81 protein-coding genes and 1 pseudogene (2 of these 82 running past the window's edge) are annotated in these 115,343 nt (G+C 37.0%); 54 read left to right on the top strand and 28 right to left on the bottom strand.

Features of this window, described 5'->3' with window-relative positions; all coding sequences use genetic code 11:
• Window positions 1-17, bottom strand: partial view of a metal ABC transporter permease gene (locus tag H7A25_16255; protein MCP5501455.1) — the 5' portion only. The gene continues 817 nt to the left of window position 1, outside the view; 17 of the gene's 834 nt are visible here — the first part of the coding sequence; its start codon is at window positions 15-17; the stop codon falls past the left edge of the window.
• Window positions 18-159: 142 nt separating this feature from the next.
• Here H7A25_16255 and H7A25_16250 point away from each other — a divergent pair, with 142 nt between their 5' ends.
• The 4 genes from H7A25_16250 to H7A25_16235 are packed head-to-tail and all read left to right on the top strand — an operon-like array spanning window position 160 to window position 3,841.
• Window positions 160-915, top strand: a complete 756-nt coding sequence (locus H7A25_16250) for a hypothetical protein (protein MCP5501454.1) — start codon at window positions 160-162, stop codon at window positions 913-915.
• A complete protein-coding gene (locus H7A25_16245) occupies window positions 912-2,249 on the top strand; it encodes a hypothetical protein (protein ID MCP5501453.1) in 1,338 nt (445 codons plus the stop codon). The genes H7A25_16250 and H7A25_16245 overlap by 4 nt, the downstream gene beginning before the upstream one ends.
• 9 nt (window positions 2,250-2,258) lie before the next feature.
• The gene (locus H7A25_16240) at window positions 2,259-3,179 is read left to right on the top strand and encodes a zinc ABC transporter substrate-binding protein (protein ID MCP5501452.1); all 921 of its coding nucleotides are present in this window, start codon (window positions 2,259-2,261) and stop codon (window positions 3,177-3,179) included.
• A 2-nt stretch (window positions 3,180-3,181) separates the two neighbouring features.
• A complete protein-coding gene (locus tag H7A25_16235) occupies window positions 3,182-3,841 on the top strand; it encodes an ATP-binding cassette domain-containing protein (protein MCP5501451.1) in 660 nt (219 codons plus the stop codon).
• On the opposite strand, the gene H7A25_16230 is transcribed toward H7A25_16235, so the two are convergent.
• The 6 genes from H7A25_16230 to H7A25_16205 form a co-directional block, all read right to left on the bottom strand.
• Entirely contained in the window at window positions 3,825-5,429 is a 1,605-nt protein-coding gene (locus tag H7A25_16230) for a sulfatase-like hydrolase/transferase (GenBank protein ID MCP5501450.1), read from the bottom strand. The two genes, H7A25_16235 and H7A25_16230, sit on opposite strands and share 17 nt — an antisense overlap.
• A complete protein-coding gene (locus H7A25_16225; GenBank protein MCP5501449.1) occupies window positions 5,426-7,612 on the bottom strand; it encodes a transglycosylase domain-containing protein in 2,187 nt (728 codons plus the stop codon). Before H7A25_16225 ends, H7A25_16230 begins: the two co-directional genes overlap by 4 nt.
• Window positions 7,613-7,618: 6 nt before the next feature.
• On the bottom strand, window positions 7,619-13,372 hold the full coding sequence (locus H7A25_16220) for a hypothetical protein (GenBank protein ID MCP5501448.1): 5,754 nt from the start codon (window positions 13,370-13,372) through the stop codon (window positions 7,619-7,621).
• Window positions 13,373-13,447: 75 nt separating this feature from the next.
• Window positions 13,448-14,188 (bottom strand): Nif3-like dinuclear metal center hexameric protein, encoded by a 741-nt coding sequence (locus H7A25_16215; protein ID MCP5501447.1) that lies wholly within the window; start codon window positions 14,186-14,188, stop codon window positions 13,448-13,450.
• A 9-nt stretch (window positions 14,189-14,197) separates the two neighbouring features.
• Complete coding sequence (locus H7A25_16210; protein MCP5501446.1) at window positions 14,198-14,899, bottom strand: hypothetical protein; 702 nt, start codon at window positions 14,897-14,899, stop codon at window positions 14,198-14,200.
• Window positions 14,896-15,645, bottom strand: a complete 750-nt coding sequence (locus tag H7A25_16205; GenBank protein ID MCP5501445.1) for a hypothetical protein — start codon at window positions 15,643-15,645, stop codon at window positions 14,896-14,898. The genes H7A25_16210 and H7A25_16205 overlap by 4 nt, the downstream gene beginning before the upstream one ends.
• Before the next feature lie 47 nt (window positions 15,646-15,692).
• On the opposite strand from H7A25_16205, the gene H7A25_16200 reads away from it, so the two are divergent.
• Together H7A25_16200 and H7A25_16195 are read left to right on the top strand one after the other, a co-directional pair.
• Window positions 15,693-16,355 (top strand): arginine-tRNA-protein transferase, encoded by a 663-nt coding sequence (locus tag H7A25_16200; protein ID MCP5501444.1) that lies wholly within the window; start codon window positions 15,693-15,695, stop codon window positions 16,353-16,355.
• An 11-nt stretch (window positions 16,356-16,366) separates the two neighbouring features.
• The gene (locus H7A25_16195) at window positions 16,367-17,032 is read left to right on the top strand and encodes an iron-containing redox enzyme family protein (GenBank protein ID MCP5501443.1); all 666 of its coding nucleotides are present in this window, start codon (window positions 16,367-16,369) and stop codon (window positions 17,030-17,032) included.
• Here the strand turns inward: H7A25_16195 and H7A25_16190 are convergent.
• The 6 genes and pseudogenes from H7A25_16190 to H7A25_16165 form a co-directional block, all read right to left on the bottom strand.
• Entirely contained in the window at window positions 17,009-17,353 is a 345-nt protein-coding gene (locus tag H7A25_16190) for a DUF393 domain-containing protein (GenBank protein MCP5501442.1), read from the bottom strand. The two genes, H7A25_16195 and H7A25_16190, sit on opposite strands and share 24 nt — an antisense overlap.
• Entirely contained in the window at window positions 17,343-18,491 is a 1,149-nt protein-coding gene (locus tag H7A25_16185; GenBank protein ID MCP5501441.1) for a hypothetical protein, read from the bottom strand. Before H7A25_16185 ends, H7A25_16190 begins: the two co-directional genes overlap by 11 nt.
• Window positions 18,488-19,609, bottom strand: a complete 1,122-nt coding sequence (locus H7A25_16180) for an N-6 DNA methylase (protein MCP5501440.1) — start codon at window positions 19,607-19,609, stop codon at window positions 18,488-18,490. The genes H7A25_16185 and H7A25_16180 overlap by 4 nt, the downstream gene beginning before the upstream one ends.
• Window positions 19,606-23,124: pseudogene (locus H7A25_16175) on the bottom strand (efflux RND transporter permease subunit). Before H7A25_16175 ends, H7A25_16180 begins: the two are co-directional and overlap by 4 nt.
• 65 nt (window positions 23,125-23,189) lie before the next feature.
• Window positions 23,190-23,726 carry a hypothetical protein gene (locus tag H7A25_16170; protein MCP5501439.1) on the bottom strand — a complete coding sequence of 179 codons (537 nt, stop codon included), beginning with the start codon at window positions 23,724-23,726 and terminating at the stop codon, window positions 23,190-23,192.
• Window positions 23,727-23,783: 57 nt separating this feature from the next.
• A complete protein-coding gene (locus H7A25_16165; protein ID MCP5501438.1) occupies window positions 23,784-24,143 on the bottom strand; it encodes a hypothetical protein in 360 nt (119 codons plus the stop codon).
• Window positions 24,144-24,266: 123 nt separating this feature from the next.
• Between H7A25_16165 and H7A25_16160 the strand changes: the two genes are divergently transcribed.
• From H7A25_16160 to H7A25_16150, 3 genes are all read left to right on the top strand, one after another.
• Window positions 24,267-25,508, top strand: coding sequence for a response regulator (locus H7A25_16160; GenBank protein ID MCP5501437.1), 1,242 nt, complete (start codon window positions 24,267-24,269; stop codon window positions 25,506-25,508).
• A 16-nt stretch (window positions 25,509-25,524) separates the two neighbouring features.
• Window positions 25,525-26,853, top strand: a complete 1,329-nt coding sequence (locus H7A25_16155; protein ID MCP5501436.1) for a DUF1343 domain-containing protein — start codon at window positions 25,525-25,527, stop codon at window positions 26,851-26,853.
• A gap of 90 nt (window positions 26,854-26,943) precedes the next feature.
• Entirely contained in the window at window positions 26,944-27,777 is an 834-nt protein-coding gene (locus H7A25_16150) for a DUF2797 domain-containing protein (protein ID MCP5501435.1), read from the top strand.
• Window position 27,778: 1 nt separating this feature from the next.
• Here H7A25_16150 and H7A25_16145 read toward each other — a convergent pair whose 3' ends face one another.
• Window positions 27,779-28,357 (bottom strand): hypothetical protein, encoded by a 579-nt coding sequence (locus H7A25_16145; GenBank protein ID MCP5501434.1) that lies wholly within the window; start codon window positions 28,355-28,357, stop codon window positions 27,779-27,781.
• Window positions 28,358-28,452: 95 nt separating this feature from the next.
• Between H7A25_16145 and H7A25_16140 the strand changes: the two genes are divergently transcribed.
• The 5 genes from H7A25_16140 to H7A25_16120 all read left to right on the top strand — a co-directional run bounded on the left by H7A25_16140 (window position 28,453) and on the right by H7A25_16120 (window position 35,090).
• Window positions 28,453-30,531: a SpoIIE family protein phosphatase gene (locus H7A25_16140; protein MCP5501433.1), complete on the top strand. Its 2,079-nt coding sequence runs from the start codon at window positions 28,453-28,455 to the stop codon at window positions 30,529-30,531.
• Window position 30,532: 1 nt separating this feature from the next.
• Window positions 30,533-31,366: a M48 family metalloprotease gene (locus H7A25_16135; protein ID MCP5501432.1), complete on the top strand. Its 834-nt coding sequence runs from the start codon at window positions 30,533-30,535 to the stop codon at window positions 31,364-31,366.
• Window positions 31,363-32,040 (top strand): 5'/3'-nucleotidase SurE, encoded by a 678-nt coding sequence (surE, locus tag H7A25_16130; protein MCP5501431.1) that lies wholly within the window; start codon window positions 31,363-31,365, stop codon window positions 32,038-32,040. The genes H7A25_16135 and surE overlap by 4 nt, the downstream gene beginning before the upstream one ends.
• A gap of 94 nt (window positions 32,041-32,134) precedes the next feature.
• Window positions 32,135-33,274, top strand: a complete 1,140-nt coding sequence (locus H7A25_16125; GenBank protein MCP5501430.1) for a hybrid sensor histidine kinase/response regulator — start codon at window positions 32,135-32,137, stop codon at window positions 33,272-33,274.
• Between the two features lie 40 nt (window positions 33,275-33,314).
• Window positions 33,315-35,090: a response regulator gene (locus tag H7A25_16120; protein MCP5501429.1), complete on the top strand. Its 1,776-nt coding sequence runs from the start codon at window positions 33,315-33,317 to the stop codon at window positions 35,088-35,090.
• 46 nt (window positions 35,091-35,136) lie between these two features.
• Here H7A25_16120 and H7A25_16115 read toward each other — a convergent pair whose 3' ends face one another.
• On the bottom strand, window positions 35,137-39,582 hold the full coding sequence (locus H7A25_16115) for a response regulator (GenBank protein ID MCP5501428.1): 4,446 nt from the start codon (window positions 39,580-39,582) through the stop codon (window positions 35,137-35,139).
• 302 nt (window positions 39,583-39,884) lie between these two features.
• Here H7A25_16115 and H7A25_16110 point away from each other — a divergent pair, with 302 nt between their 5' ends.
• The 3 genes from H7A25_16110 to H7A25_16100 all read left to right on the top strand — a co-directional run bounded on the left by H7A25_16110 (window position 39,885) and on the right by H7A25_16100 (window position 44,620).
• Window positions 39,885-41,198 carry a transposase gene (locus H7A25_16110; GenBank protein MCP5501427.1) on the top strand — a complete coding sequence of 438 codons (1,314 nt, stop codon included), beginning with the start codon at window positions 39,885-39,887 and terminating at the stop codon, window positions 41,196-41,198.
• 419 nt (window positions 41,199-41,617) lie between these two features.
• The gene (locus H7A25_16105) at window positions 41,618-43,126 is read left to right on the top strand and encodes a hypothetical protein (GenBank protein ID MCP5501426.1); all 1,509 of its coding nucleotides are present in this window, start codon (window positions 41,618-41,620) and stop codon (window positions 43,124-43,126) included.
• Window positions 43,127-43,213: 87 nt separating this feature from the next.
• Complete coding sequence (locus H7A25_16100; protein MCP5501425.1) at window positions 43,214-44,620, top strand: hypothetical protein; 1,407 nt, start codon at window positions 43,214-43,216, stop codon at window positions 44,618-44,620.
• 80 nt (window positions 44,621-44,700) lie between these two features.
• Here H7A25_16100 and H7A25_16095 read toward each other — a convergent pair whose 3' ends face one another.
• From H7A25_16095 to H7A25_16070, 6 genes are all read right to left on the bottom strand, one after another.
• Window positions 44,701-45,222 carry a hypothetical protein gene (locus H7A25_16095; GenBank protein ID MCP5501424.1) on the bottom strand — a complete coding sequence of 174 codons (522 nt, stop codon included), beginning with the start codon at window positions 45,220-45,222 and terminating at the stop codon, window positions 44,701-44,703.
• Window positions 45,219-46,277 (bottom strand): fatty acid desaturase, encoded by a 1,059-nt coding sequence (locus H7A25_16090; protein MCP5501423.1) that lies wholly within the window; start codon window positions 46,275-46,277, stop codon window positions 45,219-45,221. Before H7A25_16090 ends, H7A25_16095 begins: the two co-directional genes overlap by 4 nt.
• 308 nt (window positions 46,278-46,585) lie before the next feature.
• Complete coding sequence (locus H7A25_16085) at window positions 46,586-47,314, bottom strand: hypothetical protein (GenBank protein ID MCP5501422.1); 729 nt, start codon at window positions 47,312-47,314, stop codon at window positions 46,586-46,588.
• A gap of 48 nt (window positions 47,315-47,362) precedes the next feature.
• Window positions 47,363-48,136, bottom strand: coding sequence for an SDR family NAD(P)-dependent oxidoreductase (locus H7A25_16080; protein ID MCP5501421.1), 774 nt, complete (start codon window positions 48,134-48,136; stop codon window positions 47,363-47,365).
• A 4-nt stretch (window positions 48,137-48,140) separates the two neighbouring features.
• Window positions 48,141-48,932, bottom strand: a complete 792-nt coding sequence (locus H7A25_16075; protein MCP5501420.1) for a metal-dependent hydrolase — start codon at window positions 48,930-48,932, stop codon at window positions 48,141-48,143.
• Window positions 48,929-49,846: an aminopeptidase P family protein gene (locus H7A25_16070; protein ID MCP5501419.1), complete on the bottom strand. Its 918-nt coding sequence runs from the start codon at window positions 49,844-49,846 to the stop codon at window positions 48,929-48,931. Before H7A25_16070 ends, H7A25_16075 begins: the two co-directional genes overlap by 4 nt.
• Before the next feature lie 142 nt (window positions 49,847-49,988).
• Between H7A25_16070 and H7A25_16065 the strand changes: the two genes are divergently transcribed.
• The 3 genes from H7A25_16065 to H7A25_16055 all read left to right on the top strand — a co-directional run bounded on the left by H7A25_16065 (window position 49,989) and on the right by H7A25_16055 (window position 53,348).
• Complete coding sequence (locus tag H7A25_16065) at window positions 49,989-50,927, top strand: ABC transporter ATP-binding protein (GenBank protein MCP5501418.1); 939 nt, start codon at window positions 49,989-49,991, stop codon at window positions 50,925-50,927.
• Window positions 50,914-52,302 carry a hypothetical protein gene (locus tag H7A25_16060; protein ID MCP5501417.1) on the top strand — a complete coding sequence of 463 codons (1,389 nt, stop codon included), beginning with the start codon at window positions 50,914-50,916 and terminating at the stop codon, window positions 52,300-52,302. Before H7A25_16065 ends, H7A25_16060 begins: the two co-directional genes overlap by 14 nt.
• Window positions 52,303-52,403: 101 nt before the next feature.
• On the top strand, window positions 52,404-53,348 hold the full coding sequence (locus tag H7A25_16055; protein ID MCP5501416.1) for an Rpn family recombination-promoting nuclease/putative transposase: 945 nt from the start codon (window positions 52,404-52,406) through the stop codon (window positions 53,346-53,348).
• Window positions 53,349-53,364: 16 nt separating this feature from the next.
• On the opposite strand, the gene H7A25_16050 is transcribed toward H7A25_16055, so the two are convergent.
• On the bottom strand, window positions 53,365-54,693 hold the full coding sequence (locus H7A25_16050) for an ankyrin repeat domain-containing protein (GenBank protein MCP5501415.1): 1,329 nt from the start codon (window positions 54,691-54,693) through the stop codon (window positions 53,365-53,367).
• Window positions 54,694-54,940: 247 nt separating this feature from the next.
• Between H7A25_16050 and H7A25_16045 the strand changes: the two genes are divergently transcribed.
• The 13 genes from H7A25_16045 (at window position 54,941) to H7A25_15985 (ending at window position 73,160) form a co-directional block, all read left to right on the top strand.
• Window positions 54,941-58,414 (top strand): exodeoxyribonuclease V subunit gamma, encoded by a 3,474-nt coding sequence (locus tag H7A25_16045; protein ID MCP5501414.1) that lies wholly within the window; start codon window positions 54,941-54,943, stop codon window positions 58,412-58,414.
• Window positions 58,398-61,853: a UvrD-helicase domain-containing protein gene (locus tag H7A25_16040; protein ID MCP5501413.1), complete on the top strand. Its 3,456-nt coding sequence runs from the start codon at window positions 58,398-58,400 to the stop codon at window positions 61,851-61,853. Before H7A25_16045 ends, H7A25_16040 begins: the two co-directional genes overlap by 17 nt.
• Window positions 61,854-61,933: 80 nt before the next feature.
• A complete protein-coding gene (locus H7A25_16035) occupies window positions 61,934-62,326 on the top strand; it encodes a ParB N-terminal domain-containing protein (protein MCP5501412.1) in 393 nt (130 codons plus the stop codon).
• 25 nt (window positions 62,327-62,351) lie between these two features.
• Entirely contained in the window at window positions 62,352-63,239 is an 888-nt protein-coding gene (locus H7A25_16030) for a decaprenyl-phosphate phosphoribosyltransferase (protein ID MCP5501411.1), read from the top strand.
• On the top strand, window positions 63,239-63,697 hold the full coding sequence (locus H7A25_16025) for a hypothetical protein (GenBank protein MCP5501410.1): 459 nt from the start codon (window positions 63,239-63,241) through the stop codon (window positions 63,695-63,697). The genes H7A25_16030 and H7A25_16025 overlap by 1 nt, the downstream gene beginning before the upstream one ends.
• The gene (locus H7A25_16020; GenBank protein ID MCP5501409.1) at window positions 63,687-64,193 is read left to right on the top strand and encodes a TlpA family protein disulfide reductase; all 507 of its coding nucleotides are present in this window, start codon (window positions 63,687-63,689) and stop codon (window positions 64,191-64,193) included. The genes H7A25_16025 and H7A25_16020 overlap by 11 nt, the downstream gene beginning before the upstream one ends.
• 135 nt (window positions 64,194-64,328) lie before the next feature.
• Window positions 64,329-65,537, top strand: a complete 1,209-nt coding sequence (locus H7A25_16015) for a hypothetical protein (protein MCP5501408.1) — start codon at window positions 64,329-64,331, stop codon at window positions 65,535-65,537.
• 13 nt (window positions 65,538-65,550) lie between these two features.
• On the top strand, window positions 65,551-67,011 hold the full coding sequence (locus tag H7A25_16010; GenBank protein MCP5501407.1) for an ion transporter: 1,461 nt from the start codon (window positions 65,551-65,553) through the stop codon (window positions 67,009-67,011).
• Window positions 67,012-67,271: 260 nt separating this feature from the next.
• On the top strand, window positions 67,272-69,809 hold the full coding sequence (locus tag H7A25_16005; protein ID MCP5501406.1) for an ATP-dependent Clp protease ATP-binding subunit: 2,538 nt from the start codon (window positions 67,272-67,274) through the stop codon (window positions 69,807-69,809).
• A 2-nt stretch (window positions 69,810-69,811) separates the two neighbouring features.
• Window positions 69,812-70,237, top strand: a complete 426-nt coding sequence (locus tag H7A25_16000) for a hypothetical protein (protein MCP5501405.1) — start codon at window positions 69,812-69,814, stop codon at window positions 70,235-70,237.
• Window positions 70,238-70,249: 12 nt separating this feature from the next.
• Entirely contained in the window at window positions 70,250-71,056 is an 807-nt protein-coding gene (locus H7A25_15995) for a hypothetical protein (GenBank protein ID MCP5501404.1), read from the top strand.
• 12 nt (window positions 71,057-71,068) lie between these two features.
• Window positions 71,069-72,367, top strand: coding sequence for a tRNA (N(6)-L-threonylcarbamoyladenosine(37)-C(2))-methylthiotransferase MtaB (gene mtaB / locus H7A25_15990; GenBank protein MCP5501403.1), 1,299 nt, complete (start codon window positions 71,069-71,071; stop codon window positions 72,365-72,367).
• Window positions 72,368-72,398: 31 nt separating this feature from the next.
• Window positions 72,399-73,160, top strand: a complete 762-nt coding sequence (locus H7A25_15985; GenBank protein ID MCP5501402.1) for a hypothetical protein — start codon at window positions 72,399-72,401, stop codon at window positions 73,158-73,160.
• Between the two features lie 105 nt (window positions 73,161-73,265).
• Here H7A25_15985 and H7A25_15980 read toward each other — a convergent pair whose 3' ends face one another.
• From H7A25_15980 to H7A25_15970, 3 genes are read right to left on the bottom strand one after another with little or no spacing between them, the layout of a single operon-like run.
• The gene (locus tag H7A25_15980; GenBank protein MCP5501401.1) at window positions 73,266-74,744 is read right to left on the bottom strand and encodes a TolC family protein; all 1,479 of its coding nucleotides are present in this window, start codon (window positions 74,742-74,744) and stop codon (window positions 73,266-73,268) included.
• Window positions 74,741-76,087, bottom strand: coding sequence for an HlyD family efflux transporter periplasmic adaptor subunit (locus H7A25_15975; protein MCP5501400.1), 1,347 nt, complete (start codon window positions 76,085-76,087; stop codon window positions 74,741-74,743). Before H7A25_15975 ends, H7A25_15980 begins: the two co-directional genes overlap by 4 nt.
• A 10-nt stretch (window positions 76,088-76,097) precedes the next feature.
• A complete protein-coding gene (locus H7A25_15970) occupies window positions 76,098-78,215 on the bottom strand; it encodes an ABC transporter ATP-binding protein (GenBank protein MCP5501399.1) in 2,118 nt (705 codons plus the stop codon).
• Window positions 78,216-78,449: 234 nt separating this feature from the next.
• Between H7A25_15970 and H7A25_15965 the strand changes: the two genes are divergently transcribed.
• From H7A25_15965 to H7A25_15900, 14 genes are all read left to right on the top strand, one after another.
• On the top strand, window positions 78,450-78,842 hold the full coding sequence (locus tag H7A25_15965) for a hypothetical protein (GenBank protein MCP5501398.1): 393 nt from the start codon (window positions 78,450-78,452) through the stop codon (window positions 78,840-78,842).
• A 33-nt stretch (window positions 78,843-78,875) separates the two neighbouring features.
• Complete coding sequence (locus tag H7A25_15960; GenBank protein ID MCP5501397.1) at window positions 78,876-81,083, top strand: PAS domain-containing protein; 2,208 nt, start codon at window positions 78,876-78,878, stop codon at window positions 81,081-81,083.
• Window positions 81,084-81,196: 113 nt separating this feature from the next.
• The gene (locus H7A25_15955; GenBank protein ID MCP5501396.1) at window positions 81,197-82,288 is read left to right on the top strand and encodes a hybrid sensor histidine kinase/response regulator; all 1,092 of its coding nucleotides are present in this window, start codon (window positions 81,197-81,199) and stop codon (window positions 82,286-82,288) included.
• Window positions 82,289-82,404: 116 nt separating this feature from the next.
• The gene (locus H7A25_15950) at window positions 82,405-83,019 is read left to right on the top strand and encodes a MotA/TolQ/ExbB proton channel family protein (GenBank protein MCP5501395.1); all 615 of its coding nucleotides are present in this window, start codon (window positions 82,405-82,407) and stop codon (window positions 83,017-83,019) included.
• Between the two features lie 4 nt (window positions 83,020-83,023).
• The gene (locus H7A25_15945; GenBank protein ID MCP5501394.1) at window positions 83,024-83,458 is read left to right on the top strand and encodes a biopolymer transporter ExbD; all 435 of its coding nucleotides are present in this window, start codon (window positions 83,024-83,026) and stop codon (window positions 83,456-83,458) included.
• Window positions 83,459-83,579: 121 nt separating this feature from the next.
• The gene (locus H7A25_15940) at window positions 83,580-86,438 is read left to right on the top strand and encodes an outer membrane protein assembly factor (GenBank protein MCP5501393.1); all 2,859 of its coding nucleotides are present in this window, start codon (window positions 83,580-83,582) and stop codon (window positions 86,436-86,438) included.
• Window positions 86,439-86,534: 96 nt separating this feature from the next.
• Complete coding sequence (locus tag H7A25_15935; protein MCP5501392.1) at window positions 86,535-88,277, top strand: acyl-CoA dehydrogenase family protein; 1,743 nt, start codon at window positions 86,535-86,537, stop codon at window positions 88,275-88,277.
• 205 nt (window positions 88,278-88,482) lie between these two features.
• Window positions 88,483-102,144 carry a hypothetical protein gene (locus H7A25_15930; protein MCP5501391.1) on the top strand — a complete coding sequence of 4,554 codons (13,662 nt, stop codon included), beginning with the start codon at window positions 88,483-88,485 and terminating at the stop codon, window positions 102,142-102,144.
• A 213-nt stretch (window positions 102,145-102,357) separates the two neighbouring features.
• Window positions 102,358-102,891 carry a hypothetical protein gene (locus H7A25_15925; protein MCP5501390.1) on the top strand — a complete coding sequence of 178 codons (534 nt, stop codon included), beginning with the start codon at window positions 102,358-102,360 and terminating at the stop codon, window positions 102,889-102,891.
• Window positions 102,892-102,944: 53 nt separating this feature from the next.
• Entirely contained in the window at window positions 102,945-103,367 is a 423-nt protein-coding gene (locus tag H7A25_15920; GenBank protein MCP5501389.1) for a hypothetical protein, read from the top strand.
• Between the two features lie 12 nt (window positions 103,368-103,379).
• Window positions 103,380-103,748 carry a hypothetical protein gene (locus H7A25_15915; GenBank protein ID MCP5501388.1) on the top strand — a complete coding sequence of 123 codons (369 nt, stop codon included), beginning with the start codon at window positions 103,380-103,382 and terminating at the stop codon, window positions 103,746-103,748.
• 57 nt (window positions 103,749-103,805) lie between these two features.
• Window positions 103,806-105,239: a hypothetical protein gene (locus H7A25_15910; protein MCP5501387.1), complete on the top strand. Its 1,434-nt coding sequence runs from the start codon at window positions 103,806-103,808 to the stop codon at window positions 105,237-105,239.
• 198 nt (window positions 105,240-105,437) lie between these two features.
• The gene (locus H7A25_15905) at window positions 105,438-107,129 is read left to right on the top strand and encodes a PAS domain-containing methyl-accepting chemotaxis protein (GenBank protein ID MCP5501386.1); all 1,692 of its coding nucleotides are present in this window, start codon (window positions 105,438-105,440) and stop codon (window positions 107,127-107,129) included.
• Entirely contained in the window at window positions 107,122-108,216 is a 1,095-nt protein-coding gene (locus H7A25_15900; GenBank protein MCP5501385.1) for a DUF3187 family protein, read from the top strand. The genes H7A25_15905 and H7A25_15900 overlap by 8 nt, the downstream gene beginning before the upstream one ends.
• Window positions 108,217-108,309: 93 nt before the next feature.
• On the opposite strand, the gene H7A25_15895 is transcribed toward H7A25_15900, so the two are convergent.
• Window positions 108,310-108,720, bottom strand: a complete 411-nt coding sequence (locus H7A25_15895) for a hypothetical protein (protein ID MCP5501384.1) — start codon at window positions 108,718-108,720, stop codon at window positions 108,310-108,312.
• A gap of 706 nt (window positions 108,721-109,426) precedes the next feature.
• On the opposite strand from H7A25_15895, the gene H7A25_15890 reads away from it, so the two are divergent.
• Window positions 109,427-109,981 (top strand): PD-(D/E)XK nuclease family transposase, encoded by a 555-nt coding sequence (locus H7A25_15890; GenBank protein MCP5501383.1) that lies wholly within the window; start codon window positions 109,427-109,429, stop codon window positions 109,979-109,981.
• A gap of 69 nt (window positions 109,982-110,050) precedes the next feature.
• Here the strand turns inward: H7A25_15890 and H7A25_15885 are convergent, their stop codons facing one another.
• Together H7A25_15885 and H7A25_15880 are read right to left on the bottom strand one after the other, a co-directional pair.
• Window positions 110,051-110,380: a type II toxin-antitoxin system RelE/ParE family toxin gene (locus tag H7A25_15885; GenBank protein ID MCP5501382.1), complete on the bottom strand. Its 330-nt coding sequence runs from the start codon at window positions 110,378-110,380 to the stop codon at window positions 110,051-110,053.
• A gap of 62 nt (window positions 110,381-110,442) precedes the next feature.
• Window positions 110,443-110,679, bottom strand: a complete 237-nt coding sequence (locus H7A25_15880) for a hypothetical protein (GenBank protein MCP5501381.1) — start codon at window positions 110,677-110,679, stop codon at window positions 110,443-110,445.
• 143 nt (window positions 110,680-110,822) lie between these two features.
• Between H7A25_15880 and H7A25_15875 the strand changes: the two genes are divergently transcribed.
• The 6 genes from H7A25_15875 to H7A25_15850 all read left to right on the top strand — a co-directional run.
• Window positions 110,823-111,152 carry a helix-turn-helix domain-containing protein gene (locus tag H7A25_15875; protein MCP5501380.1) on the top strand — a complete coding sequence of 110 codons (330 nt, stop codon included), beginning with the start codon at window positions 110,823-110,825 and terminating at the stop codon, window positions 111,150-111,152.
• 558 nt (window positions 111,153-111,710) lie between these two features.
• Window positions 111,711-112,721 (top strand): adenine-specific methyltransferase EcoRI family protein, encoded by a 1,011-nt coding sequence (locus H7A25_15870; protein MCP5501379.1) that lies wholly within the window; start codon window positions 111,711-111,713, stop codon window positions 112,719-112,721.
• Window positions 112,722-112,728: 7 nt separating this feature from the next.
• Window positions 112,729-113,826 (top strand): DUF262 domain-containing protein, encoded by a 1,098-nt coding sequence (locus H7A25_15865; GenBank protein ID MCP5501378.1) that lies wholly within the window; start codon window positions 112,729-112,731, stop codon window positions 113,824-113,826.
• Between the two features lie 768 nt (window positions 113,827-114,594).
• Window positions 114,595-114,831, top strand: a complete 237-nt coding sequence (locus H7A25_15860; protein ID MCP5501377.1) for a hypothetical protein — start codon at window positions 114,595-114,597, stop codon at window positions 114,829-114,831.
• A 100-nt stretch (window positions 114,832-114,931) separates the two neighbouring features.
• Entirely contained in the window at window positions 114,932-115,156 is a 225-nt protein-coding gene (locus H7A25_15855; GenBank protein ID MCP5501376.1) for a DUF433 domain-containing protein, read from the top strand.
• On the top strand, window positions 115,146-115,343 hold the 5' portion of the coding sequence (locus H7A25_15850) for a DUF5615 family PIN-like protein (GenBank protein ID MCP5501375.1). It continues 159 nt past the right edge of the window; 198 of the gene's 357 nt are visible here — the first part of the coding sequence; its start codon is at window positions 115,146-115,148; its stop codon lies beyond the right edge, outside the window. Before H7A25_15855 ends, H7A25_15850 begins: the two co-directional genes overlap by 11 nt.

Raw genomic sequence — 115,343 nt, 5'->3', positions numbered from 1 at the left:
TTTGAAATCAGATCCATAGTGCCTTTAAAGACAGTACAGATAGATAGGATTTAAATGCAACAAGGTTTCATTTTTTTATTTAAAAGGATGTAACTTAGTTGCATTTACAAAAGCCTCTGTAAAAACGGAAAAAGTAACTTTTTGATAGGAGAACGTTTTATGAGATACCTGATAAGCCTTGTTTTTACTCTTGCTTTTCAACATTGCGTGGAATCTAAATCTTCCGGTAGTGATAAAGGAGCCGCAGTGGCGGCTTATCTTCTTCTACAATCGGGAAGTGCTTGCTTAAGTGAAACCAATCTCCCTGCAATCGATACTGTCACAAGAAAAGAATACAAACTTGTCCAAACGAACTGCACAACTCAACTCGGCTCTGGCTTTATAGCAGAGAACCTGGGTTTAAGCAACAGGGGCTTAACAGGAAGCAGTACGTCCAGCCGTTTCGCATCTCCTACAAGTTACTCCCTATCCAGTTCCAAGAAAACCAATGTAGAAATCACCTATACACTTAATTCCACATCCGGACATATAGATGTAATTATGAATGCTCAGGCTAGTGCTGCCAGCATTCAGGGGCCGGGCGTTCGCATTAAGTCCACATTAGCTTATCCACTGAATCAATCCGGAATCGAAGGAAGCTTTACCGGTTCGGTACCTCAAAGTCCTGTTGGAACCAAAAAAACTCTCTGCCTCGAAATTCATGAAGAGAACGGTGCCCACATTTTTGGTTGGTCAAAGTCCTGCGCCTCTCTCAGTACGGCTGAACGTTCCAGTTATGAATTTGAAGTAGATAGCTTTCAAACCACTCATCCGGGTTCTAATATAGGTTTTGTCTTAAATTCAGCAACACTTGAATCTTTTATTGTCAGTCAGGGTGCCATTGGCCTTGCCAGTCGCTTCTTAGAATCAAAATGAAATACGTATTTTTTATTCTATTTATTCTTTTGTCTTTTTCTTATACTTCGTATGCACAGGAAGAAAAAGAAGGAAGCGTTCAAGAAGACTGGGAAAAAGAGCTGGAAGCAGATATTGAAAGCACAGATAAGGATTCCAAATCTTTGCAGGACAGTCGGGGTAGCACTTCTGTACTACCTACCGGAAATAGTATCAACCGTTCTGCTCAGAATCTGATGATGAATATATCAACTGCTGTGGATATAGTTGGAGAATGGGATAAACAGAAGCCGCAGGTAAGCAATAACCAGTTAGATGTACGTTCCGCCGAATTTGGCTTTTCTGGTGCAGTAGACCAGTGGCTACGCGGTAACCTGTTGATTGCTGCTCACGGAGAAAACGGAGAGTATTTTTTTGAAATTCATGAAGCCTGGGTTCAGTTTCCCTTCTTACCTTATAACCTATCTTTAAAAGCGGGAAGCTTTTTTTTGGATTTAGGAAGACTTAACCGTATCCACCAGCACGACCGACCCTTTACTACTACACCTATAGTCCACGAAAAATTCATTGATACAGAATCCATAGCCGACACAGGACTGGAACTCAGTATTCTTTTTCCCTGGACATTTTTAAGTCAAGAACTGGTTATAGGTGGAACGAATGGAAAAAAATGGGGGCATTCTCATGATGGAGGAATTAAAAAAAATAATCCTCTTGCTTATGCTCATTTAAAAAACTTCTATTACTTCGGTAATAACCTGGGAACACAATTTGGTTTTACTGCCAGTCGTTTTGAACCTACTGAAAATAAGAAAAACGAAAAATTCCTGTATGGCTTTGACATAGTCGTTCGCTGGAATTATTCTAATCTACGTGAATTTATCCTGATGGCAGAAGCCTGGTATAATAAGGAAGTATTTCCGGAAAATGAAATCCAGTATCATCCGGAAAGCAAAACAATAAGTCCCGAACCCAATTATTATCCCTACCCCGGTAAACCTGCCAACCAGATTCAATGGGGACAGTATATATTTTTGAATTACAAGTTTCATCAGCTCTGGTCTGCCGGCTTTCGATATGATTTTTTTACCGATTATAGTCTGAAAAATCAGGCCGGATATATGGCAACCAATGCCATTGAAGCCCAGAGTTTTCAGATAAGTTTTATCCCCTCCGAGTTCAGTTTCATACGGGCTACTGTTGAAAGAAGGTTCACTATGGATTATTCCGGTGAAACTCCGGAAAATAAAGCTTTACAGGGTTTAATCATTACTCCAGACTTTGAAAAAGTAGAATATAGATTTTTTGTCCAGGCAGTTTTTATCCTGGGTTCACATCCCGCACACCAATATTAGGAGATTTTTATGTTTAAATGGATATTTACTTTTTTATTTTTGTTCTTAAGTTTTCCGGCCTACTCAAAAATTTCAGTTGTAAGTACAACAAGTGATCTGGCCTATATAGCCGAACAAATTGGTGGTGAAAAGGTAAGCGTTTTCTCTATGATACGGGGTTCCGATGATCCTCATTTTGTAATGACGAGACCGGATTATCTGGTAAAACTCAATAAGGCAGACCTATTTATCCTGGTCGGATTGGACTTAGAAATCGGCTGGGCGCCCTTACTTATCCAACAATCCCGTAACTTAAAAATTCAAAAAGGTCAATCCGGTTATTGCGATGCATCTTTAGGAATTAAAATATTAGGAGAACCTGCTGTAAATGTAGACCGCTCCATGGGAGATATGCATATTTATGGAAATCCACACTATTGGAATGACCCGGTCAATATTATTCGAATGTCAAATACCATTGAAGCAAGCCTTTCTCGTGTAGATCCTTCCAATCAGAACTATTACAAGAAAAATAATAAAGAGTTCAAAAATCGCATAGCCGAGCTAACAAAAGCAGAAATGAAAAAATTTAAACCTTATTTTGGAGCCAGAGTAGCTGTATTTCATGATCAATTTATATACCTCGCTAATCGTTTTCGCTTCACAGCAAACTTGAGCATTGAAGAAAAACCGGGAGTTCCTCCTTCTAGCCGCTATATGGAACAGGTCATAAAAAATATGAAGAGTAATAATATTAAAATCATCTTAATAGCTCCCTATCATAATATTCGCTATGCAAACTATGTTTCATCGAGAGTCAAAGGCAGCAGGGTACTAACTTTACCCGTATCGGTAGGATCTCTTCCGAATACAGATACCTATGAGAAAGCCCTCGCTGAATCTTTACGTTTAATCCGAGAAACACTTAATGAAACAGGTTACAAAAAGTAAATATGGATAATTTATTCACAACAAAGTCTCTTTCTGTGGGCTATAATAAAGGCTTTATTATTTTAGATAACATTAATATTACAATTCAAGCCGGTGACATTTCAGCTCTCATCGGGCCTAACGGCAGCGGAAAGTCAACCCTGGTAAGAACCTTAAGCGGTTTGCAAAAACCCATTGCCGGCACCTATCAATTAAAAGAGGGACTTACGATTTCTCTGGTTCCGCAGGTAAAAAAAATGCACTTTGAATATCCTTTAAGTATTCGGAAAGTTCTTTCTCTGGAAAAAGAAGCCCGAAACTTTTCTTTCAACAAACATAATTTCACAAAAGAAGAAATGGAAATCATAGAGAAAATAGGCGTAAAGCCTTTACTATCTTTACTGGTAAAAGAATGCAGCGGTGGACAACTACAAAAAGTTTTAATAGCAAGGGCCTTACTTTCTATGCCGCAACTTATCTTTCTGGATGAACCTATGGATGCTCTGGATAAATCTTCCAGAGAATCGATTCTCTATTTATTCAAAGAATATGCTCAAAAATACAATAGTTCTTTATTTATTATAACTCACCACATTTCTGAAACCTGGTTAAATAATTTTAATCGTGTTTTCTATATCGAGGATAAAACAATAAAAGAAAAAGTATTTAAGGGCTCTCGATAATCTCTGTTTCATCCAGGTCGGTTTCCCATTTTTTTCCTGACAAGTCATGGTATATAATTTTTTTACTATTTTCTATTATTCCTGAATAGTCTTTGGAACCCCAGGAGTGAAGCTTAAGTTTTAAGGAGTAATTTTTATCGTAGAGACTCCTGCCTTCCTGTTGAAAGTAAATTGTCTTTTTTTGTATGGAAAGTAAAGTCGGAAATACATCCAATATCGTTCCTGAATGAAAGTTTGTATGTGTTTTATTTTCCGGATATTTTAAATAAAATGGAACTTTAATTTCAGAGTTAAAAAGGGAGAAACCATGTTTATAGAAGCCCTGCTCTCCAAAAGACTCTCCGTGATCGGACAAGATAAGGTATATAGTTTTTTGGGGATAGTAGCTTTCTGTTAATCGTATAATTTCTTGTATAAGTTTTATATCATATTCTATAATATTTAAGTATCTATCCTTATCTTTTGAATTATCCCTTCTATAAAAGCGATCCGGCTCAGGGTTGAAATAAGGAGAATGAGTATTGGTAAAATATAAAATATGCAAAAAAGGCTCTTTTGTTCGTTTATAAAAATGCTCAGAACAATCCAATAAGGCTTTATCTTCTATACCCCAGGTAAAAGTTTTATATTCCTTAGAAAGCTGTTTCCGTATATAAGCTTCGTCGTATACAGCTATTTCAAAATAAGACAGCATCTTATCCAGATTCTCAAACCTTTTTTTACCGGAAAAGATAAAGCGAGTGTTATACCCATCCTGCTTGTATAGCTTTATAAAATTATACTGCCTGTAATATTTTTTATACTCAGGTTTTGTCTTCCACTCAGATATTCTACCTGTTAATAAAGAATAAATGGAACTTGTGCTGTGCGGAATGGGAATAAAAAAATGTTCGGCCCTTACCCAGTCCACAAAAAGATTCCCCTTACTTTCCCTGAAAGACTTTTCAGACACTCCTTCTAACAGAAACAACAGAATATTATATTTTTTGGATATTTCAAAAGGTATAGATACGTTTGAATCCGAAGCGTATTCTCTATGCTTCACTTCCCTTGCAGGGGTTCTCGGTAAATATAATAAATAAAAAAGTAAAAGAATAAAAAATTGAATATACAGTAAGTAAACAGGACCTTTTTTCTGTAAATCCACTGTTTTTAAAAATCTATATACATAAGTTAAAAGTATAAAATATAAAAAGAAAGAAAATAAAACGCGTATATAGAATAGTTCCGACATAGTTTTAAATATTATAGATGAATCTGAATTTAAGACTGAATAGTTTGCCAGATAATATAAAATCAAATCAATGTTTACTTGTATTTTTAGAGAAGTATAAATCATTTCAGAAAGGATTAAAAAGATATTCAATAAAATATAAATACCCACATTTACTCCAACAATGCGCTTTACATTTTTTGCATATCCCGAGTATAAGAAGATTAGATAAAGAGCATGTATATAAAATATCAAATAAACCACTAAAGAAGAAGGATAAAAATACTCCCTTTTTTCTAATAAGGAACCCATCCAGAACAGATTCAAACATAAAAGAGGTAAAAGAAAATTGATAATAATAGAGTAGCGTTTCATTTTATTTCAAAAGTAAATTCTTCAATTACAGTTTCACTCTTATACAAGCGAAACCTGTGCAATCCTTTATGCAAGCTTAGCAATCTTTCGATATTGCCATTTAGCAAAACCCTATTATCATCGTTGAGTCGATAGGTATACCGATCGTCCAGTTTTTGTGGAAGTATAATTTTTAAAGGTATCTCCTGTTTTTGAGATCCAATAGTCTCATCTGACAGATAAATTTCTCCCGGCGAAGGAGAAAGAACCGTAACTCTATCGGAACTAAGCAAGTCGGAAGAATCATTGCTGTGAAGTATTTTACACTTTTCTAATTTAGAACTATCCACTTTTAGTTCATCATAGCCGGCACATTGAGGTCCGGCTATTTTTCCACTAAAGCGACAGAGTTTAATTTTCTCATATTCCTCGAAGCAGGAAAATCTGGGTTTTTGAGTTCTATGCAGGTGCCGTATTATCTGTTGAAAGATTCTTCCTGCACCCACCGCCCCTGATATTTTCTTCATAGGTTTTCCGGAAAAATTGCCAACCCAGGCCCCTACTATATACTCCGGTGTATAGCCTACTGCCCAGGAGTCCCGATAGTCCTTTGAAGTTCCTGTTTTAGCTGCTACTCTATAAGGAAAATCTAAAAAGTTTCTTCTACCAAAAGCTCTCCTCCTCGCTTCTTTATCAGATAATATATGGCTAAGTATGCAGGCTGTTCTTTCCCTAAATACTCTTTTTTTTTCACCATATTCTATTTCTTTATTTCCCTGCCTTCCGATTAATATAGGTAGCCTTACTCCCCCGGTAGATAGAGAAGAATAAAGATAAGTCAATTGGAAAAGACTTACTCCTCCCACACCCAGGGCAAGCCCTGTTCCATAGTATTCCGGAGCTTCCTGTAAATGCGAAAATCCCTGCTGCTTTAATAATTTATAAAAATCCTCTATACCAACTTGCTGTAAAGCTCTTATCGCTGTTACATTTCTAGAGCTTGCAAGGGCTTCTCTAAGTGTAATTTTCCCCCAATACTTCCTGTCATTATTCTTCGGTCGAAAAGTTCCCTCCATAGAAATGGCACTTACTTCCTCATCCATAAAAATAGTATTGGGTAACCAGTGAAACTTTTCCATACCGAGTCCGTACACAAATGTTTTCAGGGTGCTTCCGGCATTTCTTATAGCCATATTTCCCTTTACCTGTCCGGCTTCTTCGGACTCGTAATCAGAAGAACCGATAAATGAAATAAGTTTTAAATTTTCCTCTTCTACTTTCAAAACCAGAAGTGCTGCTTCCTCGGCTCTATATGCCTCCAACTGTCTCAATTCATTCGTAAGTATTTTATATAATTCCAAATTAAGGTCATTTGAAAAATAGGAGTAGACCGCTTCCTTTGAATCAGGAGCAATAGAGCGAATCCAATCAGCATAGTGCCTTGAGTGCTTTTGCTTTATTTTTATTTTTACATTCCTACCAAATATACTCTGTTTTATCCAGGGTAATTCATTCCTACAGGTTCTTGGACATATTTTATTTTTTAGATGTAAGTAGCGCTTCTTATACTTTTCTTCTACTGTATACGGATTGCGAATTAAAACAACAAGACCTATTCCTTCCTCTTTTGTAATAAAGTGAATATCTTTTTTTAAAATTCGTCTCGAAGCAGAAAAAAAACCCTGACTTTGAAAGGGAAAAGGAATCTGATTCATATAAGCTTCCAGTATAGCCTGATTTGAAAAACGCAGTTTCAAAAGAAGAGCATAATAAGTTTCCTGTAACTTTCTAATATACTGATTTTTTACTATACTTTTTTTCCATACAAGCCTTGCTAATTGCTGGGGTATAGTAGAAGCACCAGAACGTATTTTCCCTGCTTTTATATTCGTAAAAAAAGCTCTCAGGATAGAAAACAGATCAATACCCGGATGATAATAAAAATGTTTATCCTCAGCTATAAGCAATATCTCTATTAGTTCTTTCGGATATTCTTTTATATCTATCCATCGGGAATATTCTCCATCCGAATTCAGAGTCTCCTGAATTTCTATTCCCTCAGAAGAATAGAGAATAAAAGAATTATCCCCTCTCAGACTATTTTTTGTAAGAAATAAGGAGTGTAGAGAAAGAATACTCAGTATACAAATAATAGTTCCTACAATTACTTTAAAAATTTTTTGTAAGAACCTTCTCTTTGTCATAATGATCTATCTCACTTTGATAATTCGACTATCCGAGCGCCCGAAGACTTCCGGTTCATACATCAACTTGGCTTCTGTGGATGGCATATAGGCCAAACCTTTTTGAGTCGGACGTAATAGATAAAAGTACTCATGCAGACCTTCATACATGTAAGATGTGGTTAATACTATTTTATCATCCCTGTATTCCATTCTTTCCTGTGGGTCTACCCACCAATAGTCATCTGCCTGTCTGGACTTCGTGGGAAAGATTTTTAATCCACTCTGCTCTGTATCAAAATCCGGATTCACAATTTCGGAATGAGAAGGTATCGGGCTTTTCAAAACAACCTGTTCATAAGGTTTAGGGTTAAAAACGGATAGTTTTACCAGATATACTTTACCTCTTTCTAATACATCTTGAACTTTTATTCCATGAGGATTCTTTAAGTCCACTTTTGCAATATCATATATTTCTTGCTTTATCTCAAATCCTTCATCTCTGGCCTTAACATCTTTCAGCCTGGGTTGATATTCTAAAGAAGCTGTATAATAAGTTCTACCTTTTTTTTCTTCATTTCGGATAATAAAATTGACATTCGTTTCTTTCGGAAAATGTTTTTTTATTTCCTCCAGAGAAACAGTATATGCAAAAGTTTCCGGTTTTCCGTTTCCTTTAAAATTGGCTCTGGCTATAGATAGCTCATTTAAAAATGCACCTGCAATTCTCGGACCGGAGGATTTTTCATAAGTATCGCTGTACATTTTTAAAGCATACGCAAGATTTCCGGAAGAGTGACTATCCCACCACAGGTGCTGTTTGGCTGAAACTGCATATTGAACAATTTTAGGAATAAGCGGACTATTATAATCCAATCGCATCAAAGCCTGCAAAACAGAGCCTATAGCCGAAGCATCTGTATAAAAAGCTCTCCCGTAGGACCCACTTCCTATATCTTTTATTATCACTTTTCTTGCGGTAAATTCCATTCCATTTTGAATATGCTCAAATAGTTTTTTTGTATCCGAATTATCATTATAGGATTTTAATTTTTTTAGTTCAGCAATACTTAAACTTAAATTTGCCTTGGCACGAAGAGACAGATCCTGAAATTTATCCATAAGTGTATGATGAATGCTATCCGTATCCTCTCCCTCCCGACTCAGCACCAGGGCTATCAGACTCATGCTTTCTAATATATAAGAGTATCCATCTTTTTCAGGAGTTCGAATATAATCTTTTAAGAATTGTATTAATCTCGAATGTACTCTTTCGTCTATATTATATCCAGCTTTTTTAGCAACCTGTAAAACGTAGGCAATGTAAGCACTTAAGTAAGGATCCGACTTATGCCTCGAATCCTTCCAGAGTCCAAATCCACCCTTGGAACCCTGAAAATCTTTTATTTCATCAATAAACAAAGCTTTTATATTAGAAAAATCATAAGCTTTATTATCCGGAGGAACAAAAGAAAACTTTTCTAACAAAGAACCGGAAGTTAAAGCCAAAAGAAATGCCGAAGTTCTTTGTTCAGAGCAAAAGTACGGATTCGATTTATAAAACTCAAAAGCATTTTCCATACCTATCAAGGCAGAAGAAGAAAAACTTACTTTCATATTAGCTGAATTCGGAATATAGCTTTCAACAGCTGGTAAACGTAGCTGCTCTTTTTCTTCCGAATCCGTATAATGAGAAATTGTAAAGGCTTCTTCCGGATGCTCTTCGCGAATCGGAAAAGAAAACTTAAGTCTATCTACCACATCTTTCTTTTTTAAATTCAGGATTTGAAATTTACTTATTTTAAGAGGTTCAGCAGAAAAATAGCCGATGATAAGAGGTTTTTCTTTTTTCTCCATTAGAATCTTAGAATACTTTTTCATATCTACAGTAACGGGAAAAGTAACTTCCTTTGATTCAAAATGCTTTAAATGTATAATCTTCTGACTTCTTCCTGCTTTCAAAAGATTTGTTTTTATACTTATCTTAAAATCTTCTTCAATACCTGTCTGATTCACTACTGTTCCCCCGATCTGCAATCTGTCTCCCGGACGAATCACTCTCGGCACATTGGTCATTACAACCATAGGTTTGGCTACCTGAAAAGTTTTTTCGGAAGTTCCGTATCTTCCGGTTTTTGCGGCAACCGCCATGATCCGAAAGGTACTGAGATTATCCGGCAATTTAAATCTAATCGACTTTTCGCCTTTCGAATCAAGTACCACATCGGCTTTCCAGTAGGCAGTATATCTTATATCTTTTCTGGATCCATCCTCATTATCAAATGCAAACCCCCCACCCTGTTCGTCATAAATATCTCCTCCGGGGTTCTCTCCTTTTTGAGCAAAAACATATTGCTTAATCAGCATATGTCTGTTCTCTAATATTTTAACTCCCAGAGGCCACTCAGTAAAAGCGGTTGCTACAGGATTCGGATAGGAGAAATAAGAAATCAGACTTAAAACACCTTCATCAGCTACTGTGAAAGCTACCTCAGCTCCCGGTACAGACTTAAGTTTTAAACTCACAGTCTCTCCGGGCTTATAAGTATTCTTATCAGATATAATTTGTAATGGTATTTTTCTTGAATCCGTATTTACATTGATTTTGATGATTCCGGCTTTTACCTGCGGTCGACCTGAGTCGGTTTCATCGGGTTTTGAAGTCCTGGGTCGAAGTAAAACAACACTGAGATAAACGTTTGGAAGATACTCTTCTTTTATGGGAACCTCAATCGGTAAACCTTTTTCATCTATCTCTATTGTTTTTTGCCAGATTAAGTTTTCCCTTTCAAGGCTAACTATTGCCAAGCACTTAGAGAAGGGAGATTTGATTACAACCTTCGCCGTTTCTCCCGGAGTGTATGAACTACGATTGGTTTGCATCTCAAATGTACTATCTTCATTTTTATACCAGCTTGTATAGGCTCCCCCGTAAGCATAAAAAGGAATTTTTACAAAGCTCATCCCTTCTTTTTCTTGCACGGTAATGCTATACTGTCCGGCTTCAGAGGCTGAAAAGAAATACTCATAAGCAGAAGAACCAATACTGAATGTTTCCTCTTCCACCAACTCATTTATCAGCGTATTTTTCCTCTGTTTAGAATTTTCTGAACTTTTGGTTTCAACGCTCTGCCAGTTTCGTTTTATAACGCGAACCCGTACGGAAGCTTTTCGCATCGGTTTTCCATCTGAGCCAAGAGCGATAATTTTAAACTTAAAAGGAGTCCTGTAATCCTGATAGGCTTCTTCAACTTTGATTCCCGGAATAAATTCTCCTGCTCTCACACGAACGGAACTACGGGAAGTAACAGACTTAGAATCTTTATCGCTGACTTTAGCTTCTACATCCACACGATAAGAAGAACTTAATTTATATTCTTTATAAGAAGGTTTATGTATTTTTTCTAATAGTAGCATAGGTTTAAGTTCCACTTCCTGCCTACTTACTCCATCCAAACCTAATTTGGTACTATCCTGTATAAACATACCGGTCTGAGAATAATCTTTGGACTCTTCATCCTCCAATAGATTGGAACCTATCGTATAATCTTCATATTCCGGAAAGAATAGCTGTGTTGAATAACGTTTTAAAGTAAGCTCCAGTTCTGCTTCACTCATAGGAGCTCCGAATAAGTATTTTCCTTCTATAGAAAATTTAAATTTTTCAGATACTACAGCATCATTCTTACCCTGCACTTTTACGGAAAAGCTTACCGGTCGAAATTCCTCTACCTGGAATGTATCAGATATAGTCTGTTTATAAGAAGAATCAATTCGTATAGTGTAATGTCCGAGGGAAGCTTCTCCGGGTATACTATAATCTCCCCAAATCCCTCCTTCTTCCGAAGATTTTAGATTTTTTGAATATACTTCTTCTCCTTTTGCGTCAGTAATCTTCACTTCAAAGCTCATATTACCTGCCGCCCGGTATTTCCCCTTTTCTCTCAGACCCAATAGGGCTTTCCAGCTCACCTTATCACCCGGTCTGTATAGTTTCCTATCATAAAAAACCGAACCTGATATAAGTGGTTTTATTGCTTCCGAACTATAGGAACCCGAGCGAACCAGGCTGTACATACTGAGTTCGTAATCCCGGTTATCCACAAAAGCCATATCATCATTCTTTTCACTAACATAGATTTCTCCTGGTTTTAAAGAACAGGTTCCTTCTGAGTTTGTAGTACAGGAATCTTTCTTATTTCCGAATAAATAGGAAGAAACGGTAACACCCGATAAAGGAGTCCCATCGGTCAGAGAGTGCACCCAGGCATAGGCTTTTTTATAATCTTCTTTTACAGTAATACCCAGATCGGTAGATTGCACAAATTGTGTAATTTTATTATTAAAGCGAACAGCAAGCCAACCTTTCTTATTAGAATTTAAATAGGGAGAAAGATCGTAACCATATCGTTGGCCTTTGTATTTACTCGATCCAGTTTTCCAGAGATGCTCTTTCGTATTACTTGCATGAGCAAAATAATCAAAGTAGGTATAAGAACCATTCTTCCACTCAGGTTTAAATTGCATTTTTTTATGGATACTGTCCAGACTCAACTTACCTACTTTCACGTTCATCGCCGGAATATTGGCTATATCAATTGGAAGTTTGGATTGCATTTTGGATTCGAGGACCGAATAATAGCTGTCTACAGAAAAATCCGGTTTATACTCCGGAACTTTTATTTGGAAGACTTCTTTTTTTCCTAATTCATATCCAAATATATCTTTAAGCTTGGAAGAGAAACTAAATGTATAACTCTTTCCTGATACAGGTCGCCAGTGTGCTAATTTAAGTCTGCGAATCGGTCCTTTCGGTTTTTGAGACATTTGCATATCAGGAGATACTTGAATAGCTCGAATCGCGTTTTCCCCTTGAACCGGGTGATTAAAGACAAAGCGACAATACCAGCGACTCTGGAAATATTGAAAATCACAGTCCTTCATCTCTATTTCAAGATCTCCCCAGGATTTATAGACTTTTAAAATATCATCCGTATAATTTCCGGAATACTCCAGAGATTCAAGACCGGGTTCGAGACGAACCATTACATTGGAAGATTTAGAAAAAGGCTTTGTATTAATAAATGTAAAAGATTTCTTATCTTTCTCTCCCACAAGTATAAAAGGGATAGACTTTCCATCTGCGATAATACTTAGCTTCTTATTTACCTGTTTCTCAGATACTTTTTGAGAGAAACTCAGAGAAAATTTTTGTATAGGTCGTATATCTTCACTCGTATTATAACTGTATTCCTGGTAATCATAGTCCATTTCCGGATCTTCCGTATAAGCCGTATTCAAATCAACATTTAACTTCGGAATCTTAAGTTTAAATGTAGATTGAAAAGATTCTTTCATGGACTTCCCATTGATAGCCTTCAAATCTCCACTCACACGAATAGTATATTCCTGCCGCAAGTCCCAGGGTTCAGAAGGAATAAAAGCACAAATTCGGCTTCCATACCAGCGAAACTTACCTTTAATCTCAGGACTGATTTGAAATACACCTTTTGTTTCTTCCTCAAGTGTACCCAGAGGAATTAAAGGATGGTTAAAAACCAGAACTACTTCCTTCGGCGAAAATCCTTCCGGAACTTCGCCTTTCGGACTTACCTGCAAAACCTTCATATAACTATCATCTTCTTTTTTGGGTTCCGAATATTTTCCCAGATCCAGGTCTAATTTTTTCCGAAATGGATTAAATGGCATGTCCCAGGAAACAAGACTGGAAACTGCAATTGCGATAATGGATAGAAAGATAAAGTTAAGGTGTTTTTTCATGATTCAAGTCCTCCGGCGATTGATTCCGCTCTTTCCTCAGAGTAGAATGTATTACTTTTTAAAGTAAAGAATTTTTCAATAGTCCACTCTGTCTTCAATAAATAAAGTTTTTAAATTTAGTTCCGTACTCATCTTCCTTTGCAGGGCCTGTATTCCCGTTGTTTCGGTTGCATAATGTCCGGCTGAAATTAAACTGATTTTTTTATATTTTGCTTCATCAATAGCTTCATAACGCAGTTCACCTGTGATGAAAACCTCACAATCTCCCTGCTCTAATAACCTGAGTTCCGAACTACCACTCCCGGAACATACAACAAAGGAGCCGGCCTTACCATCGGAGAAGTCAAATAACTTTATCGGTCCCATTAATTTTTCCTGTAAGATATTTGCAATCTCCCGGATTGTTTTCTTCATTTTCCAGTCTCCGTAATAAGAAATAGATGCAATTTCTCGTATATTTTCTCCTTCTAAAATATTAGCCAGGCAAATATTATTACCTATTTCAGGTTGTCTGTCAAGGGGAAGATGCATCCCGACAAGAGAAATCTCATTTTCCAGGAACAATTGGATTTTTTCCTTTACCTGTCCTTCTATAGAAAAAAGACTTGGCCAAAAGATTCCATGATGACAGATCAGCATATCTACATTTTCCTTTACTGCTTTTTGAATGATTCCGAAGCTTGCATCAACAGAAAAAGCGATAGATTGAACTTCGTCATTTCCTTCTACTTGGAGGCCATTTGTTGCATACTTTTCCGTATTTTCCCTGTATTGAAATAGAACATTTAAATAATCTAAAATTTCTCTGCGTTTCATACTTTTTCCTTATAATCTAAATTTAACCCCATAGCTGATAAAATTCGAACCACAGGCCGGATCGGGTTTGCAATACAAACCGAACACTCCGGAACGATGGTGTATTCGCATAAATATACGGGGGTAATATTCCAAAAACTCAAAAGCAAAGTCAAGTTCAACCATAAGATAGTTTAATACCTGGGAAGAGCGAATACTATCCAACTGAAATTCGGTATTAAACGGAAGAGAGCCAAATTGATGTGAGATAAAACTTGCTTCATACCAATCAAAATAATTTCCGTATATATAAATTCCTTTTTTTTTATTCTCCAGAAGGGGATTTTTCGAAGCAAGAGAAATCCCCTCTCCGAAAGCAATGCTTACAGGTAATCGAAATAGATTCGACCAGCGTGCCAGTAAAAAAACATTCATTTCAAGATGGTTCATTAAACCTGAGTGCTTTACTAACTGACCTTCGGCTTCAAAATCAAAAAAACGTATATTACTACTCAGTCCATAATTGAGTCCCAGAACAGAAATGCGAGATGCCTTATAGTTTGTTTTTTGCTGGAATAATATAGGTAATAAGTCCGTCTCGGTATATAAACCCGAATAAGCGATGATGTCGAGATGATTCCCGGACTTCTCTTTTTCTTTAGCTGCATTTTCTTCAGCACCCAGAGAGATTATTAGGATAAACATATATATGATAATACTTATAATTTTCACTTTTCATCCTCGGTATATAGTCTTCTGGAAATAATATGGGCTCTCAGTACATTCATAATCTTGCCCTCTATACGGTTAAAACTATCACGTAAAAAATTTTCATAGTCCCTACAGTATTCATCCCGGTTTTGTGTAAGGCGCTTGGTCCAGGTATCCGGTTCCTCTTCAATACAGTACATTCTGAGTTTATCCGGTCTGCGGTAGGTGTTTAAACCCGTACCCAAATTTGTAGAAATAAGCCCCATATAGACAGGCAAAAAAGCATAGTAACCCTGCCTGCCCGGTGAAGAGATATACGATTGAAATAGAACCTGTTTTGAATTTCTCAAATCCAGTTTGTAGTCCACAACTGCTGAAACCGAAACAAATGCCCCGGTGCTAAAGGTTATTAATGAAAATAGATTATTCCGAAAAAGATCAGAGGAAGAATCTCGAACCTGGGGTTCAAGGCTTAAATAATAAACCTCATACAGAGAAGAGATTTTTTTCGTTTCTTCTATTATTTCATCAGTGCAACGTATTTGTACACCCTTCGCCGCGTAGGTTTCACAGGCAATTTTTTGCAAAACCCGATCAGAACTTTTTAAGTATACTCTGTAAACATCGGGTAATTCGATTTTCCTTTCCGGCAATTCTTGATAAATCTCATAGTGGCAGAACTGTAAAAAAAATACACTCAAAATGATACTTGCAATTCTCTTGGATTTTAAAACCATTCTCAGGATAAGGATGGAAATACGCCTCAAACCTAAAACGAAAATTTTTTCATTCTTGAAAAAAAGGAAAGCTTAGTATGGAAATCATAGAAGAATCTTTCTATTTAGAAAAATTAGAACCAGAAAAACTCGATGCCTATCTTTCAGAAGGCTATCGACATTTTGGCTCTCTTTTTTTTCGATATAATGTTAATTTTCTGAACGATAAGTTAGCCCTAATCTTGCCTCTGCGGGTAAACCTTTCTACATATAAACATAAAAAGAAACATCGTAGAATTCTCAATAAAAATAAAACATTACAACACATTTTTCGTCCTGTATTTATCGATAAAGAAAAAGAAGAGCTCTTCTATCTTCATAGGGCCAGGTTTAAAGATAATATACCTGATTCGATTTATAGTTTTATATCGGATACACCTTCCAGCCTTCCCTGTGAATCTCTTGAATGCGCAGTATATGATAAAGATAAATTAGTTGCTTATAGTTTTCTTGACATCGGAAGTACCAGTACTTCCAGTGTGTATGCAGTTTTCCACCCGGATTATGCAAAAACGAGTCCCGGAATCTTTACCATGCTATTAGAAATTGAGTATTCGATTCAACAGGGAAAATCTTATTATTATCCCGGTTACTGTTTTTTTGAGTCGTCTTTTTATGATTATAAAAAGCAATTTGAAGCACTTGAGTTTTATGATTGGAACCATAACTGGTTACCGCTTGGAGTTATAAATAATAAATAAAGGCAATTAGGATGAATATAACAGAAAGACTAAAACAGGATGTACAACAACACCCGGTACTTCAAAATAACAAATGGTTGGAAGAAAAAAGTTCTCTTCTTTCAAAACAAGATCTTCTCCTCTGGTTGAGCCAGGAATACTTCGTTTCGGTTGGATTTGTAAACTGGTTCTTATGGACGGCAGCTATCAGCCCCTCACAGGAAGCCCAGATGATTTTAGTAAAAAATATCTGGGAAGAATTAGGAGAAGGTAATATTGAGGAAACCCACGTAAATATTCTGAAAAGTTTCCTATCTTCTATGAAGATTCCAATAGAAAGCCTCAAGCTCTTTCCGGAAACAGCAGAATATCTGGGTATGATGAAAGAAATCACCAATACCAACTTTTACGAGGCTCTCGGTGCCCTCGGTCCTGCTAATGAGTATTTACTTAAATTAGAGTATTCTAAAGTATATGAAGCTTATCTAAAGCTCAGGGAGAAAGAAAATGTCCCGGAAGCCAGATTTTTTAAGGTAAACCTCGAAGCAGATGAATCTCACAGTGCTCAAATGTTTCGTCTGATTGAAGCAGTAGCCGATACAGAAGAAAAACAAAAAAGTGTCTTAGAAGGAAATATAAAAGCACTGAATGCCAGAATTCTATTTTATGAAGGACTAATGGCCAGAACGCAGTTTTAAAAGGTAAAGAATAAACATTCCGAGAAACGGAATCAGGGGAAGATACAGAATAAAAGAAAAATAGGAATAACCCCTAAGATAGTGACTTAAGCGCCTGATAGCAAAAAAACCCGGGTATCGAACCCCCCTGTAAATCATTTGTATTTCCCCGGAACATAGTTCCGGGCTTAAGGAAGGGTGGAACTCTTTTAGATCTTCCGGCTTAATTTCTCGAAAGGAAAGAAATTCAACCGAATCATCTATCATCCTGCTTTCCAATTTCTTTGCAAGGGAAGTACAAAACGGACAGTTACCATCGTATAAAAAAATATTATTTTTCATAAAAATCCACCTTGCTTCTCCTGACATAATCACAGACTCCAGGAATCAGGTTTGGATCAAGATTAATCCAAAATACATGCCAGTCAGCAAATTTATGCATGCCGGAACACTCTTTCGCATACCACTTATTGATAGTATTACGAGGATTCGCTCTCCAGAATATAATGGGAAACCTATCCAGCATAATATCCCAGAGTTCTCGTCCGATACCTTCTCCTCTGGCAATCTCATCCACAGCAAACTTGGTTAAATAAAAACCATACTCAGATTTCCTTATAATAGCGGCTCCTCTATATTCCTGCTCCAGGAGGATAACCATATCAGGTTCAGATAAAAAATCCTGATTTACTTTTTTCTTAAATGCCGTTTCTAAAAGATTTATGATTTTATCTTTATCTAAGGATTCAAAACCTTCATAGACCTGAATTTCACTTCCTCTTTTAATGTAGGTACCGCAACCCTTGACGGTAAACAATTCTTTAAAAAGGTTTACTGGCGAAGTAATGGCAGAACTAAGGGCTCTCTGCGGAAGATTGTTAAAAAGAGCATTTATTTTTCCTAATATATCGGCTTTTTCTGAATCCAAATCATCTTTAAGCCTATTATAATCTTTGTGCAAGTTAATAATAGAAATATAAGAATTTCCATTAAGCGTTTTAAAACCCTGTTCCTTATAAAAAAACAGAAGCTTGGCTGTCTGTAAAAATTCAGCTAACTTTTGAATGATTGGATAAGGATCATCACCTTCCTGTATGGCTAAGATAGGAATTTTCTTTTCAGCAATTTTCCTACTGATAATATTAGGATCCTGAAGAGTAGTCTTTACATCAAGGCTCTCTAAAAATGAGTTATGAGTCTCTCTGCTTTCCTGTTTTACATCATAGTAGGAACTATAGAATAGCTTTATATACTCAACTGCCGACTTATCCATAAGAACCACAGGATACAGATCCAGACGATGCAAAAGTTTCAAATCATAAAGCAAAGGTCCCGCATACTCACTGATAAGTTCAGAGGGAATATAGATAATCGCAAAACTTTCCGGTTTTGCTTCTCTGTATTTTTTTAAAAAGATAAGACTATCTGTATTATTTCCTGTTAATTCAAAAAAACGAAGAAGTACATCCCTGTTTTTCATAATATTATATACTGTACCATTTTGCCTTTCAGATTGGATATGGGAAGCTTCATGCTTTTTTCTTCTTTTAGACGCATGTTTGCAGGAAGACTCCTATCTCCACAAATAATTGCCACCGTATAAGTCCTGTAATACTGTTTTAGAATTTCACCAAAACGCTTATAAAAGCCCTGAATGTCTTCTACCTGTAATCTCAATCCATAGGGAGGATTACTGAGTATATAAGAATTTTCTATAGTATCGGGAGAAGAAACAGTAAAGAAATCCTCTACTCGGAATTCTATCCAATCGGATACACCTGCCAGCTCTGCATTTTCCAAAGCCAACTTTATAATTTCCGGATTTTTATCTATGCCTACAAATAAAGGCTTTTCTGGAGCCGCATTTTCTGTCTTTGGAACCTTGCCAAACAGTTTCAAAAAAGCTTTCGAAGAACTCAATCGTTTATAGTTAATATAGCCGGAAGTCTTCATCAAGAGAGCTGCTTCAATCAGTATAGTTCCGGAACCACACATCGGATCCAGCATAAAGGAACCTTCTTTCCAGCCGGAGAAACGAAGTAAAGCCTGAGCCATATTTTCACGAATCGGAGCTCCTTCCGAAGAGAGTCGGTAACCCCTGTGGCTTAAACTTTTTGCACTTAAGGACAAGAAGAGCTCCACATTTTCTCCCCTTTTCCGAAGTAAAAACAGGTAATCGGGTTCTTCTCTTTCAATACTCGGTCTTTCTCCGGTTTTATCTCGAAATCGATCTACCAGGGCGTCTTTCGCTTTATAAACAACATAACGGGAATTCTTTAGTATTCTGTCCGACTCAGCCTCTATCTTAAATGTATCCTCTGTTCTAAGTAAATCTTCCCAGGGAAAAGAATAGATGGACTCATACAGATCTCTTTCCGTTCTTACGCCAAATTCAGCCAGAAGAACCGAGATCCGTGAGGTAAACCGGGTTTTCAAAGAAAACTCAATGATAGAGTCCCTCTTCGCTTTAAAATAACATCCGCCCCGGTTTTTGTCTAAAATTCTACAGGAATTCTCTTTTAGCTCTTCTTCTAAAAATTCCTGTAAACCTTCCGATGCACTGGCATGAAAAATAAGACTTTCCAGTTGATCTTTCATGCGCTTGCTTCCGGAAGTAGTTTTTCCTCTACAGGTAAGGACTCTGTATTTTCCCCGCTTAATTGCGGTAACTCTCCCAATCCTTTCCTTTTTATGCCTTTCAGACGATCCTTCCAATCATGAGTCATACAGTATAAAACAGGAATAATAATCAGAATCAGAGCCGAGGAAAATGCAAGCCCCCAACCAATCGCAAGAGCCATAGGAACTAAAAAAGGATCCTCTCCACCAATTCCATAAGCAGTTGGTAATATTCCTAAAACGGTAGTAACCGTAGTCAAAATAACGGGTCGTAAACGAATAATACCTGCTTTCAGACATATTTCGAGGTTTGTTGCATCCGGATTTTCCGATCGGAGTTTGTTAGCAAAGTCCACAAGAACTATGGAGTCGTTTACAACAATCCCGGATAAACCTACGATCCCAATCATACTTAAAAAGCTAAAATAGTGGTCATGAAGTACAAAAGCTAAAACAACGCCTATAAATGCAAAAGGAATAGCAGACACAACAATTACCGGCTGCACAAACGAACCAAACAAAGAGGCGAGAATCATAAAAATAAAAATAAAGGCAACCAGAAAAGCTCGTCCGAGGCTGGCCATAGATTCTTCCGTATCTTTATTTTCTCCACCAAATCGAACCCGATAACCCGGATACTTTTGAATAATCCCGGCAGCTAACTTCTTGATTTTCCCATTGGCTTCCCTCGAAGTCGTTTTGGTCTCATCCACATTTGCGGTAGCTGTTATCAAACGCTTTCCATCGAGGTGATTGATTGAAACAACACCCGGCTTAACCGTATAACTAATCATCTTAGAGACAGGAATTAAGTTCCCGATACGATTCATGACATAGAGCTTATCTAAGGATTTTATACTATTCCGATATTCTTCCGGAAAACGAACCCGTACGTCCACTTCTTCATCTGCCCTTTTGATTGTAGTCGCTACCGTACCGTTAAACGCCGTGTTCACAGCAGTAGCAATCTGGAAAATAGAGATACCGGCCAGAGAAGCAAGCTTTTCATCTATTTTGAGTTGGATTTCATCTTTACCGGATATAAAATCATCTGATATATCAGCCACTCCATCAACCTTCTGCATAGTGTTTTTATATTCAGCTACAATCTTCTTTATCGTCTCAAAATCATCACCCAGGACTTCGATGGCTATAGGTTTCCCAACCGGCGGGCCTCCCTGTAATTTTTCATAATCCAGAGAAACAAGTTTACCTTCTAATTTTTTAAATTGCTCCGGTGTAGGATCATAGGTAAATGGCTTTTTCTTTGACTCTACCTTTGAAACCATTTGGTCCACTTTATATCTCATTGAAGAAAGAAAAGACATCTTCCCGGATCTATATAAGGCTTCCTGTTCTTCTTTCAACTTCTTTATTCTTTTCTCTTCTTCTATAAACTTATTCAAATAGGCTTTTTTTGATTCTTCATTTAAAAGATAAAAAGTCTTTTTACGTAAGGCATTAATGACATCCTCTGTACTTCTCTCTCTTGAACTATCCGGAGTTAAATAAACAATCAGTTGGGCAAAGTTTTTACCACGTTTTGTAAAGGGGTCGTTTGGATCTTTTTGTATAATTCCAATGCGGGTTACAAAGTTTTCCAGCTCTGTATTGGGAAGCTTAGAAACTTCTGACTCAATAGCTCTTGCGAACCATTCGGTTTCTTCGAGGGTAAGACCCGTTTTAGCTTCTAACTTTACCTGGAAAATTTCAATGGCTCCCGGAAAAAGCTTAAACTTTCCAAACTTGCTAAATATACCCAGAACAACAAGAAAGACAAGATTTAGTATAAGAATGGTCTTATATTTATGCCTCAAGCACCAGTATAAACTTGATTTATAAACACTGTCTTTTAAGAAAACAAAGAAGTCATCAAACATAATAGGAAAGAATAATATAGAAATCAGCAAATATAAGAAGTAATTTTTTTCCTTTAAGGAACGAATCTTATTTCTGAAGTCTTCTACCTTACCCTTTTTTTCCGTAAGTTGCTTACCGGTTTTGTTTTTCGTAATATCATAGACGTGTAAAGGCAGGACAAAGAAAGCTTCCAATAAGGAGGAAAAAAGAGCTAAAATCACTACCAGGGGAATCGAGTATACGAATTTACCGAATATGCCTGACATGAAAAGAAGTGGAGAAAAAGCCGCTACAGTAGTTGTAATAGTTGCCGTAACCGGAGACACTACTTCATACGTTCCCTGTATACAGGCTTCCCGAACTTCCATGCCTTCTTCAATTAAGCGATATATATTTTCACTGATAATGATAGCATCATCAACCAGCATCCCTACTACAATAATAAGACCCATCATAGAGATCAGGTTTAAGGTAATACCCAAATAGCTTATCGCGATAAACGTCATTGCTATCGTAAGGGGAAGACCCACAGCCACCATGACTGAAATTCTCCAGCCCAGGAAAAAGAACAAAGACGCAACGACGAGAAAAAAACCGGTGAAACCATTCGATAAAAGTACCTTTAACCTTCTTCGAATATACTTGGACATATCATTTACATAAGATATTTCTACTTCATTTTTTACCGTTTTCTGATATTCTTCAACGACTTTCTTTACCTGGTCAACGAGACTGATGGCATCTCCTTTCTCACGTTTTAAAACGGTAAGGACTATAGAAGAGAGCCCGTTTACCTTATCCAGATACAGAGCATCTTCAAAGTCTTCCTTTACCTTTGCAACATCTTTCAAACGGATATAACGTCCTGCATCATTCGTTCTTAAAAACACATCTTCAATTTCAGAAGCAGTATCAAACTCACCCACCGTTCTGACAATAGACTCAATACCATTATTAGAAATATTTCCGCCGGGGAAGTTAATATTACGATTTTTTAATGCAGAAATAATCACATCGGGACTTAAAGACAGAGAATCCAAAGATAAGGGGTTTATATCTACATGCATTTCTGTATTACGATAACCCCTTTTTACAATACGACCTACTTCCGGAATATCCAGAATCATTTCTTCCAGAACCTAAGCTTTTTCTCTGAGTTGCTTTTCGCTTAAAACGGGTTTTCCATCTTTTTGCTTAACCCCCACATTTACTTCAATAACCGGTGAACGAGCAGAGGTAATCTCTTGTATAATAGGTTTTTTAACGTCATCCGGAATATCTTCTACCGAATCAACAGCGGACTTAATATCATCTACAACCTTCTGTGTATCGGTAGTATTCGGATCAATGGTAATCACAATCCCGGATCGGTTTTCAATAGAAGCCGAACGGATTTCTTTGATTCCATCTACCGCTTTTATCCCTTCTTCTATGGGTTTGGTGACTAACTTTTCTACTTCAGAAGGTGAAGCACCGGGATAAACAGTCGTTACAGTTACTATATCAAAATTAATATTAGGAAATGCTTCCCGATTCATAGTGGCGGCTATATAAAAGCCTATGAGAAGGATAAGGAAAGTTAAGAAATTGATAAAAATTCCCTTATCCAAAAAATATTGGATTACTGATCGCATACTAAAGATTTCTCCAGTTCGACAAGCATTCCAACCGGCAAAAGCCTGTCAAGAAAACTGATTCTTTAATTCTTTACCGGTTTATCTTCGTTCCATTCCCCATCAAAAACTACCTTATACAGCTTTCCTTTTCCGTGTTTTTTATCGTCTTTCCACTCACCCTCATAGATATATCCGTTCTTATATATCATTTTCCCCTTTCCATTATATAAGCCATTTCTAAAATATCCTATATAGAGATTTCCTTCGTTATCTTGAAACTTCCCCTTTCCTTCTGCCTGACCGGCTTTGAAATAACCATAGTACATTTCTCCTGTAGAAAAACGAGCTTTCCCCAGGCCGTGAGGTAAGTTATTTTCCCAACTTCCTTTATACAAATAACCATCTGATTTCTTCAATTCTCCCTTACCATGAAACTTTCCGTCTTTGAAATAACCTTTGTAATTGGCTTTAATCTCTCCTTCTGACATTTCAGCTTCCCCGTAACCATTCTGACAGTCTCCTTTCGAACAGGCTCCGCTTTTTTCTTCTTCGGCTAACAGGGGATAAGCAAAGGAAGTAAGTATAAACAATAGAATAAAAAAAACCTTTAATCGTTTCATCAAGCACCTCAATAGTTCAAATAATTTATTACCAGCCTATAAGACACCAAGCCTGACTCATATCTTTTTTTTCTGTTTTTTTCCATTCTGCCATTGACCGGAGAAAATAACCCGTTCATATCTATCATAGAGAGTACCGAATCCATGTGCCCGACTTTTTTTCCATTCTCCTGAGTATTTTCCTCCCTCCTTAAAATAAAAAACTCCCACTCCTTCAGCATTTCCATCCTTCCATTGTCCAAAGTATTCTTCTCCACCGGAATAATACAGGATACCAAAACCATTGGCTTTATTATTTTTCCATTCCCCTTCGTAATAATCCCCATTAGAATAACGAAATAAGCCCTTTCCGTTCGAGCACCCTCCCTTTATGCAAAGACAGGGAATTTTCCAAATAAAAACAAAATATGTAGTCAAAAAAAGAAAGGTTTTCATAAATCTAAAAGAGCATAGAAATATAAAGAGGCAAGAAGCTTTTTTAAATTGACTCCTGAATAGCAAAAGCGTATTCTACATTGAAACAGGTGCTAAATTTAAAATATGGAAGAGCAATTAGCAAGAATTCTGATAGCGGAAGATGAAGAATCTATAAGGGAAACCCTTGCGAATTTCCTGGAAATTCAGGGTTACTTAGTAAGTCAGGCCGAAAATGGAGAAGATGCCTTAAACCAGTCTTCCCATAAGGATTTTGATTTATATTTAGTGGATTTAATGATGCCTATTTTAACCGGTGAACAATTCATTAAACAACTTAAAATAAAAAATCCGGACGCGATGGTTATCGTTCTGACCGCTATTGTTCATCCCGAAAAGATCGTAGATATTATGAGACTCGGTGTTTTCAATTACCTCGTAAAACCCTTTAATAATCAGAAATTGCTGGAAACCATCGATTTAGCACTTAATTATAGCCAGGCTCATCATCTCGAGAAAATTCAGGAACTAAGTTCAACTAAAGAAAAGCAGAATGATATCCTCTGGGATAATTACAAACAGGGGAAATTAAACAAAGAAAACCTCGAAATTTCCGTAAACCTCATCAACAATTTACAGGCTACCATTTCACAGGGTAGTGGCTTTGGCTCCGCCATGACCCTGACTGACATGATAAAGATGATTCGAAAACCCATGGTAGTAGAGGGAGAAGAGAAATACCTCGTAGATAAAGAGATTCTAGACCTGCTGGTAAGCAATAATAACCTCTGCCGGCAGCAGATAAGTTCCATTACCAATGCCCTTTCCATTTTTTCCCAGTCTTCCATTACTTTAAGTCCCAGAACCTCCGGAGAAGTAACCAATGACGTTCTAAGCCTTGCCAGTCAATTATCCAAAATTGCTCAGGAAAAAAAAGACTGTAAGTTTTTTATAGAACCTCCTAAAAAAAGTTATAATCTCATGGTTAATACGGAGTATATGAGCATTGCTTTTGAAGAAATTCTGATAAATGCCATGAAATTTTCCCTCAAACATACCACTATCAACGTAATCACAGGTTTTCGAGATGGTTTTTTTGTCCTGACCTGCATTAATCCTGTAGATGATAAAATGGGAACGATAACCGAAGAGCAAGAAAAGCTGCTTTTAAAACCCTTTTTACGTTTAATGCCCCCGGTGGAAGATTTTTATGAAGTCGAAAAGTTTGGAATGGGTCTCGGCCTTTCCGTAGTAAACCAGGTTATCAAACTCCATAACGGGACCTTTTCTATCGGGAATATAAAGGAATATATTTCAGAAAGTTCTAAAAAATGTGTCATCTCTGAAGTTGGAATCCCTGTAATCTAATCATTTAGGGTAGTATATGAATATAAATTTTAAAATTTTTTTCCAAACCCTGTTTTTCCTTTTAATACAAATATCTCTCGGAACCTGCATTACAAAACCTGCTGTAGTAGAACCCAAAATTGTAACCAAAGTAGAGGTCAAATACGAATACAAATATGTTCCCGTCCTAAAAAAGCACCCTTCCGAGTCCAATATCAAAGAATCGATTCATCGTTTCTATAAAGAAACCATTCCGAGCTTAAAAGAAAAAAAAATCGCTCTCGTAACCAACCCTTCCGGTATAGGAAGAGATCCCTTTACACTTAAAGATACACTGCAAAAACACTCGGTTCATCTAAGTTTCCTTCTGGCTCTTGAACATGGTATACTCGGTTTGGAAGAAGACTTCAGCAATAAAGTTCAGACCCAGGATAAGATTCTGGAAGTTCCGGCCTATCACGTTTACAGGCTAAAACGGAAGCAATTACAGGCGCTTTTAAAAGAAGTGGATGCGGTGGTTTTTGATGTTCAGGGGATGGGAATTCGTTGTTATACCTATCTCACAGTTTTAAAACGCATTATGGACGTTCTATCCGAAAAAACCGAATTAATTGTTCTGGACCACATTCCACCCGGTCTTTCGCTCGGAATCCGGGGAGATACTCTCGAAAAACCCTATAAAAATTTTGCTGCTGAGTTTCCTTTACCCTTTATAACCGGTCTCAGCATAGGAGAAGCAGCCCTTTACTATAATCATGAATTCTTAGCCTCGAGGGTAAAGCTTAAGGTGTTAAAAGTAGAGAACTACAAGCGCAATATTCCGTATGAGGCCAGCGGTCTTCCCTGGTATACTCCCTCGCCCAACCTGCCCGGGCTGGAATCTGCCAGAAATTATTATAGTCTTGTTTTATTAGAAGGTACCAACCTCTCAGTTGGCAGAGGAACCCAGGCCCCTTTCATTTACTTTGGTGCTCCTTACTTGAAAAAAGCGAGTGAGATTGCAGCCGAACTCAATAAAAATGCAAAAGGGGATTTCTTCTTTCAGTCTGTTTTTTTTAAACCGGCTTTCGGTCCATACAAAGGGGAAATATGTTTCGGGATGAAGCTGAGTATATTTAAAAATGATTACGATCCCATCCAACTTTCCTATGAGCTGATTAAAACTATTAAAAAATACCACCCGGAAGAGTTCCAATGGAGAGAATTCAGTGGAAAATTCTTTCTGGATAACCTCTGGGGAAACCCCGGTTTTCGAAAAAGCATAGACGCCAACCTCGCTTATGATTCGTTTTACGAGGTTTTTGCAAAAAAGGAAAAGTTATACCAGGAAAACGTTAAAAAATACTACCTTTACCCGGAGAAATGATGCTGGAAGGATACTACTCAAGAAAACAGGGCGAAATTTCCTTGACTACCGGTTTAAACCGGTAGTTAGTAGGACTTACCCGGAGAAATGATGCTGGAAGGATACTTGAGAATGATGGGTTTTGAAGAAACCCAACCCCTTACCTACTACCTGAATTATGTTACCTATTCCGGTAATGGCAAACAAAAAGAAGAAGCCAATCTTCAGACTTCAGAATTCAGTCTAAATTCCCTCTTAGGAAAGAAGGTACAATTCTATTTATCCGGCCTTATCCGCTGTGTAGACTGCGGTCGGTCTACAAAAAAAGCCTTCGGAAACTCCTGCTATAGTTGTTTTATCAGATTAGCTAAAAATGATACCTGCATGGTTCATCCGGAAACCTGTCACTTCCTGCACGGCACCTGTAGAGAACCGGACTGGGGGAAAGAAAATTGTATCAAAAAACATACCATCTATCTTGCGAATACCAGCGGTCTTAAAGTAGGAATTACACGGGAAGAACCTCCCACTAAACGCTGGGTAGACCAGGGTGCCATTCAGGCCATTCCGATACTCGAAGTCAAGGACCGAAAAACCGCCGGAGAAATCGAAAAATTCCTGGCCAACTCCTTAAATGATAAGACTTCCTGGCAGAAAATGATAGGTGGAAAACCTGAAGAACTAAATCTCTCCGAACTCAGAAGAGTAAACCTCGAAAAACTTCCGGATATCCTTTTGAAAGAAAAAAAAGCGAAAGTCCAGAATAAAAAAGAAACCAGCCTCGAATACCCGGTTATAGATTATAAATCTAAAAAAGTCTCGTATAAACCGGGAAAAATACTGGAGGATGAACTAATCGGGATTAAGGGTCAATACTTGCTTTTTAGAACCTGTGTAATAAACCTGAGAACCTATTCCGGTTATCACTTTACCCTATCCTTTTAGCTCAGGAGTAGATTCCGTAGTTATTATATGTTCTAATATCTACTTCTGTCTCGACTTCCACACTTGCTTCGTGAAAACAGGCTGCCATACGGAGAGGAAAGTCATGAAGTAACATCAATAAACCGATCCCGGAAGAAGTTCCGGCTACATTCTCCGAGTTTTTTTGCAGACGTGAGAAATATTTCTCTTCGACCGAAGATGGATTCTGGATAATTTCTCCAAAAGTCTTTTTAAAATTTTCGAGTTTTTCCTCGGAGAGAGTATTTTTAACATGGATCCTGATATAAGTGGCAGAGGAGTAGATACGAACCTCAATGGTATCATCGAGAGAGCTTGAAAATTTTATCGCATTCTCGATTAGCTCATTAAAGATTGTGGATAAGGCATTCACCAGATCGGGTAAATCAGATTCTCGATTCACAGGAATGGAAAAGGATTGAAGCTTTGCAATGCAATCGGATAAGACACTGCACTTTTTCCAGGCACTCCGGAAATCTCCTACTTTTAATCTGAAATGAAGGAAACTTGCTTTTTCTTCATCCTGCAATAACTCTTTTGTATAATTACCTATAATCTGCATGTAGCATCACGAATGAAATTGGACTCAAGAATAAAAAAAGACTTTTCTATTTGAGGAAAGCTTTTTACCCTTTACTTATAATCTCTCTAAAAAACATGTTGAGTATTATCAAAAATTTTTCAATTCTATTTTTTTTTACAATATATTTCTTTTTATATTTTCACATTGAAGCAAATAATACGTTTAAAATCGAAGACTCTTTTATATTTCGTAATTTATCACAGGATATACGTCTTTCTTTTGAGGATAAGGAGAAAAAGCCATTTTCCATAGAACCTGAATCTTTTTTTCAGTCTGGATCCGATTTTCCACCGGGCCTAAAGTCTGATAAGGGTTCTATATTTAAAAAGCTTATCGACAATCCCTGCTGGATACAATTTTCTTTTATAGAAAATAGAAAGAACCTGTCTCCTCTCTACCTTGAACTGGGTTGGTCTGCTATCGACAAAATAGAAGTCTACTACCGGAACAAAGAAGGAACTTTTATAAAAAAAGAGAGCGGAGATCTTTTTCCTTTTTATCAAAGAGAAATCCCGGAACCCGGCTTCATTTTTCGAATCCCTTCCTATAAACAAAAGAAACAGGATGTTCTGCTCCGAATACAATCTAAAGGTAGCGTTCCTATTAGTTTAAAACTATATAATCATGCAACCTTTACTGAGTTAAAATCCCAAAAAACTTTAATGCACGGGATATTTTATGGAACTCTCCTTGCCATGTTCCTATATAATTGCTTCATCTATATACGACTACAGGATAAGGCTTATCTGTACTACAACCTGTATGTTTTCAGTATTTTATTTACTACTCTAATCTTAGATGGGTATTCCTATAAATACTTCTGGCCGACAAAGCCCAGTCTACAAAATAATACCCTGCTCTTTTTTATAAACCTTTCCTTAAGCTTTGCATCCCTATTCTGTATTTCCTTTTTAAACCTATCCAATTTGTATACAAAAGCCTACACTTTTTTGAAAGCCTATACGTTCTTCAGTTTTATCTTTGCTGTTATTTCTCTTTTTACTTACAAATTTTATTTTACTATTCTAATATTCTTTTCCATATTTATCTTCTTAATACTTTTATCCTTCGCTATTTACCAGAAATTTCGATATAAAAAAGAACCGAATAAAAAGTTTTTCGCACTGGCCTGGATATTTTACAGCATAGGAATTGTTTTATTTATCAGCTGGCACTTAGGGCTTGTTCCTGATTATACCATTTTTTCCCACGGTTTACATCTGGGAGCTGTTTTAGAAACTTTATTGCTTGGCTTTGCACTGGCAGATAAAATAGATTTGATTCTTAAAGAAAAAAAAGTTGCCCAAATTGAGGCTCTTGAAAACCTTCAAAGAATTCAAATACTAAAAGCAGAAGTAACTCAACAGTTAGAAGAAAAAGTAGAGCAGAGAACCCGCCTGATAAAAATTCAGCAGCTTGAATTAGAAAAACAAATAGACCTTGCACAAAGAATCCATAACACTCTTTTACCTAAAAAAATACCCGAAACCAATCATTTTGAACTCTTTCATAATTTTAGGCCCATGATGAAATTGGGTGGAGATTTTCTTGATTTTCGTTATAATAGACTTAGACAAAAACTAAATCTCTTTATCTGTGATGTTTGCGGACACGGAATCGGGGCCGCTTTCCTTGCCGTCATGGTAAAGATGACACTCGATGCAGACGAATCGAAAGAAGAGAATCCGGCTAAAATTTTAAAAGATCTGCATGAACACCTCGATGCAAATCTGGCCGGGAATTTTATTACTGCCATGGCCTGTCATATAGATTTAAGGAGAGGTCGTTTACAACTTGCCAGTGCGGGTCACCCTCCGGCCATCCTCTTCCAGTCCGGAGAAGAGTATCAACTAATTAAACCAAAAGGAAAGCTGATAACGAGCGGAATTACGCCTAATTGTGAAAATTCAAAAATTAAGCTTACTGATAATTCCTTACTTCTTTTGTATACCGATGGACTTGTAGAAGTCCGAAACAAACAGGATGAATTATTCAGTGAAACCAATCTGGCCAACCTTGTTGCCGGAAATCTGGACAAAAGTCTTCCGGAAATATCAGAACTCATAATGGAAGAACTCGAAAGTTTCTGTCCGGGCTCTTTATCCAGTCCGGAAGATGATATTAGTTATATTCTTTTCCGATACAAGAAATAATATGAAACAACTATATACTACTATTCTAATTCTCTTTTTAGGCCTTCAATTCACAAACTGTGAAAGAACTGTAAACCTTATTTTTTCCGACAAAGATGATGTAAAAATCGGGGCTTCCATAGATAAAGAAATTCGCAGGAATAAAAGGAAATACAGGATATTCAATGGCTGGAAAATTCGAAACTACGTTCAGGAGATTACCAACACTCTTTTAAAATCTCCTGCAATAAAGAAGAAGAAAGTTTACCCTTACCGTGTAAATATTCTCGATGACGACAAAACGATCAATGCCTTCTGTACTCCCGGTGGCTTTATCTACGTTTATACCGGTTTATTAAAAATTTTACCCAATGAAGCCAGCCTGGCAGCCGTTCTGGCACACGAAATAGCCCATGCGGAAAAACGTCATGCCAGACAAAGAATGCTTTCTTCTATAGGGATAAGCCTGATCCTTTCCATCATCCTTCAGGATACCTCATCCGTATTAGTTGAAATGGGCACTCGATTCGCAGGCAATCTGGCTCTCCTTACCAATAGTCGCTTTGATGAGATGGAATCCGATAAAATGGCTTTCCTCTATTTAAAAGATAGTCCCTACTATCCCGGTGCTATGTCTTTTTTCTTTGATATCGTTCGAGACAAGAAAAATCGGGGTGGAGTTGTTGGAAAAGCCATTCAGGGAATGCTATCCACACATCCCTTACCGGATAAGCGCCTGAGAGAAAATGCAAAGCGAATCAAGAAGGCAGGTTTAAAAGAACCGGAAGAAAATCAACTTTTCTCCAAGCGCTACCAAAGAATGTTAAAACAATATCTGCTGCATGATGAAATATGAATATATTACTGACAAATGACGATGGAATTGAGGCACCCGGAATTCGCAGCTTATTCAACTGTGTTTCAGGTAATAAAGTTTTTGTAGCTCCCCATGAAGCGAAATCCGGTTGCGGACATCAGGTCAGCACAGGGAGAGATTTTCAAATCGAAAAAAGAACAGAAACTGAATTTGCAATTCATGGAACTCCGGCAGATTGCGTCCGCCTTTTTCCTTTTCTCTTAAAAGACAAAATTGATTGGGTTTTATCCGGGATAAACGCGGGGGGAAATCTTGGTGTTGATTTATATATTTCCGGAACAGCAGCAGCGGCCAGGGAAGCAGCCATTCTGGGCTATAATGCTATAGCTATCTCTCAAAGAATTCGGGATAAAAACCCCATCAACTGGGAAATGAGCGAAAGATATACTAAGCAAGTTTTATCAGAACTGATGAATAAGCCACTTGCCGAGAAAACATTCTGGAATGTAAATCTACCCCATATTTTCTCTGGAGAAAAGGAACCGAAAATTGTTTACTGCACAGCTTCCAAACTTCCCCTGGACATGAACTATGTGATTAAGGGAAGCAGAGCTCTTTATCGTGGAGATTATGCGAAAAGGCCGAGAGAAACAGGAAGTGATGTAGATGTTTGCTTTTCAGGAAATATTGCAGTTAGTCTTATAGAGATATAAAAATAATTTTATGACAAGTCCTTCATAAATAGAGTTTTTATTTAAAAATCGCTTGCATAATATAAAAATCTTTATATAAGTATAAAATAATCCTATGAGACTATCTACAGAAGAAGGTATTTTAATAATTGATGATAATCCTTTGAACCTTTCTGTCCTGGGTCAAACATTAAAGGAAGCGGGTTTTAAAGTTACGATTGCCAATAGTGGTAAATCCGGTATCTATGCTGCTCAAAAGCAAATGCCGGAATTGATATTATTAGATATACAAATGCCGGAAATGGATGGGTTTGAGACCTGCAAACTACTTAAAGAAGACGAAAAAACAAAACAAATCCCAATAATTTTCCTAACAGCTTTTAATAATAAGTCTCAAATTGTACAGGGTTTTGAATACGGTGCTGTTGATTACATAACAAAACCTTTTGACAAAAATGAAGTGATATCCCGCATTAAAAATCACATATGTATTTATAAGCTTCAAAGTGAAATTAAATACAAAAATACAGTATTAACAACACTTCTGGAAAAAGAAAAAGAATTAAATAAAATAAGAACTAACTTTATTTCTATCGTTTCACATGATTTAAAAACTCCTTTAGCGGTTATTAACACTGCGAATGAGTTCATCCGTGAAGAGTATTCAAATCTGCCAAACTTTAATCTCCATTACAATGATTTAATTTCTAAATCCATTAAAAAGATTAATAGCATCTTGAATAGAGCTTCTATTTTTTCCTTAGCTAATTCTTCTCAGGTTGTATTGACTTATAGAAATACAAACCTGAAAGATTTTTGCCAGAACATGATTAATGAATTTCTTTTTTCCCAAAGCAATAAGGAGCGTATTGAATTTATTTGCGAAGGAGAGAATTTTAATTATTCTATAGATTCTAATATAGTTTACCACATTTTCTCAAATATAATTTCAAATGCACTTAAATATTCAAATGAGAATACAAGCATTATCTGCACTTTAAAAGAAACCGGTACAGGTTTTATATTTTCAGTAAAGGATAAAGGTGTAGGAATCTCTAAAGAAGATCAGGAAAAAATATTTGAAGATTATTTTCGAGGAAGCAATACAAGCAGTATTAACGGTACGGGTATTGGGCTGGCGATCGTGAAAAAACTTACCCATCTCCATGGAGGTAGGCTTGAAGTAGAAAGTAAAATCAACGAAGGTACTTGCTTTAGAATTATAATTGATGCGGATACATTGATGGACTCTTAATATGCAATCATTGTAAATAATTTTTATCGAGCAAAAAATAATGAATGAATTCTGGTATAAACTTCTCTTTTACGATTCAATTGATTTTATGTTTATCATCAATGAAAATGGAGATTTTAAGGAAGTTAATAACATTACCTGTACCGAGCTGGGCTTTAATCGGGAAGAATTTAAGAATTTAAATATAACTGATATAGCTCCTGGTTTTTTACAGGAAATTAAATCTATTTTTTTTTCTAATAAGCATACAAAACCATATCTTAAGTTTGAAACAAACTTACATACCTGTCCGGGTGCCCTGATTCCAGTTGAAGTTCTTGTAAGAAACATTTCTAAGGATAATCTTGAACCACTAATATTGATTACCTGTAGGAATATTACGGAAAGAAAAAATTATGAAGCTCGCTTCGAAGAAGCTCTTCTGAAATCACAAAAAGCAGAAAAAGCTAAGTCCGAATTTTTGGCGAATATGAGTCATGAAATTAGGACCCCTTTAAATGCTGTATTGGGTTATGCCGATTTATTAAAATATGTCAACGATGAAGAAAAGAAAAAAGAATTTCTTGAAGGAATTGATATAAGTGCAAAAACTCTTTTAAACCTGATTAATGATATTTTAGAATATTCTAAATTAGAAGCAGGCAAATTGACATTGAATTATAAAGTAGTAAATCTTCGCGATCTATTCAATGAATTTTTAATAATCTTTAAAAAATATAAATTCGAAAAAGGAATCGAGTTTTCAGTAATCCTGGATAATAATTTACCGGATTATTGTAATATAGATGATACCAGGCTAAAACAAATTTTACTAAACCTGATTGGTAACGCATTTAAGTTCACTCATGAAGGAAGTATAAAATTAGTTGTAATCTGCCATTATGTTTCAAAGAAAGATTTTGATTTAACTATAGAAATCATTGACACGGGAATTGGTATTCAACAAGATAAACAGGAAGAAATCTTTTTTTCTTTTAATCGACAAAATGCAAATAGCAAAAATAACTACGAGGGAACAGGTCTTGGATTAGCTATCACAAAGAACATATGTCAACTATTCGGAGGTACTATACATGTTATCAGCAGTCCGAATAAAGGATCTACATTTTCTGTCTTTCTTCCGAATATCAAAGAAGTAAAAGAACCATCCAATATTTTAGTTGGAAATAATATTCTTACATACGATTTTAATCAAAAAGCAGTACTCATTGTTGAAGATATCGATTCCAATAGGTTTGTAATAAGGGAATTTTTAAAAAACTATAATTTAAATCTTCTTGATGCTAATAACGGAAAAGAAGCTCTTGAAATTTTTTCAAAACATGGAAGTATAGATCTTATCCTGATGGACCTTCAAATGCCAATTATGGATGGTTATACTGCCATTGAAGAGATAAGAAAACTCGAAATTGGAAAACAGGTTCCTATTATAGCTCTTACCGCAGTTTACAAAGAAGAAGATAAATCAGAGACCTTAAAAAAAATTCAAGCCTATCTTCAAAAACCGATCAAGAAAAATGAGTTACTTCAGGAAATTACGAAATACTTAACTGAATCATCTCCTGAAACGGTATCTATCCCGAAAGACTATCTTGAATTATTCAGAATTGTTTTCAGTTCCAAATTCCATTTAGTAAAGGCTCACTTACTAAATAATGAAATTGAAGATTTCGCAACAGAACTTATTGAATTTGCCAATGAACACAAACTACATGAACTACAAAAATTTAGCCACAGACTATATCAATCAGCAACGAATTTTAAAATTGAAAAAATGCAATCTGATTTTCTCTCTCTAAATAAATATTTTGTATAATTTCATTCTCCTCAATAAATAAGAACTTACGGTACTTCTACCTTATTTATAATCCAGCAAACAGTTCTCTCATTTGTTCTAATAGCTCTTCAAATATTACAGGTTTCTGTAAAACACTTTTAAAACCATATTTCATCAGTTCATCTTCTCCGGCTCTTCCAAATACAGAGGCTGTTAGCGCAATTACCGGTATATTTTTCCATATTTCACTATTACGAATATGTTTCATTGTTTCATATCCATCCATCACCGGCATCCTCAAGTCCATAAGAATGAGGTCTACCTTTTCTTGTTGTAATACTTCAAGGGCATTTATTCCATTAGATGATTCTAATATTTTTATATCTTTTTTCCTAAAATAAACTCTAATTACATCACGATTGGAAGTAACATCATCTACTACTAAAATGCTCTTGCCTATTAAAAAATCCTGATTCAAATTCTTACTGGTTTTTTTTTCATCTTTAGATAGGCTAGCTACTTCAACTGCCTTAAAATGAAGTATAAACTTGCTTCCTTTCCCCTCTTCACTTTCAACACTCATTTCCCCGTTCATTTTTTCGATTAATTTCTTTACGATTGAAAGACCTAAGCCTGTACCACCATATTTCTTTCTATCCAAAGAAGGATGCTGTTTAAATATATCAAATATACTATTCTGCTCTTCTTTCGGAATCCCAATCCCGGTATCCTTTATTTGGATATCAATATCAGCTATCGTTTTTCCATCATATGCTAAATCTACATTCAAAACAGTCAAAGAAACCTCTATACTTCCGGCATCTGTAAATTTTATAGCATTACCTATCAAGTTTAAAAAAATCTGTCTCATCCGAAGTTCATCCATAATAAATATTAAATATCCTTCTTCCGGAGTATTAATATAGAACTTAAGATCTTTTTCCTGTAACTTTCCGTGAAAAAGATTTTTCATTTCATTAATAATTTTATAAATATTTACCGGTTCTTTATGTATTTCCATTTTATCTGTTTCTATTTTTGTAATATCTAATATATCGTTTATCAGACCCAGCAAAATATTCCCACTGGACTTAATCGACTCCAGATACTCTTTATATTCAACTTCATGTATTTGAGAATACAATATATCTGAATATCCTAATATCGCATTCATAGGAGTTCTGATTTCATGACTCATGTTTGCTAAAAACTCAGTTTTAGCCCGACTGGATGAAAGAGCTAATTCTTTTGCTTCCTTTAATTCAGTTTCGTAATTTTTTCTGGATGTTATATCCTCAGCAATACCAACGAAATATAAGAATTCATCTCCTTCTTTAACAGGATAGGTTCTCATCTGTATCCAGCGTTGATTATCCTTACCATCTCTTATTTTAAAAATTTCATCCACTTCCTTTCCGTTTTTTAAATGAAAATAAAGACTATTTTTTATTCTGACTCTGTCTTCTCCATCTATCGCTTCAAACCAGGAATCAGGTTCTTTATAGACACTTTCACGCGATTTTCCCCATATTTCTTCATATAAAGAATTTATATAGATCATCTGACCATCACGAGAAATAACAAACAGAACTTCCCTGATATTTTCCACAACATGACGAAACCTTAACTCGGAGTTATATAAGGCTACTTGAGTATTTTTTAATTCTGTAATATCCGTAGTAGTAAAACCGATTACTTTGTACCCATCGGCGAGGTCTGCCGGATAGCAATTGCATAGCCAGGTAATTAATATATTAGTATCTTTATCAAAATATTGAATTTCCTTGTTAAACACAGGTTTGTTAAGCATCTTAACACTTTCTAATAAGTTTTCAATCTCTTTTCCAATTTCACCAAATAACTCACGGGGAGTTTTTCCAAGATATTGAAAAGAAGAAGTATTATTAACTTTATTAAATAAATTGTTCATCCGAATAAAGCGTTTATCCATATCAAAGAGGGCAAGCCCTAAAGGTGCAGTACTATAAAAGGTTTCGAGTTCCCTTGTCCTTCTTTGAAGTTGCTCTTCTACTTTCTTAATCTCATTTATATTAATAAAAGAGATTACAAGACCGGTACAAATTCCATCTTCTCGCTTGTACGGATTCACCCTCATTAAGAATATATCATTATTATTGATTAGCTGCACTTCTTTTTCTATTGCTTTTTCAGTATCCAAAGCTAATTTAAGAATAGGTATTAAATCAGGACAATCAAGATTATGAGTTATATGTTTTAGAGGTCGCTTAATATCTGATTCTAAAAGATTTATAGCAATACTCGCTGCCGGAGTAAATTTTCGTATTTTCAATTCTCTATCTAAAAAGACTACGCCAATATTCGTGCTACGAAGCAAGTTTTCTATGTCATTGGTAAGTTCTGTTAGTTGTTTTATTTTTATCTGGTATTCAGTATTAACCGTATATAGTTCTTCATTAACAGAATGTAACTCTTCATTGGTGCTTTGCAGTTCCTCATTGGAAGCTAATAATTCTTCATTTGTTGCCTGTTGTTCTTCATTAGTAGTTTCTAACTCTTCAATAGTAGTTTGGAGGTTTTCTCTTGTTTGTTGTAATTCAAACTCTAATTCTGTAATCCTCTGTCTTATATTATCATCAAGGTCATAGATCTTTGGGTTATCCAAAGAATTATTTTGCAATTTCGAGACTTGAATAATCACAAGTAAAACATCTTCTCCACCAATCTGGTCATGAAACATTACCTGGATATTTAAGTTCTGGGTCAAATCATTTACATTGATAGTAATCCCGCTATATTGCACATTGTGTCTTTCTCTTCTGGCTCTATGGATAGCTGTATTGACCGGTACATTCAAGTCCAAAAGTAGAATATGATTTATATGTCTTGTGAGTTCTCCTTCTAATAGTTTTAGCAATTTCAATTCATCTGCCAGTATATGTATGATTTCATTATTACGATTCACAAAAAAGGCTGAATTACCTTCACTTTTCATGTAGAGAGAAAATGCAGTATTTAGATAAAGTTCTTTCCTTGTATTATCCTGTACCTTTGCTTTATGATGAACCGAAGGTATTGAATAGTCATAACTATGTCCCAGAGGAACAAAGCGAATATCTCTTTTCTTCCTATACAATTTATTCTTTTCATCTATCACAAAGAACTCATCGCTTAAATCACCCGGTGCTTCAGCAGAACCCAAAAATAAGACTCCGTTTACCTCCAAAGAAAAATGTAGCATTCGTAAAACCCTTTGCTGAAGGGTTGGTAACATATAAATTAAGACATTTCTACAACTCACAAGATGTACTCTGGAAAAGCCTGCGTTTTTAGCCAGGTTATGAGGAGCAAAAATTATCATTTCACGAAGCTTTCTGGAAACATGATAGTTTCCCGATCGAAGTAAAAAATATTTTTCTAAGCGATGGGGACTTATATTAGTAATAGAACCGGGGGAATAAATTCCTTCTGCTGCTTTACCCAATGCAGCATTATCAATATCTGTCGCAAATATTTTTACAATAATAGACTTATTCATCTTGCTCAGGCATTCATCAATCAACATTGCCATAGAATAAGCTTCTTCTCCTGTTGAACAGGCCGGAATCCAAACACGCAACTGCTCCCCTTCCTTTATTGTATTGATGGTGTCAGGAATAATTTTTGTTTCTAAAATTTCCCAGGATTCCGGATCTCGAAAGAAACGAGTTACGCCAATCATTAAATCTTCCCTGAGACGAATTCTTTCTTCTTCTGTAGAAATCAATAGATTCATATAATCTTGAATACGCTCACAAGCACTTAAAGAAATTCTCCTGGAAATTCTTCTTATCAGAGTACTGGGTTTATAATTTGAAAAATCAAAGTTTTCAGAAACATTAATAATGCTAATAACCTTCTTTAAATCAGAAGAAGATATATCGACAAAACTTCCATCCTTCGGAAGATGAAGGTCTCGACCTTCCTTTAAAATTTTATATAAGGTGCCTGCTATTTGAGAAGGAGACAAAACATGGTCTGCATATCCGGAAGTAATTGCACTTTGGGGCATTCCATCAAATTCTGCGGTTACGGGTGATTGCACAAAAGTAAGTCCACCCGTTTCACTGATAGCCTGAATTCCCCTTGTTCCATCAGAACCCGTACCGGAAAGAATAATACCAACCGCATTATCCCTGAAATCAATAGCTAAGGATTGAAAAAATAAATCGATAGGAAAATTTGGATGCTGTCGATGTGGCTCTTCCTGTTCTATAAGTTTTAAAAAATGATTCTCTATGATTAAATTATTCCTGGGAGTAATCAAATAAATTGTATTAGGATTCAAACTCATCCCGTTTTGAATTCGTTTTACATTCATACCGGTTTTTCTTTCCAACAATTCTTTCATTAAACTTTTAAAATCCGGTGAAAGATGCTGAATTACCACGAAAGCAGCTCCACTGTCCTCCGGCATAAACTGAAAAAACTCTTCTAAAGCTTTAAGACCACCGGCAGAAGCTCCTATAGCTACTACAGGAAAACTAGATTCTATTCTATTTATTTCATCCATTATATGTATTATCCCAGAGTACTGTAAGTTTTTTTCTTTTTAAATTGTCAAGTACCGCTTAAAATATTTATGTCCAAGGTTTGCAATATATGTTGTAATTTTTTTTCATTTTCTACATTTTAATTTTTTATTTTCGAAAAGTCAAAGTATAAACCAGCATCAGTAAGAGTTTCCCAGCAATTCCCGCTTTGCTTGTAACAGGCAGATAAGGCTAAGATTTTTGGGTTTACAGGGAAAGCTTTCGTAAACTTTTTCATCAAAAATCGCTTGTACCTGTGCAGGGATATAGTCTTTTTGACTATATGCCAGCCAAAAACGAGTTACACGCACGGGTAGATTTATCAGCAGATGGACTTTATCAAGCAATTCGGGAGGAATTTTCTAAAATTCCAGACCACAGGGTCAATCCTTCGATTTCTCTAACAGATGCTTTAATGTCAGCCTTTGCTATCTTTTCTCAAAAGAACGCATCACTTCTTGAGTTTGAAAGAGAAAAAGTGAAGAATAAAAATCTTCAAAGTATATACAAGATTCAAGAGATACCCTCTGACACTCAAATGAGAGAAATTGTTGATGAAGTTTCAACAGGAGCTTTCAGGAAAATATATAAAAACCTTTTTTCAAAACTTCAGCGTGGCAAGGTTCTCGAATCTTATCGTGTCCTTGATGATTATTATATTCTTTCCGGGGACGGAACCGGATTCTTCTCTTCAGGAAAAATTCATTGTAAATCCTGTCTTGTAAAGAATAAGAAAAGTGAAACTCTCTACCAGCATATGATGTATGGTGCCTGTATTGTGCATCCGGATAAGAAAGAAGTTATCCCTCTTATGTTTGAACCTATTACAAACGAAGATGGGAAAACAAAAAATGACTGTGAGTTAAACGCCTCTAAACGATTTATTGAAGATTTTAGAAGAGAGCATCCTCATTTAAAAACAATATTTGTAGAGGATTCTCTGTTTTCAAATGCTCCCCACATTGAATTACTGAAAGAGAAGAATCTATCCTTTATCATAGGTGCAAAAGAAAAAAATCACAAACACCTTTACAATCAACTTGATAAGCTACAGGAATTAAAAAAGACAGAGCAATTCTGTATAGAGAAAGATAGATTTTCTCATTACTTTTCTTTTACAAACCAAATTTCTTTAAATGAGACTTCAGAACTCAAAGTCAATGTTCTTGAGTATAAGCAGGTTGATAAAAAAGAGCATATGATTGCTTTTAGCTGGGTTACAGATATTGAAATTACAAAAGAAAATGCTTATGAATTGATGCGAATCGCGAGAGCACGATGGAAGATAGAAAATGAAACCTTCAATACTCTGAAAAATCAGGGTTATCACTTTGAACACAATTATGGACATGGCAGTAAGAATTTGTCTAATAACTTTGCAACTCTTATGATACTTGCTTTTCTTGTAGATCAGATCCAACAATCAAGCTGTGCATTATTTCGAAAAGCACTTGGAACTTTTCATGCAAAAAGATTGTTCTGGCAAAAGATAAGAAACTTGTTTGAAATATTTGAATTTTCATCTATGGAGCAACTATTCCAGGCTATTGCTTATGGATTTAAAGCAAATATTTCTATAGGAGAAAATTCATCATAGCGAGATTTTTAAAAACAGTGAAAAATTTTCTGAAGGAGCTATTCATTCATTTTTCCTTGTACTAATTTTACTATGATTTTAGCTCAATTTTTACTATACATAAGTATTTTGGGTTCTTTTCCTCGAAGGAAATCCGGAAGTTATGGATTAAAAAACAGGCTTAAAGAAGCCTTGTACTCTAAAGCGGGAATTGCTGAGAGTTTCCTAAAAAAAGTGAGCAGACTTTCCGAGTTGTAGACCTATATTTTTTATTTTTCTTGATTTATTTTTATTTTATCATTTAATACTACCTTATCCCGGCATGGGAGTAGCCTATGAAATCATTTTTATTTCTATTTTTCTTCCTTTTTTCCATGTATTCCTCACTTTTCGGCCAGGTCTGGACACCCGCAGGAACGCATTTAAAGCCTGAACAGGGGATGTTCACCCTCGATGCCGGGGTGAATAACTATAATAATGATTATTATCTCTACCTCGCTCCCGGCTTCAACCTTGGTGACGGAGAGGATTGGGGGCTATCGTTTCAAATTCCCCTGAATCTTCTGATAAAGGATAACGAGCCCTACGACCCCAAAGCCAAGTTCGGCAAAGTCCGCACAGTCGATTACGATGAGCGTTCAGATTACCAGAGGCTTTTAAACTACCTCTGGTTTGGAAATTATGGTGTCTACGAGCCCGGGAAAGTCACTTTTTCCTTCTATATAGGAAAAATGTTTGATGGTAAAATCGGTCACGGTACAATTATTAACCGCTATGTGAATAACCAGAGGATAGAAAACTATAAATTAGGAGTTATGGCCGATGTAAATACAGACTACGGTGGTTTACAGGTATTTACCAACTCTGTCTGGAAACAGGAAGTAAATGCAGGCCGGGCCTATATTCGTCCCTACGGGGTGCTGAGCGGTTTATACCATGCGATTCGGGGTAATTCCTCCAATGTGGTTATGATAATGCCGGGAAATGTGATGGATGAAGCCGGTAGAAAACGGGTAATCGAAGAAGTAGAAAATGAAGATCTCAAGAAAACAGAAAGGAAGCAGACCGAGCCTAAAAAAGAAGAAAAGAAAGAACCTCCCAAAAAGCGCAGTGCAATTCCTGTTCGGGTAGGTGGGTTTGATCCAAATTCTATCTGGAACCGCTTTGCCATCGGTCTTACCTCTGCGGTAGATGGAAGAGCCCCATACACACTGGACTATGATACAACCGGACATGCAAAGCTGGATAAATACATGAACCCGGGTCTCAAAGAAACCAGAAGAGCCGGCGTTGTAGGAGTCGATCTGGAATTTGCATTGATTAATACCAGGTCTATAACCCTAATGCCTTACGCTGATTTCAACCGCATGAGAAGGTTAGATAACGCGAAAGGTCAACACTACGGAGTAATTTTCAAAATTGGAAACAAAAACGTAAACTTAACTATCAAACCCGAATATAGAAGAATGACTCCTACCTATTTACCTATGTATTTCGATAGCTTCTACGAAGTGGAACGTTATCAGTATGATCTCGATAGAGAAATCCCGCTAACCAAATACGCTTACGCAGAAGACCAGGATGGTTTTGCTGAAAAAGTAAAAGGATATTATCATACTCTAATTTTCAACTATTATAAATTAGGAATAGAGGCGACCTATGAAGACTATGATGGAAAAGATAATTCTCGAGTATTTTTAGGAGCTTATATTCCTCTCGGTTCGTACATCCTGCTTTCTGGTTTTTACACAAAGAAAGGCTTCAATGGAACCGGTGAAGCCTTTAAAGTCGATGATAAATCCCAGGGTGTTGGAGAAGTAGCTGTAACCTTAGGCCCCCTCATCCTGCGGGTGCAGAATCGCAGGCGCTGGGTCCTGGATGAAGAAACAAATAAATACAAAGCGAAAGATGAAAAGATGGTATTATTTTCAGGAGGAAAATCTTTCTGATAAAGGAGAATTATGAAACAAAAAATTTGCATCAGTTTATTGGCTTTATTGGTTTCTGGTTTACAGGCTGAAACCATTAATTGGGATATTAAAAAGAAAGAGGTGAAAGATGGTTCTTCCCGGAGCACCTCGGCTGTAGTTTCATCTAAGAGTATCAGCACATCCAAAGATAGAAACTCCCTTTCCATTACTGTCTATAATTCCGGAATGGGCCTAATTAGGGAAAAACGCTCTGTTTCCTTTGCCGCAGGCATTCAAGATCTTCGTTTTGAAGATGTTGCTTCCCAAATCATTCCCCAAACAGTAAGAATTAGTACGTCAGAGGATTCTAATTCATTTCGAGTTTTAGAGCAAAACTACGAATATGATCTCATCTCTTATTCAAAACTCTTAGAAAAATATGTAGGTAAAGACCTGAAGATAAGTCGTATGAATCCGAAAACCGGCACAGAAGAAACAGTTGAGGCCCGCTTAATTTCGAATAATGGAAGCCCTATTTTCCAAATTGGCTCCGATATCTCCCTCGGATATTCAGGAAGAATTACCGTTCCGAATATACCCGATAATCTCTATGCAAACCCTACTCTTATCTGGAAACTATTCAGCAACTCGGGAGGAGAAAAAGAACTGGAAGTTTCTTATCAAACAAACGGGATGAGCTGGAGTTCCGACTATGTCCTGGTATTAGATGAAAAAGAATCTTCTTCCGAAATAACCTGCTGGCTTACCTTAAATAATAACAGCGGGACTTCTTTTGAAAATGCAGAATTACAACTTCTGGCCGGAGAAGTACAAAGACACAGACCCTACTACAAAGAAAAATATGCAAAAAGAGCTGAGTATGCAAGCAAATCCTTAGACAGTATTTCAGCCGTGAGCCAGGAAAATATTGCTGACTATTATCTTTATACAGTAGAAAGAAAAGTAGATATTCGTAATCACCAGGTAAAACAGATTCAGATGTTCCAGGCTAAAGATATAGAAGTTCAAAAACAATATATCATAGGCCCTATGAGTCTCTATTCAAACATTTCTAAGCAAAAAGCCAATGTAAAATACATTGTAGAAAACAAGAAAGAAAAGAATCTCGGAAGGCCCCTCCCGGCAGGAGTGGTTCGTGTATTCAAAGCTGATTCTAAAGGAAGACAACAATTACTCGGAGAAAGCCACATCACACATACTCCGGAAAATGAAAAGTTAGAGCTTTCTACCGGCAATGCTTTTGATATTCTTGCAGAAGGAAAACGTGTTTCTTATGAAAAACTAAAAGCCGGAAAAGGAGATCTTTCCGCTTACGAAGTAAGTCTGAGAAACCGAAAAAAAGAAGATGTGGTAATTCGATATTACACAAACCATTACGGAGACTGGTCTTTTAAAGAAACCAGTCATGAGTTCACAAAAGAAACTCAAAATTTGGCTTATGTAGATGTAAAAGTTCCGGCTGATTCCGAAGTGCTTGTTAAATATAGAGTAGAAACCTTAAAAGAAGATTAAACCTTTATTTTTTGGAAAAGATAGGGGCCTCTCTCTTAAGGTGATTAAGCATCACCTTAAGAGAGAGGCCCCTTACACAATCACCTGTTTACAGATAAGCTGAGTTTTTGAATGGCCTGCTTTTCCAGACTTTCCAGGCAGTGAATTTCTTTTTTACAGGACTCGGCTTCCTTTTTAATCCCATTCTGAAGACTTTCAATATTAGAATATACCACAGATTTTAAACTTTCATTTAATAGAGAAAATAGAAATCCGTCTCCAAATTGATACTCTACTCTGGAATAAAATGTCACTGCATCACTTCCCCTGTGCAATTCCCTGACTCCCCGAAAATGTTTGAATTTTCCTTCCAATTCTCTGAATTGAAACCTGTAACGACTCAGGTCAAAACAAATTTCTTGATGAGATACCACATCCGCATTTATTACCGGAAGCTTTGATTTGAATTTCGCTTCAATTCTCCGGTTGTTTTCACAGAAATGAGTCAACTCTATAGAGTTAATACTCGGAATAAATTTAGTATATCTTTCGATATCTATCATTACTTCCATCACTTTTTCCAGCGGAGCTTTAATTTTAACTTCTCTTTCAACTTTTTTCATGCAGCTTTATAACTCTCCTTATGATAGCGATTAGCCCTTAAAAATGTGCCAAAATCATTGAACCTCATCCCCTCTTCTTTCATTGCCCTGTGAGCTTCAGAAGCGACCATCTGACGAATATAAAAGGGCTGGTTTACGACGATATGGTGTATACCATGAGTACTTCCAAAATTAAAACAAAATAAATGCGGTAAAATAAACAGTGGAGAATTTAATACCTGGGTTTGCTCCAGAGTTCCATCCCTACCTTCCCGAATGTCTCCAAAGTAATGTATATTCGAAGAAATAAACTGTAAACAGGTTTGACGAAGAACATTGGGTAGAATATATACTACAGCGATAATATTCAGTATATTTACTACGTTACTTAAAAACGAAGGGGTCTGTATGGAAAAATAAGAAAGACTCAGATTGAGTATATTCAGAGATAAACAGGTATACATCAGAAAGCCAAATAGAAACATAAAAGGAAAACTGGCCATAAACGATTCCAGCTCTTTAAACTCCGGGGCCTGTGTTTTAAGTTTTTTTCTTTGAAAAACAAAACCAAAACTACTATCAAGGGTCACTAATAATCGTTTCCATCCGTGCTGCATACCATTTCCGATGAGTTGCTCTTCCACATCTCTCACCTGCCCGGACTCTCTGTGGTGCAATAGGTGAATCTTTTTTCTATAATAAGGATTAGGAGTATTCCCCCGAAACAACCAGACTCCGTACATCATGAATTTTTCGAGCCCTCTTTCCTTATAGTACATCCCGTGAATCAAATCATGCTCCAATTCATGCAAAAAAGAAGCAAAAATAGCATTTAAAATAATGGCAGGAATCGCTCCTAAAAAACCGGCGATATAAAAATAAGAAACAAGAAGCATTGCCAGGGCCGAAGCACTGAAGATGCTCAGTCCAATTTGGTCCTGGTATTTAAGAATAGAGTATTTCTCCCGAAGCTCTTTTTCCCTGCTACGCACTGTCCGGCTGATATTACGTATTTTTTCTTTTTCGGATCGAGTTTCCTTTTGCGTTTCGATATGTTTTTCTATTGTCGAATTCATGAGTATTTCTCCTTGTTTTAACCATGATTCTCTACAGTGTAAAGCATTTTCTGCTTTCAGTCGACCTATCTTATAAGAAACCGGGTAAAATCTTATAAGTTAGAACTCTTTTTTTTCTTTTTCTGGATTTTTATAGGAAAAAAAGTAGGGAGCTCTATCTAAAATTCACTCTATTGTAAATTAAAATAAGAGTGAAGGAAACTTTTTTATTTGATTTTCGTAAAGAACTTTATCAAATTGAATTAGTGAATCTAACACTACATTAAAGAGAATAGTTTTAAATTTCTATGAATATGCCTCTCAATATTTTATTGTTCGGTCGGAGATGTTCTTGTCTGACAGGCATCAACATAAATAAAAAGACGTTCCGGATATAAAGAGATTAATTCTTCTATCTCAGTAAATACATCCATACGATAACCAAATTTTGATGGTTCTAAAATATGTAATAGTACTATAGAATTCGAGTTACTTAATTCTTTTATAACCGGATCATACCAAAATTTCTTAGCTATTACATCCTGAGCGCATACAGGATTACGATATGTCTCTATCAATTTGATATTTGAGAATAATTTTTCTCTTTTGATTATAATTTTACCGGATGGAGTCAAAGGACGAAAGGAAAAACCTGCCGCAGCAATATTAGAATTTGATCCCAACTCGCCAATCCCATTGATAATGTTTACAATCCTAAGTTCATCAGCAAATATGCACTTAAGCAAAAAAAGAGGAATATATTCCACATCCGTACCGGAAGATACTGTAAAAATGTGAGTCTTCTTCTCTACTATGAAGGCCTTACTCATCCTCCTGTGTAGTAAGTCCATTCGTTCCGCAAAATTATTCTTGTTAGTTTGATTCCAGATTTCTTGTAAAGGTTCAATATCTATATTTCTCAAATAAGAGCCGGTGCAACTGGAGCGAAAAACCATATTCTCTATGGGCTTTGGAGATACCAATACATCATTCATACCACTCTCTTTTACAAGAATACGGTTATCACCACTAGTTGACAGAACTTGCCATAGATTCACAGATAAACTCTCTCAATACAAGTCAACTGTCGAATTTTCATTACCTTTTTAAAGAAATTTATTTACATTTTCTAATATATCCGGCATAAACTCTTTTAAAAATTTAGTTCCTTTTGCTCTGAAACCGGTAAACACATGCAGCTTCCCTTCTTCAATTCCTGCTACAATTTCTTTCACGACTGACTCCGGTTCGTCTATCATGAAGTCCGGTAATTTCTTTTGATTATCAGAAAATTGAACCGAATCCAGGATCTTTGTCCGCGTAAAAAATGGATAAACATTGGTAACTTTAATACCCTTCTTACCGTATTCCGCATGAAGTCCTTCTCCGAAAGCTCTTAATCCAAACTTGGAGATAGAATAATAGGTTAAATCCTGATGCACTACATGCCCTGCTATAGAGGAAATATTCACAATCTGTCCACTACCGGCACTTAACATATCCGGTAAAAATAATTTACTCAGATATATTGGAGCGTAGAGATTTATATTTAAGAGTTGTTTCCACTTTTCATCCGGCACATCCAAAAGTCCACCGGCTGCGGCAACCCCCGCATTGTTTACAAGAATATCTATCTTTCTTGAAAAATCACGGGTATGCTCATAGACTTCCCTGCATCCCTCTTCTGTCTCAAGATTAGCAGCAAAAACACCTACCACAGTCCCTTTTGTTCTATACATTTCATGGGTTATTTCCGGTTTATGCAAATCAGTAAGAATTAGCCTGGCTCCCTTTTCTAAAAACTGTTTAGCCATCTCAGAACCCAGACCGCCGCCTGCACCTGTTAATAAAATAACTTTATTTCTTAAACAACTACTCATCTCTTTAATCCTTAAATACTTTTTTTGTTAAATATAAATTATCACAATCAGTTGGATGAAAATTCGGTTTAAAATATTGAAAAAATATCTCAAGGGCCGGAAAAAGAACTCCTTCCCGTGTTAAAAATAATTCAATTCCATCCATTAGAATATTATAATACTTTATTTCTTTTTCTTGCAGAAGCAGTAAAGCTGTATAACTTCCGGTAAAAGTTATAAGCATAATAGTAGCAAAAAGCATAAGACGAATCCGAAGAAAATAATCAGGATTGATTTGTTTTAAAACATTATAAGCTACAGATTTATGCTCTAATTCTTCGGCTGCATGCCATTCAAAGAGTTTCTTCATAACAGGCTCGGAGACTTCAAAATACTCTCCTTTTAAGGCAATTTCAGCAAGTAAAGCTGTATAATGCTCAAGCCCCGCAGTAAGAGCCAATTGTTCGGTCTCATCAAGTTGTTTTTCTACTACTTCTTTAATAAACCAGTTATAAAAAGAAACCAGGGTTTCGATTTCATATCCCTGTTGTTTCATATTCTCCCAGTATTTTATATGCTGCATAGAATGCTGGGTTTCCTGGCCCATAAATGCAAGAGCTTCTTTCCTGTTCTCTCCTTCCAATTCAGATAGATAGCGCTTAACCGTTTTAACAAAAAAACTCTCAGCTCCCGGAAATAAAAGGGTGAACGAATTTAAAAAGCAGGTTTTTAAAGCACTGCCTCCGTACCAGTATTTTCTAATATCCATAGGAAATTCAAAGGCCGGCTTTCGAACTTTTATCCCGGCAATGCTCACGAGATAACTTCCTTCTTATGTTCTTTCCATAACTTCACGTGAGGAGGTTCTTCCTCCAACCAGTAGGCTTCCGTATCTGTCACTACCAGTAGTTCTTCCCATTTCACACCAAAAGTATCTTTACCTATATGAGGCTCTACCGACCAGAGCCCTTTTCCTATCCTGTAGTTGGACTTTTCATTCCAATTAGGATTTTCTGAACCGATACCGCTGATAAACTCAGAAGCCATTTGTCCTGCTAAATACGCATAAGTCTGAAGAGGAAAACCCAAAATATCAATTGACGGAATACTATCAAACGGAATTTTTCCAATACGATGTCCCAGTACTCCTTCAGGATACAGGCTATGACAGTTCCTATAACCCAGCTCAGAAATTACTTCACTTACCCGGTTATAAATCTCTGAAAGATGTTTTTCCTTATGCACCATTTCTAATATTAGAGAACGAAAGACTTCCAGATCTAAAAGAGCTTTCTCTACTTCCGGATTTGAACCAAAGGCAAAAGAATAACCAATATCAGCCGCCCTGCCTTCTACAGCTGGGGCCACATCGAGAATGACTGCCATTCCTTCTTCGAGTTTTCTATCCGAAGGTAAAAACTCCAATCCGAGATGAGGAATCGATTTAAAAAAGGGCGGAAGAACCTGATCCAGTTTCAGATTCATTCCTGCAAAATGTAAGGGACGATTAAAACCAACAAAACCACTCCTATCTCCGAACCAGGCAAAGCCCCTATGAAAAAAACCACTGATACCTTCTTTCAGCAGGTAATCATCTATCATCCTCGCTGCCTGCTTTTCACTGATGCCTACAAACAGTTCCTTGCGAACCGCTTCAACAGCCCTGTAGGCCAGTTGTTGCACTTTTTTAAATTCACCCAGTTCTTCTTTACTATAAATTTCTTCCTCCATACAGGCTCCTGCTTCCTTTGAGAGTTTAAATTCTAAATACAAATATCTCTAAACTTATAAACTTTTACTTTTTATCCAGATGACCATTATTTTTTCAGGGATTACTTGAAAAAAAAGAATATCGAAAGATGCTGCTACCTATATGATACAGGTACAGGACTTGATTTTTGAATACCCCGGTCACAGAGCCCTCGACAAGGTTAGCTTTGTAGTTCCGGAGGGTACTATCACTGCGATGGTAGGGCCCAACGGTGCCGGTAAAACCACGCTTTTGCGCTGCCTCGCAGGTCTACAGAGTCCTTTTTCGGGTTCTATTCATATTGCCGGAGTAGATATCATCGAAAATCCCGGGGAATGTCGCAGGCTTTTGGGTTTTCTAAATGATTTCTTCGGACTTTACGACTCTCTCACGGTAAAACAATCACTCGGTTATTTTGGCCTGGCTTACGGTATCCCGGAATACCAGATTGAAGCTAAAATACAGGAAGTAGCTGAAGAACTCAACCTGAAAGATAAATTAAACGAGAAAGTCGAAAACCTTTCGAGAGGGATGAGACAGAGATTGGCTATCGGTCAAACGATTATTCATTCTCCCTCCCTTTTAATTTTAGATGAGCCGGCTTCCGGTCTCGATCCGGAGGCCCGTTATGCTTTAGGCCAACTATTTCTTGAGTTGAATCGCAGAGGCATGACCTTGCTCGTATCCTCCCATATTCTTGCTGAACTTAACGAGTATGCAAATTATCTGCTTATCCTCAAAGATGGTAAGGTGATAGACGAAGAATCAGGTAAAATAGGTGAAGCCAAACAGGTACAAAGAACCATTATCTGTCGTTATCTCTCAGGAGAAACTGAACTTGTAGAATTTTTTCAAAAAGAAGAAATTACCTACACTCTTGATAGTTCTAAGAAAACGCTTGTATTTACATTTTCGGGAGATGACTCAGAACTGGCTATCGTTTTAAAAAATTTGATTCATAGGAATATAGAAATATATGAATATTCCATAAAAAAAGAGAATATCCAGGATAAATACTTATCTATACTTCGCTCGGAGGTTTCCCAAAATGCTATTCAATAATCCTGAATTTAGAAAAAACACCTGGCTCGAATTAAATCCGAACCGACTTGTTCTTATGCCCTTACTATTATTTGTTGTTTATAGCCTTATTTATATCAAAAGTAATAATATGCAGGAGTTTCATTCAATGTCTCTTGCCTGGTCGATGGGTTTATTCTTTGTAATCAATTTATTATGGGGCGCCAAAGTTGCTTCTGACAGTATCATCCAGGAAGTAAATGGTAAAACCTGGGATTTCCAAAGACTAACCCTTCTCTCTCCCCTGCAAATGAGTTTTGGAAAACTATTCGGTGGAACTATTTATAACTGGTACGGAGCCGGGATTACACTTTTTATGTTCTTGCTCTCAGCCAATGCCAGTGGTTTCACCCTTCAACATTTCTATCTGCTTCTCTTCATGATACTATCCACGATTTTAATCCATTCCTTGAGCATGAATTTGAGTTTATTAGGAATTCGTAAAAATAGGAATAAGGAAAAAATAAACGCAGGTTTCTATACCCTGATTGCTTTCGGTCTGAGTTTTCTATTACTCAGTTATTTATTTAATGTAGTGGATAAAAAGGAGTTTGTACTATCCTGGTATTCTCTGGAACTCGGAACTCTAAATATCTTACTTCTCAGTTTAATTTTCTATACTGCCTGGAGTGTTTATGGATTGTACCGCTCTATGAGGTTTGAACTTCACTACCGTAATGGACCTTTTGCCTGGCTAAGCTTCCTTCTTTCATTCAGCTTTGTACTATCCGGCTTTTTATCCAATATGAAAATGAGCGGACTATATAACCAGAGTCTCCTTGCTTTAGCCCTTACTTTCAGTGGATATATACTGATTTGCTTATACCTAATTTTTAGTGAATCCAAGTATATCATTGATATTAAGTTTCTCTTAGAAAACTTCCTGAACCAGAACTGGATCAAAGTCATGGAAAATTCTCCACTCTGGTTAGTCACCCTGATACTGACCGGTATCATCGGAATTGTTCTTTCTATCCTGCTTCTGGGTTTCAAATTTGATAACTTTCCGGGTCTCGATCTCGATACATTTACTTCGACAACCGGTTTATTTCTATACCCTTTTGTAATTCTCGGATTTTTACTGAGAGACATCCTGATTATTCTTTCCTGTAATCTTGCCTATAAACAAAGAAAAGGTGATGTATTAGCCATTATCTATCTATTCCTTATCTACTTTCTTATCCCGATGATTTTTATAGGAATTAAAGCCGAAGCTATACTCTATATTTTCTGGCCCATTCCTTCTAAGGAAGCAAACTCAATGATAGGCCTTGTGGTAATTCTTTTTGAGCTCGTGCCGATGTTTCTACTCAGCCGAAAACTTTACATTGCAAATGCAAGTGTACTGGAGAAATAGTTTTTTAAAAAGAGCCTCACAAGCCAGGCTCTTAAAACCAGTATTTACTATTTCGAGAATTATTAAGTAACTTGACATAATGTTTTATTAGAATTTCAATCATGACTCCTAATTCTGAAAAACTGGTGCGTTTTGATTGGGCTATTCGATATATCCTGCGGGATATATCGAATTTTGATATTCTCGAAGGATTCTTAACTGCCCTTTTAAATGAAGACATCAAAGTTCTGTCTATTCTTGATGCAGAATCCAACCAGGAGGATTCCAATGATAAATTTAACCGGGTTGACCTTCTAATTGAAGACTCTCAAAAAAGAAAACTGATCATTGAAGTCCAGAATAATCGGGAAACCCATTACTTAGAGCGACTGCTTTACGGTACATCTAAAGTAATAGTAGAAAATATAAAGAGCGGTGAACCTTATGACAATGTAGTGAAGGTGCTGTCTATAAGCATTGTCTATTTTAATCTCGGCCTGGGTGATGACTACATTTATTATGGTAGAACCGATTTTCGAGGAATTCATACCCATGATTCATTAATCGTAAAAGAAAAGATAAAACTTGATGAAGTATTCAGTCCCAAATTTCAAATGCGAGAAAAGAATATATTTCCGGAATACTATTTGATTCGTGTAGAAAAATTTGAAGATGTGATCATGAGTCCTATAGATGAGTGGATTTATATGTTAAAGCACAGCGAAGTAAAGGAGGAATTTCACTCTAAAAATATAGACAAAGCCAGAGAAAAACTAAATGTAATGAAAATGGATACAGAATCCAGAAGAAAATATGAAAAATACTTAGAAAGTATAGCCTATGAAAAGGATGTAGTCGAAACGGCTAAAGAAGACGGCAGAAACGAGGAAAGAAAAAATACAGAAAGAGAGAAACAAAGAGCCGAGCAGGAGAAAAAAAGAGCTGAACAGGAGAAAAAAAAGTTGGACTCTGCTATTTTAAAAATACTGAATAAAAATTTATTCAGTATTGAAGAAGTAGCCAGCGACTTTAATGTAACGGTAGAGTATATCAAAAATCTTCTATAAGTAATACGATTCCTGTTTATTTCGCTCCCTTAGAGATAAGATATTTTTTGATCTCCGGATCCAGATAGGAATATTCAGCAGCCTGTAAGGGAGTATGGGGAGGCTCTTTATCAAAATGAACATTTATATCCGCTCCTTTTTCCACCAAATATTTCACCATATTCAGATTATTTTTAAGTATTGCCCGAAAAATCACCGTCCTCTGCAAACCATCTTCTCCCTTATAATTCACATCAGCTCCTCGATAAATCAAGTATTGTGCCAATTCAAGGTTATCCATCAAACAGGCCACTTCGAGAGGAGATGAAATACTCTCTGTTTTATAATTTAAAGAATATCCCTGTTTCAATAAATAATCGATCACCCGTAAATCCTGAGTTTTATCCAAAGTTCTACCGATTTTGTCGGCAGCAAAAGTAAGTAAAGCATTTACATTTTTCTCCCCCTGAAGGATTTCATCCAAACGAGTTTTATTCAGAACTTTAGAAGCACGAAACTCACCTTTATCATCATAAGCGTATATACTCCATTGATTATCATAATTCAGCATCAGGAAGATACAATAGTCCTTTGAATACAAATATTTCTTGCGGAAAGTTTCAACCGTTTTCTCCATCATAGGTTTTGTTTCGGGATATATTTTGTCTACGAGACACACCTTATAACTAAAATACGTCAGGAGATATTTGTATACTTGCGGGCGATTCAAGGAATCGGCAAGCAAAACTTCATGATAATCTTCCTGGTTAATAATAGTATTCAGCGGAATCTCCCTTTCTTTCTCAGGAGAAGAACCAAGTATCTCATAACTGACCTTTACAGTATCCCATTTAAACAGAAAGCTTTTATTTCCTACCCACTTATCAGCAATTGTCCGATAAGGAATTATCAACTCACCTTTTTGGAATTTTATATTTTCCTTATTTATCTTTATCTGCATATTCTGACTATCTTTAATTTCCTCTTGAGTTTCCTTTACTACTTCAGTTTGATTTTCAGTTTTTAGTTCTTCAGAAACACCCAGGCGAAAAGGAAGAGAAACCCAATCAATAATCGTAACGGGAAAACTGTAAAGGGCGGTAAGTAAAGCTATGCCGGTGTATTCGCCCCATCCATCCCGCTCTACCACAAAAGGAATCACTCCTCCTATGAGATAATAAGAATTGCTTAACTCATTCTTAACTTTATACCGCGCTTCCCAAACGCTATCTTTCATTTTTCGGATTACACGAAATCTTTTCACCGGAACTAAAAGGCTTTCCGACGTAAACTTCTTCGCTCCCGCAGAAACCAACTTTTCTTCCATTAAATCGTATTCTTTGGAAGAAGTTTCTCGTTTATCCATAAGAGTCTTCGTGTGTGAAACATTTAACATAACACATTGATTCACAAAAAGAATAATCCAAATAACTAAACAAAAAATCTTCATAAGTTCTATCATTTACCAAGATACTAAATGCTTAGTCAAATCCGATTCCTACTCCGGATTAGATTTTTATAGGTATTTCATAAAAAAATAGTTTACTATAGCAAACTATGTATAATATTTGAAACTTATGTCTTATTATGGGAATGGATTTTCTTAGGAATCTATGGGTGTAAAGGTTTACTATTCCGCTTCTCAAAGCGAGCTGGCCAAGAATTTAGGAGATAAAATTCAGGCCGAAAGGTTGAATCAGGGGCCTTTCTATAGTCCTTTCCTGATTTTACCTTCTCGAAATATGGAAAAGTGGCTTAAATTAGAGCTCAGTCAAAAATTTGGAATCGCGGCTAATCTAGAAACCTATCAGTTAGAGAATGGTCTCTTTGAATTAATAAAAAGATTGTATGGACTGATCCCCGGCTTAAAAGGTTTAAACTTCGAATTACTAACAAATGAAAAGTTCAAGCTTTTAATCAATCTTGCCCTCCTTTACTACCTTGATAGAAAAGACAATCAAGCTCTCGGACAGATAAAAGACTACTTTTTTGATGAAACTTCCTATGAAAAAAAGCCGGATTCGACTATTCGTGTATACCAACTTTCCACAAGACTATCAAAACTCTTTCGGGATTATGAATTTCATCATCCGGAAGAAGTGAATAAATGGATATTTACAGAGCCGGGTATAGATCTCGAAGGCAATGAAGCCTACCTGTATTCAGCCATTATTAAAAGAGGAAATATTCTTTCGAGGTTAAATAAAAGACTAAAAGAATCAGGAACCGTTCTCAATACTCTCTTTTACTACTTTACAAGAGTTAAAAAACTATACGAAGGACAAAAGAGTCATTACGATAATCCTGAATCTATTCGTATTTCCGTATATTTCTATTCTCTAAGAGAAGTTTCAGCTTTTCACTACAAAGTAATTGACTATCTGAGTGAATTTTATAATATTCACATTTTCAAACAGGATTATCCGGGTCTTCGTAAAAACTATGCAAAACATTTTCTTATTCAGAAATGGGCAAAACCTTTTTTAGATGATTATAAATTATTAAATCGCTACTGTAAAAAGGTTAATTTCCTTACAACAAAACAAGAAGTCTTTAGTACAGAATTATTACAGGTTTTTCGAAATAGCTTTTTACACGAAAACACAAGTCTTCAATCTAAACCCGGACAGGATACAAGTATACAATTTATAGCCTGCCCCGGAATTTACAGAGAAGTTGAATTTGTATATGATAACCTGATATACAATCTAAAGAAAGATCCATCTCTTAAGTTACACGAAATAGGTATTATTGTTCCATCTATCAATACCTATAAGCCGATTATACAGGGAATATTCGGCAGAAAGGAAATTTATCTCCCCTACACTCTAACCGATATTTCTGCCAAAAAAGAAAGCCTGTATGGTAACGCTATCCTTTCTATGTTATCTCTGGCAGCCGGTCCTTTAAGCCGCAGGGAAGTCTTTGAATTTTTATATAATCCTTATTTCTTACATTCTGCCGGACTTCACAGAAAAGATGTAGATAAGTGCTTATCTTTGATGGATAGACTTAATGTTTTTCATTCTCTAAATGAAGAAGATAGAAAAAACAAAAATTATATAGAGGGAAAACAATATACCTGGAAACAGGCTTTTGAGAGACTCCGACTCGGACGTATCTGTTTAGCCTTTGATAATACAGATGCTGGCTTAACCTCTGTCGCTTTTTCAGATTCTCACTCGAGCGATAAAGAATTAATGGATATATTTTCTTTAAAGGTGGAGCTATTATTAGAAGATCTTAAAAAACTATCTTCTATCCGTAAAAATGGTAAAGAATGGAGAACAAGTCTTATCTATATTTTTGAACAATACCTGTCTCTACCGGAAGATAAACAGGAAGAACTAAAAGTCAAAATAACTCTTTTTGAAGGCTTAAAAAATCTTGAGTACTTAGATACATTAAATGAGGCTCTCCATTGGGATTTTAAACCCGACTTAGAATGGATTACTCAATTTGTTTCTTCTTTATTGGAGGAAGTGCCGGGTATGATTGGCTATTACCCTTCCGGTATAAATATCTCTACCTTTTCCGGTTTTAAACAGATCCCCTTTAAACTGGTATACATTTTAGGAATAAATGAAAATGAATTTCCTTCCAAAGAACATGTTTCGAGTTTAGATGTGTTTAGGGATAAAATAGTTGAGGGGAAATATTCCCTAAGCGCTCTCGAAACGTTTCACTTTTTTGAAAGAATAATTCACACAGAATCTAAAGTTTATCTCTCCTATATCAACCAGGATTTAAAAAAAGATTCCGAACTTTTTTATTCTCCAATTTATAAAGAATTACTCAATTTACTAAATCAGGATTTCCTTGATACAAAAGATCCAAATTTAGCTACTGAGCAATCAGAATATCTACAGCAGTATTTTTCACGGGATGAGAAACTTTATATATCCAGAGAACCTCTCAGTCGTTTTGATGAAGTTTACTCAAAAGAAAACTTTATCAAAAGCCTTAGCTCGATAACAGATACTTTCTTCTTATATGAACTTTCTCCAACTTCCGAATCAGAAGAAGAACCAATACAAAAAGATGAACCGATAGAAAAAGAAGTATATAACTTAAGTCTAAAAGATCTATCAGACTTTCTTTTAAATTCTGCTCAAAGTCAAATGAAACAATTATTTAATATATACGAAGAGCCGGAAAGCCCCTTACTTATCAATAACGAATACTACAACCTGAATAAACTACAGGAGACCCGGTTAATTCTAAAAGTTTATAGAGAATTTCTCGAAGGTGAACTCGAAGATGTTTCCGAGATAATCCCAAGAGTCATAAGTCTTTATAAGCTCTCAAAATCCAAAGGAAATACACCGGAAGGAGGTTTTTCTGACTATGCACTAAAGAAATTAGAAAAAGATTTGGAAGGACGCTTATCTCGCCCAAAGAGTAAAGATAATCCTACAACACTGAAAGAAGAATTCAGTACTATTAAAAAGTTACAGCCCTTCACCTTATACTGCGGAAACAAAGAACCTAAAAAAAAGAAATTACGGGTAGTTTCCTTTCCGACTGCAAAATTTGAAATCCAAAATAGAGAGAATAAAAATCTTAGTGTTGAACTTTCATTCGAATTTCCTTATGTATTTGAGACAGAGGACAGGAAGTCTTTAACACTTATTTTTTTAACGAATAGTTCTAAAGCAAAAGATAAGATAAACAAATATCAGCTTCTGCCGTTTTTATTTCAACTTTTTCTTGATTCGGAGCTTCATCCCGATCTAAGCCGTACTTACAAAAGCAAAGATTTATTTTTCTTTATTACAAACTCAGAAGGTTATTCATCAACAAGAAGAATACATACAAAAACAAAAGAAGCCAGAGAATATTTAGAATCTCTTATACTCGATTATCTGGATGACACAAATCTCTCATATCTTCACTTTGAAAGAATTATAGATAAATCTTCAGAACAGATAGAAGATACCGAATTCCAGAGACAGATAGAAAAAAAACTTTTGAAACCCGATTCCTATGCTCATTATCAGCCTCCTAGCTTTGTGCGACTGGGTGGAATTTCAGTTCCTAAAAAAGCCAGAGAACTCATTAAAAAAAGATATGAACCTTTCCAATAAAAATCCCTTAACCTTACCGGAACCTTCCAAATTTGATTTCACAAGACACGCGGTAATAGAAGCTTCGGCAGGTACCGGAAAAACCTATGCCATTACCAGGCTCGTTCTTGAACTAATAAAAGGTTCCGATAATCAAAAAAACAAAAGAAAACCGGTTCCTTTAAACAATATTCTTCTTGTTACCTTTACAGAAAAAGCAACTTCGGAACTAAAAATGAGGATTCGTTCCGAGCTTACTACTGAATATCATAAAGAAATAGATAAAAAAACAAAAAAAATTTTACAGGAAGCCTTACATCAATTTGAACAAGTAGCTATCTATACCATTCACGGTTTTTGTCATGATACTTTAAAAGACTTTGCTTTTCACAACAAAGCTCTTTTTGATCAAAATATATTAGACGATAAAGAAATCTTTGAAAAAGTACTATTGGAACAAAAACGTAGTTTATGGCATAAAATATTTCAAGAGGAGCTTTCTTTCTTTCTCGAACTCTGGAATTATAAGGCTGAAGAGAGTGATCGAGATATTATAAATCTGGCTCTCAGCTACAAGGAAGACGAATTCACACAGCTTCTACCTGAATTACATTCCCGGATACAGGAAGGAAAGCTATCAAACTTCTGGAATGATATGCAGGTAAATTTGGTAAAAATTATTAGTAATTTAGAATCCATTAACTTTTCAAAAATAAAAACAAGAAAAAAAAAGCTAATAAATACCGGCAATGATATACTACATAAATACACTACTTCAAACGACATAAAATTTTTTGTATATAATATAAATTTAACAAATCTCAAAGAAGCTTTAGTGGATAAAGAAGAAGATAACCCGAGCTATTCAGAACTTCATGTTTGTCTTTCCGAACTATTAGATTTATGTAATTATATTCAATATCAACTCCCTGTTTTTGCTATCCTGAATCTAAAAAAAGGTGTAGAAGAATACAAGGCTTCTCGCTCCGGAATCTCCTTTGATGATATGATCCAAAAACTTAAAAATGCTATTTTAGAAAAAAATTCCCGGGTTCTTACTGAACTTCAACAAAAATACACCTATGCTTTTGTAGACGAGTTTCAGGATACCGATAATGCCCAGTGGACTATTTTTCGTGAAATGTTTTTAAAGGATAAAAAACACAGACTCTATGTGATTGGAGATCCCAAACAGGCAATTTATTCTTTTCGAGGAGCCGATGTAAATACATATAAGAAAGCCAGTAATGAAATGATAGAATCAGCAAAGGCAAATTATTTTAGCCTTGATACAAATTATCGTTCTTCTCCAATCCTGATTGACTCTTTAAACTCCCTTTTTCAGAATAAAGACTGGTCTCTAAATTATCGAGCTGTAAATGCTCCCGAAGATAAACAAAGAGGAAAAGAGGAGTATGAAGAAGAGCTAAAAAAAATACAGAGAAAAGCTCTAAACCTTATCTCCTTTGAAACCCAGAACTTAAAGAAAGAAAACTTTGAGTATTCCCTCGCTCAGTATATTGCAGGAGAAATTCAGTATTTATTCAGTAAAAACTTTCATTACTTTGATAAAGAAAAAAAGCAATTCCTGGCCTTAAAAAGGAATAAAATATGTATCCTGATATCTAAACGCCAGGAAGCAGAAGAACTAATTCAGGCTTTATATGAAAGACAAATTCCTGCTGCTCTTTATAAAGAAGAAGGTCTTTTTGATACTGATGAAGCCCTACAACTCTATTATCTTCTGGCAGCTATTGCTTCTCCTGAAGATTTAAGTGCCTTCCAAACTGCTCTTGTAGGAGAATTTTTTAATTTCCGTGTAGAAGAAATTAAGAATCATTCGGAAAAAGTTAAGCAGGCATCTTTTCTTTTAGAAAAATGGATACAGATAGCCGATACTCACAATTGGCCGGAACTTTTCAAATCTGTATTTGAAGACACAGGACTCAAACAACGAATTTTAAATGAAGAAAACTATTTAAGAAAATTCACCAATTATAAACAGTTAATACAGGAATTAGAAAAAGTAGCCTACCAGAAAAATTTGAACATCCATTCATTGGTTCTTGCATTCCGTTTTTGGAGAGAAAGCGGTCGCAACTTAGAAGAAGAAGCAAATTTATTAGAAAAAGACAGTGAAGAATCCAAAGTTCAGATTCTCACCATGCATAAAAGTAAAGGACTTGAATTTCCTGTCGTTTTTATTGCCGGCTTATTAAATCCTCCTAAATCCTCATTCTATTATAAATATCATGAGAATAATAATTCGGATGTACTTATTTATCATTTATATCCTTCTGCAAAACCTAAAGCAGAAGAAGAACGAATAAAGGAAGATGAACGTCTTTTTTATGTAGCGTTTACCAGAGCCCGGGATTTGCTATATATCCCCTATTTGTCTATTGAAAAAAGGAGAGAAGATTATGGTGCTCTGGGCACACATATTGCCGATAAATTAAAACCCTTTGTAGAAAACAATGCAGTACAATACCATAAATTAACTTATACTCAAATACCACCTTCCCCCACAATTACCGCTGAAGAATCACAAAAAAAGAAACTGCAAACTATTTCCTTGCCCTCCATTACAAAAGAAGATCTTTTTGTTCCACTAAGAAAAATTGCCATGCGATCCTATACTTCGGTCAAAGCTGAACTCGAAACAAAAAAATCTACTTCACAGATAGGTCTGAGTTATGATACAAAAGATATTCAGGAAAAACTTTCTGAAAACGAACTCGACTATGAAGAAATTCTTCCGGGTAGTCGTTTCACAGGTTTATTATTGCATGAAATTCTTGAAGACTTAGAAATTGAAAGATTTTCAAAACATCTAAATTTCCCTTCCTTCACGGAAGATTCAACTATAAAAAATCTTATTCAATCGAAAATTTATAACTATGCTTATTACCAAAAAGAATTTGGAACTAATTATGTATCCCTGCATGCAGAAATTATAAAGAGGATACAAAGTATACTCTGGAACACATTTCATACAAAACTACCTTCCGGTTTTTCTCTAAAAGATATTCAAAAAGGAAAATATTTAAGAGAAGTCAGCTTCCTTTACCATAATTCTGAAAAAGAATTTTTTACCGGAAGTATCGACCTTGTATTTTCTTATCAGGATAAATACTATATTCTCGATTGGAAGACCGATAGTCTTTCCTCTTACTCTCCTGACTTTTTACTCAATAGAATAAAAAGTTCCGGTTATCGTATTCAATATCTACTTTATACCCTCGCTCTTTACCGCTGGGTCAATACATCCCAGAAAAATCCATGCGGTCTCGAAGAGTTCATCAATAATCAAATGGGAGGCATTTATTACATCTTTTTAAGAGCTTTTCAAAAAGAGGTAAGTGAAGAGGGAATTGCTTTTATAGAACCCCTTGCATTAGAGAACCCCTATAAACTCTTAAAAGAAGAATACGGGCTTAAATTATCCTCCGTGTTATAATTTTTGTTTCCTGAGAGTTCTATCAAAATCCCAATTTTTACTTTTCATCCCTGCCCAAATTTTAAAATGTGTTTCTTTAGATGAAAATTCGTGTATCAGATGTAAGAGTAAAGCACAGAATCAGAAAAAGTACCGGAGATCTGGAAGGTCTTAAAGAGTCCATTAACCGGGTTGGTCTTTTACAACCCATTTTAATCGACCTGGACAATAATCTTGTATCGGGTTACCGTCGCCTCGAAGCAGTAAAACTTCTTGGTTGGGAACAAATTGATGCCCGATTTATTGATGTACAAAACCCTAAAAATCGAATTATCTTAGAGCTGGAAGAAAACATTCATAGAAAGGATTTCAGCGAAGAAGAAAAAGAAAATGCTCAAAAATTAGTAGAAAAAATCGATAAAGAAGGAATCCTTCAAAAAACAAAAACCTGGCTAAGAACCCTGGTGAATAAAAAATTAAAAAAGAGCGAATAGGAACAACATGCAAAGATTATCAAAAATTGTTTATTATTACATGATTCTCATGAGACCGAGACAGTGGCTTAAAAATATCATTATTTTTGCCGGCTTACTGTTTTCAAAAAAATTCTTTGAAACCGAAGCCTTTATAAATTCCTTGATTGCGTTTTTTCTTTTTTCTTTTATTGCCAGTTGTCAATATGTAGTAAACGATTATCTGGATCGCAAAGAAGACGCTGTACACCCTGAAAAGATGCACCGTCCCCTGGCCTCCGGCAAAATAGAGCCCGGAATCGCACTATCCATTACAATTATACTGATCCCCATTCTGATTGTAGTTTCTTATCGCTTAAATCCATTTTTCTTCTTTCTAGTCAGTTTTTATTTTTTATTTAATCTTCTTTATAGTAAATACCTTAAGCATATGGTCATTCTCGATGTAATGAGCATAAGCCTCGGCTTTATCATCCGTGCTATAGCCGGTGCGGTTGTGGTTGGGGTTAATTTTTCCAACTGGCTTCTACTCTGCACATTTATGCTTTCTCTTTTCTGGGGTTTCAGCAAACGCAGAGGAGAACTAATTTTACTTCACAGTTCGGCCGGAACCCACAGAAAAATCTTACAGGAATACTCTCCCGGTTTTTTAGATCTGATGATGGGCATAACCGGTTCTATGACCATTATGAGTTATGTTATGTACACACTGAGCCCGGATACTATGCACAACCTCGGGACAGATAAATTATTTTTTACAATTCCTGTGGTGGTTTATGCTATTTTCCGAAGTCTCTATATAATTTTTATTAAAAATATGGGTCACAGTCCTACAGAAGCCATTTTAAAAGATAAGAACGTCCTTTTCTCCGGCTTACTCTGGACTATCATCCTTTTAGTCCTGATTTACAAACCCTTTGCTTTTTTAAAGTAATGAGCATACAGGTACAATATATTTTCCAAAAACTTTTTCTTTTTCTTCTCCTGCTCTGGTTTGGCAGCTTCTGTCTTTCTGCCGATCCGGATCTTCCTCCTCTACCGGATAATTATACTCCAATCAAACGGGCAAAAATCAAAGGAAGTGTCCATAAAAAAAAGACAAAATATAAAAACCAGCATCGAAAGAAAAAACGTATCCTTAAAAAAAGATATAAAAAACACTCAAGCCTTTCTCGAAAGATTAAAACAAAAAAAACTTACCGCAAAAAGTATTATAGAAAAGCAAGAAAAATGAGAGCTCGGAAGCAATTTAAGAAGTTTTCAGCTTCGAAGAAAAAAAAGATACAACAAAGACCTAAAAATACTTTTACAAAACGAAAAGTTCAAAAGAAACGTCCAAATGAGAGTACTAAGAAAAGCTGGTTAAAGGAAATTCTCTCCGATGAAAAATAAACTTATCAAATACAGCCTGATTTTTCTGGCCTTAATGGTGGCAGGTCTATTTATTTCTTATTTTAGAAGTAGCAAACACGAAACCACTCCCGAATTACGTCCCCTTCACCGGATAACAGGGGAAGTAATCAATGCTGATGAATGGAAAGGGAAAAGAAAGGTGCTGTATTTCTGGGCTACCTGGTGCGGAGTCTGTCGCTTAAACCTGCCTTTGTTTAAAAATGCCTACTCTTTTCTCGGAAGCAATTCCAATACTCTTCTTCTCTCCATTGAAGAGGGTGGTTCCGGAAAGGAAGCTCTAAAAACCTATATGGAAAAGAATCAAATTCATTTCCCGGTTTATATTGCAGGTAAGAACCTTCTGGAAAATTGGAAAGTTGAAGGTTTCCCTACTACCATTTATTTGAACGAAAAAGATGAAGTTAAATTTATTGATATTGGAATTTTAAATCCTTTTACTTTCTATTTTCGTTATTTTTTACTCGCATTTCTTTGAATTTAGGGCTTCGATAGGAGAATTTAATGATTTTTTTATTTTTTTTAAATTATGAAAGAATTATTTTTGACAGGATAAGCTTACCGCTTATTTGTACAGAAAACTCCTTACCATTATATTTAAAAGGTTTACTAAATGTCTCTTACTTTAGCAGATGAAGAGTTGCAAACAATAGCCAACGATCTGGCGCAATATCTAACAGATATGCTGTTAAAAGATGAAATCATCCCTGAAAGAATTTTTCTCGAAGTCGATGAGAAATTTGGAATTTTTCAGGGGGCTCTGAAACGTTCCGCTTATTCCGCCTGGAATAAGGTTAATAACCAACTAAGTGAACAAAAACAAAGGGAAATTCGTTCTCCGGTTCGCCTGGTAAAATTGCCGGACAAGTTTACTCCTGAAGAAAAACTACAACTCTTTCTGCCGGAAGAAAAGATAATCTTCAACCAGAAGATTTTCCGTTCGATCCTCGATCATGTAAGCTTTGATTCTCTAAATCCCAGTGCGGAAAAGCAGTTAATGGGCCGTCTCAAAACGGAAGCCATCGGTTTAAATGAGCAGGAAATCCTTATTTACTACAATCTTATCAAATGGAGTAAAAAGCCCCAGGGAGGAAGTTCTGCTGATCAGGCAAATGAAGCAGAAGATGAGTCAGAAAATGCCCATGTATATGCAGCTGAAGTTGTTTCGAATATTGAACAAAATATCATTGGAATGGATAAGATAATCCAACAAAATGAAAACCGTAACCTGAATGTTGATTTTATTTCTGTTGTCTTTCTAAATAAAATTGAACTTCAAAGGGCTTCGCTTAAAGTGTACCGTCTTCTTACAGGAAGTTATGAAGAGAATAAAATATTTCTCAATATCATGAAAACCTACCTAAAAATGGTTTCTGATAACTGGGGTGTAGATTACGAAGAAACCATGTCGTATTTTTGTGTTTTTATGCTTTTCTCGGGTGCTGATCCCAAGTTTATCCATGCCGAACAGTTTTCCAGGACATTCCAGAAGTTTCTTCTTTCCGATGCAGGACGTATAAAAAGTGTAATTATTGCAAACATCAAATTTATTTACCTATTTCTAACGATTTTGACAGCCCAGGTAATTGAAATTAATAAGAAGTTTGCAGCCTGCTCCAATGATCAAAAGGAAAAACTTATCAAACTTTATGCAAGCCAGGAAAGACAGGGGATGATTGTAGCCAATGCTTCTAACTTTGCCCTGCGTAAGCTGGAATGTGCAAAATCTGATTTGTTTGATGTAAAAAAGAATATTAAAACTTTTCTATCCAAGTTTCCGAATATTTTAAATACGGAAGTTTTGTTTAAAGTAAAATACTAATAAAGGGATACACATGGTCTTAGAACCCAAACCATCCATGAGAGGCGTAATCGCCTTTTTAGACAAAATTAACCCGGTGGTTGTATTTGTTTCTATCATCGGACTGATTCTTGAGTTTACCTCGATTAAACCCTATGTGGTTCTCTTTAACTCTTTTATTGATGTTTTCTTTGTGATAGACTTTCTTGTAAGGCTCTTTTCATTTCCGAAAAAAGATTACTTCTTTAATGGTTATGGCTGGGTAGACTTATTAGCCGCTATTCCCGGTTTTACCTTCCTTACAGAACAGGTTCCGGGCTTCTTTAAAATCTTCAAGATTTTACGTATCGGTCGTTTCTTTAAAATTATCCGGATTCTCAGGTTCTTACGGATTTTTAGCTTCTTAAAGAAAATGAAAAGCGACTCTCCTTATATACAGGAGAGGATCATGAAGATCGGTGTGGTCATTGTTCTGGTTCTTGTGGTTTCCATAGGTCTTATCGACTTCTTTGTAGATCATATGTTTGTAAAAGACAAACAAACTGTTGTAACAAAGCTCAAGGAAGAAGGCAAGTCTACTTCAGAAGCTTTAAAACTGGTATTTAATTCGGAGTTAAAAGCCTATTCTATTGGCGAGAATTACTATAACGGAAAAAATGATCTCATAGAAAAAGATGCATACGAAAGTATAAGCCATAAAGATGATAATCATATAATAAAACTCTCCGATTCTGAATCCTGTATTGTTCACAGCGCAGTATACCTCTCTCATAAAAATAATATTATGCTGAGTATTATCCTCGCCCTGATAGTTCTTATCAGTATTGTAATCTTCTATATTGGTTCTATTCTTGCGAAAGATATTAAAATTGTGAACCTGATAGTTGATTCGATAGACGCTGATGACTACATGCTATTGACCACCGAAGGTATGAATTACCAGGAAGAAGATGGTTCCTATGTGGTACATGAGGGAGAAGAAGAAATCACTTCTCTCTTTAAAATGGTCAATCGCCTCATTATTGAGAAAAATATTGCTGATGGTGGAATGATGATGGGTGGTGGAGGTATGGATCTGGGAATGTCGTTTAAAGATGTATCCTCAGGTCAGGACTTCAGTCCGAGTTTTCTGGATAATCCTTCTTCCGCTTCAGGAGGAAACTTTGGTTCAGAGATTGATCTGGATGAAATCAGGGAAATCATCCGGGAAGAAAACCAATCTCTTCTGAAACAGGTTTCAGGCGGCAAAAAACAGGACGATTTCGGAATGATGGAAATGGACAACTTCGGAGAAGATGCAGAGCTTGCCGGGCCTGACTTCAACCTCAGCGATATAAAAGATGCAATTTACAGAGCTAACGAAGATTTAAAAGAAGAGTTATTACATGAACTCTTACAAAGATTAGAAGAACAACAAAAAGATGTAGCACTGAAATCGATTAAATTGGCATCCAAGGGTATTGTAAATTACTTAAACGATAACCTGAAGAAATAAACGACTTTTAAAAAGTGCTTACTTAAGTACCATCGGATACTTCGATACTTATCTTAAAATTCAAATTCAGTATCCGGTGGTGTATCAAATCCCCGTTTCTACCTTTCAATTTTCTTCTAAAAAAGGAAAAATTACATTGATATATTTCTAAAGCAAATTATTTTGATAGTAAGCTTCTTTTAGCCTCCTGAAAGGGATTTTTGAAAGAAACTAGTAATCAATTAAGTCTAAGAAATTAGAACTTTTATAAAGGGATCAGTATGGTAGAATTCACAAAAAGAGCGAAAAGAGTCATTAACGAAATGGCTCAAGAAGAGGCAAAAAGATTGGGCCATGATTATGTGGGTCCGGAGCATATCTTTCTCGGCCTCCTGCGCGAAGAAGATTCTGTTGCTGTAAAAATCCTGATAAACCTGAACATTAATCTCAATGAACTTAGAAAAGAGGTAGAAAAGAAATCCAGAGAAGGAAATCTCCTGCTCGACCTTCCCAATAGCCACGAAAGGTATCAACGTATTGTAGAAACATCCAAAGAAGAAGCCAAGCGCATGAAACATAATTACGTTGGAACAGAGCATATTCTCCTCGCCTTACTCAGAGACAGCAACAATATAGCATCAGCCGTTTTAAATACATTCAGTGTCAATTATAATGTCATAAAAAGCGAAATCTTAAGACTATTAGGTGTTCCTCCTGTAGGTTCTGTTGGAGTCACCCAATCACAACAAACCAGTACAACTGCTCAAAGAACCGAAAAAAGCAAAACTCCGATTTTAGATGAGTTTGCCAGGGATTTAACCAACCTGGCCCGAGAAGGAAAACTCGATCCGGTTATCGGGAGAACCCAGGAAATCGAAAGAGTCATACAAATTCTTTCCCGTAAAACGAAAAACAATCCCGTTCTTATCGGTGAATCAGGAGTAGGAAAAACAGCGATAGTTGAGGGTCTTGCCCAATCCATTGTAGAACAAACCGTTCCGGATCTTCTTTTCGATAAACGTGTTCTTTCTCTTGACCTTGCTGGCCTCATCGCCGGAACCAAGTACAGAGGAGAATTCGAAGAACGTTTAAAGAAAATAATGAAAGAAATTGTCGCCTCCTCGAATATCATTATTTTTATTGATGAACTTCATACTCTCATCGGTGCAGGTGCCGCAGAAGGAGCCGTTGATGCTGCCAATATCCTAAAACCAGCTCTGGCCAGGGGTGAACTTCAATGTATAGGAGCTACCACGAATACTGAGTACAGAAAATACATAGAAAAAGATTCAGCCCTGGAAAGACGTTTCCAGACGGTAAAAGTAAATGAGCCCAATATCGATGATGCCATTAAAATTCTACAGGGACTTAAGAAATCCTATGAAAGTCACCACCGGGTTCGTTACTCAAATCGGGCTCTGGAAACCGCTGTTAAGCTTTCCAGTCGGTATATCAACGACCGTTATCTCCCTGATAAAGCGATTGATATTATTGATGAAGCCGGCTCCAAAGCCAGACTGGCAAATTGCGGAAGACCTCAAGAAATTAAAGACCTCGAAGAAGAAATTAAAACCCTGACCGGTAAAAAAGAAGAACTGGTTCGCTCTCAAGAATATGAAAAAGCAGCCAGCGTTCGAGATGAAGTAAACCGTAAACGACAAAATCTGGAAGATAAGATTCGAGCCTGGCAGGAGAGAATGGAGAGTTACTCCGTGTCTATTGATGAGGAAGAAATTCTCTCTGTAATTTCCATGTGGACAGGCATCCCTCTAGAAAAAATGGAGGAATCGGAAAATGAGAAGCTCCTTCAATTGGAAGGTATTCTAAAGGAAAGAGTTGTCGGTCAAAAAGCTGCTATAGATAATCTGGCAAGAGCTGTTCGCAGGGCCAGAACCGGCTTTAAAAATGACAAACGTCCAACCGGTTCTTTTATTTTTCTTGGTCCAACCGGAGTAGGAAAGACCGAGTTAGCCAAAGCTCTCGCCGTTTTCCTTTTTGGAGATGAAAAACACATGCTCCGGATTGACATGTCCGAATATATGGAACCCCATTCCATTAGCCGTTTGATAGGAGCTCCACCGGGCTATGTAGGATATGACGATGGAGGGCAACTAACGGAATTTGTAAGAAGAAAACCCTATAGCATCGTTCTCCTTGATGAAATTGAAAAAGCTCATCCGGACATATTCAATGTTCTTCTACAGATTATGGAAGAAGGAAATCTTACCGATACCAAGGGAAGAAAAGTTAATTTCCGTGATACTATCATCATTATGACTTCCAATATTGCAGCCAAGGAAATTCAAAAAGGTGGAAGGCCGGGCTTTGAAGATGTTGAAGGGGAAAAAGAACGCTCAAAAGCTGAAATGACCCGAGACGAGTTGAAAAAATATTTCAATCCGGAATTTTTAAACCGTGTGGATGAAGTAATCTATTTCCATCCTTTAACTATTCAGGAAATTATAGAAATCGTAGACATCATGCTCAAAGACTTCAACACCAGACTCATAGAGAAGAAAATCAGCGTTCAAATGAGTCAAAAAGCCAAAGAGCATATGGCTGACATAGGCTATGATAAACAATTTGGTGCAAGACCCCTGCGTAGGATTTTTCAAAAGGAATTGGAAGACTATATGGCCATTCAATTATTAAAGGGTGCCTATAGTGATCCAACCACAATTATCATTGATGTAGTTGATGATAAATTTACTTACTCAGAAGAACCCTGGGAAAATGCCGGTTTTCCTGAACCAGGTGAAAAATCTATCAACGAAGAAAACAACAATGAGAAGGAAGAAGTCGCAGTGGCCCACAAATAGGTATGAATCTCTTATTCCCGGTTTTAATCATTCTGGCTTATATGTTTATTAAGCGTTTCTGGTATGCAAGACAAAAGGTTCGATTACCAGCTACTATAGACAAAGTAAACCTTTGCGTGATGGAACCGGGTCTCATTGTCCCGGAAGTTAATGTCCGATACAAATACTACTTTAAAAATGGTTTATATTATGGGAATGGGTATGCAGAACTCAGAGATTTGCTCAACCAGGAAGAATATGAAATATCGTTCAATCAAGCAGGAGAGCCTATATTAAAAGTTGCAGGGAAGTTACTCATAACCGAAGAACATATAGAAGCATATCTCCTAGAATTACATGAAACAGTTGACATATTAATAGACCCTATAGAACCATTTCATTCTGAAATAGAAGGATTCTTAAGCGAATCTATCAGTTTAAAACTCTAATCAGGGAGACTTATGAAGAAATTTCTCTATACCCTACTACTCTTCCCCTTAATCCTATTTGCAGTTGAGGATGCAGACTATATACAGGCTTTGAACCTGTATAAACAAAAGGAATACTGGAAATCTATTGAAGCAATTCGTAAAATTATCGATGAAAAAGGAACCTCTTATGAACTACATTATCTTGCGGCTCATAATTACTGGAGGTTAAAAAACCATAGGGTTGCCAAACAACACTTCGATCAGGCTGTTGAAAAAGATAATTCTAATAAACCTAATCTCTATATAGACTTAAGTAAATTTTTATTGGATTATGACCGACCTAAATCAGCTTTAAAAACTTGTAAAGAAGGTCTGGAAAAATTTCCGGATAATCTTGATTTAAACCTTTTAAAAGCCTCAATCTATGCAGATAAAAAGCAAATGGAAAAAGCTCTCAAAATTGTAGAAAAGTTGAAAGTTCAATATCCAGAAAATTATGAACCTATAGCTATGGAAGCTTACATTTATTTTGAAAATGGTAAATTAGAAAAAGCAGAGATGAGCTTAAAATGGGCTATAACACTTTCTCCTAATAATCATAATCTGGAAAATAACCTTGGCTTAATATATGAAAAGCTTGCTATTCAATCTCTGAAAAAGTCAAGAAAACTGGAGAAGCAGGGCAAAAATGATTTAGCAAATACTTATAAAAAGCAGGGATTAAAGTATCTGGATGATGCAATCAATGAAGTAAAAAAAGCATCAGAACGAGAACCTGAAAATGAAGTTTATGCAACAAATTTAAAGAGGATCAAATCTTTTAAAAACTCACTTTGAGTAATAATTCAAATGAATAAACCCAGTACTGTTGGTTTTTACACTCTTGGCTGCCGCCTTAATATATTTGAATCAGATGGTCTGTCTGCCGGTTTTGAGAAACTGGGAGTAAAGTCTATAGATATAAATGAAAACCCGGATATCATAGTCATTAATACCTGTACGGTAACTAATAAAGCCGATGGTAAAAATCGAAACATCATTCGTAACGCTATAAAGAAACATCCGGGTTCAAAGGTCTATGTCACCGGATGTTATGCCCAGACTGATAGAGAAATTATTCAAAATATTCCAGGTGTTTCCGGAGTTATTGATAACGATAATAAATCCAGCCTTCCCCAAATCATTTTAGGAAAGCCTATAGAATTAAATCAGGACAGGTTTGCTTATGCAGATACCCTGCCCCTGCATCACACAAGAGCCTATTTGAAAATTCAGGATGGCTGCAACCGCTCCTGTTCTTACTGTAAAATTCCCGGTGCCAGGGGTAAAGGTCAAAGTCGAAATTTTAGTGATGTTCTAGATCAAATTCGTTTTCTCCAGGATAATGGGATTGGTGAAATTATTCTTACCGGAGTGAATCTCGGTTGGTATAGAGATAAAGAAGGCATGAAGAGTTTCAATAAACTTCTAAGGAATATTCTAAATCTTTTAGAGTATTCAAGACTACGTCTTTCTTCAATTGAACCTTCCGATGTAGGTTTAGAATTTATAGAAACAATTCAGCATCCACGTTTTTGTAGATATCTGCATGTCCCCCTACAGAGTGGTAGTTCGTATATTCTAAAAAAAATGAAAAGAAGTTACAATCGAGAAACTTTTATTAAAAGAATCAGCCTGGTGAAAAACAAAATTCCCGACATTTTTTTAGGAACCGATGTCATCACAGGTTTTCCCGGTGAAACGGAACTTGAGTTTGAAGAGACCCTTCAAGTCTGTAATGATTTAGGTTTTTCTAAAATTCATGCCTTTCCCTATTCAGCCAGAAGAGGAACCCTGGCTGCCTCCTATCCGGAAACATTAAAAAGAGAGGAAAAAAAAGAAAGAGTAAAACAACTCAATAACCTTTCTGAAAGGCAATATGTTCAATATGGAAAACGCTTTACAAACCAAACTCTTGAATGTATCTTAGAAGGAGACGGTACTTTTTTAAGTGACAATTATATCCGTATCCGAATTGAGAATGAAAGTATATTAGATAAACTAAAAGTAGGTCAGTTTGTTAATATACGTCTTTTAAATTATGATGAAAATACCGACAAAAAAGTTTCCTTTCCTGGTGAACTCCAAAGAGGAAACCTATCAAGATAAGACCACATAACCCCTGTACAAAGGTTTAATTATGACAGAAACACATGACAAACATATAGATATGCATAAAATCGCCCATCTCCTGGAAGTGAAGGAAGAAGAAATTGCTTTCCTCGAATCTCATTCTCATGAAGAATTATCTTTTTTAACGGAAAAGCTCAGTACAGTAATACAGGAAGAACATTCAGGTATCTGGGAGCCATTGGCCCGTGTAAGTAAATATATGCCAAATTTTATTAATGCGAAGGTATCAGAAGAGATTTTGGGACCTCAGATAACTGCTAACTTAACTTATTATATGCCTACCAAAGAAGCTGTAAGCATTTCTAATTATTTCTCTGTAAGTTTTCTAAGTGATGTAATGGAACATGTAAATCCGGCCAGAGTAGAAGAAGTTATCAAGGCTTCTCCCATGGATAGAATGAAAAAAGTAGTAATGGAACTTTTAAAAAGAAAGAAATACTTTGTTGTCGCCGGATTAATCGATCATACACCCGTAAACATTAATGTAGAAGTTTCAAAAAATATAAGTCCGGAAGATCTGGTGGAACTATCCGACCTTATAACCCGAACGGATGTCATGGCAAAGGTTATGGAGCATTATTCAGAAAGCAAAAACAAAGAGATATTATTAAAAGTCGTTGATTTAAACAAAGAAGAATCAATTTTTGAAATGATGAAAACCAGTAGCAATCTGAAATCTATTTTTGAACAACTTTCACAATCCTTACCGGAAGCTAAAAAAGAAAAATTTAACAAAGCAGCAAAGGCCTACTTTTCTTTAGAAACTTAAAAAATATATAAGTTCATATTTTTTCCAATCTCTAAGCGAGCTGTTAAAGCTCGCCTACGACCAAAACTACCATTTTTTTAACAGATCAAAAGATATTCCAACTTTTTACATTTCCTTACGATACCTTTCATTCCACTCCCCGGTAGCAGAACGATAAATTGCATGAGCAATATGGTGACCGGATAAAGATTTTATATATTTAATTCTTGCCATAGCGGTTTTTTGTTCTCTCTGGTTTAGCATAAAAAGGTTACTATCACCTAATTCATACTTCTCTTTTTCCAGGACTTCTAATTTTTCTGCCATCTCAGACTCTTTTTTAGTTATATCAACTTCTTTTCCGGCCATTTCTAAAAGAGAAGCTGCATCCTGTAGCTCGGCTCGTATCTTATCTCGTATTAGCTTTTGCTTTTGCTGAATCTGGGATAACTTGGCTCTTGAGGATTCAATCTTCCCTCTCTGCTTTCTTGTCTGTAAGGGAACCGAAATGACAAAACTGGCTTCCACATCGGTTTTCTCAAACTTTTCAGGTTTTAATAGCGGAGGAAGAGCAATTGTTCCGGTCTTATTCTTTTCATTAATCAGCTCCCCTCCTCCCGGTACCTGCTTTGCTGCCGAAATGATTAAATCAATTTGAGGTTTTACCTGATTTTTATATAAGTCAATATCCAGGCTTTTCTTCTTTCTTTCGATTTGAATTATCATTAATTCGGGACGTCTCGACCAGGCAAGCTCCAAATCCTTTTTCTTATCTTCATTACTAATATAATGTGGCTTTGGTAATTGTTTCGGTACTGAATCTTGAGTAAGTAAAATTGGTTCTCCTGTTTTGTCTCTATAAAATAAGGAAAGTTTAATAGATGTCTTCTGTAGATACCTTTCAGCTTCGATCAACATAGCTTTTCGTTCCAAAAGCATTCGATTATTTTCGATTCCATCTGCTTTTGCGGTATCTCCTAGTGTAATTTTATAATTTAATTGTTTCATCCTTTTTTCAGCCAATTGATACAGGTTTTCCACAATTTCATACTGCATTCCGGCAGCTACCCACTGCCAGTATGTTTCGGATGCTTTTTGAAACACATACAATTTTGTTTTTTCGTATTGCAGCACTCCGAGACCCCTGCCGATTCCGGCTTTTTTTAACTCTAAACGATTCTCATCTATTTCTCTTCCCGCCCACAAGGGGATTTTTGCTCCGGCTCGAACCTGCCCTCTCGGCTTTGTAAAGTATCCTCCCTTATAGACAGGAAACTCTCCAATTCCTCTTTTATAGCCTGCAAAAAAAGAAAGTCCTGCAATTGGAACAGGTTTTTCAATAACTGAATTTAAAGTTTCATTTTCATAGTTTCCGTAAGTATTCGTTCCATAGGCCTTAAATTTTAGATCAAAATTTCCTTCAGCTGCCAAAAATTCATTTTCTGCAATTTGTATTTCTTTTTCTGCTGCTACTACTTCCGGATAATGTAATAAAGTAGATTCTAATACCTGGTTTAAACTAATACTATTTTGCAATTTTAGAGTATCTCCATGCAATTCAAAAAAGCACAGTGATAAAATTGGAAATAAGCTTATAATTTTCATTTTTTATCACCCGAATTTGTTTTCTTCTCTGTTATTACAGACTTTTTATTTGGTATAGCCGGAGGGAAATCGTTAAATCTTCTCCATAATTCATAAGCAAGGCTTACACGGTTAAGCAAAATCCAGCCTTTTGTTCTAACTCCCTGCCGAAGATAAAGTGAAGAAGGCCAATCACTCTTTTCATCGGGAACAATTAGTGTACGAAATTTACCACTTCCATCATCTGTTAAATCAACCAAACGAACCGTTCCTCCAAATGTTCCTACGGCTAACTGCGGATATCCGCTTAGCTGTAGTGCCGGCCAACCCTGAAACTGCAAGCGGGTTTCCATCCCTTCCCTCAAAAGAGGAATATCATTTCCATCGATATATAATTCAACTGCATACTTTCCTGATTCAGGAACAAGGATTGCCAGGGATTGTCCCTGCTTAATCTGAACCGAATGTTCTACAGCAAGTATCCTCATAATAATTCCATCTCTGGGTGCATATACTTTCTGTGCTTTCTGCCTCGCAAGACTTGTATCAATCTTATGTAACTCTTCTTTTGCCTTTGAAAGACCGGATAAAGCATAACCATATTCAGCTCTTGTTCCATCCAACTTGGCTCTTCCTTCATTCCTGGCTTTCTTTAACTCGGCGAGAGAATGTAGGTGTTCATTTTTAGCAATTTGTAAATTGGCTTTTGCCTGTTTAAACCCGGTTTTATTTTTGGTTAAATATAGTTTTTCTAATTCATATTTACGTTTAGATACAAGTCCCTTTTCATAAAGCTTTCTTGTCCTCTCAAAATTAATCTCGCTGGTTTTTAGCTCAGCTTCACTCGCAATAAGTTTATTTTCAGCGTTTCGAATTTTTTGTTCCGCCATACTTACCTTGTTTTGTTTAGCTTCCACTTCATTACTTACGGAAGAAGATATAGAATTTATCTTGGATAAATAAGAACTCTTTTGAAGCTCAGCAGCCTGCAAGCGAGATTCAGTAGCCAGCTTAATACTTTCCAGTCGATTAAAATATTCCGGGTCATTATCCATAATCTCTACTATCGGATCCCCTTTTTTTACCAGGGAGCCCTCCCTTACAAACCATTGCGAAACCCTTCCTTTTACCGGGGAATCTATAAATTGTTGTCTTTCCAGAGGTTCTCTGGCTACAACTCGCCCCATGCCAAATGAAGTCTGTTGCCAGGGAGAAAGAAAAAGCAGTAGAACAAAAAATACAAATAATCCGGCGATAATATAGGCAGCTATCCGTAAACTATGCGGAGATTGAACCAGTCGGTAGGAACTAAACTTATCAAGCACATTTTCTTCTTCATGCTTTTCGCTAATAGATATTTCCATATGATTTCTCCTACTTTAACTTAAGATCTAATAATTGATTATCTTTATACAATCGTCTATTCTCTATCTTCTGAAGTATATCTTTTCTCTGTGTATGCACAAGAATAACTTTGTTTGAACACTCAGATGTATTCATATAATCTAAAACTACATCAATAAAAGCTTCATCCATATCATCTAAAAATCTATCTAAAATAATAACAGCATTCTTTCTCAAAAACTCACGAGCAATGCAGATGGCTTTTAATTGCCTGTACTGCAATGGAAAACCGGAAGTATGCAATTCAGTAAAAATTTCTTTTTCTAAACGGGAAATGTCTTTCATAACTCCAAGTTTTTCAAGTAAAGCTCGAATCTCCTGAATACCCAGATGATTTTCTCCCTGTTTTATATTTTCATAGATAGTTCCATGGAAAATACTGATACGGTTCAAATATCCAAATAAAGACTTTCTGATTTCCGGGAGTAGATTTCGAAGATCATGCCCATTTACTAAGATAACACCAGAATCAATTTTTTGCTTTCCGCTCAGAACACGAAAAAGAATTTCCAATTTATCTGCTTCTTCGGAAGCATATAATCCGATTGGTTTTCCCGAATTAAATTCGCAGTTTAAATTATAAATCCCGGCTATGTGAACCAGCAAATCCTGTATTTTAAGTTGAACCGATTTTGAATTTATCTGCAAATTTTCAAAACCACGTTTTTCTGAAGGAATTTCAATTAAGGTCTTTATTTTTTCTACAGCAGCCAGAAGACCATAGTACATTTCCAGGTATTTTCCCACGCCGGAAAAACCATCTAAAACTTTGGCAAGAATTAATTCAGCAGCGACCAATTGACCGAGGCTTAACTGCTGCTTTATCACTAAGAATCCCCCTAAACCTAATAAAAGAGCGTGTCCGCTGGCCTGTAAAAAAATAGCCCCACCGGATTGTTTTATTAGTATTTTAAAATTTTTCTCTCTATATTTCAAGTATTCCCGGATTTGACTATCAATTCGCTTATAACCATATTTTTCCCCATTTTGTGTTGTAAAGTATTCTCTGGCTTCTGCCAAATCTTCAATCAAATGATAGACCTTATATTTCTGCTTGGATTCTTTTAGTTTGGCTTCCGTTCCGGATTTTAGTCGAATAAATATCAAAATGTAAAGAAGCACCAAGAAGACCAGGCTATAAAAAAGAAAAAGAGGGTGATAAATACTTACAAACAGCAAGCCTACTACGGTTATAACAATCAAACCCAAACCATCTATCAATAAAGATGTAACATTTTTTTGTAAGGTAAAAACTTCAAAATAATAACTTACAATGTCGGGTAAATATATAGGGGAAGACTGTTCATCATAACGCATTATTCTTGAACTAATCTCAGAACTAAACCGCACAAATAATCTTCTGCGCAAATATTCCGTCACTATATTCTGCATAATATTCATACCACCTGCAAGAAGCAGGAAGAAAAATACAAAAACTGTAAGGATGATAACAGGTTGCAAAAGAGTTCCGAAGGCCAATGTGTTGATCAAAGACGAGGTCGCGACAGGAACAATGAGACTGAATAAACCGGTTCCAATTCCATAAATAAATAATACCCAGATATCTTTCACTTCTGGCTTTAAGAATTGTAATAAAGATTGAATATTAGATAAATGAGCTGTTCCTTTTTCAGATTGTAAGGGATAAATGGGTTCGGGAGCATAAAAGATAGTTTCTTTATCTTTTTGTATACCTGTAATTTGAAAAAAATCTTCTTTTTTACAGTAAATGGATTCATTTTTTTTTATAGAAAAAACCTCATATTTACCGGTCTTTTTTCCTAAAAACACAAAGCAATCCACCAGATTCTCTGCTTCAAAATGAAAATAGAGCAAAGGAGCTTTCGTGTAAGAAGAACTAAATGCCCTATCAAAATCCATCACCTGTTTTTTTATACGTAAGCCGGAGTGGTTTCCTAAAATATCTAATAAACTGGCAAATTGTTCCTGGGAAAATGAATTTGATTCATGAAATAGTGAATGAATCTCTTTTTTGGAAAATGGAACCCCAAAAGTCTCGCATAAAAACTCAAAAACATTCGGAACTAAGCTTTCCATTTCAGCCTGAAACTTTTTCCCTGCACTCAAACAATACCTCCCACCTTTTTTACATTTAGACAATCCGGTAGACTTTTAGGCACTAATTTTTTAAAACATATATTCATTTTTTCCGAAAAGCAAACCAAGCATCGCTGATTCACTTATGGGAGAAAAAATTGCTTTAAGAATTAAAATAGCTTCTAAAAGTTTTTCCTATAATTCAAAGAAAAGTTTGACTCCTCTTCAATCAATAATACTCTTCTCATAATAGGGAGATATTAAATGATACTTTATGAATCAGCAACTGCAAAGGTGGAATGGTTAGAAAAAGAAAAGGTTGTATTAAAAGCTTTCAAAGGCTATATACACGGTGAAGATTTACATTCCGCTTTTAATTCAGGTTATGAGAAATTGAAGAAGGAAAAAGGCTACAAATGGTTATCCGATAACAGGGGTCTTCCGGTTTATAAAGAAGAAGATGTAACCTGGATCAACGAAGACTGGTTTCCTCGAATTCTAAAAGCCGGTTGGAAATACTGGGCTTTGATTGAACCCAAATCGGCTATCGGAGAAATGGTCATGAAAAAGTTTCAATTCTATTCAGATAAAGGAGTCAAAATTCAGGTCTTCAACTCCATAGAAGATGGGCTTGAATGGTTAAAAACCTGTAAATAAAAGTAAAGTCTATTATTCTAAAGAAAGGTAAAAATGGATTTAATTGATCTTAAAACAGCTTTCATCATCCAAACCTTTCTTAACTTTCTGGGAATCGGTATTTACAGCCTCCTCTGGTTTCAATATAAAAATTATTATGAGGGTATCGGTTCCTGGGCTCTATATTTCATCTTTCGTTTTATTTCTATCTTTCTCATTATTCTCCGAAATGTAATACCCAATTGGGCTTCTATACTTCTTGCCAACCTATTATTTCTGTTCAGTCTCTATTTCTTATACATTGGTTTATGCAAATTCTTACAAAAAGCGTATAAGAAAATCTTTTTTGTATTTTTACTCCTTGTATTCATACCCATATTCTCTTTTTATACTTTCATCCAAAATGATGTAAATAATCGAATTATCATTTTTTCCATTGCTTATGTCATTTTATCCTTACATATAGTACATCTACTATCTACAACCTCTTCCGAATTTCATTCCATACCCAAAGGTTTAAATTATTTTATTATATTCGATTCATTTATCGTCTCTCTTCGGATTATTTTTATTCTTATATTCCCTTATCAGACCTCAAACCTGTTTCATAAGAACATATCAGATTATACATTTGTTATCTATATAAATCTAATAAATTTCTTTCTTTATAGCTTCGGCTTATTCTATCTCTTAAATCGTCGTTTACTTATCGATAAGAAATATGAGAATTATGAAAGAAAGATAACAGAAGAAATTCTTATACAAAGTAAACTGGACTTTCATCAGGTGGCCAGCAGTGTTCCCGGGTTGGTTTTCCAATATGTCCACCGTAAGAATGGCTCTTTCTCCATCGAGTATATGAATGAAACTTTTACAACTTATACCGGCATACCCTTTGCTGACCTAAAAAAGAATCCGAAGCTATTTTTTGAGCCCATACCCAGAGAAGATAGAGACATGATAAAAAAAGCCATAAAACTGGCTTCAGAAGAACTAAAAAACTTTAAAATAGAACACCGAATTCTTACTAAAAACGGGGATATTTTATGGTTTCAGGTATATTCCATTCCCAGAATCCAAACAAACGACGACGTTTTGTGGAGCGGTGTATCTGTCGACATAACTGACAGAATCAATATGGAGGAAGACTTACTCAAGGCTAAAGATGCAGCTGAGAAAGCGAATCTAATAAAAACAGAATTTCTAACCAATATGAGCCACGAAATTAGAACCCCTATCAATGCCATCCTCGGTTTCTCGGAACTTTTAGAAGCCAGGCTCGATAATAAGGAGCTGATTTCTTATACGACTTTCATTTCTCAGAGCGGTAGAATTCTATTAGCTCTTTTAAATGATCTATTAGAATTATCTAAAATTGCATCAGGAGTCATAAGTAAAAACCAGGAACCTACCGATCTAAGGGCTCTCCTGAACGAACTAAATGTTGCCTTATACTATGAGCTTTCCCAAAAACAACTTCAATATATATGCCAAATTGATCCGGATATTCCTGATCTCATAATAATAGATAAGATAAAGCTTCGACAAATTCTTTTAAATCTTATAGGAAATGCTATCAAATTTACTTCCGATGGTTTTGTAAAGGTTTCCATAAACAAGAATTCGGAAGATATGAAAAACCTATCTTTAAAAATTTTAATAGAAGATAGTGGAATTGGTATTTCCGAAAAGGAACAAGAAATCATAAGAGAAATTCTCACGAAAGGAGTTGATTCCAAACCCAAAAAAACAGAGAATCCGGGAAGAGGACTTATTGTTTGCAAAAGGTTAAGCTCTGTTATGGATCTAGAGATATCCTTCGAAAGCCAGGAAGGAAAAGGAACGAAATTCCTACTTTTAATAAAAAATATAGAAACTCCTCCGTCCATAATAAACCATGAATCCCCCTTGCTACTTCCCTCAAACCCATCTAAACACTTAGAGTTGGATTACCCTACATCCCAGATCCAGAAATGGAAAGAATTATACGATATATTAGTTCACCAATATATTCCGATCTGGGAAATGTTGAAGGATTATATGGTTATAGATGATATCATAAAATTTGCAGAAGGTGTAAACAAAGAATCAAGTCGCTATGCTTATCCAGAACTAACAGAGTGGGGAGAATATCTTAAAATCTCTGCTCTGGAATATAATGTTCAAAGTATCAAGTTCCTTTTAAGAGAGTTTCATCATAAATTAACACAACTACAAATAATTATAAATCAGGAAGAAAAAGACTATTCAAACAATCCGTGACTAAACTTAAAAAAATATAAAGCTCAATAAAAATATATTTGGCAGAAAAAGACTCATTTATTCTCTTTACAAGTATATAGGTTCGCAGATTCCCGAGTAAAAGTGAAATCTTTATGAATCATTTCATAAAAAATTCTAAAATTTTAATAGTAGATGACAATCCTATCAATCTGGGCTTGTTAGGGAAAGCTCTATCGGTAGAAGGTTATAAAATTATTTTTGCTGAGAATGGAATCCAGGCAATAAAATCCTGTGAAAAAGTATTACCCGATTTGATACTACTTGATATTATGATGCCGGAAATGGATGGTTTCGAAACCTGCCAGCATTTAAAATCCTCAGAGAAAACCTCAGATATTCCCATTTTATTTTTAACTGCAAAGGTCGAACCCAAAGATATTGTCAAAGGTTTCCAAATAGGAGCGGTAGACTATATCACCAAACCCTTTAATACCACTGAACTTCTACAGAGAGTGAAAACGCATTTGAGCTTAAAGCACGCCATGGAAGAACTCAAGGAAAAGATAAGCTTGATGGAAGATGTAGAAAGAATTACCCGCCATGATTTAAAAAATCCCCTCAATGCAATTATAAACTTTCCGGACATGGTAAGATTATTCGGTACGGTAAATGAGAAGCAAGAGAAATTTCTTCACAACATCAAGTTGGCCGGTTTGCAGATGTTAAATATGATTAACCGCTCTTTAGATATGGTTAAAATGGAAAGAGGAACTTATATTTTATCACCTATCCGTCTGGATATAATAAAAATTATACAGAACATAATCAAAGATAGCTCCAGGATTCTGGAAGCTAAAAGCCTCCATACCAAAATATTTTTACACGGAGAAGAAATAAACCCCGGTGACTTTTTTTATCTTTTAGGAGAAGAACTACTCTGTTATTCCATGCTTTCCAACCTGTTTCAAAATGCCATTGAGGCCTCTCCCGAAAATGCCAGAATCGACTTTTCTATAAGCAGGGAAGAAAAATTTGCAATTATCAGCCTTCATAACTCAGGAGCTGTTCCGGAAGAAATCCGAGAAAATTTCTTTGAAAAATACATAACTTTCGGAAAAGGAAACCAGGGAACTGGACTCGGAACCTACAGTGCAAGGCTGATAGCAGAAGTTCAAAAAGGAAGTATCAGCATGACAAGTGGAGAAGAAGAAACCACCATCATCATCACCCTTCCCATTTCCTGAAAATCTCTCAGCTCAGCTCATCTTACCTGTTATTAATCCTTATAAAATAAAAAATGTGTTTGGCAGGGGAAGACTTATAAAATATCTATACTTAAAACTAAAAAAAAGAAATTTCTATGCTTTTAGGTAAATCGCAATCTATTATTTCATTTCTTCCCCCGGAAACCATTCCCCTTATCATTTTGTTCGTTTCAATAATCACTCTGACCATTATCATTGAGCGTTTCATCTTCTTTTTAAGACAAAGTTCTCTAAAAACAGAAGATATTCGCAGAATCAGAAACTATCTGAAAAGCAGGCAGTTTGATGAAGCAGAAAAGGCTTTAAGTTCCGTGGGGAAAAACCCCGCCATTCAGGCATTAAAAGCCGGTATTCAAGCAATTCAGGTCGGTCAGGCAGAAAACTTACGACAGGAAATCGAAACAGAGGGTTATATTCAGATAACTCGAATGGAACGCTTCCTCACCGGACTTGGAACTATTGCTACGATTACCCCCCTTTTAGGAGTTCTGGGAACTGTAACCGGTATGATACGTTCCTTCGAAGAAGGAGTTGGAACTAAGAATGCAGAAGTGGGTATCAGTGAAGCTCTGGTCACTACTGCCATGGGACTGGCTGTAGCCATACCTGCTTATGTTTTTTACAACTATTTTGTTCGAAAAAAAGAAGATAGAATTATAGAAATCGAGACTTTGAGCGAACAGGCTCTGGAGATTCTCGAACCCAAATAAGCCTATGAAATTCCGAAGAACGAGCAAGACTTTTGATAGGATTGACATTACCTCTCTGATTGATGTAATTTCCTTTATTGTGATCTATTTTTTACTCAATGCTACCCTGCAAAAATCGACTTCTATTAAAATTGAACTTCCCCGTTCCAGCACAAGAGCAGCCAAGGTAGAAAAACAGGAAGAACTCATTATTACTGTTAACAAAGAAGGGAGAATCTTTATGGATAAGGATCCAACTCCCATATCACTTGAAGCTGTTCCGGAGAAAATAAACCAATTTTTAGGCCCTAAAGAAAAGCGCGATCCTAAGAAGAACAGGGTAATTATTCGTGGCGACAAAGGAGCCAGTTACCAGACTGTAGTAAAAGTAATTGATAAGCTCAACGAAGCCGGAGTCAAACGTTTTAACCTGTCTATGGTAAAATCCTCTACCCCATAAATTACTCCGGGTTCATTTGAAAAGAAAACTAAGCTTACAACTTCTTTCTATTTTTACTTTAAGCGTTCTTATTCTAGCGCTGGGGAACCTTTCAAGGGTTTTTTCAAACCGTGCTGAATACATGGGAAAAGTAATAAAGAAAATTGAATTTCAGGGGAATATTAATACGGATAGTTCTGACATCCTTTCGTACCTCGAAATGCGAGAAGGGATTATCCTGACAGATGTCCTGGTGAATAATGACTTGAAAGCTCTCTTTGCTACGGGTTTCTTTTACTTCATAGATATACAGGCCGAAAAAATTGACGATGAATCGGTAAAGATTATTTTCCTTTTAAAAGAGAGGCCCAGAGTCGAGGAAATCGAATTCATTGGAGCAGAAGAAGTTTTCCCCTCTGATCTCAGGGATAAAATGCCTTTAAAAGAAAACGAGGTAATAACACCGGAGAAAGTAAATCTTACCAGAGAAGTGATTCTAAAGAAATACCGGGATGAAGGCTTTTTTCACGCCTATGTGCGTTTTGAGGTCAGCAAGGTAAACCCGGATACCAACACTGTAAAAGTAAAATTCATTATCGATGAAGGGGATGAAATTCCAATTTCCAAAATTAACATCATCGGAACCAAGCACATCGATGCCTCTGAAATCATGGGATTTCTTGAACTAAAAGAATCCGGATTAATTGAAACCGGGGCTTTTAAAGAAGCTTCCTTTGAAACCGACAAACAAAAAATCGTAGCCTACATGAAATCCAAGGGCTTCTTAGACGCAGAAATACAGGAAGATGGCACAGGCTGGGAAATCCGCTGGGCCAATCCCAAGAAGAAAGATAAACGGGTCATTATTGTCAACTTCAAAGTCTTTGAAGGGGAAATCTATTATTATAATGGATATACTACCCAGCACGATTATGCAATGACCAATGATGGAATCCCTATATTCATAAACAAAGAAGAAAATAAAGAACTGATTGAACAATATCGCTCCGGCAGTATCAAACTCGATGAATTCAAAAAAGAACTTAAAACGATCTACACTGTAAATCAACTGGAAAACCTTTATGAATATACCGATGGTGACGTAGGGGAAGTTTTTGATGAACTAAAGCTTATGCGGGACAGGGCTATGATTAACGAGCTCTATAGTAGTAAAGGTTATCTTTACGCCCAGGTAAACATGGAAAGAACGATGATCGAGTTAAACGATACTGAATTAAAATCCTATGAAACCTGCTCCGCCTCCGGTATGAATCAGGAGAATTGTGCCGAATTACAGGAAAAACTCCATATTAAAGAATTACGAGAAATTCTGATAGAAAGCCCTGACTATGAGGGAAGAAAATATGTCCATGTAGATTTTACTATCAAGGAAAACCATTTAGGTTATATCGAAAATATCATCATCAAAGGTAATAAAAAGACACTCGATAAGGTAATTCGTCGGGAGTTACTGTTTAAACCCGGTGATCTGTTTAACTCGGCTTTGATTAATCGTTCGAGGGAAAGAGTTTACAACCTTGGCTACTTTAAAGAAGTAAACTTAAGCTACAGACCCGGTTCCGATGAGTCCAAGATCAATGTAATCATTGACGTTCAGGAACAACCTACCGGAACCATTTCCATGGGTGGGGGATACGGAACAGTTTCCGGATTTTCTATCTTTACCGAACTGGGAGAAAACAACCTGAATGGAACCGGTCAGAGGGTTAACGGTCGGATTGAATTTGGTCCTTTACGTAAACTATTCCAATTGAGCTGGACAGAACCCTGGCTGAATGATAAACCCTGGGCTCTAACTTTGAGTATGTTTTATTCGACAACAACCATTCCCGTAGCTGCCACATCCATCACGGATACAACCAGTCAGTCCATTATTAAAGAATCAGCTTCCTACGACCGGACAGGCCTCGGATTCTCAGTGGGTGTAAGTCATCGTTTCTGGATAAACTGGACACATTTTCATATATATTCACCCAGTTTTTTTGAATCTACAAATCCGACCTCTTTAGCGGATGATGCGATTCGAGCCGAGGTAAGCCGGGGCTGGCGATTCCGCTCCGAATTCACAAATGGAGTCGCCTACGATAACCGGGATAATATTTTCAATTCCACCCGTGGTTTAAATGCCTCCTTTTCTGTTACCAATGCCGGGCAAATGCTCGGAGGTAATTCCCACTTTAACCGTTACACCATGCTGGCGGAATATTATCATACCTGGTTTGACTATACTTTCTTTGGCCTGATTCGAAGTAATACCCTGAGAAAATGGAAGGTAGTTCAGCAATTCAGGAGTTATAATATTCTAACATACGAAAAGCCACCCTACTATAATCGTCCCCCCGATGATCCTATTTTTAATACAAGAGAACGAGAAAAACGCAGTAATCCTTATATACAACAGCAGGATATGCAGTTCCTCGGTGGATATGAATACTTACGTGGCTGGGACTTTCAGGATTCTCTCTACCCATCTGAATGGAGAAATGGTGGGAACCACAGGATGGTTTTAAATACAGAACTTCGCTTCCCGATTGAACCAAGTTTACTCTGGCTTGTCATGTTTTTGGATGCCGGGGCTCTATTTGAAGAAACCAATCGCTATGTTGGAACCCGAAGAGAATACGCAGATAATTACGATTACATTGCTATTGATAGACGTTTACAGGGCTATCTGGCTGATCCCATAGGTCAGTACTATATTGAAAACTATTACCAGAATACTTTTATCAAACGACCGGAAAATCCTTATATCTCGGAAGATCCGAGCCGCCTTGTACTTCGTTCCATACACGATGTGGCTATAGACAAATTTAAATTCTCCTGGGGTGTAGGACTCCGTATCCAGATCCCGGTTTTACCCCTGCGTTTGTTCTTCGCCCAGAGGCTTCATTACACTAAAAATTCTGCAAAGCCCTTTGAACCTTATAAAATTTCTAAGAACTTTCGCTTCGTTTTCGGTATAGGGGATTACAGATTCTAAATTTAGATTCACTTGAAACGATATACAAAAAGTTCTTAGTCGCTCAAGAGAGGAGTTCACAAGAGAACCCTCAATACTTCGGATAAAGGTAATATAATGATACAGAATAATTATTTTTCAGATAACCCGGACCTAATGCTTCATTTTGAAAAGCTTATAAACTGGCAGGAAGTCATACAGGAATACGAAGCTGAATTTGAGGATGCAAAAAAATACAAAGAAACAGGTCTTGCAAGCCTGGAAATGGCCCCCTCTTCCCTTTCTGAAGCCATAGATTACTATCACGAAGTCTTGAGCCTGATAGGAGAGCTTTGCGGTAACAAAGTATCGGCTCATATAGCAGATTTTGAAGCGGAGGGTCTGCATTATAGCGATGGAAAGGTAAAGCATCCGGAGAAGATGGCAGAACTCATCCATTCCTTTCATGAATCAGGACTTGTAGCAGCTTCATTTAAAAGAGAATACGGTGGGATGGGTCTTACACAAGTAGCCAAAACTTTGCTTCTCGAAATGGCTTATCGTTGTGATACTTCTTTTGCTGTAGCTATGGGAAGTGTCAACCTCGCCTCCATTCTACAGGATTTTGCTACAGAAGAACAAAAACAAAGAATTATTCCGAAACTTATTCAAGAACGATATTCCGTAACCATGGGGCTAACAGAACCCAATTTTGGTTCTGACTTAGCAGCCGTACAAACGAGGGCTGAACTCAAAGAAGGACAATGGTATATTAGCGGAACCAAACGATTTCAAACTATGGCTTGCGGCTTAAATGGGGATCCGGCTGCGATACTTTGCCTGGCCCGAACCGGTTCTCCTACAAGTGGTGCTAAGGGACTCTCATTTTTTCTTGTAGATAGCAAGCATTATGAAATAGCAGGATTAGAGAAAAAAATGGGTTTAAAAACCTCAGCAACCTGCGAAGTAGTTCTGGATAAATCTCCTGCGGAATTATTAGGACAACAGGGATATGGTTTGACTCGTTATGTAATGGGAATGCTGAATGGTGCACGTATGTCTGTAGCTGCTCAGGGAGTAGGCATTGCAACTGCTGCTTATGAAGAAGCCAGAAAATATGCAAGTGAGCGAACTCAATTCGCTAAAACTTTAGAGAAGATTCCGGTTATTCATAATATCTTAAATCGAATGCAAAGAGAAATTGCAGGTATGAGAAGTCTAATGTTAGAAGCAGCCAGAACAGTAGATTTGTATGCCTGGCGAAGCTTACGTGGAAAATCCGAAGGAAGAGACGAGAAAGAATTAAGAAAAGATTCTCATATTCAATTCTGGAATTCTATATCCTCAACCATTACACCCTTAGCAAAGTATTATAATGCTGAAATGGCGAATACGATCTGTTATGATGCTATCCAAATCTTTGGAGGTGCCGGCTTTTGTGAAGATTATGAGGTGGCACGACTATACCGGGATGTTCGTATTGCTACCATCTGGGATGGAACATCACAGATCCAGGTAAATGCAGCCATAGGTGCAGTTCAAACCGGCCTGAGTGGTAAAGGTCCTTTTAGCCAGTATTTACAGGATAAATTAAATAAAATAAAGCCCTCAATCGAGTTGCTGGAAATTTTTAAAAATTGCAAGTATCTTGCGGAACTCTATAAGAAATTAGAACCAGAGAAAAGGGAAATTTCTAGTGAATATCTCATTCTCTCTGTCAGTCGCTTTCTCATAGGTTTGTTATACGAAGAGCAGGAAACAAAACTTGACTCAGAAGAAATTCTCGAAACGCGTAGAGCCTGGAGAAAAGAATTTAATATTGAAACCCTGGCAAAAGTTGAATCTTTTTTACGTATTATGAACTACTCTATTGGTTCTTAGATTAAAGCTCCGTTTTTCAGGGAATGCGAACCATCGGTGGGTTCGCTTAGATATAATGATACCATCCGAACTCCTTTTTTGACAGCCTCTTAGGAGAAATAAAGTTTCCCGCCTCTCAGGAAGGATTACTTTTTTTCTTGCATATTTTGACAATAATTTAATAATTTATTTCCTTTTTACGTCTCTTAGCTCTAGGAGTTCTGTCATGAAAACATTGAAAATCCTCTTTCTATCCATCTTTTTACTCTTTTCCACCAACCAGTGTACTTCCTGGCCTTCCTTAATTTTCTTCGTTTTAGGTGGCGGTGGAGGTGGTGGAGGTGCTTTATTGCTTCCTCCAGGAGGCGGCAGTTCTACAGAAACAGGCACTGAAACGGGAACAGCTACTGTTACAGGTACCGGAACAGGCACAGAAACTGGTACGGGAACAGGCACGGGAACCGGTACCGGTGTAGCGACTACCACTCCGACGATTATTTCTAGTACAACTACCCAGGGAAGCGGTAATTATACAGTAGGAGCTGTCATTGAAATTAAGATTAATTTCTCTGAAGCAGTTACAGTAAGCGGAACTCCTAAAATCACTTTAAATAATGGCATTACTGTAAACTACTCTTCCGGAACGGGAAGTAGCACCCTCGTTTTTACTTATACAGTATCGTCTCTCGACGATTATAACGGTTTGGATCTGGCCAGCACTTCGGCCCTTTCCTTGAATGGTGGAAGTATTAAAAACGCCGATTCCTCTAAAGACGCTGACATCACAACTCCTACTCCCGGCTCTGCTACTTCTATCAGTGGCAACCAGAGTATTATCATAGACACCTTGCCACCAACTGTATCCTCAGTGACCTCGAGCACTCCTAATGGAACTTATTCTAATTTATCTTCAACAAATAGCATCAGCGTTCAGGTTAAATATAATGAAACTGTTTCTGTAAGCGGAACTCCGAGATTAAAATTAAATACAACTCCCAATCAATATGCTACCTATACTTCCGGTTCAGGAACTGATACTTTAACCTTTACCTATACAATTCAAGCTGGAGATGCCAGTAATGATTTGAACTATGTAGACACAGCCAGCCTTGAGCTAAACGGAGGCTCTATTCGGGATCAGGCAACAAATAATGCAAGTCTAAGCCTACCGGCTACAACAAGTGCTTCTTCTTTAGGAATATCAAAAGATATTGTTATCAATACAAATGTCGTAGTAGTTTCTTCCGTAAACTCTTCAACAACAGATGGTACATACAAAGCCGGTCAATCAGTCAGCATCCAGGTAAACTTTTCTAATGCTGTTGATGTAACCGGAACCCCTACTCTTACACTCGAAACCGGGACCACGGATCGTACAATAAACTATGTTTCCGGAACCGGGACCAATGCTTTAACTTTTACTTATACAGTTCAGACAGGCGATACAACATCTGATCTCGACTATACCTCCTCTACAGCTCTAAGTCTTAACGGAGGAACAATCAAAGCCAGTTCCAATGCAACAGATGCTATCCTTACCCTCGCTATTCCCGGAGCTGTAAACTCTTTAGGGGCCAACAAGGCTATTGTCATTGACACTACTGCCCCTACTGTAAGCAGTGTTACATCATCCAAAGTCGATGGAAGTTATAAAGCAGGAGAGGTTATCGATATCTTAATTAGCTTCAGTGAAAATATTACCGTTACAGGAACTCCCACACTCACCCTCGAAACCGGTGGAACCGATGCAGTTGTGAATTATTTAAGTGGTTCCGGGGGCAATACTTTAACCTTCCGTTATACTGTAGGTGCGGGACATGCCACATCTGATCTGGACTATGTAGCTACAAACTCTCTGGTATTAAATGGAGGTAGCATTAATGATCCGGCTGGTAACGCAGCTACACTTACTTTACCTACTCCCGCAGCAGCAGGATCTTTAGGTGCTAACAAAGCCATTGTTATCGACACTACTGCTCCGACCGTTACCAATGTAACTTCTTCTACTACCAACGGAACCTACAAAGCCGGGCAGTCAGTCAGCATTCAGGTGACTTTTTCGGAAACCGTTACAGTCAATACAACCGGAGGAACTCCCACACTCACCCTCGAAACCGGAACTACCGATAGAAATGCAAGTTATGCTTCCGGTTCGGGAACCAATACTTTAACTTTTACTTATACAGTTCAGGCTGGCGATACCAGTGCTGACCTCGACTACGTTGCTAATAACTCACTTGCACTGAACGGGGGAACCATACTTGATGCAGCTTCTAATGCAGCTACTCTGACATTAGCGAATCCCGCTGCGGCAAATTCTCTCGGTGCCAACAAAGCAATAGTCATTGATACTACAGCACCTACTGTTACCAATGTGACCTCTTCTACTGTCAATGGAACTTATAAAGTCGGACAGTCAGTCAGTATTCAAGTGACTTTCTCGGAAGTTGTTACCGTGAATACAACCGGTGGTATTCCAACACTCACACTCGAAACAGGAGCCACTGATAGAAATGCTACCTACGATTCCGGTTCAGGTTCCAATACTTTAACTTTTACTTATACAGTTCAGGCTGGCGATACCTCTTCTGATCTCGACTACGTCGCTAATAATTCACTTGCCTTAAACGGTGGAACCATTAACGATGCGGGAGCAAATGCTGCTACATTGACTCTTGCAAACCCCGCTGCGGCAAATTCTCTCGGTGCCAATAAGGCCATTGTCATCGACACTACTGCTCCGACCGTTACCAATGTAACTTCTTCTACTACCAACGGAACCTATAAAGCCGGTGATTCGGTAAGCATTCAGGTGACTTTTTCGGAAACCGTTACAGTCAATACAACCGGAGGAACTCCCACACTCACCCTCGAAACCGGAGCAACCGATAGAAATGCAAGTTATGCTTCCGGTTCGGGAACCAGCACTTTAACTTTTACTTATACCGTTCAGGCTGGTGACACCAGTGCTGACCTCGACTACGTTGCCAATAACTCTCTTGCTCTAAATAGCGGGACCATTAAAGACGCAGTGGGCAATGATGCAACTCTTACTCTGGCCACACCCGGCAACACCGGCTCCCTGGGAGCCAATAAGGCGATTGTAATTGATACGACTTCTCCAACTGTTACAGGTGTCACCTCAAGCAAAAGCAACGGAACATATAAAGCAGGAGAATCAATTGATATAGATATTTCCTTTTCAGAGGCTGTTACAGTAGTAACTACAGGAGGAACACCGACTATAACACTGGAAACAGGAACAACAGATCAAAGCGTAACTTACACTTCAGGTAGTGGTTCAACCACCCTCACTTTCTCCTACACAGTACAGGCGGGTGATACAAGTTCCGATCTGGACTATGTAGCAAATAACTCTCTTGCTCTAAATAGCGGGACCATTAAAGATTCAGTGGGTAATGATGCAACTTTAACCTTACCCAACCCGGCTGCTACAAACTCTCTGGGGGCAAACAAAGACATTATTATAGATACAGCAGCTCCAACCGTTACCAATGTAACTTCTTCTACTACCGATGGGACTTATAAAGTCGGTGATTCGGTAAGCATTCAGGTGACTTTTTCGGAAACCGTTACCGTGAATACAACCGGTGGAATTCCATCCTTAACTCTCGAAACCGGAACTACTGATAGAAATGCTACCTACGCTTCAGGAAGTGGAACCAATACTTTAAATTTTACTTATACAGTTCAGGCTGGCGATACCTCTTCTGACCTTGACTACGTCGCCAATAGCTCTCTCGCTCTAAATAGCGGGACCATTAACGATGCAGCAGGCAATCCGGCCACACTTACTCTGGCAAATCCGGCAGCAGCAGGCTCTTTAGGTGCCAATAAGGCCATTGTCATCGATACGACAGTTCCGACTGTTACCGGTGTAACCTCTTCTACTGCCAATGGAACTTATAAAGTCGGGCAATCAATCAGCATTCAGGTGGTTTTCTCGGAAGTTGTTACCGTGAATACAACCGGTGGTATTCCATCCTTAACCCTCGAAACCGGAACCACCGATAGAAATGCTACCTACGATTCAGGAAGTGGAACCAATACTTTAACTTTTACTTATACTGTTCAGACAGGTGATACCTCTTCTGACCTCGACTATGTAGCGAATAATTCTCTTGCTCTAAATAGCGGAACTATTAACGATACAGCAGGAAACCCGGCCACACTGACTCTCGCAAACCCGGCAGCAGCAGGTTCCCTGGGTGCCAATAAGGCCATTGTCATCGATACGACCGTTCCAACTGTTGCCAATGTTACTTCATCAAAAGCTGATGGAAGTTATAAAGCCACTGAAGTAATCGATATTACTATTACTTTCAGTGAAAATGTTACCGTAACAGGCACACCCCAAGTCACCCTCGAAACCGGTGGAACCGATGCTGTCGTAGACTACTTCGGTGGTTCAGGTAGTAACACTTTAACTTTCCGTTATACTGTGGGAGCCGGTCATACAAGTGCCGACTTAGATTACATCAGCACTACCGCATTGGCTCTAAATAGCGGAACTATTAATGATGCAGCAGGCAATCCGGCAACACTTACTCTCGCAGCACCCGGTGCTGCCAACTCACTGGGTGCTAACAAGGCTATTGTCATCGACACGACCGTTCCGACTGTTACCAATGTAACCTCTACTAAAGCTGATGGAACTTACGGTATTAGCGAATCTATTGATATTACAATTACTTTCAGTGAAAATGTTACCGTAACAGGCACTCCCCAAATCACCCTCGAAACCGGTGGAACCGATGCTGTCGTAGACTACTTCGGTGGTTCAGGTAGTAACACTTTAACTTTCCGTTATGCTGTGGGTGCAGGACATACCACATCCGACCTCGACTACGTTGCCAATAACTCTCTTGCTCTAAATAGTGGAACTATTAACGATACAGCCGGAAACGCTGCTACGCTTACTCTTGCAAACCCGGCAGCAGCAGGCTCTTTAGGTGCAAACAAAGCCATTGTCATTGATACTACAGTACCGACTGTTACCAATGTAACTTCTTCTACTACCGATGGAACCTATAAAGCCGGTGATTCAGTCAGCATTCAGGTGACCTTTTCGGAAGCTGTTACGGTAAATACAACCGGAGGAACTCCGTCTTTAACCCTCGAAACCGGAGCAACCGATAGAAATGCTACCTATGCTTCCGGTTCAGGAACCAGTACTTTAACTTTTACTTATACAGTTCAGGCTGGTGACACCAGTGCTGACCTCGACTACGTTGCCAATAGCTCACTTGCTCTAAACAGCGGAACCATTAACGATGCAGCCGGAAACGCTGCTACGCTTACTCTTGCAAACCCGGCAGCAGCAGGCTCTTTAGGTGCAAATAAGGCTATCGTGATTGATACTGCTGTTCCGACCGTGACAAACGTATCTTCTTCTACTGCCGATGGGACCTATAAAGCCGGGCAGTCAGTCAGCATCCAAATTACCTTCTCCGAAGCGGTTACGGTAAATACAACCGGAGGAACTCCGTCTTTAACCCTCGAAACCGGAGCAACCGATAGAAATGCTACCTATGCTTCCGGTTCAGGAACCAATACTTTAACTTTTACTTATACAGTTCAGGCTGGTGATACAAGTGCTGACCTCGACTATGTTGCTAATAACTCTCTTGCTCTAAATAGCGGAACCATTAACGATGCAGCCGGAAACGCTGCAACGCTTACTCTTGCCAATCCGGCAGCAGCAGGTTCTTTAGGTGCCAATAAAGCTATTGTAATTGATACTACCGTTCCGACTGTTACCAATGTAACTTCCACAAAAGCTGATGGCAGTTATAAAGCCAGTGAAGTAATCGATGTTACGATTACTTTCAGCGAAAATGTTACCGTAACAGGAACTCCACAAATCACCCTCGAAACCGGATCAACCGATGCAGTCGTAGACTATTTCGGTGGTTCCGGTAGTAACACCTTAACTTTCCGTTACACTGTGGGTGCAGGACATACCACATCTGACCTCGACTACGTTGCCAATAACTCACTTGCTCTAAATAGCGGAACCATCAATGATGCAGCCGGTAACGCAGCTACCCTGACTCTTGCCAATCCGGCAGCAGCTGGTTCCTTAGGTGCCAATAAAGCCATTGTCATTGATACTACCGTTCCTACTATAGTCGGTGTTACATCCAGTAAAGCCAACGGTAGTTATAAGGCAGGTGATACAATTGATATTGAAGTCTCTTTTTCAGAAGCAGCATTTGTCACAGGTAGCCCCTATATCACCCTCGAAACAGGAGCAACTGATAGAAATGTAAGTTATACTTCCGGTAGCGGCAGCAGTACCTTAGTTTTTAGCTATACAGTGCAGGCAGGTGATACAAGTGCTGATTTAGATTATATTAGCAATTCTGCCCTGGTTCTGAATAGCGGAACCATTAATGATACAGCAGGTAACCCGGCCACACTCACTCTTGCGGCTCCCGGTGCTGCAAACTCTCTAGGTGCCAATAAGGCTATTGTCATTGATACTACCGTTCCGACTGTCAGTAGTGTAACTTCTACCAAAGCTGATGGAAGCTATAAGGCAGGAGATGTAATTGATGTGACCATTACTTTCAGCGAAAATGTTACTGTAACAGGCACTCCGCAAATCACCCTCGAAACAGGTGCAACCGATGCAGTCGTAGACTACTTCGGTGGTTCAGGTAGTAATACTTTAACTTTCCGTTATACAGTAGCTGCCGGCCATACAAGTGCCGACTTAGATTACATCAGCACTACCGCATTGGCTCTAAACAGTGGAACCATTAACGATGCAGCCGGTAACCCGGCCACACTCACTCTCGCTGCTCCCGGTGCTGCAAACTCACTGGGTGCCAATAAAGCCATTGTGATTGACACAAGCGTTCCGACTGTTAGTAATGTTACTTCTTCAACCACAGATGGAACCTACAAACTGGGTGATTCTATTAGCATTCAAGTAGTTTTCTCTGAAAACGTGAATGTCTCAGGTACTCCACTTTTAACCCTGGAAACCGGGACTACAGACAGGACAGCAAGCTATGCTTCCGGAAGCGGAACCAATACTTTAACTTTTACTTATACAGTTCAGGCAGGAGACAATAGCACCGATCTGGATTATACAGCTACTACTTCTCTCGCTCTAAATGGAGGAACCATTAAGGACACAGCTTTAAATGATGCCACATTGACTCTTTTTAGCCCAGGAGCCACAAACTCATTAGGTGCCAATAAAGCCATCGTGATTGATGGTATCGTTCCGACCGTTACCAATGTAACATCTACAAAAGCTGATGGAACTTATGGTTCGGGAGTCAGTATCGATGTAACAGTCACATTCTCTGAAGCCGTTACGGTCAATACAGGCGGTGGCACTCCGTACTTGACTCTTGAAACAGGAACTACAGACAGGAATGCTACCTACGCTTCAGGAAGTGGAACCAACACTTTAACTTTTACTTATACAGTACAAAATGGCGATAGTAGTGCAGACCTCGATTATACAGCTACCACGGCTCTCGCTCTAAGTGGAGGAACTATAAAGGATACAGCTTTAAATGATGCCACATTGACCCTTTTTAGCCCCGGAGCCACCAACTCTCTTGGTGCCAATAAAGCCATCGTGATAAATGCAGCAGTACCGGAGATTAACTTTACTTCTGCATCCAGTGCAAATAGTGAAAGCACAACTTCTGTAAATATTCCTGTTGCTCTTTCTCTTTCCACCGCTTCAACCGTGACTGTAAACTATGCCGTTACAGGAGGAACAGCAACAGGTAGCGGAACTGACTATACACTTGCATCAGGAACTTTAACATTTACCAACGGAGCCTCTCCTCAAAATATAGCCCTTACTGTTGTAAATGATTCTCTCGATGAAAGTAATGAAACAATAATCATTACTTTAAGTTCTCCTAGTGCTACGGCGACCCTTGGTTCTACCAATGTCCATACTTACACAATCACGAACGATGATACAGCCGGCGTCACCCTTTCTAAAACCACTTCCAGTGCAACAGAAGGAGGAAGTTCCGATTCGTATACAGTTGTTTTGAATACTCAACCTACAGCAGATGTTAGTATAAGTTTCGGAACCAGCCCTCAACTATCCAACGTATCACCGGTAACCTTCACAACCTCTGATTGGAATACTCCAAAAACCGTGAATGTGGTGGCAATCGATGATAGTATAGAGGAAGGCAACACTTATACACATAACCTGACTCATTCTGCATCCAGTTCAGATTCTAAATACAATGGGATTTCTATCAGCGACAACGTAGTAACAATCACCGATAATGATACAGCAGGAATTACGATTTCCAAAACCACAGCAGCTGTAACAGAAGGTGGAACTACAGACTCATATACTCTCGTTCTCACTTCAGAGCCTACAGCTGATGTGACCATTGCTTTCAACACTGGAACACAGGTTACAGCAATTACTTCGCTTGTTTTCACTTCTTCTAACTGGAGTACGGCTCAAACCGTAAATGTTTCAGCCATTGATGACTCCAATATTGAAGGCACACATACACAAAACATTGTTCATACGGTTACAAGCTCCGATACCTACTATAATAATTTTAGTATCAGCAACAATGCTGTAACGATTACAGATAATGACGTAGCCTCTATATCCATCACCCAATCCGGTGGAAGCACTAATGTTACGGAAGGAGGTAGCACAGACACCTATACAGTAGTTCTTACAGCAGCACCCACAGCAACAGTAACAGTAAGTGTGGCGATACCTAATAGCCAGGTAACAGTAAGCCCGACAGATTTAACTTTTACTACAGGTGACTGGAACTCCGCACAGACAGTAACCGTTACAGCAGTAAACGATGCTATCGCAGAAGGAAATCATACTTCGGCCATCAATTATACAGCCAGTAGCACGGACGGAAACTATAATGGGAAAACTGCCAGTGTGACTGCTAATATAACCGACAACGATTCGGCAGGTGTTAGTATTGTTGAATCTTCCTCTTCAACCGATGTAACCGAGGGAGGAACAACAGATACTTATACAGTTGTTTTAACTTCAGCTCCTACAAATGATGTAACCATAACTGTCACCGGAAATGCAGATGCATCTGTTAGCCCCACTTCCTTAACCTTCACTTCCGGCAACTGGAGTACAACTCAGACCGTAACTGTAACGGCTGTGGATGATACGATTTATGAGGGAACACAGACTGCTACGATAACACATTCGGCCAGTAGTTCAGATGGTAATTACAATGGAATCAGTATCGCTTCCGTTACAGCCAATGTTACCGATAATGATTCGCAACCTACTATTAGCATCAATGATGTAGCAGTAACAGAAGGAAACTCCGGCACTGTAGATGTGATTTTTACTGTAAGTCTATCCCATCAATCTGAATCAGCCATCAGTGTAAACTATGCAACTGCGGACAATACAGCAACCACGGCTGATTCCGATTACACAGCTATTAGCTCAACTGCCCTTAACTTCGCAGCCTTAGATACTTCTAAAACGATTACAGTTGTTGCAAACGGAGACACAAAAGATGAAAACAATGAAACCTTCTATGTAAACCTGAGCGGAGCAACAGGAGCCACTATTTCGGATAGTCAGGGTAGTGGAACAATAAACAACGATGATACGGCTCCAACTGTGCAATTTGCATCTGCTACCAGTAATTCTACTGACGAAAGCACAAACAACAGGTTAATTACCCTGAATCTTTCTGCTGCTTCCGGAAAAACCGTAAGTGTAGTAGTTACAGATGCAGGCGGTACTGCAACTTCCAGCACTGACTATACAGCCATAGGTTCTCCTTTAACTGTAAACTTCTCCGCAGGAACCACTTCTCAAACCGTTACTATAGCGGTAATTCAGGACTTAATTTATGAATCGGGAAATGAAACAGTAGTACTAACTTTGAGCTCACCAACAAATGCAACACTCGGAACACAAACCACCCACACATTCACCATTATTGATGATGAAATCGGAATCAGTTCTGCTCAGACTATGGATTGTGATAATAATGGTAAAATTGATCACTACAAATTGACTTTCAGTGCTGCCGTTACCGATTCTACCTTCCCCGGTTATTCTGTAGATGCTCTCGGAACAGCTACCACCCACTGGTTAATAGCAGGATACAGCAATGTGGCCTTACATCATGGAACAGCAGTCAACTCAGCCTGTGGTGTAACAGATGCAGTTAATGATACTGTTCTTTATCTTAGCTTTACAGAAGGTGCCGGATACGATACAGGGGCCAAACCCGACCTGACTACTTCCACTACACCTACTCTCACAGGTGCCACAGGAACTGTTGCTCAAGCTTTCTCAGCTTCTGTCACGGAAGCTGACACAGCCAAACCGGTTGTAGTAAGTGCTACAGGAAATAGTGCAAGCAATATACTATCTGTCACTTTTTCCGAACCAGTTTACGGAGCAAGTGGTTCACCCGCCTGCGGAGGTGGTGGCGGAGATTTAGGAACTTCTACCTTAACTTATTCTAACTTAAGTGCCGGAGGAGCGACTTCTATTACTGCAATGGGTACTGATACCTGTGGAATTGATAATACAGCTAAATATTTACTTGATACAGCTTTCAACTCAGGAGATAATGGAGTGGATACGGTAGCTGCTTCCGGTAATATTTATGATGCAGCCAATAACACAGGTAATCCAACAACAAAAACTGTTTCTATTACAATAGGACCTGTTATCACCCAAATCTATCAATATGATGTGGACAGTGATGGTAAGATCGATCAGATAAAGGTCCTATTCTCTTCTAATATTCAAGATAGCTCAATTACTGACGCTGAAGCAGGACGATTTAGTCTTGATGGAACTGCATTAGTTAAGATAGATAGCACTGCCGGAGGTACTGGCACAATCACATCTCCGAATGATGATCCTGGTATTTCGAGCGACAACATTGTCACTGTTATCACTGACGACTTTAGTGTATCCGGAACTGAGAAAAAATCCATGTCTTTCACAATGCAAAGCGGAAAATGGTTAGGTTCCGGAGTTGAATTACAATCGGTTGCTGATTTATCCGCTGAAATTATAGATAAGGCCCCACCCATTATTTTAACAGCAGTTGCGGCAGAAAATGCAACCGCAGGAGCAGGGATAGACTCAGATGATACTTTACTGATAACATTTTCAGAACCTACTAATAAACCAAATATTGACAATAACAATATAGCCAGCATATTATCATTAAGTTCCTCACACACCTGGAATGATATAAGCTCAGCTGTATGGAACGTTACAGGTGACAAATTAACCATAACCTTTGCAGGAACAGGTTCTCCAAGTATCAGTATAGGGGATTATATTACCATTCTTGGAACCATTACCGATACTGCAACAAGTCCCAACACCTCTGTAAACTTACAATCCCTGAATCCAATAAGCGGAAAGTTTGAAGTAGCTGTTCCTGTTTTAACAAATGCCAGTTCCATGAACCCGACTACAGTGCGAATAACTTACTCCTTACCGGTAAATGAAACACAGGCCACAACTATAGGAAACTATAAAATAGCTAATTCAACTTCCGTAACAGGTATTTGCTCAAATAATTCAAACTTTACAGGTACCAGTTCATCTCTAAGTATAACAGGGATTACAAAAATTGATGATAATACCTATGATCTAACAACCCTTACTCAGGTTAACGGCAACAGCTATACGGTATTAGCCGATAAATCAAGTATTACTCACAGGGATTATCCAAGCTATACCATAGCCTGTCCGAACAACGCCAACTTTGTAGGACAGGAAAAACTAAAAGTTTCAAATAGCGTTTGTATTGATTTAAAATCCCTAGTAGTAAGCTTCTCTAAACCCGTTAAAAGCGGTGTAAATTTAGCAAATTCAGCTGAATGTAACACTGTCAGCGAATGTGCCAGTAGATATACAGTTAAAGGAATTGTAAGCGGAACTGAAGTCGGAAACATAACTTCTGTAAAAGTATTAGATGGAACTGTATGTGGTGGACTTTCAGCAAATCCAAATAAAGTCTGTATAACACATGAACTCAACCAAAATGGTAGTATCTACACAATCATCGCAGCGAATAATACAAACGGAGATGGCTTTGATGATACTTCCTTTGGAGCCATACAGGATACAAGCGGAACTGAAAATTTACAAGCAACTCCAAAAGATCGCGGTAGCTTTACCGGTTGCGGAACCACTCCTCATAATTTCGTAGATGGTCCGGTTATCTCCGATCCGTTTGGCGATGGAACGGCATTCGGTTATTTAGAAAAATATAATAATAAAATATATATAGGTCCGAATAAAAATGGAAATGGAGCTACACGCTTTAATGCAGATGGCTCTTCTCCAGAAAATCTTACTTTCGAAATTTTAAAAGATACTACAGGAAGCAGACAGTCAGACAGCACCGCTTCCGCACCTTTCAACTCAATAGGCTCAACAGGTTGCACAGCTAATAATAATTCAACTGCCGGCTGTGGTCCCAATAATGAAAATGGTCGGGGTAATTTTGTTGTGGGTACATTCGGTGGAAACGAATATTTATTTATATCCGGCGTAAAAGACAGTAATAATGACTACCTCTATTTTACAACTGATACAGATTCGGTATTAAACTTCGATTATCTTGATGCGAGTTGGGGATTCGATAACTATGATGGCTGCCGTGCATCCTGGAGTTCAAGCGTAGTATGGAATTCAGTTAGTGAATCTATCCACATCTTTAATGGAATTATTTACTGGAGTGTACCTGGAGCTGGAACAAACCGCCCTTTTCTTACCAAGATTAACACTCTGAACAATGAAATGGTCTGCGGTCCTGATGGAGGTTATATGAATATGAGATATATGACAGGAGTAGGAAGAATTGCAGCCACAAGGCCAGCTCAGCCTGATAATTTAGGAGGCTATTTTACTTCTTTTAATGATAGAGTCTATTTCATGAATTCAGGTTCAATATCTTTTAATACAAGTACCTGCAAAGAAGGTAATACCTATTCGGCAGGTGTTTGTGAACAAAATGGAGGTTTTATTCGTTCAACAAATAATGCTCCTACAAATTGCACCAGTTCTGCTTGTTCCGATTGGGTTGATATTACACCAAATTCAACCGATTATAAAAAATATTTTTCCATTGGTCTGGAAAAACTCACAGATCTTATTCCGGCCAATAAACCCATACCGGGTGCCACCGAGTTTCAGGGTAAATTATTCGTAATTCGAAATGCATGTATGCAGGCTCTCTGGGATAATAGCTGTGCTTTTTCAAGCAACTGTAGTGATGATATGCTTTGTCCTGCTGGACAGGAAGTTCCTCAGCTATGGAAATGCGATCCGGGCCTAAGCGGTAACGCTAATGAATGTGATTCTGGGGATTGGACTCTTGTGGCTCAAAATTCTTCTACAGGTAAAACAAACTTCGGAGATACTAATAATAATAAAATTACTATGGTTGCGGGTAATGGAGACTATCTATATGTGGGTTTTGACAATGTTTCAACAGGCATTGAAGTATGGAGAACCAATGTAACGAACCCGTCTTTAGAAAGCGATTTTAGTCAGATAGGTGGTGATGGATTCGGAAGTGGAACGAATATTACTGAAATCTATGATCATGTTTCCTTGAATAATGGTTCTGTCTATTATCTTTATTTGAGTATTGGGAAAAATAGTGTTCCGGTTCGAGTTCACAGACAGCAGAATATTGGACCGGTTGTTTTAAATAACATACTGCATCCCAAGGAAGAAACTAATCTCATTGCTTATATCGGTAAGTGGCAAAATTTGAAATATGCTATGGGATTCTTTATATTTGCATCATTTCTAATTCTGTTATTACATTACATACGAAATGCAAGAAAAAGTAGGTCTATATCCCCATGAAATAATGAGCACAAATAAACCATTTGAGCTTTTTCAAAATCTCTAAAAAATAATAGCTCCATTTTCCGGGGAAGTAGGCGAACCATCGGTGGTTCGCCTACGTTTAATAAAGTTTCCCACTTCTCTGGGAGAATTACTTTTTTTCTTGCATTTTTTAATAATAGCTTAATAATTTATTTCCTTTTTACGTCTCTTTGCTTTAGGAGTTCTGTCATGAAAACATTGAAAATCCTCTTTCTATCCATCTTTTTACTCTTTTCCACCAGCCAGTGTACTTCCTGGCCTTCCTTAATTTTCTTCGTTTTAGGTGGCGGTGGAGGTGGTGGAGGTGCTTTATTACTTCCTCCCGGAGGCGGAAGTTCTACAGAAACAGGAACCGGAACAGGTACAGAAACCGGAACAGGTACAGGAACAGCAACTGTTACAGGAACTGGGGGAACAGATGCTGCTACCGCCATCAGTATGTTGACCGCTAATGGTAATGGTTACCTCTACGTTGGTTTTGATGACCCCACCTACGGATTAAAAGTATTCCGTTATACAGGAACTACTCCCGGTGCTACTTCCGGAACCATGTCAAGTGCAAGCTGGACTCAACTCGGAACTGATGGACTCGGAGCCAGTGCTAAATATATCATGACTGCCGCTTCTCTCTATGACTCAGTATCAGATAAGAACTACCTCTACATTGTTATTGGTAACGAACTCGGCTCTTCTGCTATTAAGGTGGTAAGACAGGCTGACTAAAATTATCGGGCAGTATAAGCTGCCCGTTTTGTTATACTTTTTAAGGAGATTTTATGAAACCTTTACTCATCCTTCCCCTTCTTCTGCTGGGATTTTTAATATCCTGTAACCATGCAAGAATACGTTTCCCCAAAAAAGAAATTGCATTACAGGTAAAAGCTACACCCAAAGAGTGCCAGGGGAATTTGAAATCCAAGAAAGATAAAGATGCCTGTGAAGCTGCCAAAAAAAAGTTGGACGAAGAAATTGCAGCTCAAGCAGCCGAAAAAGAAAAGAACCCGGAAGTCAAAACCTATATTCAAAAGTTTTACGTCTGGGGTTACTATCCTAAGGCAATTAAGGTTGATATTACAAATGATTGTGCCGGAAGAGGAATACAGGAAGTATACCAGTTTGCTACCTGGCAACAGGAAGTCATAGGGCAGCTTGCTCTCGGAATGTATATGCCGAGAACCTTACGCGTAACCTGTTATTAAAGGAGAAAGATAATGAAATCCATATACATTTTTTTAGTAATCTTCTTCTCGCTTTTTATACTAAATTGCCAGACTACAGAAATTATTTTTAGTAATAACATCGCGAATGAAGCACCCGATAGAAAGGAAACAGAAAAACAAACCTATGCAAGTCTCGGTCTCGGAATTTATGAGTATACAAAACCTAAAGAAGCTTCCTGCGGCAATGATGTAGAAAAACTAATCATAAAACGAAATGCGGTAGATGCCACTATCTACTTTCTTATTGGTGGAATTTATACCCAGAGATCTATCTATGTCTACTGTAAAGATAAACTTCCGGCAACAGAAACTGTACCTGCAATAAAAGAAGAACCCAAAAAAGAAAAAAAGAAAAAGTAAACCTTCTAACTATATCATACTTGCATATTTTTTCCGATATTTATATGGATAATCAATATGCAAGTTTTCAAATTATACGTATTCCTCTTATTCTTTCTATCCTATACAATACATTCCGATCCCAATAAAAGTATACAGGGTTTTTACGGAGAAAAAGCCATAGGACTGAGTGGTGCCTATACTGCCCTATCTGATGACCCATCCGGACTTTATTATAATCCCGCAGGGATTGCATTTGCTATCAATGATAGTATCTCTGTAAATGCAAGTAGCTATCAAGTTTTCCGTAAAACATATGAAAACGTATTTGGACCAGGTCAAAGTTATACCAGAGAATCTAAAAACTTCTTACCCAATTTTATCGGTGTAATAAAGACATTCGATAAAATTAATGTAGGGTTTTCCGTAGTGAATGTATTATCCATGAAATATTATCTATCAGGTGAAAATAATCTTCCCCTGTATGAACCCAATGTTTTAAGTTATAAAGCAGATGCAACAGAAAACTCCCAGGCTTTTTTAATAGGACCCGGCTTGGGTTATAAACTAAGTTCAAAAATTTCTTTAGGCCTTAGTCTTTTTTATTCTTATGATTTTGAAGATTTGTTACTTACTGCTACTATAGACAAAAAAGATGGTTCCGTAACAAAAAACTCCATTAAAACAAAAAGGACAACAACAGGAATTCTACCCATCTTAGGAATGCAAATCCAGGCAAGCAATAAACTATCTATAGGATTTTCAATCAGGAGAAATGTTACCTATAGACATGAAAGATTCATGAATTCTAATACATTAAATGCTGAAGCCAATGGTTCGACATTTACACGTAATAAAGAATTTATAGAAGTATCTGACAGGACAGCTGTTGCATTTGATGAACCCGTAATGATATATTTTCCAAATCCTAAGGTTGGTAAAGTTCCTGAACTAACCGAGGGTAGATTGGGAATGGCTTATTTTTATTCCCCACGCTTTCTTTTCTCTACAGATATTATCTATACAAGCTCTTACTGGCATGCAAAAAGAACCCTGGGGTATACTACTCCTCTAAATGCTTTTGTTTCGGCTGATAATACCTCTATGAATAATATTAATAGACAATCAACGCTTAACTTCGCACTGGGAATGGAATTTTTCCTAACAGAAACTTTTGCTATTCGTTTAGGAACCTATACCAATTATAGTAATGCCGAAAGGCATAGTAACCTTCAAATGCAAATTAGCCGCTTTTACTCCAACCCCTATTCACCCCTACCACTCCCGGTAACAGACAAATTCTATTACATACCTACTTCAGAAAGAACTGAATTTATTGATAACTTCGGTTATTCCATAGGTTTTGCATTTGAATCTACGAGGAGTGTTATTAGTCTTAGTTTTATTATAGAAAAAGGAAGAGGGAGAGGGTTTGCTTTTAATAGCATGATTCCTCAAACTATAAAAGAACTCAATCTCAGTGCCTATTTTTCAGCCGGTACAAATTATTAATTGGAGAGAAGTCTATTTCCTTATTATAAGAAATTCTACTTGCAATCTAAGGTAATTGCTACAGAGTATTATTGATAAGTCCCAAAAAGTCAGGTGCTTATCTAAACTTGTAAGGAAACGATTTATCCTTCTTTGATTCCTTTGGAACATGAAGGCTTATAATGCATAGATTTATACTCAAGCTTTAATAACATAATTATGATAATTGAAACAAAAGAAATAATAATACACCCTTCAGCAGTTCTTATATCAAAAACTGACAAAAAAGGGATTATAACCTACGCGAGTCCGGATTTTTTAGAAATTAGCGAATATTCAGTAGGAGAGCTTTTAGGTAAACCACATAACATGATAAGACATCCCGACATGCCCAAAGAAGTATTTAAAGAACTCTGGGATACGATTAAAGCAGGAAGACCCTGGAATGGTATCGTAAAGAATCATAGTAAAAACGGGAAGTTTTACTGGGTAGAGGCTACAATTTCCCCTTTATGGAATAAGGATGAAATATCGGGTTATATTTCTGTAAGAAAAGTAGCAACAAAAGAAAAGATCCAAAAAGCAGAAAAAAAATATCAATTGATCCGAGAAGGAAAACAGAAAAAAAATCCGATTCTACATCTTTTTAAATCTTTAGAAAAATTAGGATTCTCCCTTAGGAGCCAGGCCTTATACACTCTTCTTTCCATTCCTTTTTTTAGCGGAATTTTTTCTGCTTACTTTAGAAGTATTCCTTTATTAAGTATTTCTATAATAGCCTGGTTTAGTTTGATTCCATTATATTTTTTATATATTAGTAAGAATGATAGTAAAAACCTATCTACCATTTTAGACTTAAGCTCTAAGCTTGCAGGTGGTTCTATGCAAAGCGAAATAAAAAAAGATTTCCACAAAGATGATATGACTACCGAGCAAAAAGATATACTCCTTGGCTTAAAAGTAATTTTAATAAGCTTTTGGGGATTGATATCTAAAATAAAAATCATTTTAAATGAACATAAAAATTTGTCTAAAGAGATGTTAGAGCTTTCCGGTACATTTAGCGGACTTATGAGAAACCAGGCTTCTTCTTATGAAGAAATTACTTCGACCATCAAGGAGCTTGCAGGTTCAATGGACAATGTTTCTGTTAACATAAACTCGCAAACTGTAAACCTTCACATGATAAACTATAGCATTGCAGAAATTAGCGAGTCCATTACCATAAATACCCAGGAGCTCGAACTATTAGGAAATACCCTGACTCAATCGGAAAAAAAAGCTGAAGAAGGAAAAAACATTATTACTGAATTAGTTCAGGCTATGAATAATATCAAAGATGCCTCAACAAAAATTGAATCCATCGTTGTATTTATACAAGAAATTTCAGAAAGGACGAATCTTCTATCAATCAATGCCTCGATTGAATCAGCAAGAGCCGGTGAAAATGGAAAAGGCTTTCGAGTAGTAGCGACGGAAATATCTAAATTATCCGAAGAAACTTCGAAAAGTGTAAACGAAATAAAGAAAATTATTGGAGATTCTAAAAGTACAATAGTACAGGGAAATCAAAAAGTAACAGAAGCAGTTAAAACTTTTGATGATATAAATGTTCTTGTTGATTCGTTAAGAGAACATATAGACACTATTACAGGAAAAATGTTGGAACAATTCGAAAAAGCACTCTCTATTCAAAAGAATGTGAATGAAGCAACCAGTTACGCCGAGGCTGTTAATAATAGTGTTAAGCTACAAACTGAATTCACAAATGAAGTGTTTATTGCTGTTGAATCTCTGGCAAACAAAACAGTTGATATTTCTTTAAAAGCTGAATCCCTCTATGATTTCTCCAAACAGATAATGGAGCCTGTTGAGTATATAGGAAAACTAATAAACCACATAGATGTTTAAATTACTAATACAGGTTGGTATTTTATTAATCTCCTATATACCAATCTACAGCCTGGATACACAAGTTCCTCTCGACATACGAAATGAATACTTACCCGGTCTAATTTTTTTGCAACCCAGTCCGGTATCCCCTAAAACTTTAGATAAAGAAAAAGAAGCCTTTCATCTGAACATAAATTTAACTAATGACACAATGGCTTCCAGCAGTTATCCGGCCTATAAGAGATATTACTCAGAAAAGGCTTTAGTATTTAATTATCTTTCTGACTTAAACCTGGATCCTTTAAGACATCAATTACTTACAGAATATGTCCAATACGGACATTTTGAAGCGCAATACAAAACGGTTATAGATGTCGAATATCAGCATATAAGAACCGGTTATAATTATGGAATCGGAAATCATATAGAATTAGGACTAGAGCTAAATATCATTTCATTAAACTCAGGAACCCTGGATCATAGTATAAATCAATACCATTCTATGATAGGTACTTTCACCGGAAAAGAAACCTTTCCGAATAACCATTTTACCTATTCCATGAGTGATGATAGGAAGATATATCTATCTTCCAAAACAGGAACCTACCCGGGAGATACAAATCTATCATTTAAATGGAACTTATTTGAAGATACTACTTCAAGCTTTCAATATTCACTTATTGCTTCTGTCAAGTTACCCACAGGAAACACAAAACAATCTATGGGAAGTGGAAAAGTAGATGCTTCAGCCGGAATGGTTTTTGCCTATAAAAGTAAAAACTTCAATCACTTTGTAAATTCTTCTTTAGTGTATATTAGCAACCCTTTTAAGAATTCTAAAATATCAACATCCCACTATGGAATATTGAGCTACTCAGTTCTGTACCAGTGGACAAATAATTTTGGTATACTGGGACAATTTGATTTTCATTCTTCTATGTATCACTCTCATACTGTTTTTTTAAACCAACCCTCCCTCATGTTTTCAACAGGATTTAATTGGAAATTACTGGATACGGGTCTTCTCCAACTAGGATTCTCTGAAGACATTACTTACCCGGTTCCGGATATATCCTTTTTTTTAAACTATAAAACAAATTTTTAAAACCTTTCTAAGTATTTTCACCCCCTTTTTATTTCAAAAAGACGGGGCATGATGCCCCATAGGAAATCCACAGTAAGAGAAAACACGTATCAGTTATAATACCTGGAAAATAGAAATTTTCATCCTGTCGATGGTGTCTTCATCCTCCAGTACATTTTTTACAATAGCCTGAAGCCTTATATTCTGTTCTAAAAGAACAGTCGGTAAGTGAGATTGTACCGGTATAAATCCGAGATGCTCTCCATCTCGTGTGTATATTTCAATATTATTATCAATGTCAAAGCCCGTATTTTCCTGCTTCAAAAAAAGGACATCACCGGTCTTTATCCTACCTGAAAGTTCCTGACCTGAAAAATGTTGATATCCACTTAAGTTTATATCCATGAGGTATATTTTGCGTGGAAAGACCTTTTCCGTTGCATACAAAGATACAAAAAGGGAAATTAGTCCACTCATGAAGATTAATTTTGCCATATCCAGACTGATAAAAAGTTTCTGTCTCATAAAATTGTCTCCTTCTGTTTTCCTTACAGTATACACAGAATGCCGGACAAAGTACAATTTGTAAAGCACTTTTTTTTTTAGCATACATATTTTTAGTATATTTTATTTACTAAATCACCCTCCCCTATTTAAACACATCCCTACTCATCAGTCAGCTATTTATATGAATCCCTTCCCTTTTTAGCTTTTTCCGGGAAAAATAAAAACATAAAAAATTGTATTCGCTCAAATAATCAGGGAAAAGCACACAGGGCTGGAATATATCGAAACGGTTCTACTTTATTTAATTTCAGGAGTAAAGGAAATCGAACATGTCTGGTATTTAGTGTTTAGGTATTAGAGGTTAGTAAAACACTAATCCCCGGCTCATACACCTGAAATACAACTTTCAGCTTGCTATATAGGTCAGTATACCTTCCGCTATACTATCCGGAATACGTACCGGTAGGCAAAAAAGCTACAATTACGTATACCGGCAGCTAATCCCGTACCTATACTCAACTGCCTGAGAACCTGAAGGGTATACTGTAATTGTAAGCTTTCTGTAAAACCGGTGCTTCGGCTCGCATTGGCTCGCTCAGCAACCGCATCCGGCTGGAAAAAAAAGTTCCAAAAAGTATCCCAAAAGTCCAGTTTGGCTTCCTATTCCATAGAAAATTTTTGTTCCATTTGTGCATTTTTAAACCCTTTATAGTAGGAGCACAAAATGAAGCAGAAAGATACAGAAAAACAGAACGGACTTTTACCCTTATATAGTGATATTGTATTTAAGATATTTTGCATAAAGAAACCCCACCTCTTAGCAAGACTTTTGGATGCCGTACTCGGATTCAAGGGAAGCGATAGAATCGAAAGTCTGCAAATACTCAACCTGGAAATAGCCTTGACGAAAGATCTGGAAATTCATATAATAGAACTACCCAAATTTCTGAAACAGGTAGAGGAACTGGATACCGAGCTGGAAAACTGGTTGTATTTCCTTGGAAAAGCCGAGCATTTGCAGGAAAATGAAATGAAAGAATTGCAAGAAAGAAACCCGGTCATGGAAGAGGCGATAGAAGCTTTAAAAGATATATCCCTCGACGAGAAGACCAGGGCTTATTGCGAAATGCGCCTCAAATCCGAACGGGATTTTATGGCAATGAAACATTATGCCTACCATGAAGGACTCAAAAAAGGCATAGAACAGGAACGCCTTCTGGCCGGGAAGCGAGAAAAACGAGGCGAGCATAAAAAAGCTCTCAGCCGGCAACACCCTTGAAGATAGATTATGTTTATTTTCACCGCTGTAGGCGACCCATCGGTGGGTCGCTTTCGTGGGTAGATTATTTTATTTTCTTTTCTTCAAAGATTCCGGATTTCTCCTGTCATGCCAGACAGCTACTATTGAAATCAGGGTTTCTTTAAGAACATAATAGAGGGAGAAAGGAAAACGCTTTAGCCTGGTTTTCTTCACAGTAGGGGATGTATTGCAATCCATCTCTACAGCCTTATCTCCCTTCTTTTTTCCGAGCTTTTCGGCTGTACCAAAAACCTCATTAGCAAACTCTAAACCCAAACCTTCTCTCTGTTTTTCATACCAGAGATAGGATTCCTCCAAATCCCTCTTGGCTTCGGGTTCAAACCGGTATGTCTCTCCTTTTTTGTCTTCATTTTCCATGAGAACCCTCCTTGGCGCGAAAGCGCTTTCACGCCTTCTTACTTTTCGCTGACGGCTGAAAGCTAAACATTTAATGCCTCCAGATCTTTCTGAACTTCTTCCCTTGAAAAACCGGGATGCGGGTTTTCTTCCATACGCTTTAAGCGGATGGACAGATCATGTTCTGTCCCTACAGCAGGGATGGTGATGTCCTCAAAAACTACGACAACGGTGTAAGTTCCCCCTTCTATGGTCTCTGGTAGCTTTGCGGTAAGGGTTCCATCCTCGGCGACCGTGGCTTCTACTTCGTAGTGTTGCATGTTTTGTGCTCCTTGTAAATCTCCAAGTCTCCCAACTGGCAAAGTGCTTGACGCTGCACTTGTTCAGGTGAAATGCTTGGGTTGGTGATATTTACTACAGTAAACGAAATGGCTATCAATGTCAATCGTTTTTACTATCATTTATGAAAAAAGAAGATTATAATCAATTATTTGACCACTTAGGATTGAGCCAAAGAGCTTTTGCTAAGAAATATAACGTTGCACAGTCAACAATAAGCGATATAGTAAATGGAAAAATTAAATCTCTCCCGGTAGATATAATTTATAAAGTCCATCAAGATCATGGAATAAGCCTGAAATGGTTAATAACCGGTGAGGGTGAAATGCTTCAAGTGCAAGGGAATGAAAGCCTAAGTAAAGAAGAATCTCTTCTCATAGAAGAAATAAGAAAAGATCCAAAGCTAATTAGTTTGATTAAATCTTTCATTGAGGCCTTGAAAAAAAATCTGTAAGTATCTCTTCCTTTCGTTACGATTCGGTTTAAACCGAGGTCTGATAGAGTGTAGGACAGCAAAAATACCAATTCATTAATGACAAAATCTTTTAAAATAAGGAATTCCTGAGAAGAGGGGAAAATACGATTTTTCTCCAAAAAGAAGAAAATCTCCTGATTGGAAACAAAACGCAGTTCCTTCGAAAATGCCTTTAAGAAACTCGATACTACCTTTTTCTTAAAATCACTACTTTCATTCATATTCAACATACTATTTTTCTGTATAGTTTCTCGTAAAGCAAATTTCTATTTTCGCCTTTCCTTTTTTTGTTGTCTTTTTAAAAGGAATGTTATCAAGATGTTAAATTGCAGGATATATTTTGTTTTATCGAGCATATCCGAACCATTGGAAATAAGGATTAGTTCATAGCAACCGGATATATACTGCACACATGATTAGTTAAGTGCAATTAGGGCGCCAAACTTTTTGTGTAAAAGAAAAGTAGTTGAAAAAATGGGAACCCCCATGCCCCCTTTAAGAAGCCCGGCGTCCGTGCCGGGCAAATATGGAGAAAAAATGGCAGAAGAAACATTAAACAAAACATTAAGTAATGCGAGAACTAATAAAAATGATGATTTCTATACTCAACTTACTGATATTGAGAAAGAATTAAAACATTACAAACATCATTTCAAAGATAAAGTGGTTTTTTGCAATTGTGATGATCCAAGAGTAAGTAATTTCTTTCATTATTTTTCCTATAATTTTGAAAAATTAGGCTTAAAAAAACTTATTACAACTTGTTATAAAAATCAAGAAATGGATTTATTTAGCCAAAATGATTCTGAACAAGCAATATATTTAGAATATGAAGGTGACCTAAATGGCAATAATGTTCCAGATATAGAAGAAATTGGAATTCAGTATTTAAAAGGCGATGGTGATTTTAGAAGCAAAGAAAGTATTGAGCTCCTTAAAAAGGCAGATATAGTTGTTACAAATCCACCATTTTCTTTATTCAGAGAGTACGTTGCTCAACTTATGGAATATGAAAAAAAATTCTTAATCATCGGTAGTCAAAATGCTTTCACATATCGAGATATATTTATTTTGTTTAAAGATAATAAGATTTGGACAGGTGTTGATAATGGCGGTACAAAATGGTTCGAAGTACCTCTTGATTATGAAATTAAAACAAAATCCAGAATTAAGATAGAAGATGGTAAAAAATATTTCAGCATGGGCAGTATATTCTGGTTTACAAATCTTGACCATTCCAAACGACACGAAGAAATAATATTATATAAACAATACAATGGAAATGAATCTGATTACCCAAAATATGATAATTATGATGCAATTGAAGTTTCAACATATAAAAATATACCTGCTGATTATGATGGCGTTATGGGTGTTCCAATTACATTCTTAGATAAATATAATCCAGAGCAATTTGAAATTGTAGGGTTGATTGCTGGTAATATTAAAGGGTTGGCAGGCATCCCATCATCTACAGGAAAAGATGGTCCTTATATGAATGGTAAGTTAAAATATGGTCGAATATTAATAAGAAAACGTAAGAAATGAGGATTTTATGAATATAGAACTTAAAGAAATTACTGTACGAGAATTATCAGAAGGATACCAAGATAATGATGAGAATGGCGTAGTAGGTTATAGTGGAAAACTTGATATACGCCCCCCCTATCAAAGAGAATTCATTTATAAAGATAAACAAAGAGATGCTGTTATTGATACAATTACTAAAGACTTTCCTCTTAATGTTATGTACTGGGCTGTAAGAGAAGACGGTAATTTTGAAGTAATTGACGGTCAACAACGAACTATTTCTGTTAGCCAGTTTGTAGAAGGGGATTTTTCTTTTAACGACAGATATTTTCATAATCTTCAAAAAGATGAACAAGAGCAGATACTAAACTATAAGTTAATGATATATTTTTGTAGTGGAACTGATAGTGAGAAACTGGAATGGTTTAAAACTATTAACATAGCAGGTGAGAAACTAACAGATCAGGAATTAAGAAATGCTGTTTATCATGGTTCTTGGGTATCTGATGCAAAAAGGTATTTTAGTAAAACAGGTTGCCCTGCTTATGGAATAGGTGGTGATTACCTTATTGGGACTGCAAACCGACAAGAATATTTAGAAACAGCGATTAGTTGGCTCAGTGAAGGTAAAATTGAAGAATATATGTCAAAAAATCAACATGAACCTAATGCAAATGAATTGTGGCTCTACTTTAAAGCTGTGATTGATTGGGTTCAAGTAGTATTCCCAAATTATAGAAAAGAAATGAAAGGAATTCCCTGGGGTGAGCTTTATAATAAATTCGGCAAGAAAAAATACGATTCCACAAAATTAGAGAAACAAATTGAACAACTCATGATGGACGATGATGTAACGAATAAAAAAGGTATATATTCTTACATCCTCACCAATGATGAAAAACATTTGAGTATAAGAGCATTTACAGAAAGCCAGAAAAGAGCAGCATACGAAAAGCAAAAAGGTATATGCCCTCTCTGTAAAGGTGATAACAAGAAAAAGAAATGGGAATATGAAGAAATGGAAGGTGACCATATAACACCATGGTTTGAAGGTGGCAAAACTTCTCCTGATAATTTACAAATGCTATGTAAAGATTGCAATAGAAGAAAAGGTAAAAAATAATTTTCACTGCAACCGCCTACGCGCGTCCGTGCGCTCCGGCGGAAAAAGGGGGCATGGGGGTTGCTTTTAATAAACTTTACTGTAAGAGTTGGCGCCCTAACTGCACTTAACACGGGGCATAAGCGGCGCTCCCTGCGGTCGCTTGGGCTACGCCAAATTTTCACCTCCGCTGCGCTACGGTGAAAACTTCTTATGCCCCGGAAACGTTAGAACGACAAAAGCCCCGACCACCCATTATTTTAGGTCAGGGTTATGGTGTTAAAACAAGATAAATGCAGGAGAAATAAGAAGAGATGATAAAGTTAATTTTTAATTTTTTATCCCCCCAATTCCCACCGCCCTCCCTGCGCTTATCCATTACCTTTTTTTTTAACCCCCACCATTTTTCCCAATTACTCCCGTTAAAAAAAACCCCGCTTGCCTCCTATAAGCGCACCGTTACAATCCTCCCGCTTTCGTCGTCAAACTCGAACATGAGACGCTGTGTGAGTGTGCATGATATAGAAGCTGCACTCTCACTTGCCCCATGCACATGCAGCTATAGACGTATTTGGAAATCTGTTTTTATTTATTTTAGAATATGGGCAAGGAATCTGCCTCGAAAAGCAGTCACATTCCTTGCAGGGTTTATTTGGTGCATGGGGACTTTGCCCGCTCAAACGGAAGATGCGAACCGCACTTCCGCTTTCACCGGCAATGTCGTCTATGCTCGTGACGTTGTCCGAAATTTTGGATACAACTATCAAGATAATATTTAAGGAGACTTAAATGGAAAATGTAAGCTTATCTGACATTAGGATACCGAGTCGAGACGAACTCAGTAGTTCAAGACTTTCTTCTTTAGAAAATGGCTATGATTCATTTGAAACTCAATTGAATAGTAGTAGTGACCCTATTGCTTTGGATAGAAGTGGTGGGAGACCGTACCGAATAATAAATGGAAGGCATAGAGTTTATCTGGCTTATCAAAAGGGTTACTCATCCGTTCCGGTAGTATTTACATAAGTAAAGAAAATTTGTTCTCTCGTAATTTTAGAATGGACATAATTTTAAAGTATGAGAGGATAAATTTTGATATATATCCTTTTAATATACAGGAGAAATTATGAATTATCGAGAGAGAATTATTGCTGATCCACAAATTATGCTTGGAAAGCCTATAATAAAGGGAACAAGAATAACTGTTGAGTTGATCCTTAGAAAATTATCTCAAAAAATTTGGATAGAAGAATTGCTAAAATCATATCCACACATAACAATAGATGATATATACGCGGCTTTAGCATATTCTGCTGATGTAGTTTCAAAGGAAGAAGTAATTGCCTGTTAAAATCATTGCAGATGAAAATATTGATAATATTATTATTCAATCATTAAGGGATGATAAATATGAAATAATTTCTATAAAAGAAAGTTATAGAGGGATAAAGGATATTGAAATAATAGTCCTTGCAAATCAAAATGAATGTCTAATTTTGACCGAAGATAAAGATTTTGGAGAATGGGTTTTTGCACAT

This window comes from Leptospiraceae bacterium (assembly GCA_024233835.1).
Classification (GTDB): Bacteria; Spirochaetota; Leptospiria; order Leptospirales; family Leptospiraceae; genus JACKPC01.
The sequence above is the reverse complement of the archived record's forward strand: the minus strand, read 5'-3'. Positions and strand labels throughout refer to the sequence as shown.

Coding starts and splice junctions, on each gene's coding strand:
- H7A25_15945 (MCP5501394.1), top strand. CDS start 83,024: ATGAAATTCCGAAGAACGAGCAAGACTTTTGATAGGATTGACATTACC.
- H7A25_15860 (MCP5501377.1), top strand. CDS start 114,595: ATGGAAAATGTAAGCTTATCTGACATTAGGATACCGAGTCGAGACGAA.
- H7A25_16250 (MCP5501454.1), top strand. CDS start 160: ATGAGATACCTGATAAGCCTTGTTTTTACTCTTGCTTTTCAACATTGC.
- H7A25_16155 (MCP5501436.1), top strand. CDS start 25,525: ATGAATATAAATTTTAAAATTTTTTTCCAAACCCTGTTTTTCCTTTTA.
- H7A25_15875 (MCP5501380.1), top strand. CDS start 110,823: ATGAAAAAAGAAGATTATAATCAATTATTTGACCACTTAGGATTGAGC.
- H7A25_16125 (MCP5501430.1), top strand. CDS start 32,135: ATGAGACTATCTACAGAAGAAGGTATTTTAATAATTGATGATAATCCT.
- H7A25_15975 (MCP5501400.1), bottom strand. CDS start 76,087: ATGGAAATATCTATTAGCGAAAAGCATGAAGAAGAAAATGTGCTTGAT.
- H7A25_15865 (MCP5501378.1), top strand. CDS start 112,729: ATGAATATAGAACTTAAAGAAATTACTGTACGAGAATTATCAGAAGGA.
- H7A25_16060 (MCP5501417.1), top strand. CDS start 50,914: ATGCTATTCAATAATCCTGAATTTAGAAAAAACACCTGGCTCGAATTA.
- H7A25_16040 (MCP5501413.1), top strand. CDS start 58,398: ATGAACCTTTCCAATAAAAATCCCTTAACCTTACCGGAACCTTCCAAA.
- H7A25_16010 (MCP5501407.1), top strand. CDS start 65,551: ATGGTCTTAGAACCCAAACCATCCATGAGAGGCGTAATCGCCTTTTTA.
- H7A25_15910 (MCP5501387.1), top strand. CDS start 103,806: ATGCAAGTTTTCAAATTATACGTATTCCTCTTATTCTTTCTATCCTAT.
- H7A25_16135 (MCP5501432.1), top strand. CDS start 30,533: ATGAAACAACTATATACTACTATTCTAATTCTCTTTTTAGGCCTTCAA.
- surE (MCP5501431.1), top strand. CDS start 31,363: ATGAATATATTACTGACAAATGACGATGGAATTGAGGCACCCGGAATT.
- H7A25_16045 (MCP5501414.1), top strand. CDS start 54,941: ATGGGTGTAAAGGTTTACTATTCCGCTTCTCAAAGCGAGCTGGCCAAG.
- H7A25_16005 (MCP5501406.1), top strand. CDS start 67,272: ATGGTAGAATTCACAAAAAGAGCGAAAAGAGTCATTAACGAAATGGCT.
- H7A25_16150 (MCP5501435.1), top strand. CDS start 26,944: ATGCTGGAAGGATACTTGAGAATGATGGGTTTTGAAGAAACCCAACCC.
- H7A25_16120 (MCP5501429.1), top strand. CDS start 33,315: ATGAATGAATTCTGGTATAAACTTCTCTTTTACGATTCAATTGATTTT.
- H7A25_15965 (MCP5501398.1), top strand. CDS start 78,450: ATGATACTTTATGAATCAGCAACTGCAAAGGTGGAATGGTTAGAAAAA.
- H7A25_16185 (MCP5501441.1), bottom strand. CDS start 18,491: ATGAAAAACAGGGATGTACTTCTTCGTTTTTTTGAATTAACAGGAAAT.
- H7A25_16160 (MCP5501437.1), top strand. CDS start 24,267: ATGGAAGAGCAATTAGCAAGAATTCTGATAGCGGAAGATGAAGAATCT.
- H7A25_16015 (MCP5501408.1), top strand. CDS start 64,329: ATGTCTCTTACTTTAGCAGATGAAGAGTTGCAAACAATAGCCAACGAT.
- H7A25_15960 (MCP5501397.1), top strand. CDS start 78,876: ATGGATTTAATTGATCTTAAAACAGCTTTCATCATCCAAACCTTTCTT.
- H7A25_16200 (MCP5501444.1), top strand. CDS start 15,693: ATGGAAATCATAGAAGAATCTTTCTATTTAGAAAAATTAGAACCAGAA.
- H7A25_16115 (MCP5501428.1), bottom strand. CDS start 39,582: ATGGATGAAATAAATAGAATAGAATCTAGTTTTCCTGTAGTAGCTATA.
- H7A25_16090 (MCP5501423.1), bottom strand. CDS start 46,277: ATGAATTCGACAATAGAAAAACATATCGAAACGCAAAAGGAAACTCGA.
- H7A25_15935 (MCP5501392.1), top strand. CDS start 86,535: ATGATACAGAATAATTATTTTTCAGATAACCCGGACCTAATGCTTCAT.
- H7A25_16095 (MCP5501424.1), bottom strand. CDS start 45,222: ATGAAAAAAGTTGAAAGAGAAGTTAAAATTAAAGCTCCGCTGGAAAAA.
- H7A25_15920 (MCP5501389.1), top strand. CDS start 102,945: ATGAAACCTTTACTCATCCTTCCCCTTCTTCTGCTGGGATTTTTAATA.
- H7A25_15900 (MCP5501385.1), top strand. CDS start 107,122: ATGTTTAAATTACTAATACAGGTTGGTATTTTATTAATCTCCTATATA.
- H7A25_16055 (MCP5501416.1), top strand. CDS start 52,404: ATGACTCCTAATTCTGAAAAACTGGTGCGTTTTGATTGGGCTATTCGA.
- H7A25_15885 (MCP5501382.1), bottom strand. CDS start 110,380: ATGGAAAATGAAGACAAAAAAGGAGAGACATACCGGTTTGAACCCGAA.
- H7A25_15905 (MCP5501386.1), top strand. CDS start 105,438: ATGATAATTGAAACAAAAGAAATAATAATACACCCTTCAGCAGTTCTT.
- H7A25_16180 (MCP5501440.1), bottom strand. CDS start 19,609: ATGAAAGATCAACTGGAAAGTCTTATTTTTCATGCCAGTGCATCGGAA.
- H7A25_16245 (MCP5501453.1), top strand. CDS start 912: ATGAAATACGTATTTTTTATTCTATTTATTCTTTTGTCTTTTTCTTAT.
- H7A25_16035 (MCP5501412.1), top strand. CDS start 61,934: ATGAAAATTCGTGTATCAGATGTAAGAGTAAAGCACAGAATCAGAAAA.
- H7A25_16080 (MCP5501421.1), bottom strand. CDS start 48,136: ATGAGTAGTTGTTTAAGAAATAAAGTTATTTTATTAACAGGTGCAGGC.
- H7A25_16190 (MCP5501442.1), bottom strand. CDS start 17,353: ATGAAAAATAATATTTTTTTATACGATGGTAACTGTCCGTTTTGTACT.
- H7A25_15880 (MCP5501381.1), bottom strand. CDS start 110,679: ATGCAACACTACGAAGTAGAAGCCACGGTCGCCGAGGATGGAACCCTT.
- H7A25_16110 (MCP5501427.1), top strand. CDS start 39,885: ATGCCAGCCAAAAACGAGTTACACGCACGGGTAGATTTATCAGCAGAT.
- H7A25_16070 (MCP5501419.1), bottom strand. CDS start 49,846: ATGGAGGAAGAAATTTATAGTAAAGAAGAACTGGGTGAATTTAAAAAA.
- H7A25_15930 (MCP5501391.1), top strand. CDS start 88,483: ATGAAAACATTGAAAATCCTCTTTCTATCCATCTTTTTACTCTTTTCC.
- H7A25_16220 (MCP5501448.1), bottom strand. CDS start 13,372: ATGAAAAAACACCTTAACTTTATCTTTCTATCCATTATCGCAATTGCA.
- H7A25_16020 (MCP5501409.1), top strand. CDS start 63,687: ATGAAAAATAAACTTATCAAATACAGCCTGATTTTTCTGGCCTTAATG.
- mtaB (MCP5501403.1), top strand. CDS start 71,069: ATGAATAAACCCAGTACTGTTGGTTTTTACACTCTTGGCTGCCGCCTT.
- H7A25_15870 (MCP5501379.1), top strand. CDS start 111,711: ATGGCAGAAGAAACATTAAACAAAACATTAAGTAATGCGAGAACTAAT.
- H7A25_16170 (MCP5501439.1), bottom strand. CDS start 23,726: ATGAAACGATTAAAGGTTTTTTTTATTCTATTGTTTATACTTACTTCC.
- H7A25_16025 (MCP5501410.1), top strand. CDS start 63,239: ATGAGCATACAGGTACAATATATTTTCCAAAAACTTTTTCTTTTTCTT.
- H7A25_16140 (MCP5501433.1), top strand. CDS start 28,453: ATGTTGAGTATTATCAAAAATTTTTCAATTCTATTTTTTTTTACAATA.
- H7A25_16230 (MCP5501450.1), bottom strand. CDS start 5,429: ATGAAACGCTACTCTATTATTATCAATTTTCTTTTACCTCTTTTATGT.
- H7A25_16145 (MCP5501434.1), bottom strand. CDS start 28,357: ATGCAGATTATAGGTAATTATACAAAAGAGTTATTGCAGGATGAAGAA.
- H7A25_15950 (MCP5501395.1), top strand. CDS start 82,405: ATGCTTTTAGGTAAATCGCAATCTATTATTTCATTTCTTCCCCCGGAA.
- H7A25_16195 (MCP5501443.1), top strand. CDS start 16,367: ATGAATATAACAGAAAGACTAAAACAGGATGTACAACAACACCCGGTA.
- H7A25_15925 (MCP5501390.1), top strand. CDS start 102,358: ATGAAAACATTGAAAATCCTCTTTCTATCCATCTTTTTACTCTTTTCC.
- H7A25_15985 (MCP5501402.1), top strand. CDS start 72,399: ATGACAGAAACACATGACAAACATATAGATATGCATAAAATCGCCCAT.
- H7A25_15895 (MCP5501384.1), bottom strand. CDS start 108,720: ATGAGACAGAAACTTTTTATCAGTCTGGATATGGCAAAATTAATCTTC.
- H7A25_15955 (MCP5501396.1), top strand. CDS start 81,197: ATGAATCATTTCATAAAAAATTCTAAAATTTTAATAGTAGATGACAAT.
- H7A25_16065 (MCP5501418.1), top strand. CDS start 49,989: ATGATACAGGTACAGGACTTGATTTTTGAATACCCCGGTCACAGAGCC.
- H7A25_15855 (MCP5501376.1), top strand. CDS start 114,932: ATGAATTATCGAGAGAGAATTATTGCTGATCCACAAATTATGCTTGGA.
- H7A25_15940 (MCP5501393.1), top strand. CDS start 83,580: ATGGGAAAAGTAATAAAGAAAATTGAATTTCAGGGGAATATTAATACG.
- H7A25_15980 (MCP5501401.1), bottom strand. CDS start 74,744: ATGAAAATTATAAGCTTATTTCCAATTTTATCACTGTGCTTTTTTGAA.
- H7A25_16225 (MCP5501449.1), bottom strand. CDS start 7,612: ATGACAAAGAGAAGGTTCTTACAAAAAATTTTTAAAGTAATTGTAGGA.
- H7A25_15890 (MCP5501383.1), top strand. CDS start 109,427: ATGAAGCAGAAAGATACAGAAAAACAGAACGGACTTTTACCCTTATAT.
- H7A25_16105 (MCP5501426.1), top strand. CDS start 41,618: ATGTTCACCCTCGATGCCGGGGTGAATAACTATAATAATGATTATTAT.
- H7A25_16215 (MCP5501447.1), bottom strand. CDS start 14,188: ATGAAACGCAGAGAAATTTTAGATTATTTAAATGTTCTATTTCAATAC.
- H7A25_16050 (MCP5501415.1), bottom strand. CDS start 54,693: ATGGATAAACGAGAAACTTCTTCCAAAGAATACGATTTAATGGAAGAA.
- H7A25_15915 (MCP5501388.1), top strand. CDS start 103,380: ATGAAATCCATATACATTTTTTTAGTAATCTTCTTCTCGCTTTTTATA.
- H7A25_16240 (MCP5501452.1), top strand. CDS start 2,259: ATGTTTAAATGGATATTTACTTTTTTATTTTTGTTCTTAAGTTTTCCG.
- H7A25_16000 (MCP5501405.1), top strand. CDS start 69,812: ATGAATCTCTTATTCCCGGTTTTAATCATTCTGGCTTATATGTTTATT.
- H7A25_15995 (MCP5501404.1), top strand. CDS start 70,250: ATGAAGAAATTTCTCTATACCCTACTACTCTTCCCCTTAATCCTATTT.
- H7A25_16235 (MCP5501451.1), top strand. CDS start 3,182: ATGGATAATTTATTCACAACAAAGTCTCTTTCTGTGGGCTATAATAAA.